90 protein-coding genes and 1 pseudogene (2 of these 91 running past the window's edge) are annotated in these 115343 nt (G+C 69.0%); 38 read left to right on the top strand and 53 right to left on the bottom strand.

All coding sequences use genetic code 11. From position 1 onward, the window contains the following. A protein-coding gene (locus tag AC3ANX_RS03700; RefSeq protein WP_488335686.1) for a DUF721 domain-containing protein crosses the window boundary here: on the bottom strand, positions 1-214 show its 5' end (the start). Its footprint begins 332 nt before the window's first position; only the first 214 of its 546 coding nucleotides appear in the window; it begins with the start codon at positions 212-214; its stop codon lies off the left edge, out of view. A 50-nt stretch (positions 215-264) separates the two neighbouring features. Between AC3ANX_RS03700 and AC3ANX_RS03695 the strand changes: the two genes are divergently transcribed. From AC3ANX_RS03695 to nudC, 3 genes are read left to right on the top strand one after another with little or no spacing between them, the layout of a single operon-like run. Beyond that, positions 265-1269, top strand: coding sequence for an A/G-specific adenine glycosylase (locus AC3ANX_RS03695; protein ID WP_488336874.1), 1005 nt, complete (start codon positions 265-267; stop codon positions 1267-1269). Next, on the top strand, positions 1266-2594 hold the full coding sequence (locus tag AC3ANX_RS03690) for a serine hydrolase domain-containing protein (RefSeq protein ID WP_488335685.1): 1329 nt from the start codon (positions 1266-1268) through the stop codon (positions 2592-2594). The genes AC3ANX_RS03695 and AC3ANX_RS03690 overlap by 4 nt, the downstream gene beginning before the upstream one ends. Further along, positions 2591-3460 carry an NAD(+) diphosphatase gene (nudC, locus tag AC3ANX_RS03685; RefSeq protein WP_488335684.1) on the top strand — a complete coding sequence of 290 codons (870 nt, stop codon included), beginning with the start codon at positions 2591-2593 and terminating at the stop codon, positions 3458-3460. The genes AC3ANX_RS03690 and nudC overlap by 4 nt, the downstream gene beginning before the upstream one ends. A gap of 19 nt (positions 3461-3479) precedes the next feature. Here the strand turns inward: nudC and AC3ANX_RS03680 are convergent, their stop codons facing one another. Both AC3ANX_RS03680 and AC3ANX_RS03675 read right to left on the bottom strand, forming a co-directional pair. Continuing rightward, positions 3480-3848: a hypothetical protein gene (locus AC3ANX_RS03680; RefSeq protein ID WP_488335683.1), complete on the bottom strand. Its 369-nt coding sequence runs from the start codon at positions 3846-3848 to the stop codon at positions 3480-3482. 85 nt (positions 3849-3933) lie between these two features. Then, entirely contained in the window at positions 3934-4560 is a 627-nt protein-coding gene (locus tag AC3ANX_RS03675) for a hypothetical protein (protein ID WP_488335682.1), read from the bottom strand. 74 nt (positions 4561-4634) lie between these two features. On the opposite strand from AC3ANX_RS03675, the gene AC3ANX_RS03670 reads away from it, so the two are divergent. Beyond that, complete coding sequence (locus tag AC3ANX_RS03670) at positions 4635-5444, top strand: alpha/beta hydrolase (RefSeq protein ID WP_488335681.1); 810 nt, start codon at positions 4635-4637, stop codon at positions 5442-5444. Positions 5445-5448: 4 nt separating this feature from the next. Here the strand turns inward: AC3ANX_RS03670 and AC3ANX_RS03665 are convergent, their stop codons facing one another. Further along, complete coding sequence (locus tag AC3ANX_RS03665) at positions 5449-6339, bottom strand: prephenate dehydratase (protein ID WP_488335680.1); 891 nt, start codon at positions 6337-6339, stop codon at positions 5449-5451. 107 nt (positions 6340-6446) lie between these two features. Between AC3ANX_RS03665 and AC3ANX_RS03660 the strand changes: the two genes are divergently transcribed. Next, positions 6447-7118: a c-type cytochrome gene (locus tag AC3ANX_RS03660; RefSeq protein WP_488335679.1), complete on the top strand. Its 672-nt coding sequence runs from the start codon at positions 6447-6449 to the stop codon at positions 7116-7118. Positions 7119-7374: 256 nt separating this feature from the next. Here AC3ANX_RS03660 and AC3ANX_RS03655 read toward each other — a convergent pair whose 3' ends face one another. Together AC3ANX_RS03655 and AC3ANX_RS03650 are read right to left on the bottom strand one after the other, a co-directional pair. Further along, on the bottom strand, positions 7375-8259 hold the full coding sequence (locus AC3ANX_RS03655) for an LOG family protein (RefSeq protein ID WP_488335678.1): 885 nt from the start codon (positions 8257-8259) through the stop codon (positions 7375-7377). Between the two features lie 46 nt (positions 8260-8305). Continuing rightward, positions 8306-8953, bottom strand: coding sequence for an extensin family protein (locus AC3ANX_RS03650; protein ID WP_488335677.1), 648 nt, complete (start codon positions 8951-8953; stop codon positions 8306-8308). A gap of 199 nt (positions 8954-9152) precedes the next feature. Here AC3ANX_RS03650 and AC3ANX_RS03645 point away from each other — a divergent pair, with 199 nt between their 5' ends. The 3 genes from AC3ANX_RS03645 (at position 9153) to AC3ANX_RS03635 (ending at position 13253) form a co-directional block, all read left to right on the top strand. Further along, a complete protein-coding gene (locus AC3ANX_RS03645; RefSeq protein WP_488335676.1) occupies positions 9153-10295 on the top strand; it encodes a phosphoserine transaminase in 1143 nt (380 codons plus the stop codon). Positions 10296-10423: 128 nt separating this feature from the next. Beyond that, positions 10424-12001, top strand: coding sequence for a phosphoglycerate dehydrogenase (serA, locus tag AC3ANX_RS03640; protein WP_488335675.1), 1578 nt, complete (start codon positions 10424-10426; stop codon positions 11999-12001). 148 nt (positions 12002-12149) lie between these two features. Further along, positions 12150-13253 carry an ATP phosphoribosyltransferase regulatory subunit gene (locus tag AC3ANX_RS03635; RefSeq protein WP_488335674.1) on the top strand — a complete coding sequence of 368 codons (1104 nt, stop codon included), beginning with the start codon at positions 12150-12152 and terminating at the stop codon, positions 13251-13253. Between the two features lie 282 nt (positions 13254-13535). Here the strand turns inward: AC3ANX_RS03635 and AC3ANX_RS03630 are convergent, their stop codons facing one another. Further along, the gene (locus AC3ANX_RS03630; RefSeq protein ID WP_488335673.1) at positions 13536-14861 is read right to left on the bottom strand and encodes a dihydroorotase; all 1326 of its coding nucleotides are present in this window, start codon (positions 14859-14861) and stop codon (positions 13536-13538) included. A 44-nt stretch (positions 14862-14905) separates the two neighbouring features. Between AC3ANX_RS03630 and ygfZ the strand changes: the two genes are divergently transcribed. Further along, positions 14906-15643 carry a CAF17-like 4Fe-4S cluster assembly/insertion protein YgfZ gene (ygfZ, locus tag AC3ANX_RS03625; RefSeq protein ID WP_488335672.1) on the top strand — a complete coding sequence of 246 codons (738 nt, stop codon included), beginning with the start codon at positions 14906-14908 and terminating at the stop codon, positions 15641-15643. Positions 15644-15801: 158 nt separating this feature from the next. Here the strand turns inward: ygfZ and AC3ANX_RS03620 are convergent, their stop codons facing one another. The 20 genes and pseudogenes from AC3ANX_RS03620 to AC3ANX_RS03525 all read right to left on the bottom strand — a co-directional run bounded on the left by AC3ANX_RS03620 (position 15802) and on the right by AC3ANX_RS03525 (position 31578). Continuing rightward, positions 15802-16923 carry an OmpA family protein gene (locus AC3ANX_RS03620; protein ID WP_488335671.1) on the bottom strand — a complete coding sequence of 374 codons (1122 nt, stop codon included), beginning with the start codon at positions 16921-16923 and terminating at the stop codon, positions 15802-15804. A gap of 136 nt (positions 16924-17059) precedes the next feature. After that, the gene (locus AC3ANX_RS03615) at positions 17060-17563 is read right to left on the bottom strand and encodes a DUF2793 domain-containing protein (RefSeq protein ID WP_488335670.1); all 504 of its coding nucleotides are present in this window, start codon (positions 17561-17563) and stop codon (positions 17060-17062) included. A 2-nt stretch (positions 17564-17565) separates the two neighbouring features. Further along, positions 17566-19737, bottom strand: coding sequence for a phage tail protein (locus AC3ANX_RS03610; protein WP_488335669.1), 2172 nt, complete (start codon positions 19735-19737; stop codon positions 17566-17568). A 1-nt stretch (position 19738) separates the two neighbouring features. Next, a complete protein-coding gene (locus AC3ANX_RS03605; protein WP_488335668.1) occupies positions 19739-20143 on the bottom strand; it encodes a peptidoglycan endopeptidase in 405 nt (134 codons plus the stop codon). Beyond that, positions 20140-20949, bottom strand: coding sequence for a DUF2163 domain-containing protein (locus tag AC3ANX_RS03600; protein ID WP_488335667.1), 810 nt, complete (start codon positions 20947-20949; stop codon positions 20140-20142). Before AC3ANX_RS03600 ends, AC3ANX_RS03605 begins: the two co-directional genes overlap by 4 nt. A 2-nt stretch (positions 20950-20951) precedes the next feature. Further along, positions 20952-23246, bottom strand: coding sequence for a DUF2460 domain-containing protein (locus AC3ANX_RS03595; RefSeq protein WP_488335666.1), 2295 nt, complete (start codon positions 23244-23246; stop codon positions 20952-20954). Positions 23247-23248: 2 nt separating this feature from the next. Continuing rightward, the gene (locus AC3ANX_RS03590; RefSeq protein WP_488335665.1) at positions 23249-23812 is read right to left on the bottom strand and encodes a tail tape measure protein; all 564 of its coding nucleotides are present in this window, start codon (positions 23810-23812) and stop codon (positions 23249-23251) included. Then, a complete protein-coding gene (locus AC3ANX_RS03585) occupies positions 23805-24002 on the bottom strand; it encodes a phage tail assembly chaperone (protein ID WP_488335664.1) in 198 nt (65 codons plus the stop codon). Before AC3ANX_RS03585 ends, AC3ANX_RS03590 begins: the two co-directional genes overlap by 8 nt. Beyond that, positions 23999-24310 carry a GTA-gp10 family protein gene (locus tag AC3ANX_RS03580; RefSeq protein ID WP_488335663.1) on the bottom strand — a complete coding sequence of 104 codons (312 nt, stop codon included), beginning with the start codon at positions 24308-24310 and terminating at the stop codon, positions 23999-24001. Before AC3ANX_RS03580 ends, AC3ANX_RS03585 begins: the two co-directional genes overlap by 4 nt. Next, positions 24307-24714 carry a phage major tail protein, TP901-1 family gene (locus AC3ANX_RS03575; protein WP_488335662.1) on the bottom strand — a complete coding sequence of 136 codons (408 nt, stop codon included), beginning with the start codon at positions 24712-24714 and terminating at the stop codon, positions 24307-24309. Before AC3ANX_RS03575 ends, AC3ANX_RS03580 begins: the two co-directional genes overlap by 4 nt. Positions 24715-24738: 24 nt before the next feature. Beyond that, a complete protein-coding gene (locus AC3ANX_RS03570; protein ID WP_488335661.1) occupies positions 24739-25137 on the bottom strand; it encodes a DUF3168 domain-containing protein in 399 nt (132 codons plus the stop codon). Further along, on the bottom strand, positions 25134-25328 hold the full coding sequence (locus tag AC3ANX_RS03565) for a hypothetical protein (protein ID WP_488335660.1): 195 nt from the start codon (positions 25326-25328) through the stop codon (positions 25134-25136). Before AC3ANX_RS03565 ends, AC3ANX_RS03570 begins: the two co-directional genes overlap by 4 nt. Beyond that, on the bottom strand, positions 25322-25885 hold the full coding sequence (locus AC3ANX_RS03560) for a head-tail connector protein (protein WP_488335659.1): 564 nt from the start codon (positions 25883-25885) through the stop codon (positions 25322-25324). The genes AC3ANX_RS03565 and AC3ANX_RS03560 overlap by 7 nt, the downstream gene beginning before the upstream one ends. Before the next feature lie 103 nt (positions 25886-25988). Beyond that, positions 25989-27040: pseudogene (locus AC3ANX_RS03555) on the bottom strand (phage major capsid protein). Between the two features lie 82 nt (positions 27041-27122). Continuing rightward, the gene (locus tag AC3ANX_RS03550; protein ID WP_488335658.1) at positions 27123-27491 is read right to left on the bottom strand and encodes an HK97 family phage prohead protease; all 369 of its coding nucleotides are present in this window, start codon (positions 27489-27491) and stop codon (positions 27123-27125) included. Further along, on the bottom strand, positions 27488-27796 hold the full coding sequence (locus AC3ANX_RS03545) for a DUF6127 family protein (protein WP_488335657.1): 309 nt from the start codon (positions 27794-27796) through the stop codon (positions 27488-27490). Before AC3ANX_RS03545 ends, AC3ANX_RS03550 begins: the two co-directional genes overlap by 4 nt. Next, the gene (locus AC3ANX_RS03540; protein WP_488335656.1) at positions 27793-28926 is read right to left on the bottom strand and encodes a phage portal protein; all 1134 of its coding nucleotides are present in this window, start codon (positions 28924-28926) and stop codon (positions 27793-27795) included. The genes AC3ANX_RS03545 and AC3ANX_RS03540 overlap by 4 nt, the downstream gene beginning before the upstream one ends. Positions 28927-29116: 190 nt before the next feature. After that, positions 29117-29785: a spermidine synthase gene (locus AC3ANX_RS03535; protein WP_488335655.1), complete on the bottom strand. Its 669-nt coding sequence runs from the start codon at positions 29783-29785 to the stop codon at positions 29117-29119. A 36-nt stretch (positions 29786-29821) separates the two neighbouring features. Next, positions 29822-31144: a DNA-packaging protein gene (locus tag AC3ANX_RS03530; RefSeq protein ID WP_488335654.1), complete on the bottom strand. Its 1323-nt coding sequence runs from the start codon at positions 31142-31144 to the stop codon at positions 29822-29824. Next, positions 31141-31578 carry a hypothetical protein gene (locus tag AC3ANX_RS03525; RefSeq protein WP_488335653.1) on the bottom strand — a complete coding sequence of 146 codons (438 nt, stop codon included), beginning with the start codon at positions 31576-31578 and terminating at the stop codon, positions 31141-31143. Before AC3ANX_RS03525 ends, AC3ANX_RS03530 begins: the two co-directional genes overlap by 4 nt. A 250-nt stretch (positions 31579-31828) precedes the next feature. On the opposite strand from AC3ANX_RS03525, the gene AC3ANX_RS03520 reads away from it, so the two are divergent. The 16 genes from AC3ANX_RS03520 to tssM all read left to right on the top strand — a co-directional run bounded on the left by AC3ANX_RS03520 (position 31829) and on the right by tssM (position 54130). After that, complete coding sequence (locus AC3ANX_RS03520) at positions 31829-32116, top strand: PAAR domain-containing protein (RefSeq protein ID WP_488335652.1); 288 nt, start codon at positions 31829-31831, stop codon at positions 32114-32116. A 152-nt stretch (positions 32117-32268) separates the two neighbouring features. Further along, positions 32269-33417, top strand: a complete 1149-nt coding sequence (locus AC3ANX_RS03515; RefSeq protein ID WP_488335651.1) for a type VI secretion system protein TssA — start codon at positions 32269-32271, stop codon at positions 33415-33417. Between the two features lie 52 nt (positions 33418-33469). Continuing rightward, entirely contained in the window at positions 33470-33982 is a 513-nt protein-coding gene (gene tssB, locus AC3ANX_RS03510) for a type VI secretion system contractile sheath small subunit (protein ID WP_488335650.1), read from the top strand. A gap of 6 nt (positions 33983-33988) precedes the next feature. After that, positions 33989-35482, top strand: a complete 1494-nt coding sequence (gene tssC / locus AC3ANX_RS03505; protein WP_488335649.1) for a type VI secretion system contractile sheath large subunit — start codon at positions 33989-33991, stop codon at positions 35480-35482. A gap of 14 nt (positions 35483-35496) precedes the next feature. Then, positions 35497-36936, top strand: coding sequence for a type VI secretion system contractile sheath large subunit (gene tssC, locus AC3ANX_RS03500; protein WP_488335648.1), 1440 nt, complete (start codon positions 35497-35499; stop codon positions 36934-36936). Next, positions 36936-37406 carry a type VI secretion system baseplate subunit TssE gene (gene tssE, locus AC3ANX_RS03495; RefSeq protein WP_488335647.1) on the top strand — a complete coding sequence of 157 codons (471 nt, stop codon included), beginning with the start codon at positions 36936-36938 and terminating at the stop codon, positions 37404-37406. Before tssC (AC3ANX_RS03500) ends, tssE begins: the two co-directional genes overlap by 1 nt. Positions 37407-37414: 8 nt before the next feature. Beyond that, a complete protein-coding gene (gene tssF / locus AC3ANX_RS03490) occupies positions 37415-39229 on the top strand; it encodes a type VI secretion system baseplate subunit TssF (RefSeq protein ID WP_488335646.1) in 1815 nt (604 codons plus the stop codon). Then, complete coding sequence (gene tssG / locus AC3ANX_RS03485; RefSeq protein WP_488335645.1) at positions 39226-40272, top strand: type VI secretion system baseplate subunit TssG; 1047 nt, start codon at positions 39226-39228, stop codon at positions 40270-40272. Before tssF ends, tssG begins: the two co-directional genes overlap by 4 nt. A gap of 160 nt (positions 40273-40432) precedes the next feature. After that, positions 40433-43084, top strand: a complete 2652-nt coding sequence (gene tssH / locus AC3ANX_RS03480) for a type VI secretion system ATPase TssH (RefSeq protein WP_488335644.1) — start codon at positions 40433-40435, stop codon at positions 43082-43084. Positions 43085-43171: 87 nt separating this feature from the next. Next, positions 43172-43642: an Hcp family type VI secretion system effector gene (locus AC3ANX_RS03475; protein WP_488335643.1), complete on the top strand. Its 471-nt coding sequence runs from the start codon at positions 43172-43174 to the stop codon at positions 43640-43642. A 74-nt stretch (positions 43643-43716) separates the two neighbouring features. Further along, complete coding sequence (locus AC3ANX_RS03470; protein ID WP_488335642.1) at positions 43717-45594, top strand: type VI secretion system Vgr family protein; 1878 nt, start codon at positions 43717-43719, stop codon at positions 45592-45594. Further along, the gene (locus AC3ANX_RS03465) at positions 45594-46202 is read left to right on the top strand and encodes a DUF6931 family protein (RefSeq protein ID WP_488335641.1); all 609 of its coding nucleotides are present in this window, start codon (positions 45594-45596) and stop codon (positions 46200-46202) included. The genes AC3ANX_RS03470 and AC3ANX_RS03465 overlap by 1 nt, the downstream gene beginning before the upstream one ends. 6 nt (positions 46203-46208) lie before the next feature. After that, positions 46209-47855: a type VI secretion system-associated FHA domain protein TagH gene (tagH, locus tag AC3ANX_RS03460; RefSeq protein ID WP_488335640.1), complete on the top strand. Its 1647-nt coding sequence runs from the start codon at positions 46209-46211 to the stop codon at positions 47853-47855. A gap of 20 nt (positions 47856-47875) precedes the next feature. Next, entirely contained in the window at positions 47876-49216 is a 1341-nt protein-coding gene (gene tssK / locus AC3ANX_RS03455; RefSeq protein WP_488335639.1) for a type VI secretion system baseplate subunit TssK, read from the top strand. Further along, the gene (gene icmH / locus AC3ANX_RS03450) at positions 49216-50619 is read left to right on the top strand and encodes a type IVB secretion system protein IcmH/DotU (RefSeq protein ID WP_488335638.1); all 1404 of its coding nucleotides are present in this window, start codon (positions 49216-49218) and stop codon (positions 50617-50619) included. The genes tssK and icmH overlap by 1 nt, the downstream gene beginning before the upstream one ends. 16 nt (positions 50620-50635) lie before the next feature. Continuing rightward, the gene (gene tssM / locus AC3ANX_RS03445; protein ID WP_488335637.1) at positions 50636-54130 is read left to right on the top strand and encodes a type VI secretion system membrane subunit TssM; all 3495 of its coding nucleotides are present in this window, start codon (positions 50636-50638) and stop codon (positions 54128-54130) included. A gap of 2 nt (positions 54131-54132) precedes the next feature. On the opposite strand, the gene AC3ANX_RS03440 is transcribed toward tssM, so the two are convergent. Together AC3ANX_RS03440 and AC3ANX_RS03435 are read right to left on the bottom strand one after the other, a co-directional pair. After that, a complete protein-coding gene (locus AC3ANX_RS03440; RefSeq protein WP_488335636.1) occupies positions 54133-55545 on the bottom strand; it encodes a methyltransferase domain-containing protein in 1413 nt (470 codons plus the stop codon). Positions 55546-55549: 4 nt separating this feature from the next. Next, positions 55550-56203 (bottom strand): OmpA family protein, encoded by a 654-nt coding sequence (locus AC3ANX_RS03435; protein WP_488335635.1) that lies wholly within the window; start codon positions 56201-56203, stop codon positions 55550-55552. Between the two features lie 171 nt (positions 56204-56374). Here AC3ANX_RS03435 and AC3ANX_RS03430 point away from each other — a divergent pair, with 171 nt between their 5' ends. Further along, entirely contained in the window at positions 56375-57301 is a 927-nt protein-coding gene (locus tag AC3ANX_RS03430) for a type VI secretion system-associated FHA domain protein (protein WP_488335634.1), read from the top strand. Here the strand turns inward: AC3ANX_RS03430 and AC3ANX_RS03425 are convergent. Both AC3ANX_RS03425 and AC3ANX_RS03420 read right to left on the bottom strand, forming a co-directional pair. Next, complete coding sequence (locus AC3ANX_RS03425; protein ID WP_488335633.1) at positions 57288-59285, bottom strand: serine/threonine protein kinase; 1998 nt, start codon at positions 59283-59285, stop codon at positions 57288-57290. The genes AC3ANX_RS03430 and AC3ANX_RS03425 overlap by 14 nt on opposite strands. Further along, entirely contained in the window at positions 59282-60043 is a 762-nt protein-coding gene (locus tag AC3ANX_RS03420; RefSeq protein WP_488335632.1) for a PP2C family protein-serine/threonine phosphatase, read from the bottom strand. Before AC3ANX_RS03420 ends, AC3ANX_RS03425 begins: the two co-directional genes overlap by 4 nt. A 165-nt stretch (positions 60044-60208) precedes the next feature. Between AC3ANX_RS03420 and AC3ANX_RS03415 the strand changes: the two genes are divergently transcribed. After that, complete coding sequence (locus tag AC3ANX_RS03415; protein ID WP_488335631.1) at positions 60209-61564, top strand: M23 family metallopeptidase; 1356 nt, start codon at positions 60209-60211, stop codon at positions 61562-61564. On the opposite strand, the gene AC3ANX_RS03410 is transcribed toward AC3ANX_RS03415, so the two are convergent. From AC3ANX_RS03410 to AC3ANX_RS03355, 12 genes are all read right to left on the bottom strand, one after another. Then, positions 61539-62366 (bottom strand): CPBP family intramembrane glutamic endopeptidase, encoded by an 828-nt coding sequence (locus tag AC3ANX_RS03410; protein WP_488335630.1) that lies wholly within the window; start codon positions 62364-62366, stop codon positions 61539-61541. The two genes, AC3ANX_RS03415 and AC3ANX_RS03410, sit on opposite strands and share 26 nt — an antisense overlap. Position 62367: 1 nt before the next feature. After that, positions 62368-65556 (bottom strand): CHAT domain-containing protein, encoded by a 3189-nt coding sequence (locus AC3ANX_RS03405; RefSeq protein ID WP_488335629.1) that lies wholly within the window; start codon positions 65554-65556, stop codon positions 62368-62370. Further along, a complete protein-coding gene (locus tag AC3ANX_RS03400) occupies positions 65553-75053 on the bottom strand; it encodes a beta strand repeat-containing protein (RefSeq protein WP_488335628.1) in 9501 nt (3166 codons plus the stop codon). Before AC3ANX_RS03400 ends, AC3ANX_RS03405 begins: the two co-directional genes overlap by 4 nt. Beyond that, positions 75050-76813, bottom strand: a complete 1764-nt coding sequence (locus tag AC3ANX_RS03395) for a ShlB/FhaC/HecB family hemolysin secretion/activation protein (RefSeq protein ID WP_488335627.1) — start codon at positions 76811-76813, stop codon at positions 75050-75052. Before AC3ANX_RS03395 ends, AC3ANX_RS03400 begins: the two co-directional genes overlap by 4 nt. 337 nt (positions 76814-77150) lie before the next feature. After that, complete coding sequence (locus AC3ANX_RS03390) at positions 77151-77975, bottom strand: PilZ domain-containing protein (protein ID WP_488335626.1); 825 nt, start codon at positions 77973-77975, stop codon at positions 77151-77153. A gap of 150 nt (positions 77976-78125) precedes the next feature. Then, positions 78126-83123 carry a hypothetical protein gene (locus AC3ANX_RS03385; protein WP_488335625.1) on the bottom strand — a complete coding sequence of 1666 codons (4998 nt, stop codon included), beginning with the start codon at positions 83121-83123 and terminating at the stop codon, positions 78126-78128. Between the two features lie 79 nt (positions 83124-83202). Beyond that, positions 83203-84300 (bottom strand): hypothetical protein, encoded by a 1098-nt coding sequence (locus AC3ANX_RS03380; protein ID WP_488335624.1) that lies wholly within the window; start codon positions 84298-84300, stop codon positions 83203-83205. Positions 84301-84356: 56 nt separating this feature from the next. Further along, positions 84357-84836 carry a hypothetical protein gene (locus AC3ANX_RS03375; RefSeq protein ID WP_488335623.1) on the bottom strand — a complete coding sequence of 160 codons (480 nt, stop codon included), beginning with the start codon at positions 84834-84836 and terminating at the stop codon, positions 84357-84359. Positions 84837-84847: 11 nt separating this feature from the next. Next, positions 84848-85687: a hypothetical protein gene (locus AC3ANX_RS03370; RefSeq protein WP_488335622.1), complete on the bottom strand. Its 840-nt coding sequence runs from the start codon at positions 85685-85687 to the stop codon at positions 84848-84850. A gap of 378 nt (positions 85688-86065) precedes the next feature. Then, on the bottom strand, positions 86066-86455 hold the full coding sequence (locus tag AC3ANX_RS03365; RefSeq protein ID WP_488335621.1) for a response regulator: 390 nt from the start codon (positions 86453-86455) through the stop codon (positions 86066-86068). After that, positions 86452-88221: a sensor histidine kinase gene (locus AC3ANX_RS03360; RefSeq protein ID WP_488335620.1), complete on the bottom strand. Its 1770-nt coding sequence runs from the start codon at positions 88219-88221 to the stop codon at positions 86452-86454. The genes AC3ANX_RS03365 and AC3ANX_RS03360 overlap by 4 nt, the downstream gene beginning before the upstream one ends. After that, a complete protein-coding gene (locus AC3ANX_RS03355; RefSeq protein ID WP_488335619.1) occupies positions 88218-88853 on the bottom strand; it encodes a response regulator transcription factor in 636 nt (211 codons plus the stop codon). The genes AC3ANX_RS03360 and AC3ANX_RS03355 overlap by 4 nt, the downstream gene beginning before the upstream one ends. Before the next feature lie 130 nt (positions 88854-88983). Between AC3ANX_RS03355 and AC3ANX_RS03350 the strand changes: the two genes are divergently transcribed. After that, positions 88984-89640 (top strand): hypothetical protein, encoded by a 657-nt coding sequence (locus tag AC3ANX_RS03350; protein ID WP_488335618.1) that lies wholly within the window; start codon positions 88984-88986, stop codon positions 89638-89640. Positions 89641-89663: 23 nt separating this feature from the next. On the opposite strand, the gene AC3ANX_RS03345 is transcribed toward AC3ANX_RS03350, so the two are convergent. Genes AC3ANX_RS03345 through AC3ANX_RS03335 form a run of 3 tightly spaced genes read right to left on the bottom strand, consistent with a single transcriptional unit; the run spans position 89664 to position 93899 of the window. Then, the gene (locus AC3ANX_RS03345; RefSeq protein ID WP_488335617.1) at positions 89664-90866 is read right to left on the bottom strand and encodes a hypothetical protein; all 1203 of its coding nucleotides are present in this window, start codon (positions 90864-90866) and stop codon (positions 89664-89666) included. Between the two features lie 3 nt (positions 90867-90869). Then, on the bottom strand, positions 90870-93116 hold the full coding sequence (locus AC3ANX_RS03340; RefSeq protein ID WP_488335616.1) for a GumC family protein: 2247 nt from the start codon (positions 93114-93116) through the stop codon (positions 90870-90872). A 45-nt stretch (positions 93117-93161) separates the two neighbouring features. Further along, a complete protein-coding gene (locus tag AC3ANX_RS03335; RefSeq protein WP_488335615.1) occupies positions 93162-93899 on the bottom strand; it encodes a polysaccharide biosynthesis/export family protein in 738 nt (245 codons plus the stop codon). 218 nt (positions 93900-94117) lie between these two features. Between AC3ANX_RS03335 and AC3ANX_RS03330 the strand changes: the two genes are divergently transcribed. Both AC3ANX_RS03330 and AC3ANX_RS03325 read left to right on the top strand, forming a co-directional pair. After that, a complete protein-coding gene (locus tag AC3ANX_RS03330; protein ID WP_488335614.1) occupies positions 94118-95293 on the top strand; it encodes a cytidylyltransferase domain-containing protein in 1176 nt (391 codons plus the stop codon). Further along, positions 95280-96245 (top strand): hypothetical protein, encoded by a 966-nt coding sequence (locus AC3ANX_RS03325; protein ID WP_488335613.1) that lies wholly within the window; start codon positions 95280-95282, stop codon positions 96243-96245. Before AC3ANX_RS03330 ends, AC3ANX_RS03325 begins: the two co-directional genes overlap by 14 nt. Here the strand turns inward: AC3ANX_RS03325 and AC3ANX_RS03320 are convergent. Continuing rightward, a complete protein-coding gene (locus tag AC3ANX_RS03320; RefSeq protein WP_488335612.1) occupies positions 96242-97471 on the bottom strand; it encodes a hypothetical protein in 1230 nt (409 codons plus the stop codon). The two genes, AC3ANX_RS03325 and AC3ANX_RS03320, sit on opposite strands and share 4 nt — an antisense overlap. 143 nt (positions 97472-97614) lie before the next feature. Here AC3ANX_RS03320 and AC3ANX_RS03315 point away from each other — a divergent pair, with 143 nt between their 5' ends. From AC3ANX_RS03315 to AC3ANX_RS03285, 7 genes are all read left to right on the top strand, one after another. Further along, the gene (locus AC3ANX_RS03315; RefSeq protein WP_488335611.1) at positions 97615-99042 is read left to right on the top strand and encodes an O-antigen ligase family protein; all 1428 of its coding nucleotides are present in this window, start codon (positions 97615-97617) and stop codon (positions 99040-99042) included. Between the two features lie 167 nt (positions 99043-99209). Then, positions 99210-100094 carry an N-acetylneuraminate synthase family protein gene (locus AC3ANX_RS03310; protein ID WP_488335610.1) on the top strand — a complete coding sequence of 295 codons (885 nt, stop codon included), beginning with the start codon at positions 99210-99212 and terminating at the stop codon, positions 100092-100094. A gap of 34 nt (positions 100095-100128) precedes the next feature. Next, positions 100129-101418, top strand: coding sequence for a polysaccharide pyruvyl transferase family protein (locus tag AC3ANX_RS03305; protein ID WP_488335609.1), 1290 nt, complete (start codon positions 100129-100131; stop codon positions 101416-101418). Then, the gene (locus AC3ANX_RS03300) at positions 101406-103481 is read left to right on the top strand and encodes an acyltransferase family protein (protein WP_488335608.1); all 2076 of its coding nucleotides are present in this window, start codon (positions 101406-101408) and stop codon (positions 103479-103481) included. Before AC3ANX_RS03305 ends, AC3ANX_RS03300 begins: the two co-directional genes overlap by 13 nt. 9 nt (positions 103482-103490) lie before the next feature. Then, on the top strand, positions 103491-104390 hold the full coding sequence (locus AC3ANX_RS03295) for a glucosamine inositolphosphorylceramide transferase family protein (protein ID WP_488335607.1): 900 nt from the start codon (positions 103491-103493) through the stop codon (positions 104388-104390). A gap of 101 nt (positions 104391-104491) precedes the next feature. Further along, on the top strand, positions 104492-105892 hold the full coding sequence (locus AC3ANX_RS03290; RefSeq protein ID WP_488335606.1) for an O-antigen ligase family protein: 1401 nt from the start codon (positions 104492-104494) through the stop codon (positions 105890-105892). Beyond that, positions 105889-106968, top strand: coding sequence for a glycosyltransferase family 4 protein (locus AC3ANX_RS03285; RefSeq protein ID WP_488335605.1), 1080 nt, complete (start codon positions 105889-105891; stop codon positions 106966-106968). The genes AC3ANX_RS03290 and AC3ANX_RS03285 overlap by 4 nt, the downstream gene beginning before the upstream one ends. On the opposite strand, the gene AC3ANX_RS03280 is transcribed toward AC3ANX_RS03285, so the two are convergent. The 6 genes from AC3ANX_RS03280 to AC3ANX_RS03255 all read right to left on the bottom strand — a co-directional run bounded on the left by AC3ANX_RS03280 (position 106952) and on the right by AC3ANX_RS03255 (position 114538). Then, positions 106952-107938, bottom strand: a complete 987-nt coding sequence (locus AC3ANX_RS03280) for a glycosyltransferase family 2 protein (RefSeq protein WP_488335604.1) — start codon at positions 107936-107938, stop codon at positions 106952-106954. The two genes, AC3ANX_RS03285 and AC3ANX_RS03280, sit on opposite strands and share 17 nt — an antisense overlap. Further along, positions 107935-109218, bottom strand: a complete 1284-nt coding sequence (locus tag AC3ANX_RS03275; protein ID WP_488335603.1) for a hypothetical protein — start codon at positions 109216-109218, stop codon at positions 107935-107937. The genes AC3ANX_RS03280 and AC3ANX_RS03275 overlap by 4 nt, the downstream gene beginning before the upstream one ends. Positions 109219-109234: 16 nt before the next feature. After that, on the bottom strand, positions 109235-111367 hold the full coding sequence (locus tag AC3ANX_RS03270) for a GumC family protein (protein ID WP_488335602.1): 2133 nt from the start codon (positions 111365-111367) through the stop codon (positions 109235-109237). Between the two features lie 47 nt (positions 111368-111414). After that, the gene (locus tag AC3ANX_RS03265) at positions 111415-112734 is read right to left on the bottom strand and encodes an outer membrane beta-barrel protein (RefSeq protein ID WP_488335601.1); all 1320 of its coding nucleotides are present in this window, start codon (positions 112732-112734) and stop codon (positions 111415-111417) included. 174 nt (positions 112735-112908) lie between these two features. After that, positions 112909-113481 (bottom strand): polysaccharide biosynthesis/export family protein, encoded by a 573-nt coding sequence (locus tag AC3ANX_RS03260; protein WP_488335600.1) that lies wholly within the window; start codon positions 113479-113481, stop codon positions 112909-112911. Positions 113482-113770: 289 nt separating this feature from the next. Beyond that, the gene (locus AC3ANX_RS03255) at positions 113771-114538 is read right to left on the bottom strand and encodes a class I SAM-dependent methyltransferase (protein ID WP_488335599.1); all 768 of its coding nucleotides are present in this window, start codon (positions 114536-114538) and stop codon (positions 113771-113773) included. A 371-nt stretch (positions 114539-114909) separates the two neighbouring features. On the opposite strand from AC3ANX_RS03255, the gene AC3ANX_RS03250 reads away from it, so the two are divergent. Then, positions 114910-115343 carry the beginning of a DUF1972 domain-containing protein gene (locus AC3ANX_RS03250; protein WP_488335598.1) on the top strand. It continues 667 nt past the right edge of the window, so only the first 434 of its 1101 coding nucleotides appear in the window; the start codon lies at positions 114910-114912; the stop codon falls past the right edge of the window.

Raw genomic sequence — 115343 nt, 5'->3', positions numbered from 1 at the left:
AGCGGATCGATTCGGGTACGGACACGCCCGCATAACGGCTGCCGACGATCTCGCCCCAGCGCGTGACGACCGCGCTCTGGATGAAGCCGAACCGGCGGAACGCGGTGCGCGTGGCATCGGGCAGCAACTCGGAAACCGCACGCGCCGCGCCACCGCGTCGCGGCGGAGGCGCAGCATCGGTTGGAGGACGGCGTTTGCTCACGGCGGTGTCCATGCCATAGGCGGGGCGTGCCCGCCAAGCTCCCATCCGACATCGCGCGTGCCTTGCTCGCTTGGTACGACGTCCACGCCCGCACGCTGCCGTGGCGGAGCCCGCCCGGAAGCCCGCGCGCCAACCCGTACCGGGTGTGGCTGTCCGAGATCATGCTCCAGCAGACCACGGTCGCGGCGGTGCGGCCCAAGTTCGAGTCGTTCGTGGCGCGCTGGCCGAGTGTGGCGGCGCTGGCGGCGGCGGACGAGGCCGAACTGATGGCGGCGTGGGCGGGGCTTGGCTATTACGCCCGCGCCCGCAACCTGATCACCTGCGCGCGCGAAGTCGCGGCGGCGGGCGCGTTCCCCACCACCGAGGCGGGGCTGCGCGCGCTGCCCGGCGTCGGGGCCTATACCGCCGCCGCCATCGCCGCGATCGCGTTCGGGGAGCGCGCGGCGGTGGTCGACGCCAACGTCGCGCGGGTGGTGTCGCGGCTGTTCGTGATTTCCGCACCGCTGGCGGGCGCGATGGACGCGATCCGCGCCGCCACCGACACGATCACCCCCGCCGACCGCCCGGGGGATTTCGCGCAGGCGATGATGGATCTCGGCTCGAGCATCTGCACCCCGCGCAAGCCCGCCTGTCTCGCCTGTCCGCTGCATACCGACTGCGCGGCCTATCGCGCCGGCACGCCCGAGGCCTATCCGGTCAAGCCCGCCAAGGCGGCCAAGCCGCAACGCTACGGCACGATCTTCTGGCTGGAGGATGCGGGCAAGGTGCTGCTGGTGCGCCGCCCGCCAAAGGGGCTGCTCGGTGGCATGCGCGCGTTGCCGACCGGGCCTTGGGAGAGCGTGCCGCCGATGCTGGAGGGCGCGCCCGCACACTCCAACTGGCAGATGCTGCCGGGCACGGTCGCCCACGTCTTCACGCACTTTCGCCTCGAACTCGCGCTTGCGGTCGGGCAGGCGCACGGGCATGCGACAGCGGGCGAATGGTGGCCGGTCGCGGACCTCGACTCGGCCGGCCTGCCGACCGTCTTTGCCAAGGCGGCCACCGAAATCAGGAGATTGAGCGCATGATCCGACAGATCGCACTCTCAGCCGCGTTCGCCGCGCTGTTCGCGAGCGGTGCGCTCGCCTTTCAGGCACTGCCCGTCTCCTCCGCGCCTGCTCCCGCCCCGTCCCGATCGCGCGTACTGCCCGCCACGCAGGCGCTGTTCGACGGCTATATCCGCGACGGCAAGATGCCCGGCATCGTCGGAGCGTTCGGTGCGGGCGATTTGCCGACGCAGTTCGTTTCCGCCGGTCGCATCGCCGACGAGAGCACCGCCCCCGCCGCCGGGCCGGACAGCCTGTGGCGGGTCTATTCGATGACCAAGCCGATCACCGCGCTCGCCGCGATGATGCTGATCGAGCAGGGCAAGATCGGGCTCGATCAGCCGGTGTCGGATTTCATCCCCGCCTTCAAGACGATGCGCGTGCAGATCAGCCCCGATTCGCTCGCCAGCAAGCCGGCGGCCTCACCCGTGACGATCCGTGAGCTGCTCACCCACACCGCTGGCCTGGGCTATACGATCATCACGCACGGGCCGCTGCTCGATGCCTATGAGAAGGCCGGGATCATCCCCTTCACCGCCGACGCGCGCAGCGAGGCGCGGGTGCGGCTGGTGCGGCCCAAGACGCTCGAGGATTTCGCCAACAAGGTGGCGACGCTGCCGCTGATCGCCGAGCCGGGCACGAAGTGGAGTTATTCGATCGGCCTCGACGTGATGGGCCGCGTGATCGAGGTGGCGAGCGGCATGCCGTTCGACCGTTTCCTCGAGACACGCATCTTCGATCCGCTCGGCATGCGCTCGACCTATTTCACCGTGCCCGCAAGTGCTGCGAACCGGCTCGCCACCGGCTATGTCTGGGTCGGGCAAGGCCGCGTGCCGCTCGATCCGGGGACGAGTTCGGTGTATCTCCAGCCGCCGAGCTTCCCCTATGGCGGGGCGGGGCTGGTGACGTCGGCGCGTGATTACGACCGGTTCACGCACCTGTTGCAGGATGGCGGCACGCTCGACGGCGTGCGGCTGCTCAAGCCGGAGTCGGCGGCGCTGATGATGTCCAACCTGTTGCCGCCGGGCGTGCGGTATGGCGGCGTGTCAGGCACGACCGGCGGCACGTCCGGCGGCCCGGCGACGGTGGGCTTCGGCGCGGGCGGCTCGGTCAACCTCGTCGATGTGCCGGGTCATGCCGCCAAGGGCACCTATGCCTGGGGCGGTGCGGCGGGAACCTTCTTCTGGGTCGACCCGGCGCGGCATTTCCGTGGCACGGTGATGGTCAATTACCTGCCCAGCGACAAATGGCCGATCCGCGACGACGTCGCCAAGGCGTTGCTCACCGACATGGCGCGCTACCGGTGATCGCGCCCGGCTTCACCGGCGGGTCGCTCGACCGCTCCGATGCGCTGCGTCATGACGATGCAGGCTTGCGCGCCGCCGTGGCCGATCCGCGCGCCCGGCTGCTGCGGCTCGACGGCTATGAGCCCGATCTCGACGCGGGCGGCCGGCTGGTGTGGACCGACATGGCCGCCGCGCCTGCCGACGCGGAGCTGGTGCTGCTCGGCCTCGAAGCCCATGGCGTGCCGCATTTCGCCGCCTTCACCGCGCGCGGGGCGGCGCCCTCGGTGCGATCGGCAAGGCTGATGGGGCTGCTCGACCAGTTCGCTCCCGGCGAGGCGGCCACCTATGCGGCGGCGCGCAGCGTGCTCGATTGGCACGCCCGCCACCGCTTCTGCGCGAATTGCGGCACGCCGACCGCGTTGTTCCGCGCCGGCTGGGGCCGCCGCTGCCCCAACTGCCACACCGAGCATTTCCCGCGTGTCGACCCCGTCGTCATCATGATCGCCGAGCATGACGGGCGCGCGCTGCTCGGCCGGCAACCCGCCTTCCCGCCCGGCCGCTACTCGGCGCTGGCCGGCTTCCTCGAACCCGGCGAGAGTATCGAGGAAGCGGTCGCGCGCGAAATTTTCGAGGAAGCCGGCGTGCGCGTGCGTGATGTGCGCTACATCGCCAGCCAGCCGTGGCCGTTCCCCTCCTCGCTGATGATCGCCTGCGTCGGGCAGGCCGAGGACGATCGCCTCACGCTCGACACCTATGAGCTGGAGGATGCGATCTGGGCAACGCGGGCGGAGGTGCGCGCGGCGCTGGCGGGCGAGCCCGGCCGTTTCCTGACGCCACCGCCTTATGCGATCGCCCACACCTTGCTGCGGGTCTGGGCGGAGGGTTGAGCCCCCGCCCACGCCGAGGTCATCCGCAGGGCTGCTGCCGGGCCCACTCGGCCAGACCGGCCGCCGCCACGTCGCCGGGCGGAACGAGCAGGCAGATGACATGCCCGCTGTCGACCAGACCGAGCACCAGCCGCGCGCCCTTCACCGCACCCGCCGGCACGCTCGCACCCGGCAGGCGGACTTCCACCGAATGCTTGTCGTCGAGCCGCTCGCCCTCGATCGTGTGCGCGTTGGGGAACGAGCCCTCCACCGAGGGCGACTGGCCGATCCCCAGCAAGCCGCCCTTGTACGGCTTCACGCTGTGGACCTCGATCGGCACGAACGTGGCAGGCTTGCGGCCGGCGGCGCCTTCCCACAGCAGCGGTTCGGAACTTGAAAACAACGACATGGACGTAGCTCCCCCGATCGACAGACCGACCGCCGACAGCCCCACAACGACCGCCAGAGCGATGCCTGTCAACCTTTTCATGATCCTACCAGCTCGAACCGCCGTTGGGGCGGTTGACCTTGCCGGTCTCCTCGTACGGCGTCACCGTCATGATGTAACCGCCAGTGGCCGCCGGCGTGAAGCCAACAAAGCCGGTGATGCTGCGCAGCGACGCCGCCGGCAGCGTCTTGACGAGTTGGCCGTAGAGATTGTCGGGCGTGTCGATGCCGGGAATGCCGCCCTTCAGCACGGTCGCCTCGATGAAGGCGGCGGAGGCGTGGGTCGAGCAATTGCCGCCGACGATGTTGAAACTGCCCGGCTTGATCGTCATCCGACCCCACGATTCGCGGAACAAGCGCGCCTGCGCCGGCGTGACGGTGACGAGCAGCACGGTGGAGACAACGCGGTTGGCGACCGCCTGCGCGAGATCGACGTAATAGGGTCGCTTCTGCTGCAAGGCCGCATAATCATAGACGATGCCCTGCATGCCGAGCCCGATGCCGTTGGAGGCACCGCCATTACCCTCGCCGTAGAAGCCGATCGGCGAACCGTCGGCGAGGATCGCATCGGCATGCTGCTCCATCTTGTCCGGATGGTGTGTTGCCGACATCTTGCCACGAACGATCAGCGCGATCGTATTTCCCCCTGTGAAGGAGACGATTACATCCGGCATCCCTGCTCCATCTCTTCATTGTACCAGCGACCACGTCGACGCTATCGACGCATCATGACAGTTTCGAGGCTTTGATGCTTCTATACATCGTGTTGGCAGCGGCAATAGCCTATCTGGCAATGCTGTTGGCAGTCGTCGCGTTGCAGACGCGGCTGATCTTCCGTCCCGATACATCACCGGCACTACAGCATCTGACGAACGGCGCGCCGGGGCGGCAGCTCGACATGCAAACCGCGGACGGCATCACGTTGCAATGCTGGTTCATGCCCGCGGCGACTGCGAATCGCCCGCTCGTCCTCTATCTGCACGGCAATGCCGGACATCTCGGCCACCGCGCGCAGCGTATCGCGCAGTTCGCCCGGCTCGGCTGGGGCGTCCTGATGGTCGGCTATCGCGGCTATGGCGGCAATCCGGGCATTCCGTCCGAACGCGCGCTGGTCGGCGATGCGGGCGTAGCGCTGGAACGCCTGGTGGCGCTGCGTGGCGACGGTCAGCCGATCCTGCTGTGGGGCGAATCGCTCGGCACCGGCATCGCGGTTCAGCTCGCGGCAAAGGCGGGAGGGACGGTGGACGGCATGGTGCTGGAGGCTCCGTACACCGCGATCACCGATGTCGCGCGACGGGTGCTGCCATGGCCGCTACGCCCCGCGCTGCTGTTGCTACGCCACCGCTTCGATTCGGCCGCCGTCATCGCAGCAGTGCGCTGCCCGCTGTTCGTGCTGGCCGGGCGCGCCGATCGCGTCGTCCCGCCCGATCTCACCGAACGGCTGTTCGCGCGCGCCAATCAGCCCAAGGCGATCCTGTGGCTCGACGCGGGGCACAACGGCCTGGGCGGGACGGACGCGTTCGATGCCGCCGCCGCGTTCCTGCTCGCGTCGCGCTGAGCGGTCAGCCGCGCGCGCGTGCCCGGGGATAGGCGCCCAGCACCCGCAGCGACTTGGAGTGGAAGCCGAGTTCCTCCAGCGCGCGATCGACATTGGCGTCGCCCGGCCGCCCTTCGATATCGCAGTAGAATTCGGTCGCCGCGAAGGTGCCGCCCTGCTGGTAGCTTTCCAGCTTGGTCATGTTGACGCCGTTGGTCGCGAACCCACCCATCGCCTTGTAGAGCGCCGCCGGCACGTTCTTCACCTGGAAGATCAGCGTCGTCATATACGGCCCGTCGCCGACCGGCGGATGCCCGGCGCGCGCCAGCACCACGAAGCGCGTCGTATTGTGGTCGGCGTCCGCGATGTCGGTGGCGAGCGTTTCCAGCCCGTAGATCGCCGCAGCCCCCGGCGGCGCGAGCGCGGCGGTGGCGGGATCGCCGAGTTCTACCACCATCGCCGCCGCGCCGGCGGTATCGGGGTAGCTTACGGGCGCGATGCCGTGCTCGCGCAGCCAGTGTCGGCACTGGCCGAGCGCCTGCGGGTGGCTCATCGCATCGCGTACGCCGCTGACCGGCCCCAGCCCCATCAGCGCGTAGCGGATCGGCAGGAAATGCTCGCCGGTGATGACGAGGCCCGACTCGGGCAGCAGGAAGTGGATGTCGGCGACGCGACCGTGCAACGAATTCTCGATCGGGATCATCGCGCAGTCGGCGCGCCCGTCGCGCACCGCGTCGATCGCGTCGGCAAAATCGAAACACGGCAGCGGCAGGCCGTTCGGAAACGCTTCGAGCGCGGCGATGTGCGAATTCGCGCCGGGTGCGCCCTGAAAGGCGACCGCACGGGACGGATCGGCGGCGGCTTGTTCGATCATGCGCGCGACGATCGGTCGCGCGGGCGCTGCGAAGTTTTCCATGATCGGCGAGGCCCTAGCGATGCGGCACCACGCACACAAGCGGCGCTTGCGGTGGTGGGCTCGCGAATCTAAGGATGGACAAACATCGGAGAGGGGCCACGAAAGCGATGGACAGCCGTACCAATACGATCGCGGGATGGACGCTCGGCGCGTGCGCAGCCGCGTTGGCGCTGACGATCGCCGGTTCGACACTGTTCACGGCGGAAAAGCCGGAGAAGGCCGGCTATCCCGTCGAGGGTGTTTCGGCCGACGCGGGCGGCGGCGGCGAGGCGGAGGTGCCGATCGCCGACCTGCTCGCCAAGGCCGATGCCGCGCACGGCGCGGAAGTGTTCAAGAAGTGCGCGGCCTGCCACACCATCAACCAGGGCGGGGCGAACGGGATCGGCCCGAACCTGTATGCGACCGTGGGCGAGGCCAAGGGCCAGGGCAAGGCGGGCTTCGCCTTCTCCGACGCCTTGAAGGGCAAGGGTGGCACCTGGGACTTCGATTCGCTCAATTCCTGGCTGGCCAGCCCGCGCAAGTTCGTGCCGGGCACCAAGATGACCTTCGCCGGCCTCTCGGCGGGCAAGGACCGCGCCGACGTGATCCTCTATCTCAATCAGCAGGGCTCGAACCTGCCGCTGCCCGCCCCCAAGGCCGGCGCGCCGACCGCGACCGAGGCGAAGGCGCCGCCGGGCGCCGCTCCCGCCACGCCGGGCGACAAGGCCAAACCGAGCGCCGAAGGCTTGTCGAACGTCGCCACGCCCGCAGACGTGGCGGCACCGGAGAAGAAGAGATAAGGCGGACAGGGGCGCGAATCTCGCCCTCCGCACCGTCTGTCGGCCACCGATCGTCGTCACCCCAGCGCACGCTGGGGTCTCTCGCCATGGCATGAGCGGCCGGGCAGGAGCGCCCTTGGCGCCTGCGGCTCACGAAATTGCGGGAGATGCCAGCGTCCGCTGGCATGACGAAGCGGACTGCGGAGGTCGAAGGACGCGCCGCAAGCGTCTCGCCCACGACACGCACGTCGACTCCCCAGTGCGAACGGGTGGCGCGCTACTCCGCCGGGAAAACCGTCGGGTCCGCCTCGCGGTAGAAGTCGCGTACCACGTCCCAGCCTTCTTGCGCGGTTTCGACGAATTTGAAGATGCCGAGATCCTTGCGCGAGACCACGCCTTCCTCGACCAGCGCTTCGAAATTGACCACCCGGTTCCAGAACTCGCGGCCATAGAGCAGCACGGGGATCGGCGCGATCTTCCCGGTCTGGATCAGCGTCAGCAGTTCGAACAGTTCGTCGAACGTGCCGAACCCGCCGGGGAACGCCGCCAATGCGCGCGCGTGGAGCAGGAAGTGCATCTTCCGAAGCGCGAAATAGTGGAACTGCATCGACAGCGACGGCGTGACATACGGGTTCGGCGCCTGCTCATGCGGCAACACGATGTTGAGCCCGATCGATTCGTACCCGGCCTCGGCCGCGCCGCGGTTCGCCGCCTCCATGATCGAGGGGCCGCCGCCCGAGCATACGACGAAGTGGCGCTTGCCGTTCGCATCGTCGGGGAAGCGGCTGGCGAGTCCGGCCAATTCCCGCGCGACATCGTAATATTTCGACTTCGCCACCAGCCGCTCGGCGATCGCGCGCGCTTCGTCACCCTGCGCAAGGTCGAGCATCGCCTGCGCCTTGGCGGGCTCGGGGATGCGGGCCGAGCCATAGACGACGAAGGTCGAGGCGATGTTCGCCTCCTCCAGGATCAGCTCGGGCTTGAGCAGTTCGAGCTGGAAGCGCACCGGCCGCAGATCCTCGCGCAGCAGGAAGTCCATATCCTGAAAGGCGAGGCGGTAGGCCGGGGTTTCGGTTTGCGGGGTGCTGACGCCGGTCTTGGCTTTTTCGGCATCCTGGCGAGCGCGCGGAAAGACGCGCGACGGAACATGGGTATCACTCATTTCCGGCTGTGTAGGCCAAAGCGGCGCGGGTTTGAACCCCTGCGCATCAGCGGCAGAAGCTCTTGTGATCGTCCTCCAGGTGAAAATGGTTGCGGTGCGCGGCGTTATAGTCCGGGCTCAGCACCGTGCCGAAGCGCTTGCAGGCCGAATCGTGCACCGTACGCAGGAACGCGCGCACCTGCGGGTCGGGCGAGTTCCACCCGTCGAGCACGCTGATCCGCCGCCCGTCCTGCAACACGAACGCCGCGATATCGACCGCGTTTGCGATCGCATGCCCGGACAGCATCGGCCGCGCCGTGCCGATCGTATTGCGGCACGCGTAGGTGCCGAAACTGTCGATCCGCACCAGATCGCTGCCGAGCATCTGATGCGCGGCCGGCACCGCGGCATGCCGCGCCCATCCCGCCAGACTGCGTGCAAGCCCGCACCGCATCGCCTTGAGGTTGGTGACGGGCAGGCCGATGTCGATAAGCTGCACCGCGCCGATGATCCGGCAGCCGCCGCCATAATCCCGATCGGGCAGCGGGCTGAACCGCACATCCTCGCGCGACAGATCGGTGAAGCAGGCCTGCGTCTCGCGACTCGTCGGCAGGTTGAGCGTGACCGGCTTCGATCCGCGCGGGCGCGGCGGCGGCGTCTTGCCCCCGCAACCGGCTAGGATGGCGAGTGCCGGCAGCACCAGCCAGCCCGTCATGCCGGATTTGTTCCGGCATCCACCTATCCGCAGACGCAACACGCGCCGCTCTTGCTGCACGGTGGATGCCGGAACAAGTCCGGCATGACGTTTTGCGATAAAGCGACCTATTCGATTGACACTCCGCCGTTCGCCGCTAAGGCCGGCGACGGGCCACGCGGTCCCAACGCCGCGCGTGCTCTCTGTAAGGAGAGACTACATGACTGATCCGCTCGCTACCCCAGCGCACAAGCCTGCGCGCCCCTTCTTCAGCTCCGGTCCCTGCGCCAAGCCTCCGGGCTGGTCCGCCGCCGATCTCGCGACCGAATCGCTCGGCCGTTCGCATCGCTCGAAGATCGGCAAGACCCGTCTCGCCTATTGCATCGACCTGATGCGCGAGCTGCTCGACCTGCCCGACACCCACCGCATCGGCATCGTCCCCGGCTCCGACACCGGCGCGTTTGAAATGGCGATGTGGACGATGCTGGGCGCGCGCGGCGTGACGACGCTTGCTTGGGAGAGCTTCGGCGAAGGCTGGGTGACCGACGCGGTCAAGCAATTGAAGCTCGATCCCACCGTGATCCGCGCCGATTACGGCCAGCTTCCAGATCTCGCCACCGTCGACTGGTCGACCGACGTGCTGTTCACCTGGAACGGCACCACCTCGGGCGTGCGCGTGCCGAACGGCGACTGGATTCCGGAGACCCGCGAGGGTCTCTCCTTCGCCGACGCCACCTCGGCGGTGTTCGCCTACCCGCTGCCGTGGGACAAGATCGACGTCGCCACTTTCTCCTGGCAGAAGGTGCTGGGCGGCGAAGGCGGCCACGGCGTGCTGATCCTCGGGCCCCGCGCGGTCGAGCGGCTGGAAAGCTACACCCCCGCATGGCCGCTCCCCAAGGTGTTCCGCCTGATGGCCAAGGGCAAGCTGGCCGAAGGCGTGTTCAAGGGCGAGACGATCAACACGCCGTCGATGCTGGCGGTGGAAGACGCGATCTTCGCGCTCGAATGGGGTAAGTCGATCGGCGGCGCTGCGGGGCTGATCGCGCGCAGCGACGCCAATGCCGCCGCGCTGGACAGAATTGTGGCGGAGCGTTCGTGGCTCGGCCATCTCGCCACCGATGAGGCTTCGCGTTCCAAGACCAGCGTGTGCCTGACGGTCGAGGGTGCCGACGAGGCGTTCATCAAGACCTTCGCCGGGCTGCTCGAAAAGCAGGGCGCGGCCTTCGACGTGGCGGGTTATCGCGACGCGCCGGCGGGCCTGCGCATCTGGTGCGGCGCGACCGTCGACACCGCCGATATCGAGGCGCTCGGGCCGTGGCTCGACTGGGCCTATGCGACGGCCAAGGCGCCGGTCGCAGCGTAATCTTTCGACGTAAACCGAAACACCGTCATCCCAGCGGAAGCTGGGATCTCTCGCGATCGAAGCGGCACGCTTGCCGCGAGAGATCCTGACTTTCGTCAGGATGACGAATTGCAGAAAGGCAATTCGTCATGCCCAAAGTCCTCATTTCCGACAAAATGGATCCCAAAGCCGCGCAGATCTTCCGCGAGCGCGGCGTCGAGGTCGACGAGATCACCGGCAAGACGCCCGAGGAACTCGCCGCGATCATCGGCCAGTATGACGGCCTCGCGATCCGCAGCGCGACCAAGGTGACCAAGGCGATCCTCGAACACGCCACCAACCTCAAGGTGGTCGGCCGCGCCGGCATCGGCGTCGATAACGTCGACATCCCCGCCGCCTCCGCCAAGGGCGTGGTGGTGATGAACACCCCGTTCGGCAATTCGATCACCACCGCCGAACATGCAATCGCGCTGATGTTCGCGCTCGCCCGCGATCTGCCCGAGGCCGACAAGTCGACTCAGGCCGGCAAGTGGGAGAAGAACCGCTTCATGGGCGTCGAGATGACCGCCAAGACGCTCGGCCTGATCGGCGCGGGCAACATCGGCTCGATCGTCGCCGATCGCGCGATCGGCCTCAAGATGAAGGTCGTCGCGTTCGATCCGTTCCTGTCGCCCGAACGCGCGCTCGAACTCGGCGTCGAGAAGGTCGAACTGGACGATCTGCTCGCCCGCGCCGACTTCATCACGCTCCACACGCCGCTGACCGACCAGACGCGCAACATCCTCTCGGCCGAGAATCTCGCCAAGACCAAGAAGGGCGTGCGCATCGTCAACTGCGCGCGCGGCGGGCTGATCGACGAGGCGGCGCTCAAGGCCGGGCTCGATTCGGGTCATATCGGCGGCGCCGCGCTCGACGTGTTCGTGACCGAGCCGGCCAAGGAATCGCCGCTGTTCGGCACGCCCAACTTCATCTCGACCCCGCACCTCGGCGCGTCGACCAGCGAAGCGCAGGTCAACGTCGCGATCCAGGTCGCCGAGCAGATGGCCGACTATCTCGTCTCGGGCGGGATCACCAACGCGCTCAACGTGCCGTCGCTCTCGGCCGAGGAAGCACCGCGCCTGAAGCCCTACATGGCGCTCGCCGAAAAGCTCGGCAGCCTCGTCGGCCAGCTCACGCGCGGCGCGGTGCCGCGCATCTCGATCCACACCGAGGGCGCGGCGACCGAGCTGAACCCCAAGCCGATCGTCTCGGCGGTGCTGCACGGTTTCCTGCGCACGCAGACCGACACGGTCAACATGGTCAACGCGCCGCTGCTCGCCAAGGAGCGCGGCATGGAAGTGCGCGAAGTGAAGACCGAGCGCGAGGGCGATTACCACACGCTGCTGCGCGTGTCGGTCAAGACCGACGCGGGCGAGCGTTCGGTCGCGGGCACGCTGTTCGGCGATGCCGCGCCGCGTCTGGTCGAACTGTTCGGCATCAAGGTCGAGGCCGATCTGGCGGGTCCGATGCTGTACGTCGTCAACGAGGATGCGCCCGGCTTCATCGGCCGGATCGGTTCGCTGCTCGGCGAGGCGGGCGTCAACATCGGCACCTTCCATCTCGGCCGCCGCACGGCGGGCGGCGAAGCGGTGCTGCTGCTGTCGGTCGACGAGCCGGTCACGCCCGAGCTGATCGCGCAGGTCCGCGCGCTCGCGGGCGTGAAGACCGCGATGGCGCTGGCGTTCTAAGCAACCGCAAGCGGAAGGGCCGTGCCGCGCGAGCGTGCGCGGCCTTTTCGTGTCAGCGCAAAATGCGCGGACGAGGTTGACGACACCGCGCGTGCAGGCGACGGAACGCACGATCTTCGCCATGCCGGCGACAACAAGGCTCCCCGTGATGACGTCACTTCTCCCCCAGGGTTTCCGCGATCGCCTGCCCCCTGTCGCCGATGCGACCGCGCGGCTTGAACAGGCCATCCTCGGCGCTGCCTTCCTCCATGGCTATGAGCGCGCCGATCCGGCGCTTGCCGAGTTCGAGCAGGGTCTCGCCGGGCGGCTCAAGTCGGCGAGCGCGCAGGATGCGGTGCGCTTCGTCGATCCGGTGTCGCAGCGCACGCTGGCGATCCGCCCCGATATCACCGCGCAGATCGGTCGCATCGCCGCGACGCGGATGGGGCACCACCCCCGCCCGGTGCGCCTCTCCTATGCCGGCCCGGTGCTGCGTTTACGCGCCTCGCAACTCAGCCCCGAGCGCGAGATGCTGCAAATGGGCTGCGAACTGATCGGGCTCGACACGATCGCGGCGGCGACCGAGATCGTCGGCGTCGCGGTCGAGGCGCTGGAGGCAGCGGGCGTGCGCGACATTTCGATCGATTTCACCCTGCCCGATCTGGTCGGCACGCTCGCGCAAGGCCCCTTGCCGGTCGACGCGACGCAGGTCGCGAGCCTTTGCGACCGGCTCGACGCCAAGGATGCCGGCGGCGTCGCCGAGATCGCGCGCGCCTATCTACCGCTGATCGAGGCGGCGGGGCCGTTCGAGGCGGCGCACCACCGACTCTGCGCGTTCGATGTCGGCGGCGCGCTCACCTCGCGGCTCGACGGGCTGTGGGCGATTGCGGAAGCGCTGAAAGGCCGCGTCGGGCTGACGCTCGATCCGACCGAGCGCCACGGTTTCGAATATCAGAGCTGGCTCGGCTTCTCGATCTTCGCGCGCGGCGTGCGCGGCGAAATCGGGCGCGGCGGCAGCTACACGGTCGTCCACGAGGATGGCGCGGAAGAAGCGGCGGTCGGCTTCTCGCTGTTCGCCGACGCGATCCTTGCCGCCGGCCTCGGCGATGTCGACCGTAGGCGGTTGTTCGTGCCGCTCGGCACCGATCCCGCGCTGGCGGCGCGGATGCGCGCGGACGGCTGGGTCACGGTCGCCGCGCTGGAGGCAGGCGATACTCCCGAGGCGCAGCTCTGCACGCACGTGCTGGCCGAAGGCGAAGCGCGGGCGCTTTAGACTGACGCCACGTGTCGCGCGGGCTCTATGGATTTGACACGCGGGCCGCGCTGATCCCTGCCCCCATTCGTCCTGAGCTTGTCGAAGGACATGCCACAAGCGTCACGCTCGGCCACGTGCTTCGACAAGCTCAGCACGAACGTGGATTAAATTGGTAGGCGTAAGCTCCCCAAGGAGCCTCTGCCTCCTTGCCCGTTCGTCCCGAGCGAAGTCGAAGGGCGTGCCCCAAAGGTCGCGCTCACCAAGCGCTTCGCCACGCCCGGTACAAACGGGTAGCGTGCCTCAGCCGAACTCGACCGCCTCGAAGCGGATCGGCTCACCGACCGCCGCATTCGCCAGCGCGCCGTCCCACATCACGCGGTTGCCGCGCACGATCGTCCCGATCGGCTTGCCGGTCAGCTCCATGCCGGTGAACGGCGACCAGCCACAGCGCGACGCCAGCCAGTCCTCGGTGATCGTCCAGCGCTTCTTGAGGTCGACCACGGTGAAGTCGGCATCATAGCCGACCGCGATCCGTCCCTTGCCGACGATGCCGAAGATGCGCTGCGCGCCCGCGCTGGTGAGGTCGATAACGCGCTGCAAGGTGGTGCGCCCCTCGGCGACATGGTTGAGCAGCAACGGCAGCAGCGTCTGCACGCCGGGCATACCGCTCGGCGAATCGGGATAGGGCTTGGCTTTTTCCTCGACGGTATGCGGCGCATGGTCCGAGCCGATCACGTCGGGCACGCCCTGCCGCAACCAATGCCACAGCCCGTCGCGGTGCGCGCCCGAACGGATCGGCGGGTTCATCTGCGCATAGGTGCCAAGACGCGGATAGGCCTCCTCGCCCGCCAGCGTAAGGTGCTGCGGCGTCACCTCGCAGGTGGCGATATCCTTGTGCCGCGACAGCAGTTCGAGTTCGGCGGGCGTGGTGACGTGGAGCACGTGGATCCGCCGCCGCGCCGCACGCGCCAGCTTGAGGATGCGCTGCGTGGCGAGCATCGCGCTCTCGTCGTCGCGCCACACCGGATGCGACGACGGGTCGCCGGGCACGCGCTCGCCCGCGCGCGCGTTCATGCGAAACTCGTCCTCGGCATGGATCGCGACGCGGCGTTTGCCCGAGGCGAGCACATCGGCAAGCGACGAATCCTCCGACACCAGCAGATCGCCGGTCGAGGCGCCCATGAAGATCTTGACGCCCGCCGTACCCGGCATCCGCTCCAGCTCGGCGAGATCGCGCGCGTTGTGGTTGGTCGCGCCGACGTAGAACGCATGGTCGCACCACATGCGGTGATGCGCGCGCGTCAGCTTGTCGGCGATCGCGTCGGCGCTGTCGGTGTTCGGCTTGGTGTTGGGCATTTCGAACACCGCCGTCACGCCGCCGAGCACCGCCGCCCGGCTGCCGCTTTCGAGATCCTCCTTGTGGACGAGGCCGGGTTCGCGGAAATGCACCTGCGTGTCGATCACGCCGGGCAGGATATCGAGCCCGGTGCAGTCGATCGTCTCACCGGCATCGCCGCTCGCGCCGATCGCGGCGATGCGGCCGCCGATCACGCCGACATTGGTCTGCGCCGGGCCGCTCGGCAGGTGAACCGTTCCACCCGTCAGCATCAGATCGTACCGTGCCATAGCTGCCTCTTTCGCTTGCCTCGCATCCCCCCTACCTGTTGCGGATGAGCGAAACCACCCCCACGCTGCTCGCTGACCGCGCGCTGATCCGTATCGCCGGCGAGGACCCGCGCGGTTTCCTGCAAGGTCTGGTGACGCAGGATACCGCCGGGCTCGATGCCTCGGCACCGCGCTGGGGCGCGTTGCTGACGCCGCAGGGCAAGGCGTTGTTCGATTTCCTGCTGTGGGCCGATGCCGATGGCGCGGTGCTGCTGGATTGCGAAGCGAGCGCGGCCGAGGCTCTGACGCGGCGACTGGCGATGTACCGCCTGCGCCGGGTGATCACGATCGAGCCGGCGGCGGGCGGAGTGCACTGGTCGTCGCGGCACGGCGCGCATGTCGATCCGCGCCTCCCCGATCTTGGTTTCCGCTGGATCGGCGAAGCCTCCGGCGCGCCGGCCGACGACGCATGGCGCGCACACCGGCTGGCGGTCGGCGTGACGGAGGGAATGGGAGAACTCGGCAGCGACCAGACGCTCTGGTTGGAATGCAATGCGCGCGAACTGAACGGCGTCAGCTTCACCAAGGGCTGCTACATCGGGCAGGAGAACACTGCGCGCATGCACCACCGCGCCAAGGTGAATCGCCGGCTTGTAGTGGCCCCGATCGCGGAGCCGGGCGATCGTACGCGCGCGCGCTATCCCGAACTTGGACTCATGGTCGAATTGCGCCGGGTCGAGGCACTCGGCGACGCAGTGCGTCCGGAGTGGCTGGCGGCAGCGCTGGCGGAACCCACCGCCTGATCGCACCTGGCCTGCACGGCTGCGAGTCGTCTTAAATCGCGAGAGCGCCGTCGGCAGCGGCCGGCATGCGCACGCCATATTCCGTCGCACCCACGTACCGCACATACAAAAAAGGGGGCCGGTTTCCCGACCCCCTCTCTTGAACTCGCGTTCTGGTCTTACTGACCCGAACCCGGACCGTAGGTGATTTCCACGCGACGGTTCTGCACTTCGCGAACGCCATCGGCGGTCTGAACGCGCAGGTGCGAAGGATCTTCGCCGAACGCCTGCGTGGTCACGACGCCTTCCGGGATCGAGTGCGATGCCAGATACGCCTTCACCGCATCCGCGCGACGCTGCGACAGACCGACGTTGTACGTCGGGGTGCCCGAGCGATCGGCGAAGCCGGCCAGCATGACCTGCGCGTTGCCGCACGAGGCGTACTGCGCAACGGCGTTGTCGAGGATCGACGACGCTTCGGCCGTGATGTCCGACTTGTCCCACTCGAAGAACACGATGAACGGACCAGGCGAGCAGACGGTCGCCGGCGGCGGGGGCGGCGGAGGAGTCGGCTCCGGGGGCGGCGGGGGCGGCGGCGGCGGCGGCGGCGGAGGCGTCGGCTCACCGAAGTTGTAGGTCAGGCCACCCAGCAGGCTGTGCGAGCGATAGCGCGTCTCGTAGCGCGCGCCCTCGACACCGACCAGCTTGACGTTGTCGGCGTTGAAGAAGCGATACTTGAGCGAGATGTCGACATGCTTCGACAGCGGAGCGCGAACGCCCGCCAGACCCTGCCATGCGAACACCGTGTCGCTGTCGTCGAGGATCGCGGCGCGGTTGCCGGCGCGAACGCCTGCTGCCGTGACGCGCGCAACGCCGACACCGCCGCCGACGAAGCCCTGAACCGAGTCGTCATCACCGAAGTCGAGCAGGCCGTTGACCATGAAGCTCAGAGCCGAAGTGTGGCTGTGCGGGCTGTCATAGTTGCCGGCGGGTGCGAACGAACCGGTGGTCACAGCCGGGCTGTTGACGGTCGAACGATAGGTGTCGCCCTTGGCGAACTTGTAACCGACTTCGCTTTCGAGCCGGAACATGCCCAGGTCGTAACCGATAACGCCATCGACGTCATAGCCGGTCTTGGTGTTGTAGGTCGAAGCCGACGGCGTGTTGCCGATATCGAACTTCATATCCTCCACGATCATCCCGCCGCCTTCAACGCCGACGTACCACGACTTGTCGCGGGCAAGAGCAGGCGTTGCAAGAGCAGTGGAGGCAAGCGCTACGATAACGGCTAGCTTCCGCATAGAAATCCCCTTTCCTTAGGTGTCACTCGGACAGCCCAAACTCCCTAATGCGGGCTTGGTTTCCACGCAAGCGCACAAATTCCGGCTACTGTTGCAGAAGCGCAACAGCCCCCGGTCAGCGCGGGATAGGAGCGGCTCAGGCGGCGATCAAACCATGCGTGTGCAGTGCAGCAAGAACTGCCGAGATCGCCGCCCTCGCCTCGCCGTCGATCACCGCGCCCCCCACCGGTTCCGCAATCGCCTGCAAACGCGCACCCACCACCTGCACCCCCTCGATTTCGACTCGCGTGCCGCGCACGACGCCGATCGTCCAGCCGGTATCGGCGAAGCGTGCCTGCGCGGCGTCGGCGAGGCTCCAGACGGACATTCCGGCGGTGGGCACGCAAAAGCGCCAGCCGCCCCCGGTCCAGCCGACGAAGGCCTGTGCATGTCCCGCCCATGCGCCTTGCGGTGCGGCGCCGACGATCCAGCATTGGCCGGGCGCCGGTTCCGCTGGCGGTACATCGACGCCGACCGCGACGACGACGGGTTGCGCGAGCAGGTCGAGCAATATCAGCGCCTCGTTGTGGGTCAGTTCCTTTTGCGCCTGCCCCGCGGTCAGCAGCGGCAACGCCAGTCGCGCGGAAAGATCGTCGTTCATCGTCATGCCTCCCAGTCGGGGATGAAGATCGCGGCGGCAGCGGATTCCCCGATCGATCCGATTTGCCGCACGGTTACGGTGATGCCGCCGCGTCTGTCGGCGGCGGCAAGCGCCAGCATCGACTCGGCAACCGTGACGCTGCGGGTTTGGGCGGCTGCTGCCAGGACAACGCGATATTGCTCGCGCTCCTCCACGAGCGGCGCATCGACACCGTCGATCCAGCGCCACCCGGCACGGCTGCGGCGTGTCCAGGCGATCACCGCATCGCCCCCGCCAAGCTCGCGCCAGTGCAACGCCACCGGCGAGGCCGGCAGCACCGAAGCGCCGGTGATCGCACACGCAGCAGCCGCCGGTGCATCGAGATCGCCGACTCCCGACGCGAGGATCCGCGCCGCACCGCCCAGCGTTGCGAGCGGCAGATCGAGCGTGACGCAGCTATCCTGTTCCAGCACCAGGAAGCGATCGCCGACGCGTTGCGCTCCGATCGCCGCTTCCGTGCCGCGTCGGCCGCGATACAGGTCCGACAGTCGCCAGCGCGTCGCATCGAGCTGGCGCGCGGTGGCGAACTGGACTAGCTCGTCGCCGCACAGCGCGAGATTGGCGCCGGCGTCGAGCGCGGCGGGTTCGGCGCTCATCAGCGTCATGCCGGCGTGCGCCAGCACGACGTCAAAGGCGGATCGGCGATCGACCAGCGCAGACGATGTGGCGAGCGGTACGCTCGCGAGCGTGCCGAGCGTCGCGGGTGCGGCCGTGCTGCCGGCACTCGACCAGATCGCGCCGCCATCGGTACTGTAGAGCAACGCCGCGCGCCGCCAGCCCGGCGCGCTGCCTGTCGCCGCGATCGTCAGCCGTGGCGCGCTCAGCACGCCATCGTCGAGCGGCGGGATTTCGAAGGCGTGGACGATCGTCGCGCCGGCGATCGCATCGGGTGCGGACAAGACGCGACCGCCGCTCGCCTGCGCAGGCTGTGGCGCGCTGGCGAGCCGCACGCAATCGAGCGACAGCACCATGCGTTTGAGCGACCAGCCCGTCACCCGCCACACGCCGCCCGTCCCCGCGATTCTGACGCACGCACCCGGCGCGATCCGGATCGCGTCCCAGCCGAGTGCCACCGTCCGCCGCATGCGCGCCGCCTCCGCGCGGCCGAGCGCCGCTTCCGCCATGGTCTTGGCGCTGGCCGCATCGAGCGCGGCGGGCATGTCGATGCGCTGATCGGCATAGCCCGCACCCGGCCGCCGCGCGCGCTGCACGCCGGTCTGATAATCGCGCGCCGGATCGTAATGCGCGAGCGTCACCGTGCGCGGCACCGTCTCGATCGCCGCCGTCGCACCAACCGCACGTGCGCCGCCAGTGGCGCTCGCCGCGACGCCGTCGTCGCCGATCGTGCGGTCGGGCGTGTCGCCCGCGCGCATCGCCAGCCCCGCTTCGGTGGGCGCGAACCAGCCGCCGGTCGCGGTGCCTATTAGGTCGATCACCTCGCGCGCGTTGCCATAAGCGGCGAAGCCGGGCAGCGGCAGCGACACCGCCGCGCCGTCGATCAGCCCGCCCGACACTTCGGTCACGATCGCGCCGGCGGCGACCGGACCGGCATCGGCGATCACCTCGAACGTCAGCGAGGGGATGCGGTTGCCGTAATCGGCAAGCTGGAGGTTTTCGAACACCGCATAGGCGACACCGCGATGCGCGGGCGCAAGCCCAGCGCCTTCCGCCGCGGCGATCAGCGGATCGACCGGCTGATCCTCGTCGCCGAGGTAGAGGCGGAAGCCGGTCTGAACCTTGAAGTCGCCCGCGCTCCCTCGCAGCAGGTTGCCATCCGCCCAGATCCGCCCGACGCCGAGGATCGGCCGGCCCGACAGCGCCACCGCGAACGACGCGGCATAGCTGTAGCTGGTCACGCTCGGCTGGCCCTTGCCGCTGCTCGCGGCGCCCCGGCTCTCGATCAGATCGGTCGACCAGATCACGCTGCCGGCGACGCGCATCGTGCCGAACACCTGCTGGATCGGCGTGCCGTAGGAGGAGGTCTGCACTGCCAGTTCGGTGAGGCGCGGGCCGGTGCGGCCCTTCGGCTTGAACAGCACGTCGCGGTCGACCGCCTGGCCGAGAATCGCGCCGAGCCCACCGCCGATCGGTCCACCCACCACGCTGCCGAGCGTCGTCAGCACCAAGGTCGCCATGTCAGTTCTCCTCCAGATCCACGCCCACGCGCCACGCCGCCACGCGCGGCCACGGCGGCGCCCCCGGTCGCTCGACGACCCGCCGGAGCATCGCGTCGGCGTGGACGATCCCGGCCGGCACCATCACCGCGAGGTGGAATTGCACCGGCCCCGCCGCGAACAGCAGCAGATCGCCGGGTGCGGGCTCCGCGACGCGCACCAGCCCCGCCGCGTCGATCAGCGCGGACGGATCGCCGCGCCGGATCGCGTAATCGGCAGGGATGTCGCCCGCGAAACCGGCGGCACGCGCCGCCAGCGCCGCAAGACCGACGCAATCGAGCCCGAACGCAGGATCGCGCCCGTGCAGCCGGAACCGCACGCCGACCGCGCCGCGCGCCGCCGCGACCGCTCGCTCGGCGGCGGTCATGCGCCCGGATACCGGGTAAGCAGGTCGATGCCCGGCAAATACGGCTCGCCCCGAAAGTTCGCGGCATTGCCGAACCGCGTGGCGCAGGTGGCGATGCTCTTGTCGCAGCCCTCGATCAGTTCGATCAGGTCGCCCGCCACGGGCACGAAGACGGGTTCGGCGCGCACCGTCACCACCGTCCCCGCCGAGGAGGCGATCGCCGCGTCCAACCCGCTGTTCGCGCCGCCGAACCAGCGCACCAGTCCGCCGCCATAAGCGTTGGCGACCGGCTCCTCGGTATCCACCGTCAGTGCGCGATCGGCGATCGACACCAGCCGCACGAACCGCCGCCGCCCCGCCATCGCCACGCGGCAGCGCCGGTCGCCGAGTTCGGCGCGGCATTCCGCCGAGGTTTCCTCCGCCACCGGCCGGTCGAGCGCGGCGCTGAGGCCGCGCAGTTCGGCGGTGAACGCGCCGTCATTGGTCTCGACCGCGCCGATCGTGCCCTCGCCGAGATCGACACGCCCGTCCGCGCCGGTCCAATCGACCGCGAACAACCGCACGCGCGCGCCATCCCACCGTCCGGCGGCAAGATCACGCGCGCTGATCGCACCGCTCGACAGCGCGCCCGACACGTCCATCGTATCCGCGTCGAGCCCATCGCTTCGCTTGATCGCCGAGGGCGTCATGCCCGGCGCGGCATGGTGGACGAGGCCGTCGATCGTCAGATCCCGGTCATGCGCGGTCAGCCCGATCGCGATGCCGTCGCGCCGTTCGATCCGCCAGCACAAGGCGATGGTGGACAGCGGCCCGTCGAGGAAGCCCATGCTCAATCCTCCCGCACTTCGATCAGCGGCACCGACGCCGCCGACCCCGCGAGGAAGGTCGCACGCGTCACGCTGAGACTGTCGTCGGCGAAGCGCGCGGGCACGTCGAACAGAAAGCCCGCCGTCACCACCGCACCCGCGGCAGGCGCGACGTCGAGGTCGATCATGCCGCCGTCGATCAGCGAGAACGCCGCCGTCGCCACGCCGTCCACCGCCACAGCCACGCTGCCATGCACCGGCCGGGTAATCCGGCGCACCACTTCGCCGTAATGCTTCACCAGCGCGAAGCGGACGTTGGTGCCATCCCCGACCCCGAGCTGCTGGTCGAGCGCCCCCGGCGTATCGCCACCAGACGAGGCATCGAACGGATCGCGCATGCGAAACCCCCGCGCCGGCCCCATCCGCGCACGGAAGAACGAGAGCAGCGTGGCGATGTCCGCCTCAGAACGCACGCCCGGCCCGACATCGTAGCGGGTGCGCGCCTCCGCCCAGCTTGCATTACGCGCCTCGCGGCCACCCGCGCTCGTCACGATCGCGGTGGAATATTCGGGCGTCACCTCCGCTTCGCGACCGAGCGCGAGCGGGAACAGCACATCGTCGAACGCCTGCACGTCGTCTGCCTCCTCTTGGAAATGAACGAACCCGTCGCGGATCACCTGCGGCAGCGCCCAGATCACCGCGTTGCGCACTCCGCGCGTGCGCGCCGCCTCCGCCGCCGCCTCGATCTCGCGCCAGTCGGCCGCATCGCCGGGGCGCAACACGAAGCCGGACAGATAATCGGTTTCGCCGCTCGCATAGCCGAGCCGCGCCTGCGCGGTGGCGATCGCTCGCGCGCTCGCCGCCTGATCGCCCGCAACGACGAAATCATAATCCTCGAGTTGCAGCACATCGAACGCCGGCTTCGCCCAGCCGAGCGGCAGATTGGCGCGCCGCACCTCGGGCGCATCGCTGGCGAGGACGCTCGGCAGATAGGCGAGCAGGTGGGTTTGAACATCAGGCGCGACCGCGCGCACCGCCGCGACCAGCGCCCCCGTCGATGCCGCCAGCACCGCACCCGCCGCATCCAGCAAGGCGGTCGCCTCCGCCGATTGCGCGCCGCGCACGCTGGCGATCTCGATCGGTGCCCCCAACGCCGCGCGCGCCGCCGCATCGTACAGGCACGGCCGCCCGTCGGGCATCACCCACCACCACGGCTCGCCGGCCTGGAACTTCGGCGTCAGCCCCGCCGCGACCGCGATGCCGATCACCTCGGCCGCGACCGCGTGGAGATAGGCCATCGCGCCAGCGTGCGCGGGCGAAAGCAACGTCGAGGGCGGCACCCAGCCGGTCAGCGCGGGTGATCCGTCCCAGGCGCGCTGCTTCCAGTCGCCCCAGCAATGCGCGTCGAACAGCTCGTAGCTGAGCGACCAGATCACGTCATAGCCGAGCGCTTGCGCCCGCGACGCGAAGTCGCGCTGCCACGCCCGCGCCGCCACGTTGAGCGCGCTATTGCCAAGGCTCACGTACAAGCCGCCAGCGGCGGCCTCGAGCCGGAAATAGTGGCTCATGCCGAGATAATGGACGATCGCGCCGCGATAGCCGAGGTGAAGCGCATTCCGCAGGAGGCGCGCCGGCGTGACGTTGTAGCTATCGTCATACCCGCTCGCGATGCACAGATCGTGCGCGGGCACCACCACATCGCCGATCGCCAGCACCGCACCCGGCCCGCCGCAGGCGATCCCGCTCAGCTCCACCCAGCCTTCCGCCGGTGCGGCGAGCGGCGCATCGCTCGCATCGTAAGCGGGCGGCACCAGCGAGACGAACATGCGGTCGACATCGCCCGCCCACACCGGCACCGCCTCGTCCGGCAGCAGGAACCCACCCGACAACGCGGCGAAATCGATCGTGATCTGCGCATCCTCCGGCGTGCCGGTCGCATAGTTCCACAGCCGCACGTACCAGGCGCGCGCGACGCCAGTTGCATCGCGCCCTTCGATCGTCAGCGTGGGGCCATGCACCGCATCGAGCGGCTTCACCCCCGCCGATCGCCAGTGGAACGACAGCCGGCAGCCACGAAAATCACGCGCCGTCTCGTAAGCGAGCAGCGGATGATCGAGCCGGTCCTCCGCCGCCCAGATCAGCCCGGAAAGATCGTCGGCGCGGTAGAACACCGCATCGACGCGCAACGCATCGGGCGCGGTGGTCGTCACCGCCGCCATCATCGGACGGGGGAAATCGACCGTCCAAAAGCGCGGATCGAAGCGCGAGATCACGCTCTCGCTCTGGTGGGTACGCTCGGTCGCAAGCCAATATGCCATGTTCAGCCCTCCACCGAGAGCGCGGCCTTTACCGCGCGTGCTACCTGCCGGCTCGACGCGGTCAGCGCAGCGCCGCTCTCACCACGCGCCGCGTTGACGGTGATCGCCACGTTGACGCTGCGTGCGCCGCCGCTGCCGGCGGGCACGATGCTGCCGCTCGCCGTCGGCACGAACAGTTCCGGTCCACGCTCGCCGACGACATACGGCCGCAGCGGCGACACCGGCCCGCCGGTCGCACGCCCGGGCGATCCGCCGAGCACGCCGCTCAGCGCCGACAGCAAACCGCCACCCGATCCGCCCCCGCCGACGATCGCGCCGATCCCGCTGCGAATCGCCGCGCCAGCAATGTCGCCGAGCACCGACAGCGCAACCTTGCGCAAATCCTCAAAGCCGAGCGACCCGCTCCGCGCCGCTTTGACCAAGGCGCTCTCGATCGAACGCCCCGCCTGGTCCGCGCCGCTCGCGAGCGGGCCATTCAGGCTCGCGCGCATCGTATCGACGTCGCGCGCAAAGCCGCTGGTGTCGGCGCGCACGCTCACCACCAGCCGGTCGATTTCTTCATCCATCGGGAAAGGCCTCCTTCAATCGCGCGATCGTCGCCGCATCGGGCGGCGGGGCGGCGTGTCCGCAAAGCGCCGCCACCAGCACCGCCAGTTCGGCGGGTGTCGCATCCCAGAATTGCGCAGGGCTCCAGCCGAACGCGACGCCGGCCAGCCCGGCCAGCTTCGCCGCTGCATCGGCGAAGCGCGCGCTCATCGGCCGCCGAGGATCTGCGCGAGCAGCACGCGCAGCACCGGTGTCGCCTCGGCGAGCCCGGCCGCCACCACGCCCTCGCCGAACGCATCGCGGGTAAGCAGCGGCGACGGCCCGTGCAGACAGTGCCAGAACAGCGCGACCAGCTCCGCCAGCCCGAGCTGCCCCGCCGCCGCGCGCTCGACCAGCGCGAACAGCGGCCCCAGTTCGGCCTCCGCCGCGACCAATGCTGCGAAGCTCGGCCGCAGCACGAGTGGCTCGCCGGCGATGCGGACCGTGGCCTCGCCGCGCGCCGGATTGGCCGCGCTCATGCCGCCACCACCGCGCCCGAGCTTTCGAGCGCGATCGTGTAGCTGCGCTCCCCGTTGTAATCGCCGGCATAGTCGAGCCGGGTGACGAGGAAGCGGCCGGTCATCGTCTCGCCGCTCTCAAAGCTCAGCCGGTAATCGTCGATCGTGCCGGCGAGCGCATTGCCCTTCAGCCGCACCTCCGCCGCCGAGCCGGTGAACACGCCAGCACCCGACACGCTGACCGATCGCACGCCCGCGCCCGACAGCAATTCGCGCCACCCGCCCGAATCCTTGGAGGTGATCGCCACCATCTCGCCGTTGATCGAAAGCTGCGTCGTGCGCAGCCCCGCCACCGTCGTGAAGGCGAGCGGCGCACCACCGTCGCCAACCTTGAGCAAAAACGCCCTGCCCGATTCCGCACCCATGTCTTTGCTCCTTTTCGGTTACCATCAGTCCGCCGCGAGCATCCGCACGCGGTATTCGACGATCACGCTCCACTGGCCGGGCGCGGGGCGCAGCACGCGCGTCCGCACGAAGGCGAGGCTCGCCACCCGCCAGCCGTCGAGATCGCGCGGCAGCGCCTCGATCGCCACGCACGCAGCACCGCCGAGCGCCTGGACGCGCGCAGGACTCTCCCCCGCATCGCGCAGCGTCACCGCCAGCCGCAGCTCGCGCCCGTCACGATCCTTGACGCTCCAGTCGCCGCTCAACACCTCGCCGATTTCGGCGTACGGCGGCGTCGCCTTGACGGGCGGGCCCTCGAACACGCCGTTCAGCGCCGCCGCCAGCGTTGCATCGCCCCGCAGCACGGCGAGCAACGCCGCCTGCGTCACCGCTTCCGCGCTCACAGCAGCCCCCCGATCCAGCGCAGCCGCGCATCCTCAGGCGCGATCCGCCCGTCGAGCACGATCAGGTCACCCTCGGCCGCCACGGACACTTCCGGGAACGCCGCCTGCAACCGCTCGACACCTTCGGCGATCGCCCGTTGCTGCGCGGCAGCGGCGATCGCGCCCACCCGCGCCTCCAGCCCGCTCAACATGCGTGGCCCCGCCGCATCAGCGCGATCTGGCGGAACGGCCGCCACAGCGCCGTCACCGCCGCCGGCGGAGTCGTGGCGGCATCGCGCGCGGTGAACAGATGCGCGGCGAGCAGCACCACGCCCTGCCGGATCGGCGCCGGGATCGTCGCCCAGCCATCGGCGAGACCAGCGGTGAACGTCACCCCGATCCGCGTCGCACCGCCAGCGTCGATCACCCGCACCCAGCCGTCACCGCTCGCATCGATGTCTATCGCATAGGCTTCGCTCGCCAACGCACCGCCCGTCACACCCTCGACCGCACCGATCGCGCGCACCGGCGTCGCCGCCAGCCGCCGCCACGCGGGGCTGACCGGCAACACGTCGTGCAAGCTCCGCGCGATAAGCACCTGGCCGATGAACTGTTCGGCCAACCCCAGCGCAGTCTCAGTCAACGCCGCGACCAGCGCATCCTCCTCGCCGCTGACCAGCCGCAGCATCGCCTTCACCTCGGCGAGGGCGGCGGCGCGGTCCGCCTCGCCGAGCGCGACCGCGCCCGGCCCTTCACTTCCGATCGTCATGATAACCTCCAGGCTGAGGGCGGCGCGGCCGTCGGACGGGAGCGCTGCGCGCCCCCGCCGCCCGGCCGCGCCGAGTCCGCACTTTGCTTGCGCAAAGCGCGGCTCAGCTTGCAGCGAACTTCATCAGCTTGATCGCCTCCGAATTGCTGACGCAGCCGCCGATCCGCTTGGTCGCGTAGAAGTTGACGAACGGCTTGTTCGAATAGGGATCGCGCAGGATCGCGGTCTCGCTGCGTTCCGCGATCAGATAACCCGAACGGAAATCGCCGAACGCGATCGCCAGCGCGTTGGCGGCGATGTCGGGCATGTCTTCCGCCTCGACCACCGGATAGCCGAGCAACGTCGCCGGCTGCCCCGCCGCCAGCCCCGGCGTCCACAGGAACGCGCCGTCGGCGGTCTTGAACTTGCGGATGCGCGCGAGCGTCGCCGAGTTCATCACCCAGGTGGCGTTCTGACGGTACGGGCCCCGCAAGCTCTGCACGAGGTCGATCAACCGGTCCTGCGGGCTGGCGGCGAAATCGCCGGCAGCGCCGCTCGCCAGATATTGCAGCGTGCCGAACGCGCGCGCCGCATCGCTCCCCGTCGCAACCGGCGACTGAAGGAAGCCCTTGGGCCGCCCCACGCCCGAGCCACCACGAACGCCGCCCCTTCGGCGCGCGCGAACTCGGTGGCGATCTCCCCGGCGAGCCAGCCCTCGACGTCAAACAACGCATCGTCGAGCATCGCCTGGCTCGCGCTAGGATTGGCGTAGAGTTCGCCCATCGGCGGCGCGATCTCGGTATAGGTCGGCGTGCCGGTGCCGGGCCGCGCGTCCGCCTCGCTCGCCCAGCCAGAGGGCGTGCCGCCGGTGGTGACGAGCTTGCGATAGCCCGCCGAGCCGACCTTGACGACATTGGCGATGCTGCGGATCGGCGAGATCGAGGAGAGCGCGCGGTCGATCACCGCGTCGATCTCCTTGGGGATGGCATAGCCGCCGCTGTCGCCGGTCACGCCGGTGAACGACTTCATCTCCACGCTCGCGCCAGTGCGCAGAAATCCGCCGAACGCGGCCCCCGCCGGCTCACGTGCGCCGCTCAGCAGCGGGCGCGCCACCACGCCACCCAGTTCGACACCCGAGAAGCTCGTCTCGAGCGCGTCAGCTTTCACTTCGATCATGTCATTCTCCCATGCGAAAACACCCCGGCGACACCGCCACCGGCCAGAAAAGTCGGAAGTTCGTTGAAGGCAGGAGCCGCCGTCAGGCGACGGCATGCACCCTTGCCAGCGGCTGCATCGGCTGTGCGACGAGGCTCACCTCGATCAGATCGAGCGCGGTCAGCTCGCGGTAGCGCCCGCGCACCGCCGCCTTGACGTGGTAGCCGAACGACAGCCCCGATACCGCGCCCGAGCGAACCAGCCCGGCGAGATGGGCATCGTCAATCCGCCCGATCACGCGCAGGCCCCGCGCATCCTCCCCCGCCTGCTCGATCACGCCGACCGGTTGCCCGCGATGCTGCCACAGCAAGGGCACTTCGCCGACGTCGCCGAACGCGCCGCCACGCACCACGTCGCCACCCCGATCGGCGCGATCGAACACCGCCGCATAGCCGGCAAAGCGCACGCTCACTTGATCCAGCCCGAAAAGCCGTAGCGCGTCGCCAGCGCGGCGAGCAACAGCGCGCCGCCGATCCGCGCCGCCCAGCCGAGCACCGCCTTCCACGCCGATCGCTTGGCATCCCGCCACGCGCCGAGCAGCTCGCGCAGCTCCGCCATGTCCTTGGCAGCGCCTGCATCGTCGAGCCCGAGCCGCGCCAGCGCCCGGCTCGCGCCGAGTTCGCCCGCTTCCTCCGCAATCGCACGCAGCGTCGCCAGATCAGCGCCGCTCGCCTGCCCCTGCGCCATCAACTGCGCCAGAACCGCACCCTTCGTCATGCCGCACCTCCGCCATGTTCCGTGTTCAGCCCGAGCATCGCGCGCTTCTCGGCGTCGCTCAGGAAATCCGCCGCGCTCACCTGCGCCCACAGCCGCTCGCGATCCTCGGCGAGCGCGGTGACGCGGTCGACGTTGACGCGCAGCCACGGCGTGTCGAACCAGCCCGCCAGCCCCTGCGCCAGCCCGGCGAAGATCGTGTCGGCCAGCGGCAGGATCGCCAGCCGCCACAGCGCGCGGCTCGCCTCCTTGTAATTGGCGTAGGTCGCGTCGCCGGGCAGGCCGAGCAGCATCGGCGGCACCCCGAAGCTGCACGCGATCTCACGCGCCGCCGCCGCCTTCAGCCCGACGAAGTCCATGTCGGCGGGCGTCATGCTCATCGCCTGCCACTTGAGCCCGCCTTCGAGCAGCATCGGCCGCCCGGCGTTGGTAGCACCCGCGAAGCCCGCCTCCATCTCGGTGCGCAACCGCTCAAACTGTTCGCGCGACAGCACCGATCCGTCGCCGGGATCGTGCACCAGCGCGCCGGAAGGTCGCGCGGCATTGTCGAGCAGCGCCTTGTTCCAGCGTGCCGCCGCATTGTGCAGCGCGATCGCACCCGCCGCCGCGCCCAGACAGCCGAGCCCGTAATGATCGTCGAGTGGGTGGAAGCTCTTGAGGTGCACCACCTCCGGCCGCGGCCCGTCCGCCACCAGCCGCGTCACCCGCTCGCCGACGCGGTAGCGATACGCCACCGGCCAGCCGCCCGCGTCCGCCTCGACGCTGATCCGGTCCGGCCGGAGCGCGAACAGCTCGGCAACCTCCCCGGCAGGATCGGTCATGATCTGGATATAGGCATTGCCGTGCAGCAGCAGATGCGCCGCCACCGTCTCGACCAGCGCCTGCCCGCCCGACCGCGCCGCCACTACGCCAAGCAGTTCCGGCGAAGACGCCTCGACCGGCGCACCCGCCAGCCCCTGCGCGACCAGCCGCACCGCGCGCTGCGCGATGGCGTTGCGGCAATAACCCTGCCGCACCTGCGCGGCATAATCGTCGCTCCATTCGCCGGACGCGCTCGCCCCCGACCACAGGCCATAGCGCGCCAGCACCGGACGCACGTCGCGCCCGGCCGATTTCCAGCCGAAGAGTTTCATGTTCTTGTCCTTCTCAGGCGCGCGTCACCCGCGCGACTTGACGTTCCCCGGCGGAGGCCGAGGTCCTACGGAACGTCCATTGGAGGCAGCATCACCCTCACCGTTCGTGTCGAGCGAAGTCGAGACACCTCGCGCAACGCTGCACCATGTCCCTCGACTTCGCTCGGGACGAACGGGGTGCGGGGAGCCGCTAGATCTTCTTCGCGAACCAGATCACGTGCCGCGCGCCCTTGCCGCTGGCCCGCGCGCGGATCGTCACTTCCTCGACCGCCATGTCGGTCTCGCGCAGCCGCTTGGCGAACTTCACGTCGGGCGCGGCCGACCAGATCGCCAGCACCCCGCCCGGCCTGAGCGCCGCGCGCGCCGCCTCAAGACCGCGCGGCGAGTAGAGCCGGTCGTTGCCACGCCGCGTCAGCCCGTCAGGCCCATTGTCGACGTCGAGCAGGATCGCGTCATACGTCCCCCGGCCCTCGGCGATCACCGCGCCGACATCTCCCTCGACGATCGCCACGCGCGGATCATCGAGGCTGTCGCCAGTGAACGCCGCCATCGGCCCGCGCGCCCATTCGACCACCTGCGGCACCAGTTCCGCCACCGATACCCTGGCCTGCGGCCCGAGTTGCGCCAGCGCCGCGCGCAGCGTGAAGCCCATGCCATAGCCGCCGATCAGGAAATGCGGCGCTGGCGCAGACACCCGCTCGCACGCCATCGTCGCGAGCGCTTCTTCCGAACCGCTCATCCGGCTGCTCATCAATTCCTCGGTGCCGAGCATGATGAAGAAGTCCGGCCCGCGCTGCACGAGCCGCATGTCGCCGCCGCCCGGCACCTGCGCCGTGTCGATCAAAATCCTGGGAACCATCCGTCCTCCTAACCGCTCAAACCGCCATCGCCCAGCCTAAAGCCCGCGCACGCCCGCCTTGGCGACCGTCGCCGGCATCAACTCCGCCAACGCCCACACCAAAGCATCGGCACGGTCGGGCGAGCGCCCCGGCCCCTGATAGCGCCCGCCAGCGACCAGTCCGCACATTTCGTCCTCCAGCGCGGGGAACGCGCCGACGTGATGCACACGCCCCTTGGCATATTCGATCGACACCGGCTCGGCCCGCGTCGCCTTCGCCTTGGTGGCGTTGACGGTGGCAAGCGGCAGCCCCGGATCGGCACGTTCGAGCACCGATCGCACCATCTGCCCGCCCTGGTTGACCTCCGCCACCACCCGGTCCGCCGCATGCCGCCCGGCGCACGCCACCACCGCGCGCGCCCAGCCTTCCGGGCTCTCGCCGACCACGCTGGCATCCTCGATCACATAGCCGTGTCCGTCCTCGCCAAGTCCCGCCGCGACGATGCCGCACGCGTCGCCGTCGCCGCTGGCCGTGCCCGCCGGCGGATCGACCCCGATCACCACCCGCACCAGCACGGGCGCATGCGCTACCCGGCACGTTTCGATGCCGGCGCGCGTCCACAAGGCGCCGGGCAGATCCTCGATCAGTTCGCCGTCGATCTCCTGCCGCCCGGTACGCGTGCCGCGATACGCCTGATCGATCGCCGCGACGAACGCCGCGCCGAGATGCGGATTGTCGTGCGTGCGCCCGCGCGTCTGAACCAGCCCCTCCATCGCCATGATCCGCCGCAGCAGCGGCACCTGCTTGGGCGTCGTCGTCACCAGCACCTGCTGGCGCTCGCCGAGCCTCAAGCCCAGCATCAGATTGTCCCACACCGCCTCGCCGTGCCGCCACTTGGCGATCTCATCGCACCACGCGACATGATGCTGCGGCCCGCGCAGCTTCTCCGGCGCCTCGGCCGAAAAAGCATAAGCGGAAGCGCCCGAGGCGAACATCAACTCGCCCGCACTGCGCCGCCAGTCGCTCACCTCTTCGCTCCGCGCGACCGAGAGGATGCCGCTGTCGCCCTCGATCATCACCCGAGTCACATCCTCGATCGTCGCACCGACCAGCGCGATGCGCGCGCCGGGCAGCGTGCGGGCGATCTCGCTCACCCATTCGGCACCGGCGCGGGTCTTGCCGAAGCCGCGTCCGGCGCGGATCAGCCACACCCGCCAGTCGCCACCCGGGCGATACTGGCCGGGGTGCGCCCACACCCGCCACGCCGCATCGAGCGCGCGCAGCAGCGCAGGATCGAGGCTGCGCAACAACAGTCGCAACGCTTCGGGCGGGAGCGCCGCCAGCCGCGCCACCAGCGCGATGAGCGTCTCATCGCTCATGGCTGCACCGGCAGCCGCTTGCCGAGCGCGGCGAGCTTGCGCGTCAGCGCCCGCTCGACCTCGTCGAGCGAAGCAGTGCGCGTCGCCGGCGCACGCGGAGCCTTGCGCCCGGCTGCCTGCGCCTCGTGCCGGGTCAGCATCCTGAGCGCGAGCGCGGTGTCGCCATCGCCGCCGCAGGTGCTGATCGCGCGCGCCAGCAGATCATCCTCGATCCGCGCATAAGCGGCGTGCAGCGCCTCCGCCCACGCCGCCGCGAATGCCGGATCGCGCCGGCGCAGCGCATAGGCCGAGTTATAGGCCATGCCTGCCGCGCGCACCGCCTCGCTCACGTTGCCGCTCAGCGACAGCGCGTCGAAGAACCGCGCCCGCGTCTTCTTGGTCCAGCCCGGCGCCCGCACCCCGGCGCGCCGCTCAGCGTTCGCCACCTCACCCATGGTCCGCCCTCCCGTCCTCGTGCCCCGCCGTCGACGATTCGTCGTCATGTGAAGGTCTTAAACTCAGCGTCACGCTGTAGGACAGAGATATTTATCCTATTTGGTTCTTTGCCTGATTGAGAAGCTCGTGGCGTCGCATCGATCCTATCGGCGGGCGGGCGCAGCGCATATGCTGCTCTGCGACGTCCGCCGTCGGCGCTGGCCTGCGTTCGGAACCAACGTCGCGTTCGAGAGGAGAAAGACGATCGGTATGCCCGCGGCCCGCGTCGGTGATATGCACGTCTGCCCGATGGTGACGGGGGTGGTGCCGCATGTCGGCGGGCCGATCCTGCCGCCCTCCGCGCTCACCGTGCTGACCGGCAAGATCCCGCAGGCGCGGGTCACCGACATGCTGACCTGCGTCGGGCCACCCGATGCGATCGTCAAAGGGTCGGCAACGGTGCTGGTGAACATGCTGCCCGCAGCGCGGCTCGGCGATCTAACCGTTCATGGCGGCTCGATCATCGTCGGGTGTCCGACCGTGCTGATCGGCGGGTGAGCGCGACCGGCCCGGACTTTGCCGTAAAGAACACGACAAGTCCCGCGCGCCTTGCGCAAGATGTTGTTAGTGGTACGACAAGACGCTAGACAATCGCTCCGTTCCTGGCGCGCCGGCCGGAACTGAAGGTGGGGATCTCGGGGGGCAAGCGGTTGATTATCGACGACGAGGTCTTTGCTGCGATCCTGACCCCCATCGACGGTGGGGTGGGAACCGACGCGCGCGAAACCGATGACGACGCGCTTTCCGAACGGTTTCGCGAACTCCGCTCGCAGCGCAAGGCGATCTTCCGCGACGAACAGCGCCTCGCAATGGGTAGCGACGCGCCCGATCCCGACACGTGGAGCTGGGACGACCTCGCCGAGCATGCGATCGCCTATTTGCGCAGCGACGCCAAGGATCTCGAGCCGATGGCGATGCTGGTCGAGGCGGCAGTGCGCGCGGACGAGCTTGCCGGGCTGGAACGGGCGATGAACCTGCTCGCAGGGCTGGTGGAGGCGTTCTGGGACGCCGGCCTCTACCCGCACGAAGACGAGGAGGATGGCATCGAAGCGCGCTTCCAGCCGCTCTCGGGCCTGAGCGGCGGCACCAACGACAAGGACGGGGCGCTGGTCATGCCGCTCCGGCGGATCGTGCTGGCGCGTGGCGCAGGCGGCGACATCCGCTTCATCGACCGGATCGCCGCCGAAACCCAGTTCGCCAACGCGCAGCGCGCCGAAGGCGACAGCAAGGCGGCGATCCAGAAGGCGGCGGAAGAGGCGTTCGAGGCGCTGGAAGCCAATACGCTGACCGTGCCCGTCCCTGCGCTGAAGGTCGCGGTGCGCAACCTCGAATCGGCCGAGGCGGCGTGGCGGCGGACGATCGAGTTCATCATCGCACGGACCAAGCCGCAGATGCCCGCCGCGTCACGCGTGACGGAGGAGTTGCGCAAGATGCGCGAATGGCTTGCCGCGGTGCTGAAGAAGCTGCCCGACGAGCCTGAGGCCGCAGCCGAAACCGCGGCGGCCGACGGCGAGCCGCCTGCCGCAGCGGCTGGCGCGCCCCGTGCGGCATCCAGCAATGCGCCGTTTTCGCTCGGGCAGATCAACAACAGGCAGGACGCCTTGCTTGCGGTGAACGCGGCAGCGGAGTATTTCGCCCGCATCGAACCGAATTCCCCGCTCGCCGCCGCACTTCGGGAAGTTGACCGGCGTGCGCGAATGAGCCTCAATGCGCTTCTGGAAGAACTGATCCCCGACACCTCCGCACGACAGCTTTTCTATTGGAGATCCGGGATCAAGCCGCCCGATGCGGAAGCCTGACATTTCGAGCAAACGCATGTAAACGTCATATCAACACGTTTGGAGAGCTACGATGGCAGATTCGGTACATGACAAGCTGAAGCGGGTTCGCAAACCCCGCGTCCACATCACCTACGACGTCGAGGAAAACGGCGCGAAGATCGTCAAGGATCTGCCCTTCGTCGTCGGCGTCATGGGCGATTTCTCGGGCGACTCGGTCGTGCCGAAGAAAAGCGTCAAGGAACGCAAGTTCATCGACCTCAAGAAGGACAAGTTCGACCAGGTGATGGCGCGGATCGAGCCGGCCGTGAAGATGAAGGTCGAGAACACCATCGAGGGCAACGGCAAGGAATTCGAGGTCAACCTCAAGTTCCGGTCGATGGAGGATTTCGAGCCCGAGAACATCGTCCAGCAGGTCGAGCCGCTGCGCAGCCTAATGGAAACCCGCAACCGGCTGCGCGATCTGATGGCCAAGGCCGACGGCTCGGACGAGCTGAACGGCCTGCTCGAACAGATCCTCCAGGATTCGGGCAAGATCGCCAACCTCAATTCCGAACTCGGCACACCTGCCGCCTCGAAGGAATAACTCGAAATGGCCGAAACGCAGACTCAGGCGGCCACCGCCGAAGCCACCACGCTGACCGAGACCAGCCTGCTCGACCAGGCGATCAGCGTCACCAAGCAGACCGAGCCCGACCGGGTCCAGGAACTGCTGAGCACGCTCGCCAAGGAGGCGATGGACGGCACGGTTCAGTATGAGAAGAACCTCACCGTCACGCTGCGCAAGGCGATCGCCAAGCTCGACGAACAGATCTCGCAGCAGCTCGCCACGATCATGCATGCCGAGAAGTTCAAGGCGATGGAGGGGAGCTGGCGCGGGCTCAACTATCTCGTCAAGAACAGCGAGGTCGGCGAAAGCCTGAAGATCCAGGTGCTCAACCTGTCGAAGAAGGAGCTTGCCTCGGACCTGTCCAAGGCGACCGATTTCGACCAGAGCCAGATCTTCAAGAAGATCTACGAGGAACAGTTCGGCACCGCCGGCGGCGCGCCGTTCGGGGCGCTGATCGGCGATTATTATTTCGGCAAGTCGCCCGACGATATCGAGCTGCTCACCAACATGTCGAGCGTGGCGGCGGGTTCGTTCGCGCCGTTCATCTCGGCGGCCGGCTCGCAACTGTTCGGGATGGAGAATTTCACCGAACTCTCCAACCCGATGGACCTCAAGCAGCAGTTCGACACTGCCGACTATATCAAGTGGAACTCGTTCCGCCAGTCGCCGGACTCGCGCTTCGTCACTTTGGTCATGCCGAAGGTGCTCGCGCGCGTGCCCTACGGCAAGGACACCAAAAAGGTCGATGCGTTCGACTATGAGGAAGGTCCGCGCGACGAGGCCGGCAACGCCAAGCCGCTCGCGCACGACGATTATTGCTGGATGAATGCGGCCTATGCACTCGGCGCGCGGCTGACGGCGGCGCATGCCGAATATGGCTGGTGCACCGCGATCCGCGGCGCGGAAGGCGGCGGCAAGGTCGAGAATCTGCCGACCCACGTCTTCCATTCGGACGACGGCGACCTCGATTCGAAGTGCCCGACCGAGATCGGCATCACCGACCGCCGCGAGAAGGAACTGTCCGACATGGGCTTCCTGCCGCTGTGCCATTACAAGAACACCGATTATTCGGTCTTCTTCGGCGCGCAGACGGTGCAGAAGCCCGCGATCTACGATCGTCCCGACGCGACCGCCAACGCGGCGATCTCGGCCCGCCTGCCCTATCTGATGGCGACCAGCCGGTTCGCGCATTATCTGAAGGTGATGGCGCGCGACAAGATCGGCTCGTTCATGGAAGCCAAGGATACCGAGACCTGGCTCAACCGCTGGATCAGCAACTACGTCAACGCCACCGAGGGTGCGGGCCAGGAATCGCGGGCGAAATATCCGCTGCGTGAGGCCAAGATCGAGGTGCAGGAAGTGCCGGGCGCGCCGGGTTCCTATACCGCCGTCGCGCATCTGCGGCCCTGGCTGCAATTCGAGGAACTCACCACCTCGATGCGGCTGGTCGCGAAGATCCCCGGCAAGGCGAACTGAGCGAGGACGGCACGATGGCGACGTCGCTCGCCGCCATCGTGCCCCCGCCGGGCGATGGCGATCCGACACCTGCGACGACCGCCGGCGAGGATTCGCCGCCGGTCGTCGAGCGGGCATCCTCCGACACCCACATCCGCGCACAAGCCGTGCGGATGGTCGCGGCGATCGACCGGCTGATGTCCGCGCAGCTCGACGCGATCCTGCATCACCCCGCGCTGCAACGGATCGAGGCGCTGTGGCGTGGCGTGCAATGGCTGATCGAGGACGGGGTGGAAGACCCCAAGGTCAAGATCCGCCTGCTCGACATGCGCTGGGGCGAGGTGGTGCGCGATCTCGAACGCGCGCCGACGTTCGATCAGAGCGCGCTGTTCAACAAGGTCTATAGTACCGAGTTCGGCATGGCCGGCGGCGAGCCCTACGGGTTGATCGTGGTCGACCACGCCATCTGGCACAAGCTCGGCGGACGCGAGCGCACCGACGATGTGGCGGCGCTATCGGCATTGGCAGAGGTGGCGGCGGCGGCATTCTGCCCGTTCGTGCTCGGGCTCGATCCGCGCGTGGCGGGGCTCGACGGCTTCGACGAGATCGACTTGCGGCAGGACTTGTCCGCCACCTTCGCCGGCACCGAATTCGCGCGCTGGGACAAATTGCGCGCGCAGCCCGACACGCGCTTCCTCAGCATCGTCGCGCCGCGCCTGCTTGCGCGCGCGCGCTACACCGGGCGCAGCCGGCGGCGGCCCGGCTTCGTCTATGAGGAGACGATCACGCGCCATCAGGACCGGCTGTGGATGCAGGGCGGCTTCGCGCTCGCGCAGGTCGCCGCGCGCGCGATGCGGGTGCATCGCTGGCCGGCGGCGGTGCGCGGCGGCGCGCAGGCGGGCGAAGGCGGCATCGTCGATGCGCCACGCCGCCAGTTCATCGCCAGCGACCGTGCCGGCGTGGTCGCGCGCTTCCCGACCGAGAACGCGATTTCGGAGGAGCAGGAGATGGCGATGAACGCCGCCGGGCTCACCTGCCTGCGCCAGCTCCACCTCACCGGCGCGGCGGCGTTCCTCAACCTGCCCAGCCTGCACCGCCCACCGGTCTATGGCGACGAGGCGGCGCAGATGAACGCCAAGATGGGCGCGATGATAAACTACATCTTCTGCGTGGCGCGCTTCGCGCATTACGTGAAGGTGATGGCGCGCGACTGGGTCGGCAAATATACCGATGCCAAGACGTGCGAGAAGCTGCTTCAGGACTGGCTGAAGGGCTATGTCACCGGCAACGAGGATGCCAGCCCCGAGATGCGGGTGCGCTACCCGTTGCGCATGGCGCGCGTGGAGGTGACGGAGATGGCGAGCAAGCCTGGCTCCTACGCCTGCGAGATCGCGATCAAGCCGCACTACCAGCTCGACCAGATCGCCTCCGAATTTCGCCTCACCACCGAGATCAGCAACGAGGCGGCGCGCTGATGGCCGGGCTCCTGCCGCATTCGCTGCTCGACCGGCTGATCGACGATTCGCCCGAACTGGCGAGCGAGGCGCTGCCGTCCGAGGAGGCGGCGTTCGAGACCTTCAAGCACGGCCTGCGCCGTGACCTCGAGGGGCTGCTCAACGCGCGCAAACCCTTCTCCGGCTGGCTGGCGCGCGCCGACGATCTCGAAGGGACGATCGTCGATTTCGGCCTGCCCGATCTCAGCACCGAGGATTTCGGCGCGGCCCCGGCGCGCGAGCGTATCCGCCGGCTGATCGCGCACTGCATCCGCACCCACGAACCACGCCTGCACAAGGTCGAGGTCGAAAGCGACGGCGGCCCGAGCGTGGCCGGCGTGCGGTTCCGCATCAGCGCGACGATCCGCTTCGCCGCCTACGATGCCGAGGTGGTGTACGACGCGCGGCTGCGCCCCAACGACCGGGCGATCGACGTGGCGCTGGCGAGTTAGGGCGTGCGATGATCGACGATCTCATCGAATATTATCAGCGCGAGCTGAACTTCCTGCGCGATTCGGCGGGCGCGTTCGCCAACGCGCATCCCAAGATCGCCTCGCGGCTGCGCGTCACGCGCGAGGCGGTGGAAGACCCGCATATCGGCCGGCTGATCGAATCGGTCGCGTTCATGAACGCGCGGCTGCGCCACAAGCTCGACGACGAGTTTCCTGAGATCACCGACGCGGTGCTGATGACGGTCTATCCGCATCTCATCCAGCCGGTGCCGTCGTTCTTCGTCGCCGGCATCGCGCCCGCGCCTGATCTCGACAAACCCGTCACCATTCCTGCCGGCACGATGCTGACCACCGAGGCGATCGACGGCGAGCCGTGCCGCTACCGGCTGTGCTGGGACACGACCTTGCTGCCGCTCGCGCTGACGGGTGCGGTGATGGCGGGGCCGCCGCTCGATGCGCCCGCGCTTGGGCTTGGCGCGGCGAAGGGCGTGCTGCGGCTGTCGCTCGCCACGCCCAAGCCCGAGATCGGCATCGCCGGCCTCGGGCTCGATACGCTCCGGCTGTTCATCAAGAGCGATGCGCGCCGCGCGCAACTGCTGATCGAGCATTTCGGCGTCAACCTGCTCGGCATCGGCGTCGGCACGGGGCCGGAGGATCCGCGCGCGGTGCTGCTGCCGCCCTCGGCGCTGCGGCTGATGGGGCTGGACGATGCCGAGCTGCTGCTGCCGCAGACGCCGGTCGCCAGCACGGCGTATGCGGGCTTGCAGGAGCATTTCGCCTATCCGCACAAGCACGCCTTCTTCGAAGTGTCGGGGCTCGCGCGCCGCACGCTGGATATCGGCGGCGGCACGCTCGAACTGTTCTTCTATTTCGACAAGCTCTCGCCCGAACTCGAACGGGTGGTACGCGCCGACGATTTCGATCTCTACGCCGCGCCGGCGATCAACCTGTTCGAGATGGATGCCGAGCCGATTCAGATCGACCACAGCCAAATCGAATATCGCATCATCCCCGATGCGCGCCGCGAGGATGCGCTGGAGGTGCATTCGATCCTCGACGTGACGCTTCAGGATCAATCGGGCGAGCGGATCGACGCGCCGCCGCTTTACTCGGTTGATCGCGCGACCGGGCGGCCGGGGCGGTTCTTCCATTCGGTCGTGCGGCGATCGAGCTTCGGCCTGGGCGGCGGCGACGACGTGTTCCTGTCGGTCGCCGATCTCGACGGGGCGCTGCTGCGCGACGATGCGACGATCGCCAACGCACGCGTGCTCGTCACCAACCGCGACCTGCCGTCGCGGCTGCCGTTCGGCGGCGGTCGCCCGCAGCTCCAGATCGCCGCGACCATCCCCGGCGTCGGCGGCGCCACCGCGCTGACCAAGCCGACCCCCACCCGCCGCCCGGCGCGACGGCGTGCGGCGATGTGGAAGCTGATCGGGCAATTGTCCCTCAGCCATCTCAGCATGGTCGGCGGCAGTCAGGGCGCGGCCGCCTTGCGTGAGGTGCTGTCGCTCTACGATCTCAGCGATGCGCCCGAAAGCGCGTTCCTGCGCGAACGGCTGGTCGGTGTCACGGCGGTGCCGGGCGTCGCGCGTGTCCCCTTGCGCGGGCATACCGCGATCTGTTCGGGCGTCGATGTCGTACTCGAGATCGACGACGAGCGCTTCTCGGGTTCGGGTTCGTATCTGCTGTGCGCGGTGCTCGAACGCTTCCTCGCCACCTCCGCTTCGATCAACAGCTTCGTGCGGCTGTCGGCACGGCTGCGGCGCGAGCCGGGCACCTGGAAAAGCTGGTCGCCGCGCGTCGGCGATCGCGTGCTGGTTTGAGCGCGGGCCTCCCCGCGCTGCTGCGCCGCCGACTCGGCGCGCTGGTGCTGCCGCAGGTGCTGCGCGTCGCCGAACTGCTCGCCTCGCGCCGTCGTCGCGGCGAAACCGGCGTCGGCGGCGACCTGCGGCTGGCGGAGGAGCCGGCGCATCTGCGCGCGTCGGACCGGATGATGTCCGTTTCCGGCGACGTCGCCGCAATCGAGGAGCAGGACGGCCGGATCGAGGTGACCACCAACGTGATGGGGCTGGTCGGCGCGACGCCCGCGCTGCCCGCCTTCTACAGCGAGTTGCAGCTGCAACGGCGGCGCAAGCGCGACCGGTCGTTCGAACGCTTCCTCAACATCTTCGATCACCGCGCGCTGTCGTTCTTCTACCGCATCTTCCGCAAATATCATCCGCTCGTCGCGTTCGAGCGCGAGGCACGGCCGGGCAACGATCCGCTCAGCCTCAGCCTGCTCGCCTTGTCGGGGTTCGGCGATACGGCGGGAGAGCGGCTGTCGTTCGACCGGATCGCGCTCGCCCCGCTTGCGCACCACCTCGCCGGCACGCGCCGCACCGCCGCCGGACTCGCCATCGTGCTGCGCCACGTCACCGGTCTGGAGGTGAAGATCATCGAGGCGACGCCGACGTGGATGGCGATGCCCGCGGACGCGCAGAGCCGGCTCGGCATGCAGGCGAGCCGGCTGGGCGGCACCGACGCGGGCGGGCTCGGCCATGTCGACGGTGCGGTGCTCGGCACGGCGATGCTCGATATCCAGCACCATTACCGCATCTCGGTCGGCCCGCTCGGTTACGACGAGCTGCTGCGGTTCTGCACGCCCGACGGCCCCTCGCGGGCGATCGCGGAGATCTGCCAGATCTACACCGGCATCGCCTATCGCGCGGCGATCGTGCTCGCGATCCCGTCGCGGGACATTCCGCCGCTGCAACTCGCGAACGACGCCGCACCTGCGTTCTTGGGACGTACCAGTTGGTTGGGAACGCTTGGGCCGGAGATTCGCGAAGACTGCGCCATCGCCGTGACTTTGCCGGTGGCGGCGTGAGATTACAGTTGTTCGTCGGCGGGGGATCGCATAAGTGGCTCGCAACTATAAGGGCGCCTGACAAGGGTCGCTGCCCTGCGCCGAAATTGGGCGCCGACTTGTTCGATGTCGTGACGGCTCGTACTGCGCCGTTCGACGAAATGGGGGCTGGGGGGAGGCGATGGCGGCAATCAATCTGAAGAACCTGATCGGGCGGCTCAACGATACGAGCCGATCGACGCTGGAAGCGGCGGCGGGGCTCGCGCTGTCGCGCACCAATTACAATGCCGAGGTCGAGCACTGGATGCTGCGGCTGATCGACCGCACCACTTCCGACGTCGCGGTCATCCTCAGCCATTTCGAAATCGAGATCGGCCGGCTCACTGCCGACATCAGCCGCCAGATCGACAAGTTCAAGACCGGCAACGGCCGCGCGCCCGCGCTCGCGCCGTCGATCGTCAAGCTGATCCGCGAGGCGTGGCTGCTCGCCTCGCTCGAGGAAGGCGCGACCACGATCCGTTCGGGCCACCTGCTGCTCGCGTTGCTCAGCGACGATGATCTCGCCCAGTCCGCGCGCGAGATGAGCACGCAGTTCGCACGCGTGCCGGTCGAGACGCTGCGCACGACGATGGCGCAGATCGCCGCCAGTTCCGAGGAAGCGCGCGCCGCTGCCGATGCGATCGCGAGCGCGCCATCCTCGGTCGGCGGCGCTGCGCCGGGCGGCCCCGCGCCGGCGCGCGGCGAGGAAGCGCTGTCCAAATACACGATCGACCTGACCGCGCAGGCCAAGGCAGGCAAGATCGACCCGATCTTCGGGCGCGATCCTGAAATCCGCCAGATTGTCGATATCCTCACCCGCCGCCGCCAGAACAACCCGATCCTCACCGGTGAGGCCGGTGTCGGCAAGACCGCGGTGGTCGAAGGCTTCGCGCTGCGCATCGTCGCGGGGGACGTCCCCGACAATCTCAAGGACGTGCGGCTGCTCTCGCTCGATCTCGGGCTGTTGCAGGCGGGTGCGGGCATCAAGGGCGAGTTCGAGAACCGCTTGAAGTCGGTGATCGACGAGGTGAAGAACGCCAAGACGCCGATCATCATGTTCATCGACGAGGCGCACACTTTGATCGGCGCGGGCGGCGCGGAGGGTCAGAACGACGCCGCCAACCTGCTCAAGCCCGCGCTCGCACGCGGCGAGATGCGCACGATCGCGGCGACGACCTGGGCCGAATACAAGAAGTATTTCGAGAAGGATCCCGCCCTCACCCGCCGTTTCCAGGTGGTGAAGGTCGAGGAGCCGATCGAGAGCCTCGCCGTCGCAATGCTGCGCGGGCTGGTGCCGACGCTGGAGAAGCACCACAAGGTTCGCATTCTCGGCGAAGCACTCGAAGCCGCCGCCGGGCTGTCGCACCGCTACATCTCCGGGCGGCAATTGCCCGACAAGGCGATCTCGCTGCTCGATACCGCGTGCGCACGCGTCGGCATCAGCCAGGCGGCGACCCCGCCGGCGGTGGAGGATATCGACCGGCAGCTCGGGCTGCTCGCCTCCGAAGTCGCGATGCTCGAACGCGAGGCGCGTTCGGGCGTCGATGTCGAGAAGGCGCTGGCCGAACGCGTCGAGCGCAAGGCGTCGCTCGAAACCGAGCGTACCGAACTGGCCGAACGCTGGAAGATCGAGCGCGAGGCGGTGCAGGCGGTTGCCGATGCGCGCGTGACGGTGGACGCCGCCGCTGCCGGTACGCCCGAATGCACGGCCGCGATCGATGCGTTGCGCGCGGCGCAAGCCAGGGTCGCCGAGGTGCGCGGCAAGCAGCCGATGGTCTATGACGTGGTCGACGCGCAGGTGGTGGCGGAAGTCCTGTCGGGCTGGACCGGCATCCCCGCCGGCCGCATGGCGGGCGACGAGATTCAGGCGATCCGCGCGGTCGGCACGCGGCTCGGCGAGCGCATCAAGGGCCAGCCCTATGCGCTGGAGATCATCGGCCAGACGGTGCGCACCGCGCGCGCCGGGCTCGCCGATCCGCGCAAACCGCTCGGCGTATTCCTGTTCTGCGGCACCTCGGGCGTCGGCAAGACCGAGACCGCGCTCGCGCTCGCCGAGTTGCTGTACGGCGGCGAACAGAACGTCACCACGATCAACATGAGCGAGTTCAAGGAGGAGCATAAGCTCTCCTCGCTGGTCGGCGCGGCACCGGGATACGTCGGCTACGGCGAGGGCGGCGTGCTGACCGAGGCGGTGCGGCGCAAGCCCTATTCGGTGATCCTGCTCGACGAGATGGAGAAGGCGCACCCCGGCGTGCAGGACATGTTCTACCAGGTGTTCGACAAGGGCATGTTGAAGGATGGTCAGGGCCGCGACATCGACTTCAAGAACACGCTCATCATCATGACCTCGAACGCCGGCACCGAGACGATCGAGGCGCTGTGCCGCGACGTGGCGGAGCTGCCCGATCCGGAGACGCTCGCGACCGAGCTGCGCCCTGCGCTTTCCGAGTATTTCAAACCGGCGTTTCTTGGCCGTGTCGTCACCGTGCCCTATTTCCCGCTGCCGCCGGAGATCCTGCGCGAAATCGTCACGATCAGTCTCGCCCGAATTCGCAAACGAGTCGTCGCAAATTACAACGCGACCTTCGATTGGGATGAAGCTTTGCTTGATCGGATCGTGGCGCGGTGTACAGAAGTTGAGAGCGGCGCACGCAATATCGAGAACATTCTCAAGCGTGGTCTCTTGGCCGATCTGGCCGAGCGTCTGCTGGCGAGGAGTGCGGAGGGCGCGGCGACAACCGCCGTCACGGTACGCGGGGGGACGACCGAGGATTACGAGATCGACCTTCTGTAAAGCCGAAAAAAGGTCGCGAATACACCGTATGAACGATCGCCTGCGAAGGCGGTATGATGTCGTGTTATTGTGTGAAAGGAGAGTCAGGTGGCAATTTTTCTCAAGTTCGACAGCATCAAGGGCAGCTCGACCGATCAGAACTTCACCGATCAGATCAAGCTGGACAGCTATTCGTGGGGCGCCGGCATCGGCGTGACCAGCGCGACCGGCGGCGACCGTTCGGTCAGCGTGCCGATGGTTTCGGAAATCACCGCGACCAAGCAGCTCGACAAGTCGAGCGAGGGCCTGTTCAAGGCGATGCTGAAGGGTGAGCCGATCGGCAAGGGCACCGTCTCGTTCGCCGCGGCGAGCAAGGGCGAATCGGTCGCCTACCTCACCATCGAGCTCGAAGAGGTCATCGTGTCGGGCTATAGCACCTCGTCGGGCGGCGATTTCCCGACCGAGTCGATCTCGTTGAACTTCACCAAGTTCGACTGGTCGTTCACCCCGCGCGACTCGACCCAGACGGGTTCGCCGACGCACCTCATCTACGATCTCGTCGCCAACAAGGTCGGCTGATCTTTACCGTCCGGTTCGGGTGCCGCTCCGCTCATGGGGCGGCGCCCGGCCGGCAGTGTTGGTGAATTGCGGACATGGCTTCGACCCACCTGCTCAATCTGCGCGTGCTCGCCGACGCCAACGTCGACGATTATGCGCTGATCCGGTTTGAGGGGCGCGAGGCGATATCCGAACCGTTCGACTATCTGCTCGAACTGTTCCCGACCGGCGAACCGAGCGACGTCAGCGGGTGGATCGGCAAGCTCGTCGAGTTCGACATCACGCTGGAAAACGGCGAGCAGCGCATCTTCGCGGGCCGTATCTACGAAACGCGCATGGGGGTTTCGGGCGATCTGCCGATGGCGCAGGTCCGCGTCCGCCCGGCCTATTACGCGCTCGCCTACGGGCGCGGCACGCATTTCATCCAGGACAAGACCAGCCGCGACATCTTCGAGGCGATGACGGTCGATGTGCCGGGGCTCGTCACGTCGATCAACCTCAGCCCCGCGCCGCCCAAGCGCGGCTATTCGGTACGCTACGACGAGACCGAACTGGCCTATCTCCAGCACCTGCTCGCGCAGGACGGGATCATGTACTTCTTCGTCTATGATCGCGGATCGGGGCCGTATCGTCATAAGATGATCGTCTCGACCTCGCCGGGCGATTACGTCGATGTGTCGGGCGGCGATGCGGCGATGGTCAATGGTTCGCTGTCGGCCGGCATGATCAAGTCGATCGAGGCGATGCACCGCGCCGCGCCGCGCACCACCGCGCACCATGCGTTCGACACCAACAAGCTCGATACGCCCTGGACGCATTCGGGTTCGGCGTCGGACAGTTGGGGCAAGGTCACGTCGCACAGCTACGATACGATCGGTGCCGAAGCGGGCGCGCAGGGTGATCTCGCCGCGCGCGCCAGCCTGCACGATGAGGCGCACGCACAGGCTGCCGAGCGGATCACCGGCTCCGCCGACAATCCCGCTTTCTGTGCGGGCGGCCGCATCACGCTGATGGACAAGCCCGGCTTCACGCCGCAGCGCATCGTGCTGACCGAGGTCACGCACTCCGCCTATGACCCTTCGTTCATGGCGAGCGGCGGCGAAGGGCATTACAGCAACAGTTTCGAAGGAATGGACGCGAGCAAGGTGTGCCGCCCGCCGCTGCCGTACAGCGCGCGCCGGGTCGGCGGCCCGATCCTCGGCACCGTTTTCGCCGAGGGCGCGAGCGAAGGCGAGGCCAAGGTCGACGATCAGTCGCGCATCCCCGTCAAGATCGCACAGGCAACCGAATATAGCGGCGCCAAGCCGCTGCCCAAGTTCGTCTGGCTCCCGGTGCAGCAGCAATGGGCGCATTCGACCCACGGATCGCAATTCTTCCCGCGCATCGGCACGCGCGTCATCATCGACTTCCTGTACGGCAATCCCGATCTGCCGTTCGTCGCGGGCACGATGTACACGCCGTCGCAGAAATATCCGTTCGATCCCGCTTCGATGGTGACGCAGACCGGCTGGCGATCGGTCACCGACAAGAACGGCGGAATCAGCCAAGAATTCCACTTCGAGGACAAGCCGGGCAAGGAGGAGATCTACTTCTACACCGGTCGCGACTTCCGTCGCATGGTCGATCACGACGACACCGATACGGTGAAGAACGACCAGACGCTCGAGGTGCAGAACAACCGCAAGATGACGGTGGTCGGCACGCAGGATACGACGATCAAGAAGACGCGCACCGTCACCGTGACGCAGAAAAGCCTGCTCGAATCGAAGCAGGAGATCGAGCTGAAGGTCGGCGGATCGAGCATCAAGATGACGATGGACAAGATCGTCATCACCTCGCCGCAGATCGAGATCAAGGGCACCGCGACGGTGAAGGTCGAAGGCGGCGCGATGACGGAGGTCAAGTCGCCGATGACCACGGTCAAGGGCGACGGCATGCTCACCCTGAAGGGTGGCATCGTGATGATCAACTGATGGTGCCCGCCAACACGCCCGCGCTGCGTTTCCAGCGTGCCGAGCTGCGCGAGAAGGCGTGGTTGTCGGACGAGGGGCTCGCCTGCCTCAACACCGCGCCGGGGCCGAAGGAACTGATCGCCGCGCTCGAGGGCCGCAGCGCGGCTGATGCGGTGAACGCGCTCGCGCAGATCCTGCCGCATCGTCAGGCGGTGTGGTGGGCCTGTCTCGCCGTGCGGCTGATCCCCGATCTGGCGCAACGCCCGGCCGAGCGCGCCGCGATCGAGAATGCGGAAGGCTGGGTGCAGTCGAGCGATCCCACGCTGGCGGTGCGTGCGCTGTCGCTGGCGGAGGCCTGCGATTCGAGCGGCGCGGCGTATTGGGCGGCGATGGCGGCGTATTGGAGCGGCCCGAGCCTCGCGCCTGCCGACCAGCGCGCGGTGCCGCCCGCGTCGCACCTGCCAGGCGCGGCGGTCCGCACCACGCTGCTGCTGCTGCCCGCCGACCCGAGCATCGCGCGCCGCATCGACTCGGCCGACCTGCTCGGCATCGGACTTGCGCTGATGAACGGCGATCTCGGCCGGACCGCGCAAGCCGCGTTGCGCGATCGTCTCGCCGGCGTACAATAGCGGGCGATGTGGACGCTGCTGCTCTCCCGGATCGAAAGTCCGCGCACCTATATTGACCGGCGCCAGATCGACGGCGGGCAGATCAAGATCGGCCGCGCGGTGAACCGGTGCGACTGGGTGATCCCCGATCATGACGGCTATGTCTCGCGCGAGCATTGCAGCATCATCGTCAGCGGGCTCGACCTGTTCGTGCTCGACACCAGTACTTACGGCACGGTGCTCAACGATGCGACAACGCCGATCCCGGCGAACCAGCCGGTTGCGCTGCGCGTCAACGATCGGCTGACGATCGGCGATTTCCTCATCGAGGTCGCGCCCGAAGGGGCGATGGCGGGTGCGCCGCTCGCCCCCCCGCCCGCCGCCGCGCTGCCCGGCGGCGGGGCGATGGGGCAGGACCAATGGTTCCAGTCGGCCAATGATCCGATCTGGAACCCGGGTGTGCGCGATGCCGAGGTGCACGAGTTCCTCGGCGGCGGCGCGATCAACGATCTGCTCGGCATCCCGTCGCAGGCACAACAGCCGCAGCAGGGCTTTCAGGGGTTCGGCGGGGCCGGGCTCGGCGGAGCGTTCAGCAAGCCCATCATGGCACCGTTCGACCCTGCCCCGGCCGACTTCGGCATCCCCGAGGACTGGAACCTTGCCGCGCCGTCGCCCGCCGCGTTCGCGCCGCCCCCGCCCCCGCCTTCGGTTCCGTTCCCGCCCGATTTCGGCACGTTCGACGATCTGCCCGCACCACAGCCGGCAGCGGCCGGTTTCGATCCGTTTGGGTCGATGCTCGGCGGTGACGCCGACCCGTTCGCCGCGCCCTCACTCTTGAAAGGCGACGTGGAGCGCGACCCGTTCGCCGCGCCGCCCGCCCCGCACCCCGGCGTGGACAACGATCCGTTCGCGCACGTCTTCGCGCCGCCCGCAGCGCCCGCGTCGGTGCCTGACGACATCTTCGCGGATTTCTTCGCGTCACCGCCGGGAGGTGCAGACCCGACGCCTCAGCCGCCGTCGGTCGCCCCGCCGCCCCCTGCCGCGATGCCCGCGCCAGTCGCCGCGCCCGCGCCTGCGCCTGCACCGGACGACGACGCGAGCTGGGCGGCGTTCTGCGAGGGCGCGGGCATCAGCCCCGACGAGCTGCGTCGTTCGCCCGACGCGATGCGGCGGCTGGGCGTGCTGTATCGGCAGGTCGTGCTCGGCCTGTCCGATCTCATCCAGGATCGCGCCGCTTTCAAGAACGAGTTTCGCATGGCCGCGACCATGCTCGCGCTCGGCCGCAACAATCCGCTCAAGATGCTCGATCCGGTCGATACCGCGCGGCTGCTGCTCGACAATCCGATGCCGGGCTACATGCCCTCGGACGAGGCGGTGCGATCGGCGTTCGAGGATATCAAGAAGCACCAGATGGCGATGCTCGCGGGCGTGCAGCACGCACTGACCGCAGTGTTCAAGCGGCTGGCGCCCGCCGAGATCGAACGGCTCAAGGAAAAGGCCGAGGGCGAACGTCGCGCGCTGCCGTTCACGCGTGGCGTCGATGCGTGGACGGTGTATCGCACGGTGTTCGAGGCGCTGCGAATCGATGCGACCTCGAATGCCAACAGCGTGATGAGCGTGGCCTTTCGTGAGGGCTACGAAGCCTTTCTGAAACGGGATACGGGGCGCTCGTAGCGGGGACTTAGGGGGGCGGAATGAGCTGGAAGAACAAGCCGGTGTGGTCGGAGGGCATGTTCCTGCGGCCGCAGCATTTTCAGCAGTTCGAACGCTTCGTCGGCGCACAGCTCGACGGGCGGGTCGCGCCCTTGCGCGCGCATGGCTACGGCGTCGCGCACCTCCGGCTCGACGAAGGGCTGCTCAAGACCGGCAAGGTCGCGCTGCGCGAGGCGGCGGGCGTTTTCGATGACGGTTCGCCCTTCGCGCTTCCTGCCGAGACGGCCGCGCCCGAAGCGCTGGAGGTGCTGCGCGACATGCGCGACGCGGTGGTCTATCTGTGCACCCCGCTCGCCCGCCCTGGCACCGCCGATGTCGTGCTCGATCCGCTCGCACGACACGAGGCGCGCTTCGCCGCCGAAGCGTTCGAGGCTGCCGACGCGGTGTACGGCTCGCCCTCGCGAGAGCCGATCAAGGTCGGCAAGCTGCAATTGTCGCTGCGCACCGCCGCCGACGGGCTCGACGGCTACGCCACGCTGCCGCTCACCCGCATCACCGAACGCAAGTCCGACGATTCGGTGACGCTCGATTCTGGTTTCATTCCGTGCAACCTCAACATCGCGGCGAGCCCGGTGCTGAGCGGCTTCCTCACCGAGCTGGAGGGCATGCTCCACCAGCGCGGCGAGGCGATTTCCGGCCGGCTCGGCACGCCGGGCGCGAAGGGCGTCGCCGACGTCACCGACATCATGATGCTGATGGCGGTCAATCGCGCCGAGGCGACGATCAAGCACCTGATCTCGCTACCCTCGACCCACCCGGCCGATTTCTACGGCATGCTCTGCGCGCTCGCCGCCGAACTGGCGACGCTGACGATGCAGAACAACCGCCCGACGTTCATGCCGCCTTATTCGCACCGCGACCAGCGGCTGTGCTTCGACGTCGTGATGGCCGAACTGCGCCGCTCGTTGAGCGCGGTGTTCGAGCAGAACGCGATCCAGATCCCGCTCGAACAGCGCGCCTATGGCATCTCGACCGGGCAGATCACCGATCGCAGCCTGTTCACCGATGCCGCCTTCGTGCTGGCGGCGCGCGGCGCGGTCGACAGCGAGGCGCTCCGCGCGAACCTGCCGCGCCGCGTGAAGATCGGTTCGGTCGAGCACATCCGCGATCTCGTCATGCGCCACCTGCCCGGCGCGGACATCTACCCGATGGCGGCCGAGCCGCGCCAGATCCCGTTCCGCGCCAACTCGGTCTATTTCAGCATCAACACCCGCCACGAACATTGGCAGACCGTGCAGACCTCGGGCGCGGTCGCGCTGCACATGGCGGGTGACATTCCGGGGCTCGAAGTCGAGCTGTGGGCCATCAGGGGGGCACGATAATGGCGGACACGCCCGAAGACGATCGCACGATCATCCAGCCCGGCCGCCCCCTGCCCCGGCCGCCCGGCGTCACGCCGGTGCCGGCGCCCGGCTACCCGCCCGCGCAGTCGCAAGGCTATCCGCCCACCAGCGCGGCGCCGCCGCTGCCGGGTGCAGCTCCGGTCGGCCCGCCTGTCAGCGCAGCCGTCGGCACCGCCCGGCTCGATTTCGCCGCCGCCGAGCCGGAGATCTTCGGCCCCGAGCCGCTGCTCGCCGCCGCCGGGCGCTTCATCTTCCTTGCCAGCCAGGTGAAGACGATGCCGATCGGCCCCGATCTCAACGATTTCCGCCGGCTGGTGGTGCGCGAACTGGAAGCGTTCGACCAGCGCGCGCGCGGCCTGTCGATCGACCCCAAGACGATCCAGCTCGCCCGCTACATCCTCAGCGCGTTCATGGACGATGCGGTGATGTCAACACCGTGGGGCGCGAACAGCGTATGGTCGCAGCAGAGCCTGCTCATCACCTATCACAACGACGCGCAGGGCGGTGACCGGCTGTTCGACTTCGCCGACCGCATGTCGCGCGAGCCCGACCGCGAGCCGCATCTGATGGAGTTGCTCTATCAGTGCCTGTCGCTGGGATTCGAGGGGCGTGCCGCGCTCGATCCGCGCGGGGCGAACATGTTGAACGAGCGCCGCGCGCGGCTGGCAGCGACGATCGCGTCGCGGCGGCAGGCGCTGTCGGGCGAGGTCTCGCCGCAATGGCGCGGTGTCGAGGCGGGCGGCGGCCGCTACGAGCCGCGCGTGCCCTTGTGGGTGATCCTCAGCGTGCTCGGCGTGATCGCACTGGCAATCTTCAGCGCCTTGCTGTTCCGCCTGTCGAGCCAGGTCGACGCCGCGCTCGCCGCCCTCAATCAGGTGGTGGGCACCGCGCAGATCGAACAGCCCGCGCCCCCGCCCGAGGCCAAGACTGGCACCTACGATCAGATCGACTCGATCCTCCAGCCCGACATCGCCGCCGGGCGGCTGTCGGTCATCAATCAGGGTAACGACATCGTGCTGCGGCTCAACAACCAAGCGCTGTTCGAGCCGGCGAGCGCGCAGCCGTCGCCGCAATGGGGCGAAACCTTCGCGCGGCTCGCCAAGGCGGCGAACCTCACCAAGGGGCCGATCCGGCTGGAGGGGCATACCGATAACCAGCCGCTCAACCGTTCGCTGCAATTCCCGTCCAACCTCGAACTGTCCGAGGCGCGCGCGAAGGCGGTGGCGGATGGGGTGACATCGGCGGGGCTGGCCGATCCGTCGCGGCTGAAGACGAGCGGGCTCGCCGATTCGCAGCCGATCGCCGACAACGCGAGCCCTGAGGGGCGGCGGCAGAACCGGCGTGTCGAGCTGCACGTCGCCAACGACATCGCCTGGCACTGAGCCGGAGGGGGCCGCTATGACCGCGATCAAGGGACTTCTCGCCAACCGATGGTTCTGGCGCTGGCTGGGCGCAATCCTGCTCGGGCTGCTGATTTGGTTCGTCGGGCCGCTCATCGCGATCGGCAACTGGCGGCCGTTCGGCTGGTGGCCGGTGACGCTGATCTTCGCACTGCTGCCCGCGCTCGCGCTGGGCGGCTGGTATCTGTGGCGGCGCACGGCCGAGAAGAAGAAGAACGCCGCACTTGTCGACGCGCTTGCGCCGACGCCGGGCGCGGAGGATGTCGGCGACATTGCCGACAAGCTGCGCGGTGCGCTCGCCATGCTGCGCACCAGCAAGCTTGGCTCGCGCCGGGCTTACGTCTATCAACTGCCGTGGTACGCGATCATCGGCCCGTCGCGCGCGGGCAAGACCACCGCGCTGCTCAACGCCGGCCTCACCTTCCCGACCGCGGTCGAAGGGGAATATCGCGCGTTGCGTGGGCAGCCCAACACGCCCAACTGCGACTGGTGGTTCACCGACGAAGCGGTGCTGATCGACACCGCCGGCCGCTACGTCTCGCAGGACGAGGATGCGGTGCGCGATGCGGAAGGGTGGAAGGGCTTTCTCGCGCTGCTCAAGCAGCATCGCCCACTCCAGCCGCTCAACGGCCTGATCGTCGCGCTGCCCGCCCCCGATTTCGCCGACGCCGCCAAGATGGCCGCCCACGCGCAGAACGTGCGTGCGCGCCTTTCCGAGGTGGCGCGCGAGTTGGGTCAGGATTTGCCGGTCTATCTGCTTGTCACCAAGGCCGATCTGCTCACCGGTTTCCGTGAATTCTTCGCGCGCGAAACCGATGCGGGTTCGGATCAGGTGTTCGGCTCGACCGCCGCCGGCAAGGGCGCGGACAATGCCAGCGTGATCGAGGGGTTCGACAAGCTCGTCACCAGCATCTCCTCGCGCGTGGTCGATCGGATGCAGGCCGAACCCGATCTGCCCCGGCGCGGCCATATCGCCGCCTTTCCGCACCAGCTCGCCTCGCTGCGCACGCCGATCGTCGATCTGCTCGCGGCACTCGGCCACAAGAGCCGCTTCGACGCGCCGGCGCGCGTCCGTGGCGTCTATCTCGCTTCGGGCACGCAGACCGGCAACCCGGTCGACCGCATCCTGATGAGCGCCGGCGTACCCGCCACCGCAACGTCACACGCGGTCGGCCTCGGACGCAGCTTCTTCCTCAAGCGGTTCTTCTCCGATCTCGTCTTCCCCGAACGCGGGCTGGCCGGGCGCAACGAGGCGGGCGAGAAGCGTCAGCGCAACATCTATATCGGCAGCGTCGCTGCCGCCTCTGTGGCGTTGGCGCTCGCGGTCGTGCTGTGGATCTGGGGCTATGCGCGCAACGCCGCGCTGATCGGCACCACCTACGCCACCGCCTCCGCCTATAGCGAGGCGGCCGGCGTGTCGCGTGGCGGCGCATCGACGCCCGATCAGGATCTCGCCGCGCTCGACGTGCTCGGCAATGCGACCGCCACCATGGCCAAAGCCAGCGACTTCGGATTGGGGCTCGGCCAGGGCGGGCGGCTCACCGCCGAGCTGAAGGCGATCTACGGGCGCGATCTCCAGCGCCGGTTGACGCCGATGCTCGCCAACCTCGCCGAGACGCGGATGGCGGCGGACGGGCAGAACCCGACGGCGCTGTACGACGATCTTAAAAGCTACCTGATCGTCGGCGGGCGCGGCAAGGCAGACCAGTATCAGCAACTGCTCGCGTGGCTGCCCGGCGCATGGGCGGCGAGCAACCCCGGCAGCGACTCGGGCTCGATCGTGCGCCACACCGCCGCACTGTTCCCCGACACGTTCAAGCCGGTCGCGATCGACGCGGGCAAGGTCGACGCGGCGCGTGCCTTCCTGCGCAGCCAGCCCGCGGCGGTGCGCGTCTATGGCCGCCTCAAGAGCAAGGCGCAGGAAAAGGGCGAGCCGGCATGGACCGCCGCCGCGCATTCCGGCCCCAGCCCGGAGAAGTTCTTCGCGACCGGCGGCGCGTTCGCACCGGGCGCAGGCATCCCCGCGCTGTTCACGCGCGAAGGGTACAACACGATCTTCCGCCCGATCCTGCTGAGCGGCCCCGCGCTGCTTCAGGAGGAGCAATGGGTGGTGGGCGAGACCGGCAGCGCCGCGCAGTCGCTTGGACCGGGCGAGATGGCGTCGCTCAAGGCCGACCTCGAACGGCTCTATTTCGACGAGTTCCTCGCCAAGTGGCGCGCCTATCTCGCCGATATCAAACCGCGCCCGGTCACGTCGCTGGCCGACAACATGCAGCGGCTGCGCGACGGTGGCGGTCCGCTCTCGCCGATCGCGCCGTTGCTGCGGTCGATCGCGCAGGCGACGGACGTCACCCGGTCCAAGGCAGCGGCGCGTGCCGGCGCCACGCTCGGTGACCGGCTCGCCTCGCGCGCCGGGGTCGGCGGTCTGGCGCGCTCTGTCGAGCAGAGCGGGGCGCTGGCGGGCAATGGCGACGATCCGGCGCGCGCCGTCGTCGCCGAGTTCCTCCCGCTGCGGCTGTTCGTCGGCATGCCCGAAGGCGGCGGCGCGCCAGCACCCAGCGGCGCACCGATCGACGCATGGCTCCAGACGATGAACCAGCTTGCCGACAAGCTCAACGTCGTGTCGGTGCTGCCCGGCGGCGGCGGCGAGCAGGGCTCGGCCGCCAGCCTCGAAGCGCGCGCGTTGGTCAGCCAGCTTGACCAGAACGCCAATTCGATGCCGCTGCCCGCCAATCTGCTCGCGAAGACGGTGGCCAGCGACGCGTCGGTCGCACTCGGCGGCCAGCGGCTGGCGCAGATGGGATCGACCGTGGCGCAGAGCTTCGGTCAGGCGTGTTCGGGCACGGTGATGCGCAGCTTCCCGGTGCAGCCGGCGGCGGCGGCGGATCTCGCCATCCCCGATTTCGCGCATTTCTTTTCGGGGCATGGCGCATTCGCCAATTTCGTCGCGAAGGAACTGGTCGGCTATATCGACACGAGCAGCGCCGAATGGAAAGCGCTCGGCAATGCCGGCGAGATCGGGCTGACCGAGGCGGACGTGCGTGCGCTACAGGCGGCCAATCTGGTGACGCGCACCTTCTTCGCCGCCGATCCCGAGACGCCGCGCCTCACCTACCAGATCGAGCCGGTCGCGCTCGCCGGGGCCAAATCGGTGTCGGTGAAGGTCGACGGGCAGGCGCTGACCTATGACGGAAAATCGGCGGTGCCAGCCACGTTCGACTGGCCGGGCGCGGGCATGGCGACGATCGAGTTCGTGATCGAAGGCAGCACCGCGCCGGCGACGCGCGCGTGGCAGGGGCCGTGGGCGGCGTTCCGCATGATGCACGCCGCCGCGATCAAGGCAGCGGGGTCGCCCGCAATCGGCGCGGGCAGTCTGACCCAGGGCGGCGCGCGTTTCGACTTCCGCGTGCGCACGCTCGGCACCGCGAACCCCTTCGTGCTCGATCCGTTCGTCAAGGTCGCCTGCCCGAACGTCAGCGCGGCCAAGAGCTGAGTTCAGGCGGTGAGCAGCGCCGCGCGGGCAAGCTGTTCGAGCGCAGGCTCGACCTCGGTCTGATCGGCGAAACCGCTCTGCGCCCATGCCGCCGCCAGCGCCGCGCGGTCGCGGGTGCCGTCGACCAAAGCCACGAACGCGCGCGCCGCCGGCTCGGCGAGCGGCACCGCGCGGTGATCGAGCGTGAACACTGCTTTTGCGCCCGTCGCGACCTGCCAGCGGGCAAGCGCGCTCGCGCACGGCCGCTCGCCGGGGGTGCGCACGCCGGGCAGCGGATCGACATGCAGCGTCACGGCGTTGCGGAGGTAGAGCTGGAACAGCGCCGCCAGCCGATCGCCGTCCGCGATCGCATCGCCGACGCGCACCCGCTCGGGCCAGATCGCACCGAGCCGATCGAGCAGTTCGGCGAGCGCGGCATCGTGAACCGCGAAGCTCTCCTCGCCACAGGCGAAGTGCTCGCCCTCGATCCGTTGCGCGTGTGACGCCACGTACAGCGACGCCAGCCCGGCGGCGCTGACCGCACGGCGCGGTGCGCGACCGGCGCGCACCAGCAAAGTCGAGCGGAAGAAGGCGACCATCTCGTAATCGCGCGTCTGTGCCGCCGCGACGACCTCGGCTTCGCTCAGGTCATTTCCGGGAAAACCGGTCGGGATCAGCAGCGTGTTCGTATCGTTGAGGAAAGCGAGGCCCTGCCCCGCCGCCGCTGCCGCAACCGTGCCGAGCGCCTGCGGTTCGAACATCTCGCCGAGTTCGTCATGGTAGAGCACCGCGACATGCTTCTCCGCGATCGGCCGGGCGACGTCGCGGAGCGCGCGCAGGATATCGCTGTCGCCGTCGCGGCCCCGCGCGAAATCCTCGAGGAACGGTTTCGCCGCCGCCATGCGCTCGGCCGGATCGGCGATGTGGCCGACGTGGTGGAGCGTCATGTCGCGGATGACGCGGCGCAGATGGCCGCCGGGGAGCGCATTGTAGCTGACCATCGCGATCCCGGTCGGGCTCAGCACGCGCCCGATCAGCACCAGGATCGCGCGGCGCACCGGCTCAGGCACCCAGGCATAGACGCCGTGGACGATCACATAATCGAACTGCTGGTCGAGATGCTCGGCCGCGTCGCACACGTCACCCGCGCCGACCTGAATGTTGCGCAACCCCACCGCCTGCACGATCTGCGCGCCGCGCGCGGCGGCGGTTTCCGACAGGTCGAAGCTCAGGAAGCGCGCGTGCGGGTAGGCCGCCGCCATCGCGATCGTGTTGATCCCGTCGCCGCCGCCGATCTCCAGCACGCGCGCGGTGGCGATCGGTGGCGCGTCCAGTCCGTGCAGCCGCGCGATCGACGCCATCCGGTCGGGATGCGTCGACGCGAACACGGTCGAGGGATAGACGACCGCGTCATATGCGGTCGCGGGCGCGCTCACCGCGTCAGTTCGCGCGGGCGAACTCGACGCGGCGGTTGCTGGGGTCGGTCGCCGTGGTGCCGGCGCGCGGCATGTCGAAGCCATAGCCGACCGGCTGGAGCAACGTGCGGTTGGCGCCCTGCCCGACCAGATACTCGACCACCGACTGCGCCCGGCGCTTCGACAGATTGAGGTTGAGCGCGCGGCTGCCCTTCGCATCGGTATGGCCGGCGACGATGAAATGCTTGCCGGCGAGTTCGGGCGACTGCATCGCCGCGGCGAACTGGCGCGCCTCGGCCTTGGCCTGCTCGGTCAGATTCGCCGAATTGTAATCGAAGCTGACGTTCATATCGAGCGCGCGGCCATAAGCCGGACGCGCATGACCCGACGCGAGCGCCGGAGCGGTGCGGACATAGCCGGCACGCGGGGTGCGCAGCGCGGGCGAGCGACGCGTGACCGACGATGCCGCGGCAGCCGGCTTCGCACCGGCGACCGGCAGGCCGAGGCTGAACGCCTTTTGCTTGACCCCGGGGAGCGGAATCGCATCATCGTTGTCGGGCGCATCGTCCTTCATCGCCGCGACGATCGCGTCCTTGGAGTTGTGCGGCGCCTGGGCGAAACACATGGTCGAGCTTGCCAGGCCCGTAACAGCCAGCAGGAGATACAAAGAACGGCGCATGAATATCGATCCTCACCACACGATTCGATTTACCGTTTCTTAGACCAGACAAGCACCGAAAACAATGTTTACGCCTTGCGATACCGCCGATCGGGATTGTCGATCCCCCATCGGATCGCCCATAGGCATGTCGCGTGATCGAGAGGAGCTTGGCGACATATGATTCTGACCTTGTCCGTCCAAGATACGGCCGCGCCGTCCGCGCGCGCGGGGACGCCGTTTCTTGTCGCCGAACGCAGCGTTACCATCGGGCGCGCGGCGGATTGCGATCTGGTGCTTGCCGATCCGACCAACGCGCTGTCGCGCCGCCACTGCCGGATCGACTGGGACGGCACCGGCTATGTGCTAAGCGACACGAGCAGCGGCGGCACCTATGTCAACGGCCGCCCGCTTGCGGCGGCGCACCGGCTGGTGCCGGGCGACGTGCTGACGCTCGGCACCTTCCGGCTCGGCGTGACGCTGACGGCGGGATCGGCCGCGCCGGCCGATGCATGGCGCCAGCGTCCCGCCCCGCCCGCGAACGCGCAGAGCCAGGCGCAGACGATGGTCTCGCCCGAGCGGCAATCGGACGCGGTCGCGCAGTTGCTCGCCGCCGCCGGGTTGCGCCGCGACGAGGTGCCGCTCGCCGATGCGGCGGTGCTCGCGAGGAGCGGCGCGCTGCTGCGCCAGCTCGTCATCGGCCTGTCCGCCACGCTCACCGCCCGCACCCGTGCCCGCAAGGAGATCGGCGCGAGTGCGAGCCCGCCCGCCGATCGTGCCAATCCGCTGCTCGCCGAGCCGATACCAAAGACTGTGCTCGCCGATCTGCTGCGCGCCGGGCCACCGGCGGCGGTAGCGCAGGTCAACGCCGGCTTCCACCGCGCCGAGGCGCACCAGCGCGCGACGCTCCATGCGATGCAGGCGGCGCTCGCCACGACGCTCGAACAGATCGCGCCATCGGCGATCCGCGCACGCACCAAGGGCAACGACGCGGCGCTGTGGAAGGCGTATGAGGCGGCGTTCGCGGGCGCGGCCGACGCGCCCGGCCTGCTCGACATCTTCGCGCGCGAACTCGCCGCCGCCTATGAGCGGCTTGCGACCGAGCCTAGGCCGGCTTGAGGCTGTTGTACCACACCATTTCCGACTGCCAGTGGTGCTTCGCCGCATCCGCCGCGAAGCGCTGCGCCCAGTCGGCCGGGCGCGACCCCGCCTTGCCGTCGAGCAGCGCGGTCGGGAAGCCGCCGTCGCCGGTCAGCATCACCAGCCCCGACCAGCCCGAATGGTCGGTGTAGATCTGAAGCCGGTAATGGCCCCCGCCGAGATCGGAAATGGTCGATCCCACCCCCTTCGGTAAGGTGTTGAAGAACCCCCGGTTGGATACCAGCGGCGAGATCGCGCCGCTCGGCTCGACGCCATAGAGCTGGAAATCGCGCACGCCCGCCAGTTGCAGGTCGATGATCGCGACGCTCGCGACCTTGCCGTCATAGGCGCCGCCCGACTGGACCTGCATGCCGTAGCGACGCTGCGCGCTGGTCATGTGCGTGGCCCCGGCGGGTGCGCGGATCGCGCGTACCGCGTCGATGGTCGCGCATTCGGGCGCGGGGATCGGCACGACATCGCCGAAATCGGTCGAGGAGATCCGCCCGCCCGCGCCGCTCACCACCTTGGAGATCGCCGCGAGCGCGTCGGGGGTCTTCCCCGCGACCCCGCTCAGCGCGAGCGACATGCCGTCAGGCCCCGGCTTGACGCTGTTGAGATCGAGCCATGCGCACGGAATGTCGGGCAGCGCGCGCGTGACGGCGGCGCGCACCGTTTCGGTGTTCGGCGCACCTGCGGTCGCGCTCTTAGTGCCGAGGGGCGCGGCAGGCTTGGGCGCACCGCCGCCGCCGAGCGCGACATAGCCGAGTGCGCCGAGCAGCGCGACCCCCGCAGCCGAACCGCCGAGGATCAGCGGCAGCCGGTTCGGCTTCGACGTATCGCCTTCGGGCACCCGCACCGGCTTGGCGGCGCGCTCGGGTTTGGCGATCACCGGCTTCTTTGGGGACGCCGGCTGCGGCTTGGGCTCAGCCAGTGCCGCATCGAGCGCCGTCAGCACCGCTTCCATCGAGCGCAGCCGCTGGCTCGAATCGGCGACCAGCATCTTGTCGAGCAGCCCACGCAGTTCGGGCGGCGCGGCGCTGGTGTCGACGCCCTTGCGGCGCAGGTTGATCGCATCGACGAAGGTGGTGCCCATCGCCACCTTGCCGCCCTGCGCGACCGACAGGATGACCAGCGCGAGGCTGTACACGTCGCTCCACGGGCCGACCTGCCGATCGAAATCGCCGAGCTGTTCGGGCGCGACATAGCCGAGCTTGCCGCCGAAGCCGTCGCCGATGATGGTGTGCGAACCCGGCGTCAAATCCTTGGCGATGCCGAAATCGATGATCCGCGCCTGCCGGATCTGCCCATCCTGAAGGATGACGTTGTCGGGCGCGATGTCGCGGTGGACCGCGCCGAGTGCGTGCGCGACGCTGAGACCCTGCGCGAGCCGGCGCAGCAGCGCGACCAGATCGTCCAGCGACGGCGTGATCGTGCCCAGAACGTCCGACAGGTTCGCGCCCCCGATGAACTCGGTGACGATGTAATAGACGCCGAACTTCATCTCCTTGCTGAGCAGCACGTAGCGGACCAGCGCAGGGTGCGAGAGCTTCTGGAGCGTGCGCGCCTCGTTGCGGAACAGATCCTGCACGTTGGGATCGTCGGCAAGGTGCGGCAGGATCACCTTGATCGCGAGCCGTTCGTCGGTGTGGACGTTGGTGCCCTCATACACCTCGCCCATGCCGCCGCGCGCGATGAAGCGCGACACCGCGAAGGTGCCGTTGAGCACGTCGCCCACGCCGATACGGCCGGAGCCGCCGGCGGGCGGTGGCGGCGGCGGTGTAGCGGGCGCCGCGCGCGATGGTTCGAACCGGGTGCGGTCGTCGTCGTCGGCCGGCGCAGGCGCTTGCGGGGGCACCCGCGACGGTTCGAAGCGCGTGCGATCGTCGGCATCGGCGGCCGGCGGCGGCGAAAGCGGACCGGTGCGGATGATCGTGCGGTCGTCCTCGGGGCCGTCGTCGCTCATGCCCGCCCCTCGAACGCGCGGCCGACGCGGAACAGCGTCGGCTCGGACGCGCGCACCGCGATCACCGTCACATTGTCGGGCGCGCCGCGCTCCAGGCACAGATCGACCATCGCCTCCACGCCGCGCCCGTCTTCCACCATTGCGACATAGCGCGCGATCTCGGCATCGGCCAGCACGCCGTGCAGCCCGTCGCTGCACAACAGGAATACGTCGCCGTCGAACACGTCGTCCGCCACCATGTCGATCTCGACCGGATCGGCGAAGCCGATCGCGCGGGTCAGCACGTTGCGGCTCGGGTGGGTGGCAGCGCCCTCCTCGGTGAGCAGGCCGTGGTCGATCAGCTCCTGCACCTGGCTATGGTCGCGCGTCAGCCGGTAGAGGTGGCGCGCGCGCAGCAGGTACGCGCGGCTGTCCCCGGTCCACAGCACGCCGAAGCGGCGATCCCGCACGACCAGCGCGACGATCGTGCTGCCCATCGCGGTGCCGCTCGCCTCCGCCTCGCGCATCACCTGCGCGTTGGCGGCACGGATCGCCTCCGCCGTGGCGAGCAGCATCGCGTCGAAATCCTCGATCCGCGGCACCGCGCCGATCGCCTCGATCAGCGCCGACGCTGCCCAGTCGCCGCGCGACAGGCCGCCCATACCGTCCGCGACCGCCCAGACCCCGTTCGCCTCCAGATCGGCGAAGCGATCCTCGTTATGCTTGCGGACGAGGCCGACGTCGCTGCGCGCCTGCGTCTCCGTGCGCAAAGGAATCATCGCCCGGTGCCCCCGCCCCCAACACGCCAGCCCAACTGGCACTGCATGTGCGATCATGGTAGCGGCATGTCGAACGGCAATCCACAAGGATTCGAAGCAACACGGGGGCGCCTTGATCGGCGAGGTTGCTTCGCTTGACTGGCGCAGCAGGGGGCGGCGGACGACGTGACCACGGATTTCAGCGAGTCGTTCGATCCGAGAACATGGCCCGGAGTCGCCACCTTCTTCGCACCCGCCGCGAATGCGCCCGAGCCGGCGCGCGACGCGGCGCTGCTGCGGCGACATGCGATGCCGGTCGCGCTCGGCTGCTCGCTCGCGGTGCTGGCGGCGGGCGCGGGCACCGCCCTGCTGATGCGCGGCACGCCCGCCTCCGCCCCGCCGACCGCGATCGTCGCGCCGCTGCCGGTGCCGACCGCAGCCGCCCTCCAGGCGGGCGAAGTCGAGCGGACGGTCGTGCTGGAGACGGTGGCCGATCTCGCCGGTGCGCTCACCAGCGCGGGGATGCGCGCGGACGACAGCGGCAAGGTGGTCGCGGTCGCCGCTCCCGCAATCGGCACCGCCAGCGACCTGCGCGCCACCTTCCGGCTGTCGAACGCGGCAGCCGCGCCCGCGCTTGTGCGGCTCGAACTGTCGAACCCGGACGGATCGGGCGTGGTGGTCGCGCCGGATGCGGGCGGCAAGCTCGTCGCCACCAAAGTCGCGGCGCATCTCGACACGCGCGTGGTTGTGCGCAGCGGGCGGATGGATGCCAACAGCTTCTATTCCTCTGCGGTGGCGGCGGGGATCACCGACAGCCTGATCGCCGATTTCGCCAAGGCGCTCGCATTCGATTTCGACTTCCAACGCGAGGTCGGCGCGGGCGACGCGTTCGAGGCGGCGTTCTCGCAAAGCTTCAACGCGCATGGCGAGGCGGTCGGCGCGCCGGTGCTGCTGTTCGCCTCGCTCACCACCTCGACCAAGTCGGCGAGCGTGTATCGGTTCGACGGCGCGCCGGCGGCGGGCCACTGGTTCGACAGCAGCGGCCGCAGCGTGGTGCGGGCGCTGATGCGCACCCCGGTCGACGGCGCGCGCGTTTCCTCGACGTTCGGGATGCGCTTCCACCCGGTGCTCGGCTTCATGAAGATGCACGAGGGCATCGACTTTGCGGTGCCGATCGGCACGCCGATCTACGCCTCGGGCAATGCCGAAGTGATCTGGGCGTCGATGAAGGGCGCCAACGGCAACCTCACCGTGCTGAAACACGACGACGGGCGCGAGACCTATTACCTCCACCAAAGCAAGTTCGAGCCCGGCGTCGTGGTCGGCGCACGCGTGGTGCAGGGCCAGAAGATCGGCGAGGTCGGCACCACCGGCCGCTCGACCGGGCCGCATCTGCACTACGGCATGAAGGTGAACGGTGAGTGGGTCGATCCCTCGGCGGTGCCGGTCGACGAGGGCAAGACGCTGAGCGGCAAGGACCTGGTCGCGTTCGGCAAGGTGCGCGACAGCATCGATCTCAACCGGGCGCACCCGAACGGCTGAACCGCCCCCGCCAAACGCCAAGCGGCAGCAGGATGGCGACCAGCACGAAGCTCATGGCCAGGCTGGCGTTGAGCCCCTCGGTCGAGCCACCCCACAGCGCGCTGCCCACCATGTCGATATCGAGAATCGCGCCATAGCCGCCGGTGCCGGGGTTGGGCACGAGGCCGAGCAGCAGTTCCTCGCCCCAGTTCCAGCCGATATGCGCCGCCACCGGCAGCACCAGCCCGCCCGAGCGCAACGCCAGCAACCCGAACATCACCCCGCCGAGCAGGAGGTTGAGCATCGTCACCAGCGACCGTTCCCCGCCCGCGATGTGCAACCCTGCGAAGGTCACGGCGGTCACGCCCAACCCCACCGTCGGCCCCCACGCACGCACCAGCACCGGCTGGAGCCAGCCACGGAAATAGACTTCCTCGGTGGCGGACTGGAACACGACCAGCACTGTACCCAGCAGCAGCGCGCCGGCTCCATGCGTCCCCATACCGTGCCGCGTCTCGCCGGCAAGGAACGCATAGCCCGCCGCGCAACACAGGCCGAGCAGCCCGATCGCGAAGCCGGTGCCGGCGGTCGCCGCGAGCGGGCCCGGTCCGGCGAGCGCCGGCCAGCGCCGATCCAGCGTGATGCCGACCGCCGCGACGCCGAGCAACGCACCGAAGATGACGAGCGTCAGCGCGGTCTCGCTGATCGCCGCACGCGGCGCCACCGCCATGTACAGCACCGGCCCAAGCCGGACGATCACCGCCGCCGCCACGATCGCCGCCGCCAGCGCGACCCCTGCGTGGGCGTGGCGGGGCAGCGTCACCTCAGCGCGCCGTGCCGCCGGGTGCCGACGTGGCGGCACTCTGCGGGCGATCGGCGAGCATCTTGCCCGATCCGTCGCCCACCACGAAATACGCCGCCCAGAAATAGGGGTGCGAGGTCGTCGGCTTGTTCATCAGCGCGAGTTGCGCGGTGCGCAGCGATGCCTCGATGCTGCTGGTGCGACCGCTGCGATAGAAGGTCTCGATCAGCGTGTCGGTATCGCCCGTCGCGGGCACGCTCCACAAGGTCGCGACCACGGTGCGCGCCTTGGCCGCGAAGAACGCGCGGACGAGGCCGTCGAGGCTGGGGGTCGATTCCTCCTGCCCCGTCAGCCGCCCGGCGAGTTCGTCGACGCCGCTCGCCGTCTCGCACGCCGACAGGAACACGAGGTTGGCGTTGAGCCGGAGCGCGGCGATCTGATCGTAGCTGAGCAGCCCGGTCGAGGCGACGCCGCCGGCCGCATCAGGCGCGAGCGTGGTGAGCAACGACGGCGGCAGCCCGCTCTTGCAGCCCGGCACCGGGAAGGCCTGCGCGGTCAGGCCGTGCGTCGCGAAATGCAGCACCTGATATTGCGCGAGTTCGCCGGCATCGGACACGCGCTTGATGTTGGCATCGCTGAACGCTGCCCCCGTGATCATCGTCGGCGTGCCGACCTGAAGTGCGGCCGCCGACAGCGAAATCTCGCGCGCGCTGATCGGCGTGTTGTTGTTGTACGCGGAAACCCATGTGCCGTATTGCACGTCGCACCCGGGCGCGAGCTGGATCGTGCGGTCGGCCGCCGCACCCTGCGGAACGGCGGCATAGGCCGTCTCGCCGAGCCCGAGGAACGGCTTCGGCGCGGCGCGCGCCACTCTGGTACGCGTCACGACGAAGCTGCGCGGCGACAAAGCGGTGGCGAGATCGGTCTTGCGGCCGAGGAACGCGACCTGCGAATAATCCAGCTTGGACGCGGGCGTCGCCGTGCCGGCATCGGTCACGAAGATCGCGGCTGGCAGGTTGCGCAACTCGCCGACCGGATCATAAGCGATGCTGGTCGCGCCGGTCAGCAGCGGGCGCGCCGGCCCGGCGACGGCGGCGAACAGATCGCGCGACTTGCCGACCGCGAACGCGCGCAGATTGACCTGGCCCGATGCGTCCACGAAGCTGCGCGCCGATCGCAGCACCTGCGTCGCCTGCGCGTTGACCCAGTCGACGGGCTGATCGACCCGGTAGATCACCGTCCTGTCGGCGCTGATCGCCGCGGCATAGACATGCCCGTTGAGCGCGGCGAGCTTGAGATACACCTCGCCCGGGCGTAGCTGACCGCGCAATTCCTTGATCGTCACGAAGGTTTCGATCACCGGGTTCAGCGTCGGCGCGAGCTTCGCATTGGTCTCGACCAGCGCCGCGTTGGCGGTATTCTGTTCGTCCTGCAACGCCTTCAACGCGGCGGTGTCGCCGGGCGCGACGTTCTGGATCTCGTAGCGCAGCCGCAGCACGCGACGCTCGTTCTCGGCCTGATCGGCGAGCAGCGCCTGCACTGCCGCGTCGTCCGACACGACCGATTGCAGCCGCACCACCTCGCGCGCGACCGCCGGCTCACCGGTCGCCTGCAACGCCTTGAAGAACTTCTCGTCGATCACCGCCGAGGGCGTCGTGGCGCTGATGCGGACCAGCGCGTCGAGATAGCCGCCGAGCGCAAGCGGCGCATTGCCGCTGGTGCCGCCGCTCGTCGCCAGCACGTCGACCGCATTGTCGTAATCGGCGAGCAGCACCGCCTGATCGACGTCGGGAAGCAGCGATTCGACCTTGGCGCGTTCGAGTTGCGTCTCGGCGATGATCGTCGGGCTCGCGGTCGGCTCTCCCGCGCGGCCGGACGGGCCGCTGAACAGGCAGGCCGATCGCACCGGCGGCGTCGAGTTCTGCATCGCCGCGATCGCGCAATCATAGGCGGCGAGCGCCCTGGCGGGCTCATGCGCGGCCTCGTCGATGCGACCGCGCTGGCGCTCGATGCCGGCGCGCAGCCACGCGATCGAGCTCGGCTGCACCCGGCTCGCCTGCAACGCGCGGATCGAGCGTGCCGCCCGGTCGAGCGCGGCGCGGCTCGGCGCGATCTCGCCGAGCCCGAGATGGCTGAGGCTGCGCGTCCAGTTTATCTCGGCGTCGAGCACCAGCCGGTCGAGCTGCGCCACGCTGGAAACACCGATCGCGGCGGCGGGATCGGCGTCCTCGCGGTCCTGGTTGAGCAGCCCGAGAACCACCGGATCGGTAAGCGGATAGCCGCTCGTCGGGGCACGATCGAGATCGGCGAGCGCCTCGGCCCAGGCGCGGCGGTTGGTCGCATCCAGCGCCATATAGGCGGCGCGCTTCAGCTTGAGCGTCGTGGTGGCGTCGGACGGCGGCGACGCAGCGATGAGATCGCCCGCCGCGGCGAAATGCGCGGCGGCGGCATCGAACGCGCTGATGTTCGAATCGGCCAGACCCGTCGTCATGCGCAGTTCCGCCTGCACCTGCGGCGGCGCATCGGCGAACTCGCTGCTCGCATCGTTGAGCAGGCGTGACGCCTCGACCCGGCGGCCGCTGTGGATGAGCTGGAGGCCGCGCGTGATCGCGGTCTGTGCGGTGAAGTTGGTGGTTCCAGCCGCTGCCTCGTGCTGGCGCGGAGCGGGTGCTGCGGCGAGCGCGGCCGGATCGAGCGAGGGCAAGCTGCGGTCGTCGCGGCGCGGCGGGCGCTCGCCCGCGATCACGACGCGCAGCAGCGCCTCGAGCGGAGCGAGCGCGGTCTGCACCGCCGCCGCCTGATACGCCTGCCGGCCGCGCGTGACGCGCACGTCGACCGCGTTCGCGCGCAGCTTTAGGTCGAAGCAGCGCCGCGCCTCGACCGCACCGATGCGCGTGATGGCGAGCGGTTTGGCCGCGCCGCACGCGCTGACCGAAGCCGGCGCTGCCGTCGCCGACGCGATGTTGACATAGCCCTGCACGCGCGCCGCCGCCGCACCGCGACAGGTGATGCTATAGCCCTGATCCTGCTCGAAAAACGTGCCCCTCTCGCCGATCTGCCAGCCGCGCGTCGCCACGCAGGGCTGGCCGGTGCGGTCGCGACCGAGATCGAACGTCGCCGGCAGCGTGCGCGCCGGCACCGCTTGCGGCATGCCGCCGCATGCCAGCGCGAAGCCGAAGACGGCGCAACGCAAGCGCGGGATCAGACTCATGGACGGGTTCCTCGCGCGGGGCAGCCGGCGTCGCCGGGGCTGGTGCAGTCGGGATCGGCGACGGCGCCGCCGGTGGTCGTGAAGTCGCCGATCAGCGCCTCGTTGCTGGTCCCGATCGGCGGATCAAACGGAATGGTGAGATCGTCGGCGACGCCGAACAACTGCAACTGCCGCTCGTCGAACAGATTGAGGTTGGGTGGCGGCACGTCGAGCACGAGGCAGCCGCGATCGGGCGAGCCGATCACGCAGCCGTTCACGCGCGAATTGGACTGGGTGATGCGGATCACCCGGTTGCCGCCGTCGCTGGTCGCATAGTCGATTGCGGGCGCCCCCAGCAGCCCGGCGGTGCGGCCGACGAAGCCGTTGATCGTGCCGAACAACCCGAAAGCGTTGGTGGGTGAATTTCCGACGCTGCGCAGCAGCAACGCGGGCGAGGTGATCGACCTAGGCGCGCCGGCATCGCCCAGCACGACGCCCGCACCGAGTGCGGTGGTGCCGGTGTTCTGGAACAAGGCGAAACCGCTGTACGAGACGCTGAGCACCTTCGCAGTCAGGAACACGTCGGTCGGCAGATTATAGCCGACGTAAAGTCGCGAACCAGGCTGCGAGACGTACAGATCCGCGACACGCTGCGCGGCGGCGGCGTCGGTCAGCCCGGCGGTGGCGGCCGCCACGTCGCCGAGCAGCGCCGCATCGCCGAAGCCGATCCGCTTCGCGCGCAGATCGAGCGTGGCGGACGGCAGGTTGATCGCCGCGCCGCCACCGCCACGCACGACAGTCGCCTCGATCGCGGCGGCGAGCGGCACGGTGCCGAGTGGTGCGGTGCCGAGATCGCCGTCCGCGCCGCCGATCTGGAGCGTTCGGCCGCTGGCGCTGCCGGCGTCCTTGATCGTGCCGCTGAGCCGGAACGTGCCGGTGCCGAGCAGTTCTAGGGTCTTCGCGCCGGTGCCCGCCGCCAGCGCAAGGTTGCCGATCCGCACGTCGCCCGCGAGCCCGTCGATCCGCACCGTATCGGCCGAGAGCAACGCCAGTTCCGCTTCGCCGAGCGCGAGGTGCTGCGACGACCCGCCTGCGTCCGCGCCCAAGGTGCCGAGATCGGTGCCGGTGGCGAGCGCGCCGCGCACGATGTTGATCGTCGAGGTTCCGCCCGCCGCGCCGGCGCGGATCAGCCCCGACAGGTCCGCATCGCCAGCGGTGATCGCGATTGCGCCATTGGCGGTGGAGACCGTGCCGAGCTTGACCAGACCGCGGTTCGCGGTGAGCGTGATGCCGCCCGCCCCGCTCGTCGCCAGCACCGCCGATCCATAGTCGCTGCTCGCGCCGCTCTTGAGCAGGCCGGTGATCGCGCCGTCCGCCGCGCTTACCACCAGCTTGCCGCCGCTCGACTGGATCGAGCGCCCCCCGCCATCGGCGAGACGCACGTTCCGCACGCTGGCGAGCGTCACGTCGCCCGCGCCGTTCAGCGCGCCTGCCACCACGATGTCGCCGCGCACGCCGGAGGTGGTGAGCGTCGTCGCCCCCGCCACGACGCTCGCCGCCGCCGCAGGGTCGAACTGCCCGCCCGCACCGGCGCCGATCCGGATGTCGCCACCATAGCCGCCGGTCGCACTCGCCGCCTTCGCAGTCAGCGCCAGCGCACCGGTGGCGGTGAAGCTGCTCACGTCGATCGCGCCGTTGTTGGCGATCGCACCCGCCTGCGACACGTCACCCGCCTCGACCATGATCGCGCCGCCGGTGACAGACCCTGCCTGGAACACACCACCGGTGCGGACCGTCACGTCCCCGCCCGCACCGATCGCCGCGCGGCCATGTCCCGCATCGAGCCCGGTCGAGCCGCCAACCAGTCCAGTCACGTCGCCGTCGAGTGCGGCCAGCGTCAGGGCGCTGCCGGTGCCCGCCGTCACGCTGCTCAATCGCAGGTTGCCGCTGGTGCTCGCGATCGCAGCGCTGCCGGTCACGTTCAGCCCGCGACCGACCACGACATCGCCGCGCACGCCCGCCGCCGTGATCGCAGTTGCGCCGCCAACGCTGGTCGCATCGGCCGCGGCGTCGCCCACGCCGGCTGCGGTCGCGCCGAGCCTCACGTCGCCGGCATAGCCGCCGCTCGCCGTCGCAGCGACGGCGGTCAGCGTCAGTGCGCCGGTGGCGGTGAATCGGCTCACGTCCACCGCGCCGTTGTTGGCGATGCTGCCGGCCTGCGCGACATCGCCCGCAGCGACGGTGATCGCCGTGCCGCTCACGCCTGCCGCCTGGAACAGGCCGCCGGTCGTGACGACAACGGTGCCGCCTGCGGTTATCCCCGCGCGCGCATGCCCGGCGTCGAGTCCGGTCGAACTGCCCGCCAGCCCGGTCACATCCCCGTCGAGCGCGGTCAGCGTCACCGCTCCGCCCGCGCCGGTGGTGATCGTGCCGGCGCGGATGCTGCCGTTGTCCGCGCCGGCTGCGGCGGCGGTGCCGAAGCCCGCGAGGATCGCAGCGTTGCCGCTCGCCCGCACCGCGTCGACCGTCACGCTGACGTCGCGCTGCGCCGCACCGCTCTGAGTCGCGGCGAGCGAAACCGCGCCGCCGGTCGCCTCGGCAAGCGTCGCGACGATGCGGCGGCCTGCGATCGTCACGTCCCGGTGCCCGGCCGAGCTGCCGCCAGCGGTCACGGTCGCCACGTCGATCAGCCCCTTGCCCGCGATCGTCGCGGCCGAGCGCAGGCTCACCCCGCCATGTGCGCTGGCGAAGGCGGCGACACTGTCGCGCGCACCGTGCCCGGCGGTGTCGGTGATGTCGCCGCCGGCGTCGGCGACGATATCGCCCGCCGCGCCCGATGCCTGGCCACCGAGATGCCGCGCGGGCGCGAGCGCCGCGTTGGCGAACATCACCGCCGGCCCCGCGCCAAGACCATCGCCGTTGGCTGTGACCGCGTCCGCGCGCAGGTCGCCGCCCGCACGCAGCACGGCGTCGCCGCCCTGGGTGGTCAGTGTCGTCACGTCGAGATCGCCGCCCGCGACCAGCCGCGCGCCGGTGCCCGCCCCGACCGTGCCGAGCGTGGTGGTGCCGCCACTCTGCGTGTCGATGCCCAGCGCAGCGGTAAGGTCGGTGCGCAGGGCACCCGCCGAACCGTGCAGGTCGCCCGCCGTCGCCAACGCGATGCCACCGCTACTCGACGTCGCCGAATCGAGCGTCACGCCGTAGAGGCTGCCGGCGTCGAACGTGTCGATGGCAAGATCGCCGATGACATGCACGTCGCGAAGCGCGATTCCACCGCCGGTGGTGAGCGTCGCGCCGATCGTATAGGCGGGCTCTGAGGTTGCCGGTGCCGACGCGCTGCCGATCGTCCGCGCGAACACCGAGCCGAGCTGCAACCTACTCCCCGCGCCGAGGCGGATGCCGATATCGGCGGTCGCACCGCTCGCCGGGCCGGCGCGCAACGTCGAGATCGCATCGCTGCCGAGCCCGTCGGCGAAGCTGATCGCGCCGGCCGAATCGAGCACGAGATAGCTGGTCGCCGCGCCGCTGCCCGCGCTGTCGGACACGAGCGTCAGCCCCGCGCCGCCGGTGATCGCGCCCGCCGTCGATCGGATCGCCACGTCGCGTGCCGCGCTCTGCGTCGCGCCGCCGAGATTGCCGAGCGTCACCACGCCACCGGTCACGCGGTAGTGGCCGGTTCCGGCGGTGACGTCGCCGCCGATCCAGGCGGTGCCGCCAGCAGTCCCGTCGACATCGGTGCCGGCGGCGAGCGTGCGCGCCTGGAGATCACCGCCCGCACCGAGCGTGATCGCCTTGTCCGCCTGAATGGCGAGCAGGTCGAATGCACCCCGCGGCGGGTTGCCGGGATTGGTCGCGCCGGTCAACGCCAGGCCGGTCAGATCGGCCTGCGCGCGTGCGGCGACGCTGCCGCCAGCCGCAGCGATGGGTCCGAGCCGCGCGCTGGTGTCGCTCGTGATCGTGACGTTGCCGCGCGCGCCCGCGCCGGCCAGTCCGGCGTCGATCCGCCCGACCCGCAGTTCGTCGGTCGCACTGGTCGCATCGCCGAGTGTCTTGCCGAGCGTCACCGCATTGGCCGCCGCGATCGTGCCGACGTAGAGCGGACTGCCGATACCCGCCACCGCGCGCGTCGCGGAGGCGGAGATATTGCCGTTCTGCGCCACCAGCGCCTGTGCCGACAACGCGCCCGCGTCGATATGGATCTGGTCGAACGTGCCCGCCGACGCCGTCGTGCCCGCCGCGACCGTGCCGAGTTGCGCGATGCCTCCAGCGGTGATCGCGATCGTGCCGGTGTTGGCAGTCGCGGTGAGGTTCGCAGCGCCGTACCGCGTGTCGAGCAGATCGGCGTCGAGATCGCTCGTCGCCGCGCCCGAGCCGACCGCGCCGCTGCCGTCGATCACGATCGCACGCGCGTCCGCGTCGGCCAGCGCCAGCACCGAACCGGCAGCAAGCCGCAGCGTGCCGCCCGTCGACGTCGCCTGCGCGATCGCGACCCGGTCGGCGGTGATAGTGATGTCCGAACCCGCCTGCACCGACTGGAGGTTCACCGCATGTGCGCCGCCTGCGCCGCCCCCCGCCTTCACCGTGATCGTGCCGGCGAGCCCGCCCGCGACAAGCCTCGCGCTGACGTCGCCGACCGCGACGCCGCCGCCCGGCGCGGTCGCGAGCCCGGTCAGCGCACCGCTTGTGTTGATGGCGATGCCGCCGCCGTGCGAGGTCGCGCTGCCGAGGCGGATGTCTCCGCCGGTGAGATGCACGTCGCCCGCGCTTACGATGCTGTCGATCACGCTGTCGCCGGACAGCGTATCGACCCCCGCGCCGCCCGCGCCCGCGTTCAGCGTACCGACGTGGAAGCCGGCGAGCGGCACCAGCACGTCGTTCAGCCCGGTCACGTCGCCCGCGACCGAGGTGATCGCGATCGTACCGGCCGCGCCGCCGGTCGCCGGATCGGCGGTGATCGTGCCGAACCGGATCGTGCCATAGCCGTCGAGCGCGACGTCGCCGCGCGCGAGGATCGGGCCGAACAGCGTGATCTCGCCGCCCGCCTGACCGGATGCGATCAGCCGCAACCCGCGATCGTTGTCGCCGGTCGTGCCGGTCGTGATCGCCCGCGTGGTGATGTTCCCGGCGCGCAAGCGGATCGCGAGCCCGCCCGACACGGCCATGTCGCCCGCGAGCGCCACGTCGCCGGTCACATCGACCAGATTGGGCGCGGCGAGCGTGCCGAACCCCGGGTGCGCGACATCGAGCCCTTGCAGGCTGCGCGCGCGCACCGTGCCGAGCGTGAGCGCGGCGAGCGGATCGACGATGCCGATATCGGCGCTTTGCCCGTTCGCCCCGCCCAGCAGCGTGGAGGCCGCGCCGAACGCGATGCCGGCACCACCGTCGGCGCGCAGCGTCATCGCATTCGCCGCCGCCGAATCGCCGCTGTTGGCAATCAGCGTCAGCCCGTCCGCGCCGGCGAGGCCGTCGCTCGCGCCCACGCCATAGGCGGTGATGCCGACCGCGCCCGACGCCTGTTCGAGCCCCGCGCCGAGATCGACGCTGGTGCCGGTCACGCGATAGGCGCCCGTGGTGGTCGCGCCCGCGGTGACGGTGCCGCGCACCGTCACCGCCGCAGCGGTTGAGTTGGCGAGCAGCGGATCGTTGAACACGCCCGCCGTAAGCGTGAGATCGCGGCCGGTGGTGGTGGTCGTCGCCGCCGTGCCGAGCGTGATCGCGCCGCGCGCGGTGATCGCCCCGTCGAGCCCGGCAGTACCGGTGCCGAGCGCCACCCGCCCGTTATATACCGCAGCGCCGACGTTGCCCGAAGAGGCGGTCAGTGCGAAGCTGCCGGTGGCCGCCGCCACGGTGACGAGGTCGATCGCGCCATCGCTTGGGGCGAGCGCAGCGCCGGAACCCGCATCGACGCGCAGATCGCCCGCCGCGCTGGTCAGCGTGTCAAGCTGGACCGCGCCCGTCGCGGTCAACGTCATGCCGGTCGCGGCAGCGAGGTTCGCGCGACCGAAGCGCGCCAGCAACGCCGCATCCGGCGCGCTCGCGTCGAGCCCGAGGCCGGAGATATCGCCACCCCGCGCGGTCACGTCGATGCGTCCGGCGAAACTGGACAGCCCGCCAAGCCGCGCGTTGGCGAACGCGTCGACGCTCGCATCGAGCCGCGCGCTCGAGCCCGCGCCCAGCACCACGTCCCCTGCCGAGGACACCAGACGCAGCGCGCCATTGTTGGCCAGCGCCGCGCTCACGTCGATCGCCCCGCCGGAGATCGAAATCTGGTCGCCCGCCACCGCGCTCGCGGTCGTACCCGTGCCGGCGGTGACGACGCCGAGTTGAACCGTGCTGGCGGCCGTAAGCCCCTGCACGGTGATGCGCGCGTCGGTGCCCTGCGCGGTCAGCGTGGCGCGGCCGTAATCGGCGGGCCCGGTGGGCGTGGCGGTCAGCGCCAGCCCGGTCACGTCGCCGCCGCGCGCAGTCACGCTGAGATCGCCGCCGCTGGTGAGGTCGCCGATGCGCGCGCTGGTGAACGCATCGATCACCGCACCCGTCCGTACGCGCGATCCGGTGCCGACGACGATCTCCCCTGCCGAGGACACCAGACGCAGCGCGCCATTGTTGGCCACCAGCGCCGCCGGCGCGTCGATCGTGCCGCCACCGATCGTGATCTGGTCGCCCGCGACGGCGGTCGCGCCCTGCCCCGCGGTGACGGCGGCGAGCTTGACCGTGCTGGTGGTCGCGAGGCCCTGCGCGGTGATCGACGCCCCGGTGGTGGCTGCGATCAGGGTGGTGCCCGCGTAATCGGCAGCCGACACTGGCACCGCAACGGTCGCGTTGCCGGTGATATCGCCGCTGGTGGCGACGAGGCTGATGTTGCCGCTGCGACTCTGCGCCGTACCGATGTGGAACGCACCCGCGGTGGCGCGCAGATCGAGCGTGTTCTCGGTCAGAATATCGCTCGCGGTGAGCCCGACCGGGGTCGTGAAGCTTGCCGCCAGATCCGCGCCGGTGATCGCGCGCGCCTGCACCGTGCCGAGCGTGATCGCGGTTGGCGCATCGGTAGCGGCGGCGCTCGCCTCGCCGTTCAGCATCAGCAGCGATTGCAGATCGGTGCCGCCGAGGATGGTCGCACCGGTGAAGTCGATGGCGCCGCCCTTGGCGGTCAGGTCGATCGCGCGGTCGCTGCCGGTATCGGCCACGCCGCCGCTGTTCGACTGGAAGGTGTAGCCGCTCTTGCCGACCAGCGCGCCGCCGTTGGCGGTGGCGACGAAGCTGCCTGCCGCCGTCTGGACGCAATTGCCCGCCGAACACGCATCGCCGCCCAACGTCACGCTGCGCCCGCGCACCGCATAATCGCCGCCGGTGACGACCTTGCCCGTCACCGCCGCGTCGAAAGAGTCCCCGGCCGCCGATTGCGCGGTCACGCCGAGCGCGCCGGCGATCGCCGCCGTGCCCAGCGTCGCGGTTCCGCCCGTGGCGAGCAGGCGCATGCCGCCGTCCGCCGTACTGGCGCGTGCGACCGAGGCGGTCGAGGCCGCCTGCACGTCGATCTGGAGCGCGGCGACGCCGCCCGCGCCTTTGCCGGCGGTGAGCGTCCCGAGATCCGCCGCGCCTGCCGACGTCACCTGGATCTTGCGAGCGGCGGAACTCGCGGTCGCATCGGCGGCATCGTTGGCGGCGAGGTTCGCGCTCTCGCCGCTGCCGAAGCCGGTGATATCGCCGGTCGTCGTCCTGAGAACGATATCCCCGGTCAGGCTTGTCGCCGTACCGATGGACATCGCACCGCCCGAGGCGATGTTGATGGTCCCGCCGACCTCGAGCAGCCGCGCCTTGAACGCGCCCGGGACGGTCAAGCCTTCGCTGAACACCGGCGTGTCGCCGTCACTATATTGGCCGAGTTGGCGCGCGCGCGCGGTGCCGAGCGTGATCACGCCGCCCGCGTTCAGCCCCACCGCCGACTGACGCGCGGTGCCGCCCAGTACCTGGCTGTCGGCGTCGAAGGCGATGTCGCCGCCGGCGCGCAGATGCACCGCGCGCGCATCGCCGGCGTCGGCCACGCCGCCCGAGTTGGATTGCAGCCGTATCCCGCCAAGACCGCGAAGCTGCCCGCCCGCATCGATACTGATCGCACCCGCCGCACGTTGGAGCGGATTGCCGCCAAGCGTGCCGAGCGTCACGCTCGCCCCGCGAACGGTGTAATCGGTTCCCGCCGTCACCGCACCGGCGACGGTCGCGTCACCGGCTGCCGCGACCGAGACGTAATCCGCTGCCGACAGATCGCCGGTGACGATCGCCGCGCTTCCCGCCGTGGTCGAGAGATCGATATGCCCCGCGCTCGATACGACATTGCCCAGCGACACTGCGCCCGGTGCCGTCAGCGTAACATCGTCGTGCGAGAAGACATTGCCGAGCGTCACCGCGCCAGCGCCCGCAATCGTCACGCTGGCGGCTTCGCGCGCGCCGTTGGCGATCGAACCGCCGCCGAGGATGTCAGCGTTCGAGAGCAGCGCCGCGCTGCCAGCGTTAGTGGTGCCGAAGGCGATGCTGCCGGCATGCGAGATCGCCGCCGTGCCGGCGGTCTCGTTGGCGTCACCCTCCAGCGTCATGTCGGTGCCGTCGGCGACGCCGCCCGCGATCACCACCTTGCCGCCGACCCGGGTCGCGGTCAGCACCGCATTGCTGGTGACGTTGAGCAAGGCGTCGGTGAGATCGTTGCCGTTCTCGTTCGCGCCGTACAGCCGCACGCTCGCGCCGCTGATCGCACCGCTCGCAGTCAGCCTCGCGGTGGCGAGCGTGGTCCCCTTGCTGATCTGGATGCCGAGCGGGCTGCCGAACGCATCGGGCACGGTCACGTCCGAAGCCGCGACCAGCGCCACGTCGCTGCCGCTCGATGTGATCGTCTTGCCCGCGTCGATGGTCTGCGCGACGAGCAGGATCGGTCCCGCCGCCGCCAGCGTGCCGGTGCCCGCCCGCAAGACGATGCCGCCCTGCCCGAGCAGCGGCGCGGTAAGCCCGAGCGACTGATCGCCGGCGATGAACTTGCTATCGAAGCCGAAGGTGGTCTGCGCAGTGCTCAGTACGAGGCTGCCACCCGAGAAGCTGCCGGTGTTGCCGAAGGTGATGCCCGCCGGATTCACCAGCCACACGGTGATGTTCGACTTGGACGTGATCGACCCGAAGATCGAGGACGGGCCGGTCAACCCCGATACGCGGTTGAGCACCGCGAGGTTGGCAGTCCCACTGGTGGTGAAATTGACTTCCTCGCGCGCCGAGGACGCTCTGCCGACGTTGAACGTCGCCCAATCGATCACGCGGTTCTTGTTCTGCAAATCGACCCGCAGGCCGAAGCCGTTGTCGAACGCGGTGATGTTGGCGATGTCGCTCGGCCCGCCCGATTGCGGCACCTGCACCGGCGCGGTCGGCAGCGTCTGCGCCACCGCCTGCCCGCCGCCAAGGCACGAGACCGCCGCCGTCGAGACGAGCAGCGCGCGCAGCGTGCGCGACGAGGAACGGCGGTGCTGAACGGTCATCGGAAGAATCCCCACGGCAGCAGCTTGACGGTGAGCGACACGAGCACGCGGTCGTCGGGTCGCACCAGATCGGTCACGAGCGCGCGGTTGAGCGGATGCGCGTACAGCACGTCGAGCACGAGGTTGTTGGGCATCGTCACCCGCGCGCCGCCGCCAGCCGAGGTCAGCGAGCGCCGCGTCTCCAGCGTGCCAGGGTCGAGGTTGTAGAGCCGCACCAAATCGTAGAAGCCGAGCACCTCCACGCCGAACGGCAAGCGGAAGCGATCGCCGGGCGAGATCACCTGGAGGCGCGGCTGCGCGCGCGCGGCGATCACCCGGTCGGCGCCGTTCGCGCCCGGATCATAGCCGCGCCCGTAGGTGAGGTTGCCGATCGAGAATTCTTCGAGGTTTAGCAGCGAATGGTTCGCCCATTGCCCGTACACCGAGGCGTCGAGCGCGAACACGCGCACCGGCCGCACCGTCGCGCGCAACTCGCCGCTGACCACGGTCGCCTGCGGATCGCCGTCGAAGCGCGAGGGCTGGAAACCGCCTTCCGCGCCGAACCGCTTGCTCGCGCCGAACACGTCGACGCCCTTGCGGACCTGCGCATAGCCTTCGAGGCTCCACACGATATCACCGCGGCTGTCATATCCGCGCGCGTCGCCGTCGAGCCGGGCGTATGCGACGCGGATATGGTCGCGCGTGAACGGCGCATCGACGTCGCCCTGATGGAAGATCGTGCGCTGGGTCAGCCATTCGAAGCCGCCGGTGGCGCGCAGATTGTGGTTGAGCGCGCGGATCACCGGCATCGACAGGTCGACGCCCGCGATCAGCGATTTGCTGCGCAGGTCGAGATTGGGGATGCTCGGGTTCGACAGGGCGTAGCTCGCACGCGCGCCGATGCGGAAGCCGTGCTCGCCGAACCCCATGTCGTGCCCGCCCTGGATGACGTGCGTCTCGCGCCATTGCAGCGAGTTGGAATAGGACAGGTAGGTCCGGTCATCGAGCCCGGTCAGCCCGTATGCCTCGCCGCGCAGCGACGCGATCTCGCGGCCGAGCTGTCGCGATCCGTAGTTCTGGATGTTGGCGAGCAACGCGAACGCCTGCGCATCGACCTTCAGCTCGCCGATCACCTCGCCCGGCCCGCGCCCGGCGGGACGCAGCGCGAGCTGGACCTTGAGGCCGGGGATGTCGCCGGCCAGCAGCAGGATGCGTTCGGCGGCGAAGCGGTTGAGCGGATCGAGCGCCATCAGCGCGGCGGAGCGCTGCTCGATCGCGTGCCGGAAACGCCCCGTATCGCCAACCACGCGCACTTCGACCAGCCGGGCGGCGACCACCAGCAGCCGGAGCGTGCCGTCCTTGATCTCCTGCGGCAGGATCTGCACCGAAGCGACATAGCCGGCGCGGCGCAAGGCGGCGTTGGCGGAATCGCGCAGGCCGCACACCACCGCGATCGGCTGCGCCGTGGCGCCGGGCGCAGTGACGTGCGCGTTCAGGATGTCGAGCAGCGCAGGCGCTACGGCAGCGCCGGCGGGGCCTTCATAGGCGATCCGCTCGATCGTGACGGGGATCGTCGACGTGGCGAGCGGGCAGGATGCGGTCTCATCGACCCGGCTCGAATCGACATTGACCTCGGGTGCCGGTCTGGCAAGATCGGGCGTGGGCGACGGCAGCTCGACCTGCGGGCGCGTCTGCGCATACAGCGGCAATGGCAGACCGAATGCCGTAAGCAGCAGCGCACGACGCACAGCCCCCAGAATTGCGCTGTCCCGCTGTTTCATAGCCCCCCTGCCAACCTTGGCGCGCCCCGCCGATGAACGGTGCGCCCCAGCCCCCTTTTGACGGCCCCGTATCGCCAAACCGGCCCGCTTCCGCAATCGAATTCAGGGAAGCGGCGTTCGCTTCGTCTCACCCGGCCAAGTGCTTGCGCCGCCGTACCGCGATTTGCGCACTTCGCGCTTGCACAAATACGACACCACGCACTTGCCCGCCGCCCTCGCGACCTCGCGCGAGAGCATGCTTATCAGCTATTTAATTGGTGGCGAGGCGATTTTATCGCCGGTGGTGTCATGAGGATTACACAAATTCATCGCTCGGAGCCGAGTCGCCGGGCATATGCTACCGCGCGAGGATCGCGTCGAGTTCCGCATGGGTGAGCGCGCGCGCGAAACGGATGCCGAGCTGATCGCCCTGCGCCCAGCATATCGTGCCGCTCAGCCCGTCCCGCGCGCCGTCCAGCCACATCTCGGCAGGCGTGCCGGGCGCGACGTCGCAGCCGCCGTGCAGCTTCATCCCGCCGGGCGAGATATCGATGGCGGTCATCGCGAACTGGCGTCCGGCCGCCGCCATCGCGACCGGCACCGCCAGCGGCGCGCGCGAGGCCCGCGGCACATCGGCGTCACGCCGAAGGGCGACGCGGAGGATCACCTGCGCATCCTGCACCGTATCGAATTGAAGCCCTGCGAACCTCCCGTCGCTCCAGCGCACACAGGCCGCGGTAGGCGGAAGGCCGCGCATCGTCAGCCGGACCGCCTGCCCGGTATCGAGCGGATGGTCGCACGCGATGCCCGCGCCCGCCTCCGACAGATCGCGCACCATGCACGTATGTTCGGTGCGCCCGGCCATGAGCTTGCCGATCGTCAGCATCGTCACCCAGCGCCGGTGCCCGCGTCGCTCCGCCGCCATGTCGATCAGCGCGCGCTGATCGCGATCGAACCCGGTCCGCGCGCGATTGATGCCGCCGAGCATGCGCGCCCGGAAGGCTGCACGCTGGAGGTTGAGCGCATCGTCGAGCCGCCGTTCGCGGATCGCGGCGGCGATGTCGGATTCGAAGGCGAGTGTCCCGCTCGCCGCCGCGTCCTCCAGCATATGCGCCGCTTGCCGCGCGATGGTCTCGTCACATCCGGACAATCCGATCTCGCGCATTGTCCAAGGCTTGGTCATCCCTTTCCCCTCATCTGACGCGCATCCGGGCGCGGGGCTGGAGTGCGGCCGACGTCGCGGAGGTGCCCGCCAACGCGATGTGGGCCGGTTGGTGATTGCCGGGTGTCGTAACGGTGTCGCAAACCCGGTGCCGGATCGCTCGGCGCGCCATCAGCGGTTCCCCATGAAGCGGCGGCCGATCGAGCCCAGCCCAAGCTGGTCGAACTTCAGGCGCATCGTCACATACGGCCCCTTGCGGGTGTAACGGTCCTCCTCGAAATCGCGGTCGCGATAGCCCGCGATGTTGTAGCCGGCGCTGATCCACAGGTTCGGTGCGGGCGACACCCCGGCCGAGGGGCCGGCGGAGAAGGCGAAGCTCGCCCGCTCCCACGCATGCTGCACCGACCCTTGCACGCCGATATCGAACGTGTGGCCGATATCCTTGCGCAGATCGAAGCCGACGACGTCGATATAGCCCGTGTAGTCGTCGTCGCCGAAGCTGCCGCGCACCCACTTCGAACCGTAATACACAGTCGCCTCAAGGCCGTGTCCCGCGCCCTCGGGGCCGCTGCGATAGTTCAGCGCCAGGTTGTTGATGAGCCGCAACGTGGTCTGGTCGGCAAGGCCGTAGCTCGACACGCCCAGCGGATTGCCCGCGCTGATCCCGGCGTCCGCGCTCTCGTTGCGGAATTCCAGCCGGTCGAGCACCGACCAGCGGCTGTCGAGCGGACGGAAGGCGAGCGCGAGATCGGCATCGACGAAGCTCGCCACCTTGCCGGTCTTGTCGGTGATGCGGTTGTACTTGATGCCCGAAGCCAGCGTCTTGCCTTCGCCGAGCGTGCGCAACAGGTTGCTGGTGAAGCCCCAGCGCACCGTATCGGTGCTGGTGCGATATTCGCCGCGCCCGTTCCACGACCATTTCGCCGCGCGGAAGCTCGCCCCCGCCGTCACCGCGACGTAATTGCCGTTGGCGTTGTCGCCCTGCTGCGACAGCGATCCGCCCGAGGCGACCGGCTGGAAGGCGTTGATGACCGCGCCGGTCGGGATCTTGCCGCGCACCGTCGTGCTCGCATCGAGCGACCCGTCGATCGTCCAGTTCTTGCCGATCGGCAGCGACTGGCTCATCCCGTACTGCGCGAAGGTGCGCTGGCCGTTCTCGCCGATCGCCTGCTGGTTGAGCGTGCTCATCAGCTTCGCGCCGGTCCACGGCTTCACGTCGAAGCCGAGCTGCGCGGTGTTGGCGGTATAGTCCTTGCCGTCGGCGATCTCATAGCCGCCGATCAGGCGGATGCCCGGCGTCAAGCGATAGGATGCGGTGATCTGGTGACGGATCGGGAAGTCGGTGCTGTCCTTCTCGCCGCCCGGCGCGAACTGGGTCTGCCCGCCGATCGCCAGCTTGCCGCCCATGAAGGACTGCGTGCCGCCGAGCGTGAGCAGGCGCGAATCGCGATCCCTGCCGTCCACGCCCTTGTCGATCGCGAGTTGCCCGCCGACGAAGATCGTGCCGTTGCCGCGACGATATTCCGCGCGAACCTCGGCCGCCGTGCGCGTGCCGCTGGTGTCGAGCTGCTCCTGATGCCAGGCGCTGCCGGTCAGCGAGAGCTTCGGGGTGATGACGACGCGGCCGTCGAACCCGAACTTGCGCGTGCCCGCCTCCACCACGTTCTGCTGGCCGACGCCGAAGCCGTAATCCTGCTGGCGAACGTAGAACAGCGCATCCTTGCCCGAGGAGTGATGTTCGACTTCGGCGAGGAACGCCCTGCCGTCGTTCAGCCCGGTCTTGCCGCCGGTCGACGCCTCGGCGCGGATTTCGGTGGTGCGGGTCGGCTTGGCCTTGAGATCGACGCCGACGAGCGAGGCGTTGCCCGCGGTCTGGTCGTACAGCCCGCTCGCGCCGACTTCGACCTTGCCGTGCGCAAAGCGCGCCGCGACCCGGCCGCCGGCGGCGATCTTGTCGCCGGTGCCATAGGTTTCGTAATCGACCACGATGAAGGTCGGGTTGAGGTTGGCGTCACGCGTCAGCACCGGATTGCGAAAGCGCAGCGTGCCGAGCGAGGTGTCGATGTCATAATCGATATGGCGCGTCAGCATCGTGGTCGAGACGATCAGCTCCGAGCGGAACCGGTCGCGCACCTCGATGCGGACCTGATCGCTGTTCGGCACGATGTCGCGGCCCGACAGGCGATAGGGGCCGGACAGGCCGTTGCCCTGGATCTCGTCGCGGGCATAGCGCTGGTCGGTCTTCGCGGCGAAGCCGTTGAACACCAGGCGGCGGCCCTCGAACGCCACCTTGGCGCCGTTGAGCGTGCGGCTGTAGCGCATCAGCTGCGTGTCGGTCATGCCGGTCTCGAAATCGCCGAACAGCGCGTAGAATTCCTTGCGCTCGAGCCGGACGTAGAGCTTCTTCGCGGTCGGCGCGTCATAGCCCTGGCGCGAACCGTCGCCGTACACGGTGTAGTATTTGTCCGGATCGATCTGGCCGAGCAGGCCGCGATCGCGGTCGTACTTGCGGTCACTGTCATAGGCGAGCGTGAGCAGCCACTGACCCTTGACGCGGCCCTTGGCGTAGAAGGCGAGCTGCCCGTCGGTGACGACATGGTTGCGCTCGCCACGCGGCAGCGCGCTGGAGCGCGTCTTGAGCGTGTCGTAGCCGAGCGTGCCGGCGCCGAAGCCGACCACCATCCACTGCTTGGCCGAACCCGCCAGCCAGGCGCGGATGTCGCTGTCGCGCGTCACCTTCTCCTCCGTGAGGCTGACGGTCGCGTGGACCGCGCCCGCCTGCGTGGTGGGCTGGAGCGCGATGAACGCGAGGCCCTCGTCGCCGACGACGCGCGCGGTGGTGGCGGCACGGCCCTTGCCGGCGGTCTGGCGGGCCTGTTCCAGCTCGGCCTCGATCGCGGCGGTATAGGGCTGATCGACCTTGAAGGGCACCATCGTGCCATCGCGCACCGGCTTGCCGTCACGATCGGTGACGCGCACCGCGATCAGCGGGCGGGTGAGGCCGTCCGCGACGAGGCGGCTCTTGTCCGGCGCGAAGGTCGCGCGGACCGCGATGCTGCCCGAATGCACGGTGCGGTTCAGTGTGGTGATGACGGTGCTGTTCTCGTCCAGCACGCGCGCTTCGAGCGCATTGTCGCCTTCCTTCAGCGGGATACCGGTCCAGCGCGAGATCGCGATGCCGCGTGCCTTGTCGACGTCAGTGGTGTCGAACGCGAGCGTATCGACCAGCTCGCCGTTGATGCGCAGCGCCACGCGCTGGCTCGGCAGATGCTTGATGACGACGCGCAGCGTCGGCGCGCGCGGGTTATGGTCGGCGGTCGGGAACAGCATCTCGACGCCCGGGGTCTGGCCGGTCATCCAGTCGCGGTTGCCCGCGGCGTCGCCGTCGCTTGCCACGGTGATCGGCAGCGTCTGCGCGGCGGCGGCCTTCTTGCCGGTCGGGCGGAGCTGGAAATCGACGCGCTTCAGCAGGCCGCCGTCGCTCTCGACGAAGCGCGAGATCGCGCTGCCGGCCTGACGCGTGTCGGCGTCGCACGCCACCGCCTCATAGGTGACGGGGATGCTGGCGGTATCGAGCTGGACGACGTGACGGCCTGGGCGCACGCCCTCGAAATGGTACAGGCCGTCGCGGTCGGTCGAGACATAGGTGCCGTCCTCCATCAGCAGACGGATTCCGGGAAGGCCTTTGCGCTTCTCGACCGGGTCGCCGCACGCGCCCTCGGTCACGCGGCCGATCACGGTGAAGCCGTCGGTGAACAGCAGCGGGCGGATGCGGACCGAGGCATCGGCCTCGTTGCTGGTCGCGCCGTTGCTGCCAGTGCCGGTGACGCGATTGAGCGTCTCCCCGGTCGGCGCGCCGGGCCTGATCGACACGACATAGCTGATATCGACCGACTGGCTGGGCGCGAGCAGCGGCACGGTGAAGCCGAGCGTCTTGCCGTCGCCGGAAACGGTCGGTTCGGACGCGCCGCGCGAAGATCCGCGCTCATAGCGCAAGGCGGCGGGCAGCAGATCGTTGAGCATGATGTTGCTGATCGGCAGCGTGTCGCGGTTGGTCAGCTTGAGCCGGTACTGGACGAAATCGCCCGGCGATGCCTCGCGCACCGACGCCGTCTTGGTCAGCAGCAGCATCGAGTCCTTGGGACGGTCGATCGGAATGTCGGAATAGAAGGGATTCGGGCTGTCGATCACGAACTTGCCGCCGGTCGACGCGACGTTGAGCATGAAGGGCTTGCCGGCGGAATCGCGCAAGGCGGCGAGTTCGGCGGACGACTTGATCGACGGCGCGGTATAATGGCCGGGCGGCGTGACCTTGATGTGGTAGGTGCCGGGCGCAACCAGCGGGAAGCGGTAATTGCCCTGACTGAAGTCGTAGACGCGACCGCTCGAATCCTTCACCTGGTCGCCACTGATAACGGTCGAGGGGTAGGTGCTGACGCCGTCGTCGCCGTACACCTTGGCGGGCTGATCGGTGTCGTCGAGCAGCGTCACGGTCGCGCCGTCGATCAGCACGCCCGAGGTCGAATCGAACACGTAGCCGGCCGGATCGACCAGGATCGATGCGGTCGAGGCATAGCTGTAATCATCCTCGTCGAACGACAGCTTGAGGCTGAGCCCGCGATCCTTTTGCGGGTTGCACGCGGCGATGTCGGGGCTGTTGTCGGAGATCGCGGGCACGCCTCCGGCAAAGACACCCGTATTCGGCCCGGTTTCCAGCAGCGGAAGCTGGACGGTCTGGCCACCCGACGTCACGTTGATCCAGTCGGTATCGCGAACCGTCGGATTGGTGTTGCCGGGGTTGTTCTCGAGCACGATGATCTGGGGCGTCGTGACATCAAGCGAATTGAGCGGCGGGGCGGCCGCAAGCGTGGCGGCGTCGATCGGTGCCGGCGTGAACCTGATCGCGGCCTGAGGCTCGCATTTCATGCCGGCGAGTTCGTAGCCGAGGGGAAGAAGGCGGAAGCTCAGCCGAGTCGGAACCTTGGTGCGGTCGACTGCGAGGCTGACGGTGTTCGAGGAAATCGTGGTGGCACCGCTCGCGCCCGTGAAGGTCAGCGTGGCGGTATTGTCGATACGCGTCGCCAACTGCGCCGGCGCGGGCGCGACGGCGGCACCGAGACTGAGCGCGAGCGCGGCGCTGGTCTTCAAGGCATGGCGGAATATGGACATGGCTGGTCACGTTCCGGCGCGCGTTTCCACGCGCGCCGGAAGCGCGGTTCTCCTGTGGTACGGGGGAGGACGGGTCGGTTTAGTTGATCGTCACGCGGAACGACGCCGCGACCGATCCGCCACCGGCGACGCTCGGGATCGTCGCCGTCACCGTCTTCGTCGTGGTGTCGTACGCGCCCGTGTAACCGGTGGTCGTGCCGAGGCTCGCCAGCGTGCAGCTGGTGCCGAGCACGCCGGGAAGGCCGATCGTCAGCGTTCCGGGAACGAACGTCGTGTTGGTCGGCACGACGTCGGTCAGCACGACGTTGCTGGCCGCGGTCGTCAACGTGGCGTTGTTGACGGTGAGGCAATATTCAACCGTGGCGCCGGGCAGCGCCTTCGGGTTGACGAGCAGGTTTACGTCGTCCGAGATCACACGCGCCGTCTTGGTAACGGTGAGCGCGACGTTTGTGGCGCTGATATCGTAACCCAGATAGGCAATGCCCTGGCCGTTGCGGGCGATATCGCCGAGGTAGAGCGCACCGTCGCTGTCATTGTCGGCGAACACGATGTCGACCGTATTGTCGGCATTGGCGAGGTTCAGGTCGGTCGCGATGAGCGCCGCACCCTTGGTGCCCGACGCGCCGCCGGCGGCGGCAGTGGCGTGCAGCGCCACCTGCGCCAGAGTGGGCGAGCCGGTGGTCGGCACGTCACCGACGATGAACACTTCGACCGAAGCGTCGGGCGCCAGCTCGTCGATATAGGTCGCAACGTCGACGTTGGGATCGTAGATGCCGTTGCCGTTGGCGTCGACGAACACCTTCAGGTTGTTCATCGTGAAGTTCGCCGTGCCCGGCAGCACGCCGAGCGGCACCGCCTGCGCGGTATCGAGCAGGAAGTCCTGCGTGCCGTTGGTCGTGTTGGTCAGCTTGAAGCTGGTGACGGCGCCCGTCTCACCCAGGTTGACCTTGGTGTTCGAAGCCTGATCGGCGACGACGGTGAAGTTCACCTTGCGATCGACCACGAAAGTCGCGGTGGTCGAGTTGGTGGTCTGCGGCGTGCCGTTGACCGTGTACGTCACCTGCGCGGTGTTGGTGATGACGGTGCCGGCGGACGTCTGCGCCGCATGGGCGGTGCCGGCGCTCGCGAGGATTGCCGTGCCGGACAGCAGCAGCAACCGAACCTTGTTTGCGATCATTGTCGTTAGTTCCCTGTATCAGATGGTGTTGGTGGAGGACGGGTCGGGGAGGCGGATCATTTCAGCACGGCCTGGAAGGCCAACTGGCCGTGCGCCCCCGCCGTGATGGGATTCGCAAGGCGCCACCGGACGTGGGTGACATCGTCGAGGCTCGCGGGGCGCAGACCGGTCGCGGTCCGCACGCGCAGGGCGCTGAGCTCTCCATAAGTCTTGCCGTCGACCGACACTTCGGGCGCGGGCGACCCTTGCGCGGGGCTGCGATAGGCGAGCTCCTGCGGCACGGGGTTGTCGAGGACGACGTTGCCGAGCGGCTGCGCGCCCGTGTTGCGATAATCGAGCACGAAGACGACCTTGTCGCCGGGCACGACCTTCTTAGTCGGCACCAGCGTCACGCGGGTGGTGCCGTCGGCGGCGGCGGCCTTCTTCTCGGTCAGCACCTTGGAGGCGACCTGAAGCGGGCCGCCGGCGAAGGCTGGGGTGGCGAGCGCCGCGGCAAGCGCGGCGGCGGCGAACAGTCGGACGGTCTTGCTCTTCATGGTGGTGCTCCTCACTGGATGATGGTCTGGAAGGTGATGGTGCGATCGCCGGCGGTGGCGACGTCGCCGAGCGCGACGTGGATGGCGTCACCGTCGAAGCTGCCCGCGTCGCCATCGGCGGCGTCGCTCAGGCGCGTGCCGTCGAGCGTCAGGCTGCCCGGCACGTAGAGCGTGCTGTCGGGGATGGCGTCGCTCAGGACGGCGGCGGCGGTGGCGCCGCTGAAATGCGCGGTGAGCGTGTAGGTAATCGTCGCGCCCCGCATCGCCCGTGCGCTGCCGTCGGGTGCCGTCACGCTCTGCGACTTGACCAGCGTCGGCATCGCGGCAGCGGCGGTGAGCAGCGCCTGCGCCGACGCGGCGGCGCCGGTTTTGCCGACGATCGCGTCGCCACCGCCGTCGCCCTGCCCCGCGAACACCGTGCCGGTCGCGCCCGAGCCGGTGGTCGCGCGCACGGTGGCCGCAACGGTGACGTCGCCGCCCGCCGTGCCAGCGCCGGCGACGAGGACGAAGACACGGTGCTGCGCATGCGCGGCGAGCGGGGGCAGCGTGGTGCCGCTCAGCCGCGTATCGACCGCAGGATCGTACGCGCCGTTGCCGTCGCTATCGATCGCGAAGCCCTTCACGGTCGCAGCGGGCTTGTCGGTGGTCGCGGCAAGCTCGAACGCTTCGCTGCCGTTGCCGGCGTTGGTGACGACGAACGGCACGCCGACGACTGCGGCATCCGCGACGATCGCGGTGCGTGGCGTCACGGCGGCAATGGTGACGTCGAGTATCTCCGCAACGCGCACCGAAGCATCGTTGGAGATCGACGAGCCTTTCTCGCCGCCCTTGTCGAATGTAGCACTTGCCATGTTTGGGATTATAGTGCCGGCGGGCGTCTCGGCGTGCGCTTCACCAATTGCTAACCCTGTCAGCATTGCCGACGCGAACAGGTACGACTGTACGATACGGCGCTGACGCCGCATGTTTTCGCTTCCTGTTCGTAACGTCGTCATCACAATACCCCCACGCATTTCTGGAATGCGCGAGGATCACAGAGGCCCTTCCCGGTTAAGCGGGACTTACGAACCCGGTACGGATCAGGAACATTGCGACCAGGGTCTAAGCCCGGTTCGACCATGGTCGTATGCCCGTTCGACCGGCGTCTTAGACGATGGGGGCGTGGCCCCGCCGCTCCATGACGTCATGCCGCCGTGGCGGGCGTGTCTCCGGAAGCGATTCGCGGGTGGTCAGGCCGAGCGGGCGGTGATCTCGGCGAAGCGGGCGCGCACCACCTGCGCGAGCGTCATTGGATCGAACGGCTTGGTGATGACGCCGTCCGCGCCGAGATCGAGACAGGCGCGGATATCCTCGCTGCGGGCACTCGCCGTGACGAACATCGCCGGCAGCGCCTCCAGCCCGGCGCGCGCGCGCAGCGCCGCCAGCAGTTCCGCGCCCGACATGCCCGGCATCATCATGTCGATCAGCGCAAGGTCGGGCGCCCAACCGCCCGTGTCGAGCAGCGCCAGCGCCGCCGCACCCGACTCCGCCAGCGTCACGTCGAGACCGGGATCGAGCCGCAGCGCCATGCCGACGATGGTGCGGATATCGGGCTCGTCATCGACATAGAGGATCTTCATGCCGGCACCTCCTGCTCGCCGTCCGCGGTGGCGTGCGGGCTCCACAGCGGCAGTTCGATGCAGAACAGCGCACCGCGTTCCGACGGCGCGTGCCAGATGCGGCCGCCATGCGCGCGCACGATTTCGCGCGCGATCGTCAGCCCGAGACCCGTACCGGCCGACACACCCGTCGGGCGCTGCCCTTGCCCGAAACGTGTGAACAGCCGCCGGCCGATGTCGGGGTCGATCCCCGGCCCCCGGTCGCGCACCGATACGGTCGCCGCGCCCGGCAGCACCTCCACCGTCAGCGTGACGTCACCGCCGACGGGCGAGAAGCGCACCGCGTTGGACAAAAGGTTGCTCGCAGCCTGGATGAGCCGTTCGGCATCGCCGCACACCGTCGCGGGCATGTCGCCGAGCATCGGCCGCAACACCACCCCGCGCGTATCGGCGAGGCCGCGCATGGTATCGACCGCCGCCGCCATCGCGCCGCGCAGATCGAACGCCGCGAAATCGAAGCGCATCGCGCCCGATTCGAGTTTCTCGATATCGAGCAGATCGTTGACGAGCCGGATCAGCCGCGTCGCATTGGCCTCGGCGATCCCGACCAGCCGCCCCGCATCCTCGGGCAGATCGGCAACCACGCCGCCGCGCAAGAGCCCGAGCGCGCCGACGATAGAGGTGAGCGGGGTGCGCAACTCATGGCTGACGGTGGACAGGAAGCGCGCGCGCAACTCCTCGCCGCGCTTCTGTTCGCTGACATCGCGGAACGCCGCGACGATATGGACGCCGTCGGGCAAGTCCATCGCACCGAGCGACGCCTCGACCGGCAGCAGTTCACCACCCTTGCGGCGCGCCTGAAGCTGGGTGCGGAACGGCTCGGCGAGCGCGCCCGCACGGTAGCCGATACGATCGAGGAACGGCCCGTCGCCGGGCGCGAGATCGACCAGCAGCGCGATATCGCCGCGCAACAGTTCGCGCGCGTCATAGTCGAACAGCCGCTCCGCCGCGGGATTGACCGTCTCGATGCTGCCGCCGGGGTTGAGCAGCACGATGGCATCCTGCGCGGCGGCGAAGATCGCGTTCTGGCGCCTGCCGAACTGCACCGCCTTCAGCGCGAGCTGGTGGCTGCGGCGGCGCGTGCGCCAGAACAGATAGCCGAGCACGAAGGCGCTGCCCGCCATCGTCAGCACCAGTCCCCAGATCAGCCGCTTGGTCGCGATCACGCGCGCGCGCTGGCTGGTCAGCCCGCCGCGCAACAGCCGGTTCTGCTGGTCGACCATCGCGGCGTGGATGCCGGTGATCTCCGCCATCAGCCGCGTCCCCTCGCCCGCGCGCACCCCCGCCGCCGCCGCGTCGAGCCCGCGTGCGCCGCGCAACGCCGCCATCGCCTCCATCTCCGCGAACTTGGCGGTGGCGAACTCGCGCAGCCGCGCAAGCCTGCGCTGCTGGCCCGGCAAGTGGCTGAAGGTCTTGCCGAGCGTCACCGCCTGCTGCTCGAAACGGCCACGGGCGGCGCGGAACGGGGCGAGAAACGCCGTGTCGCCGGTCAGCAGATAGCCGCGCTGCGCCGTCTCGGCATCCTTCAGCGCGGCGAGCAACGTGTCGATCTCGACCCGCTCGCGGTAGGTGCGATTGACGTTCGCCGACGTGGCGGTCGAATGATTGTATTCCACCCCGAACACGATCGCGAGCAGGAACAGCGCCAGCGACACCGCACTGGCGGCGCCTATCGTGCGCCACAGCTTCGGCTCCCAGTCCGCCCTGAAGACGGGAATCTCGTTCACGTCAGGCGTTGCGGATCGAGCAGCGGCTGCATCGTCAGGATCGCCTGCAAGCGGTTCTGCACGCCGATTTTGCGGAAGATCGCGGTGAGATGCGCCTTGACCGTAGCCTCGGTGATGTCGAGATCACCCGCGATCTGCTTGTTGAGCCGCCCCTCGATCAGCGCGGCCAGCACGCGCCGCTGCGCCGCCGACAGGGACGCCAGCCGCGCCTGAAGATCGTCGAGCGCGCCGCTGCCGGCCGGCGGGAACACGGTGCCGCCGCCGAGCAGCACGCCGACCGCACCGACCAGAGTGTCGAGCGCGTCCGCCTTCGACAGGAACCCTGCCGCGCCGACCGCGCGCGCTGCCGCGATCAGCGCCGCATCGTCGGTCGCGGAGATGATCGCGATCGGCCGGTCGCCCGACAGGTGCTGCAAGGCGAAGAAGCCGGAGAAGCCCTGCGCGTCGGGCAGTTTGAAATCGAGCAGGATCAGGTCGTAGCGGCCTTGCGCCGCGATCAGCGCGCGCGCACCGGCGATCGATGCGGTCGTGTCGATCGCGATGTTCGGAATGCGCGCATGCACCGCCAACTGAATGCCGTTGCTGATGAGCGGATGATCGTCCGCCACAAGAAGGCGCCGCGACGCGACCATCTCCGCCCCTTCGTTCCGGTCGAAAGACCTTGTTTCGAAAGCGATCCTTGTCCAAAATGCGGCGACGATCAAGCGATGTTATCGTGACGCGCCGATCGCGCGCCGACAGCGTTTCACAAGTGCGCCGCCCGTGAACAGCAAAGCGATCTTCTACAGCGACGATGCCGCCTTCTGTGCGCCGCTGCTGCACGGGCTGGGCGGGCACGGTTGGCGGGTCGTGCTGGCGCGCCGCGTCGACGATGCACTGGCCGCGCTGGACGATGATACTGCGGTGATGGTGCTCGACGGCGACGCCGATGGCCTGGCCGATCTGCTCGCGCGGGTGCGTGCGGCAGCGCAGCCGGCGAGCGGCGTGCCCGTGCTGATCCGGGGAACCGTGCGGCTGGCCGGTGCGAGCGGGCTGATGCCGGCTGACGACGATGGGGCGCTCGCCGCCACCGCGCGATTCACGGGTGCGCTTGGTGATCACGCGTTACGGGTCGCGCCCTTTTCACCCTTCTACCGGCTCGTTCGCCTGCTCGGCACGGCGGACGCGGCGGCGATGATCGGGCGCTTCGCCGACGATCTGCGAAACGCGCTTGCCGAAGATGCGGTGGTGCCGCCTGCCACCGCGCACCGGCTCGCGGGTCTTGCCGGAGCGGTCGGCTATACGGCGCTGGCGCATTCGTGGCGGGCGGCCGAACGGGGAAACGGCGACGCGGCGGACGCAGCGATCGCCGCCACGCGCGCTACGCTCGCCGAGATCAAGCGCGGCGATGTCGCGCGTTATCGGATCACGCCGGCATAGTCGCGCGGCGCGACTCGCCGCCGTCACTCGACCGTGAAGTTGTCGATCAGCGCCGCGCTGCCCGCCTGAGTAAGGTTCGGCACCGCCTCGATCACCAGTTTCTGGATCGGGCAGTCGCTCGCCGGCACACCGAACACGAACCGGGCCTTCGTCCACGCCGGTCCGCTCGGCACGGGTGCCCGGCCCAGTTCACTGTCGTCGCCGGCACAGCGCGCCACCACCGCCGCGACCGGACCGCCGTCGGCCACGCTGCGCCCTTCGAACGCGATGGCGTGGTGGCCGACGGGGAGCAGCATCGCCTGCTGAACCACGCGCACCGGCCGTTTGCCCGTGTTCGACGGCTCGACCTCCATCGCATGGCCGCCGCCTTCGCGCTCGACCATGTGCGCGCCGCCCTTGACCAGGATCGACCAGCCGAAATCGCCATATTGCGTGGTCGTCTCGAAATTGGGCGAGAGCAACGGCGGCAGCGGCCGACCGAAGCCCCTCGCCCACACCGCCCGCGCCTTGGCCACGCTGCCGGCTGCGATCTGCTGGCTGGCCATCGCCGCCACTTCGAGTGCCGCCGGCCGGTCGCCAGCCTTGTGCAGCGCGTCGTACAGCGCGAGCGCGTCCCCCTGTTTGGAGCGCGCGAAGGCGCGAAAGAATGCCTGCCGCCATGGCGGGTTCGACGCCAGCTTGCGCGCGAATGCGGGCAAGGCGGCGCTGGAATCGGTGATGGCGGCGAGCACCGGCATCACCTGCGCGTCGGCGCCGGTGCGTCGGCGCAGGGCGGCGTCGGCATGGTCGATCGCCTCGGCATAGGCACCGCGCTGTGCGGCGAGGTCGAACATCCACGTTTCGGCAAGCGCCTGACGCCGCGTCAGCGTGGCGATATGGCCGAACAGCGCATCGGCCTGCGCGATGCGGTTGGTCGAGGTCGCGGCGAGCGCGGCGATGATGAGCGCGCGATCGTCGAGCGGATTGCGCGTGATCGCACGCTGGGCATAGGCGTGCGCGGTATCGAGATCGTCGCTGGCGATCGTCTCGGCCATCGCGGTCTGCGCGTCGCTGCTGCCCGGGCTGATCCAGCTTGCGACTTCGGGCACGACCGAGGTGTCCGCGCCGAGATCGACCGCCACGATCACCGCCGCCGCCAGCACCGCCCCGCCGACCAGCAGCCCGACCCGCACCCGCTCGGCGCGGGTGGCTGGCCGACGCGGCTTGCGGATGCGGACGCGCGGCATCGATCAGGCGGTCTTGCCGTCCCCGTAGCTGTAGTAATAGCTCGAATAGGCGTAGGTGTACGCATAGTCGGCCGAGCGGTGGTCGAACTTGGTGAGGATCACGCCGACGATCGGGTTGCGGCTCGACCGCAGGCGACGCAGCGCCGACAGCACCGCGCGGCGGCGGCTCTTCCGCGCCTGAATGACCAGCACCGTCTCCTCGATCGCCGACGACAGGATCGGCACGTCGGCAAGCCCGACGACCGGCGGACCGTCGAAGATCACCAGATCGTAGCGCGTCTCCAGCTCGCTCAGCAACGGCCGCAGCCCGCTGCTCAGCAAACGTGCCGGGTTGGGCGAGGTCGGCCCGCTCGGCAGCACGTCGAAGCCGTGGCTGTCATGGACGATCACCTCGGCGGACCTGCGCTCGCCGGTCAGCGTGTTGGCCAGCCCGTTGGTGTTGGGAAAATTGAGGATCTTGTGCAACGACGGACGCCGCATGTCGGCGTCGACCAGCAGCACGCGCTTGCCCTGTTCCGCAAAGCTCTGCGCGAGTGAGATCGCGGTCGTCGTCTTGCCCTCGTTGGGGTTCGAGCTGGTGATGAGCAGCGACTTGGGCGTGCCGTGCGCACCGGCTAGCTGCAACGAGGTGCGCGCCGCGAAATACGCCTCGACGAAGCTCGACCGCGCCTTGCCCAGTTCGGCGAGCGGCGACTCGCCCTCCTCGAGCCGGGGGATCATGCCGAGCAGCGGCAGACCCAGCGTGTTCTCGACATCCTCGGGCATTTTGAAGGTGTCGTCGAGGAAGTCGAGGATGAAGGCGATACCGAGACCGAGCGCAAGCCCGCCGACCAAGGCGATCAGCAGATTCAGCCACAGGATCGGCTGCGACGGCGCCCCCGGCACGCGCGCACGATCGATGATCGACACGTTGTTCGAGTTGCTGCCGCCGGCGACGCCGATCTCCTTGTAGCGCTGGAGCAACGCGTCATACAGCGCGCGGTTGGTGTCGACCTCGCGCTGGAGGATCATGTACTGGATGCTGCGCGACTGAACGTCGAGCACCTGGCCGGTCGCCTTGGCGAGCTGATCGTCGAGCGCCTTTTCCTTGTCGACGGCGAGCTGGTAATTGCCCTTCACCGTCTGGAGCAGCTTGCCGCGCTGTTCGCCGAGCTGCTTCTGAAGCGCCGAAATCTGCGTGCGCAGCTCGACCATCGCCGGGAAGTTCGGGCGGAAGGTCTGGAGCTTCTGCGCATAATCCGCCTGCAAGCCCGACAGCTTGGTGGTCAGCTCGTTGATCTGCGGATCGTTGCTGGATTGCGCCAGCGCCGCGCCCCCGGAGGCTTGCGCGAGCTGCCAGGCCGCCTCGGCATCGACGCGCTGCGCCTTGGCGGTGGCGGCGGCGTTGTTGATGACGTTGAGCGTGGCCGAATCGATCGACTGCGCCTGCGCGCCGGACTTGCCCGCGTCGGTGACGCTGATGATCTTTTCGTGCGAGGCGTAATCGACCAGATCGCGCTCGGACTTCTCGAGCTTGGCCTTGAGTTCGAGCAGCCGCTTGCCGACGAAATCGCCCGCGTATTTGGAGGCGAGGAACTGCCGTTCGATCGAATCCTCGATGAACTCGTCAATCGCGGCGTTGGCGATCGCGGTGGCGAGTTGCGGGTTGGCGTCCTGATACTGGACCTGAATCAGCAGCGATTGACCGTATTGGGTCGCGGTGAGGTTCTGCTGGACCTTCGCGGTGGCGCGGTCGAACGCCTGCTGGATCTGCGCCGGACTGGGCGTCGAATCGCTCTGGAAGATGCCGCCCAGCGTGCCGCCGCCGACGAAGTCGCGATTGGTGGCGAGGTTGAGCCGGCGCACGATGCCCTGCGCCGTGACGCGGCTCGTCATCAGCGCGAACTGGGTGTTGAGGAACGCCTGATCGTTCTCGGTGGAAGGCACCGAGTCGCCCACCGTCTGCGAATTGACGACATGCGGCGCCTCGCGCTGCACCTGGAAGGTCGCATGCGCGACATAGACCGGCTGCGCGAGCAATGTGCCGATCAGCGCGATCAGCAACGCGGCAAGCGTGATGCCGAGGATCAGCCAGCGCCGCTTGAGGACGACCGAGATGAAGTTCTGGAGACCGTTGCCCGCGCCCGTGCCGGCCGCACCGACCGCCTGCCACGCACGCGGCGCCGTGCCGCGTGCGCCGTCGTCCTGCCAGACGTCGCCCGGAGTTGCCCCGTGCGCCGGGTGGCTCGCGGCGGAAATACGGTCATCCATGATGTGTTCGCCAAATACCGAGCGTGGGAAGGACGGCCGGGGCCATCAGAAGCGGTCCGCCACATAGGCGGCGCGGAACACGCCGAGCACCGAAGGCAGCGTGGAGATGACGCCCTTCAACAGCACCTTGCCGCTCGAGCGTTCGACGACGACCGTGTCGTTGCCGTACAGCACCGGATCGGCCATCTGGCCGTCGCGGATCATCTTCACGTCGAAGACGGCGGCGTTCTTCTGGTTGTTGATCGTGCGGAAGACCGCGACGATCCGTTCGTTGGCGACGTCGTTCGGCCCCTTGGCGAGCGCGAGCGCCTGAAGCAGGCTGCTCTTGCCCTGCACCGGATACACGCCGGGCTGCGTCACCGCACCCTCGACCGTGATGCGCTGGCCGACCGATTCGGAGATGTTCACGGTGACGTCGGGATGCTTCATCACCGACTGGCCGAGCCGCGAGGCGATCTCGGCGCGGACCTCGGCCGCGGTGTGGCCGCCGGCCAGCACCTGCCCGACGAACGGCAGCGCAATCGTGCCCGAGCCGTCGACGGTGACGACCTTGGTAACTTCGGGCAGCTGATAGACGGCGATGTCGAGCTTGTCCTGCGGGCCGATGTAATAAGCCGGCATCAGATCGCCGATCGCGGCGCGGGGATCGGGTTCGGGCAAGGTCGTGACCGGCGTGACGGCGGTCGCCGTCCCGTCGCGAATCGCATTGTGGGTCGCGCAACCGCTGGCGAACAGGACGAGGCCCAGCGCAACGACGCCGAGCGCGGCTTTATTGGCCGGCAAACACACACTGCCCGATCGCATTACCAATGGCCCCGCTTTTCAACTGACGAGGCTTTCGAAATCCTCGCCATGTTGCCCTTGCACAAAATATCGGTAGCACCCGCCCCTCCCGATCAGCAATAGCAAAGAACGCGCGCCGGCAGGTCGTTGTGGTACAGCCGCCGCGCAGGCGCGCCGGGCCGGCGTCGGCTTGTCGCCCCTTCTCAGGAGTTTCCCGCTTGCAGACACTCGCGATCATTCCCGCGCGCGGCGGGTCAAAGGGCATCCCGCGCAAGAACGTGCTCCCGCTCGGCGGGATACCGCTGATCGCGCACACCATCCATGCTGCACGTGCGGCATCGCGCATCGACCGCGTGGTGGTGAGCACCGACGATGACGAGATCGCCACCGTGGCGGAACGCTATGGCGCACACGTCGTGCGCCGTCCGCCCGAACTCGCCAGCGATACCGCCTCGTCGGAGGCCGCGCTGCTCCACACGCTCGACGTGCTGCGCGAGAGCGAAGGCTATGCGCCCGATCTGCTGGTGTTCCTGCAATGCACCTCGCCGCTCACCGCGCCCGAGGATATCGACGGCACCGTCGCCGCGCTGATCGACGGCGGCGCCGACAGCGCGCTGGCGGTGACGGCGTTCCACTATTTCCTGTGGAGCGAGGATGCGGACGGCGGCGCGCGCGGCATCAACCATGACAAGAGCGTGCGGCTGATGCGCCAGCAACGCACGCCCGAATATCTCGAAACCGGCGCGGTCTATGTCATGAAGACCGAAGGATTTCGCGCCGCGCGGCACCGTTTCTTCGGCAGGACAGTGCTGTACGACACGCCAGTCGAGCGCCGGCTGGAGATCGACGAGCCCGAGGATTTCCGCATCGCCGAGGAACGGATCGCCCGCCTCTCCGGCCGCGCGACCGGACTGCCGCCGCGGGTGTCGGCGCTGGTGATGGATTTCGACGGCGTGCTCACCGACGACCGCGTGTTCGTGAGCGAGACCGGCGAGGAGAGCGTGGCCTGCTCGCGCCGCGACGGCATGGGGATCGAGCGGTTGCGCAAGGCGGGACTGCCGATGCTGGTGATCTCCAAGGAGACCAACCCGGTGGTCGCCGCGCGTTGTCGCAAGCTGCAACTGCCCTATCATCACGGCATCGACGGCAAGCTCGCGGTGCTGCGGCAATGGCTCGCGGATACGGACATCGACCCGGCCGAGACTTTGTACGTCGGCAACGACGTCAACGACCTCGAATGCATGGCGGCGGTCGGCTGCGCGATCGCGCCGCAGGATGCGCACGCCCAAGCGCTGGCGGCGGCGGCGCTGGTACTCGACGCCGATGGCGGGCGCGGCGCGATCCGGCTGCTCGCCGATCTGCTCGAGGCGGGCGGGCATCTTGAGCGCGGCTGAGCCGGTCGCCGCGCTGGCACGCTCGCGGCTGCACCTCCAGCTCCTGCTCGACAACCACGCCGAGCCGGACCTCGTGCTGTTTCGCGACGAGGCGATGCGCGCGCCGCTAGAGCGCCATTTCGCCGGCCGCACGCTGTTCCTCGGGCGCGAGACGCTGCCGGGGCGTAGCGTGGCGGCGTTCACCGCCGCCCGCCACGCGAACCGTGCGTATTATTCCGCGGTCGCCGCGCTGCTCGCGCCGTACCGCTTCGCGCGCACGATCCTGTTCCTCGAAGGCGAGCCGCTCGAACGCTTTCTGCTGACCCGTCCCAATCTCGGCGCGATCGAGCTTTGGGAGGACGGGCTGTCGCACTATGTCGATCTCACCTCGGACGGCTGGTACGCGGCGCGCGGACTGGTGCAGGCCGCCGCCGGTTTCTACCCGCGCGGCATCACCCGCCGCCGGATCGACCGCAGCGCCGTGACGGTGCGCGACCGGTTCGAGCGGCGCAACCTCGTGCTGCGCGCACCCGATCTGCCGGTCGCGGGGCGCAACGAGCTGCTGCTGATCGGCTCGCCGCTGGTCGAGGACCGCATCCTTTCCGAACGCCGTTTCCGCGCCGCGCTGGCGGAGATCGCCACCACCAGCCCGCTGCCGGTGCGATACCTGCCGCACCCGCGCGAGGATGTCGCGCGGCTTGGGCGTGCGCTGGAAGGCGTCGCGATCACGCTCGAACCCAATCCCGAAGGGCTGGTCGCGCATGCCGCGCGCTACCGCTACGCCGCCTATGCCGCCGCGATCTCGACCGGGCTGCTCGATCTCGGCCGCTACGAACGCAGCCTGTTCCTGCCCGGCCTGTTCGGCCTCGCGCGGATGGCGCGGGTGCTGCGCGGCTGGGCCGCCAATCCGGTCGCGCTCGCCGACAGCGGCGCCGCGTTACGCGCAGCGATCGCGCGGCTCCCGCCCCTCTAACGCGCGACCACCTCCGCGATCAGCGCGGCGCAGCGCTCGGCGGCGTGGCCATCGACCGTGCCGACCTCCGCGCCGACCTTACCCCAGTCGACCGGCTGCGAGGCGTGACCGATGTGCGCCAGCACGGCGGCGATCTCGGCCGCGCTGGTTGCGACGGGAATGCCGATCCCGGTCAGCCAGCGCTGCTTGGCCGCCTCCCCCGCCTCGGCGAAGGCGGCGGCGGGCACCGGGACGCACAGCACCGGCCGGTTCGCCATCAGGCTTTCGAGCATCCCGCTCGAATAATGGCCGACCACCAGATCGACCTCGCCGAGCACCTCCTCGAGCGGCCGCGCGCCGCGATCCTCGGTGGCGGCGAACGACAGTGCGGCGCGCAGCGTAGCGGCATCGTCGCCCGCCGAGCGGGGGTGCGAGCGGATCGTCAGCGCGACCGGCCGCGCGGCGGCGGCACGGTTGAGCCCCTCGGCCAGTACGCGCTGCTGCCCGCGCGCGACGGTCGCGTCGACCTTGCCATGCGCGGCGAACGGCTGGACGAGGTACAGCACGCGCAGCGCCGCACCCTCCGCCGGGCGCGGCGCGCCCCGCAGCGCGGCGAGCGGATCGTAGCGCGGGATGCCGCCGACCACGACCGTCTCGGGCGCGAGCCCCGCCGCGATCCACTGGTCGCGGTAGCTGTCGGAGGCGGCGATCACCCGGTCGTGCCCGGCCATACCGTAATCGGGGATCGCCGGCAGCACGCCGAGCCGGGTGACGAGCGGCGCGACCAGCGCCTTGGCGCGCAGCAGGCCCGATTGCGGGCCGCTGTGCCCGATGCTGCAAAACGGCCCCTCCTGGAGCATCACCGTCGTCGCACCCCGCGCACGCGCCGCCGCCAGCATCGCCGTCTCGATATAGATGCGGTCGTGACAGGTGACGAGCACGTCCGGGTCCGCGCCGATCAGGGCGCCGGCATAATCGATCATGCGCCGGTACATCGCGGGCCCGCCGTTGAGCAGCATGTTGAGCGACCAGCTCGACGTGTGCCGCTTGAGCCCGCAGGCCTCGGGGCTGGCGGTGACGACCGTACCGGGGCCGGGATAGAAGGTCGTACCGCCGGTGCGCAGGTTGAACGGCTGGGTGTCGACGAAGCGGATGGTCGCGCCGTGCAGCCGGCGCGCCAGCGCAGCGCCGACCGCCGCCAGCGTCCGGCCCGACGAGCCGCCCGTTCCCATCAGGATCACCGCCAAACCATGCCCCGCGACTCGCTATCGTTGCCCGTGTGCTAGGCGGCGGATCGAGCGGGTTCAACACCTGCGCTCACGGTCGATGCCTTGAACAAAGACCCCGAACGTGAGAAGTGACCGCATGCAAGACGCCCGCCGCGTGGCCAATGACTGAGTTGATCGATCGGGCGCGGCGCCTCGGCCTGCTCGCTCCCGAATTCGTCGCCGCGCTGCTGCTGCTCGCCGGCGCGGTCCTGCTCGGCGGCTCGTCGCGACCCTCGCTCGGCAATCTCGTCGTCCAGCTCGGCGCGCTCGGTGCGCTCGTCTTTCTGATCGCGCGCCGCCGCGTTGCGCTGCCCTCCGGCGGCGCGGCCATCGGGCTGTGGCTGATGGTCGCAGTCGCCGCGCTGCCGCTGCTCTATGCGGTGCCGGTGCCGCCGGCGATCTGGTCGGGGTTGCCGGGTCGGGAGGTCGCGGTGCGGACCTACGCGCTCACCGGCATCGCGCCGCCGTGGCACGGCCTGGGGCTGCGCGACGGCGTGGGACTGCTCACCGCGCTGCATCTGCTTGCCCCGATCGTGATGTTCCTTGCCGTGCTGCGGCTCGACGCGGTGCAGCGCTGGGGGTTGCTCTACGGCTTCCTCGCGCTGGCGCTGCTCGCGATCATGGTCGGCATCGCGCAGGTGCCGGGCGGCGCGACGCACGTGCTGCACTTCTACGATATCTCCAGCATCGACGGCGCGCTCGGCTTCTTCCCCAACCGCAACCATATGGCAACGCTTATGCTGTGCACGATGCCGCTCGCCGCCGTCGGCGCGCTGGCGTGGTTCCGCGCGCGCGGCGAGGGTCAGCGGCTGCTGGCGGTCGGCGGGGGGGTGCTGTTCGCGCTCGCCATCGTCGGCCTGGTCGCCACCAGCGCGCGCGCCGGGCTGGTGCTGGCGGTGCCGGTCCTGCTCGGTTGCGCCCTGCTCGCCCGCGTCTTGCGCGACCGCGCCGCCACCGGCGTGCGCCCGCTGCTGGTGTGGGGGGCGGTGCTGCTCGCGCTGATCGCGATCGCCGGCGGGCTGGCGTACAGCTCGCTCGGCACCAAGCTGACCGAGCGGGTGCAGACGCGGGGCATCGTCGATACCGACCGTATCGAATTCGCGCGGCTGACGCTGGCGACGATCCCGCGCTATCTCCCGGTCGGCAGCGGGCCGGCGACGTTCCGCCCGGTCTATGCAATGATCGAACCGCTCGACGATCTGCGCCCCTATTACATCAATCACGCACATGACGATTATCTCGAAGTGCTGCTCGAATATGGCATACCGGGCGCGCTGCTGCTGCTTGCCGGGCTGGCGTGGATCGGCTGGGCGGCGCTGGGCGCATGGTTCGGCGAGGATGCGGGCGACCGTGCGATCCGCTGCGCCGCGACGATCGGCATCGGCGCGATCCTCGCGCATTCGACCTTCGATTACCCGGTCCGCACCACCACGATCGCGGTGCTGTTCGCGATGCTTGCGGCGTTGACGCTGGCGAGCGCGCCGGCAGCCTCGCCCGCGGCGATGCGTCCCAAAAGGGTCCGCTACCGCCGGCGTATTCGAATTGCCTGATTGCTCCACTTTGGCTATGTTAAAGGCAATTGGCCGGATGCGTCACGACCGCGCATGATCGGCTGCCCTGCGGCGACATCGCATTTCGGGCCGGGTGCTCCGCTTCGCGGCAAGCGCCGGGGCCGGCGGCATCGCCGCCAAACCGGCGTCGATCGCAGGAGTATTTCATGAGTGTCAAGATCATCGCCGAAGTGGGCTGCAATCACAAGGGCGACATGTCGATCGCCAAGGAACTCATCAAGGTCGCGGCCGATTACGCCAAGGCCGACGTGGTCAAGTTCCAGAAGCGCAACAATCGCGAGCTGTTGACCGAACAGCAGTACAATGCGCCCCACCCCAATCCCGCCAATTCCTATGGCGATACCTACGGCGCGCACCGCGAATATCTCGAGTTCGACGTGGATCAGCACCGCGAGCTGAAGGCCTATTGCGAGTCGCTCGGCATCGAATATTCGACGTCGGTGTGGGACACGACCTCCGCGCGCGAAATGGCGTCGCTTGCGCCCAAGCTGCTCAAGGTGCCATCGGCATGCAACCTGCATTTCGAGATGCTCGGCGTGCTGGCGAACGACTTCGACGGCGAGATCCACCTGTCGCTCGGCATGACCACGCAGGCCGAGGAGGAGCAGATCGTCGACTTCTTCGTGCAGAACGGCCGCGCCAAGGATGTCGTGCTCTACGCCTGCACCTCGGGCTATCCGGTCGCGTTCGACGATCTCTGCCTGCTGGAGATCACCCGCCTCAAGGACAAATTCGCGGACTCCGTGAAGTCGATCGCCTTTTCGGGGCATCACCTCGGCATCGCCGCGGATATGGCGGCAGTCGCGCTCGGCGCGTCGTGGATCGAGCGGCACTTCACGCTCGACCGTACCTGGAAGGGCACCGATCACGCCGCATCGCTCGAACCCGACGGCCTGCGCCGCCTCACCCGCGATGCGCGCGCGGTGAGCGCGTCGCTGCGCTACAAGTCGGCGGAGATCCTGCCGGTCGAGCAGGTCCAGCGCGACAAGCTCAAGTGGCGGCCCAAGCCCAATGCGGTGAAAGCCGCCTGAGCTTGGCCGCGCGCCCGGCCGGATACGCTTTCGCATGAAACTCCTGTTCGTCGCCGACAACAGCACCGAACAGAATTGGGGATGCCGCGCGACGAGCTTCGCGCTGCGCCGGATGCTCGCCAGCCGCCACGAGATCAGCGGCACGATCACCCGCGCGCTGCTCAAAAGCCCGCTGACGGTGCCGCGTCCGCATGTCGCCGGCGCGCACGCGCTGCTGGTGCGCCGCCTGCGCCGCCCCAGGGTCGCGCGCACGCCGGTGCTGGGCGGGCTGGTGTTCGGCGCGATCGACACGCTCGGCGCGATCCACTCGCCGAGCCATGACAGCGAGGCCGACGCCGCCTTGCTGTGGGACTTGCGCGACCGTTCGCCCAAGGCCCGCGCGATCGTCGAGCGGGTCGAGGCGTGCGATGCAATCGTGGTCAATGGCGAGGGCGAGATGATCTTCTCGTCGCCCGCGCGCCCCACTTTGCTCCAGACGCTGGCGATCTGCGCGCTGGCGAAGGCGCGCGGCAAGCCGGTGTTCTACCTCAACGGCATGATCTCGCGCGCGCCGGGCGGCGGTGCGCTGGCGGAAACAGTGGCGGCTACCGCGCGCGTTCTGGAGGGCGCGGTGGTGTCGGTGCGCGACGAACGCTCGCGCGCGACAGCCGCCGAGTTGCTGCCCGCGCTGAAGCCCGCCTTCCACGCCGACGCATTGTTCAGTTGGTATCCGCAGTTCGCGCACGACCCTGCCGACCGCTACGATCCGTCCGCGCTGATCCCCGCGTTCGACCGCACCGGCGCGACACGCCCGCGCGTGACCGATCAGCCCTATGTCGCGATTTCGGGCAGTTCGCTCGCCGCGCGCGACCAGCGTGGCGCGGCGGACGCATACACCCTGCTCGCCGAGCGCCTGAAAAGCCTCGGCCTGCCGCTGCTGCTCGTCGCGACCTGCGGTGGCGACGCTTTCCTGAGCGTGGTGGCGAAGCGGACCGGGCTGCCGCTCCTGCCCGTTTCCACGCCGATCCTCGCGGGCGCGGCGGTGATGGCGAATGCGCGGGCACTGGTGAGCGGGCGCTGGCACCCCTCGATCATGGCGGCGCTGGGGGGTACGCCGGGCGTGTTCCTCGGCTCGAACTCACACAAGACGTTCAGCGTGCAGGAATTGCTCGACTATCCCGCCCCGCGCGAATTTCCGGCGATACCGGGCGCGGAGGACGTGGAGGCGATCGTCGCCGCCGCACGCGACACGCTCGCAGAAGGGACGGACCGCCGCCGTACCATCGCCGCCGCCGCCGCGCGCCTCGCCGAAAGCGCGCGTAGCATGGTCGAGTGCGTGCGGTGATCGCCGACATACCGTCCACCGCCGCCATGACCTCCGTCACCGTCGAGCCACCGCACACCGGCCCGCACCCGCCGCATCTGCGCCATCGCCGCGATATCGATGGCTTGCGCGCGCTCGCGATCGTGCCGGTGGTGTGTTTCCACGCTGGCCTCGGCCTGCGCGGCGGTTTCGTCGGCGTCGATATCTTCTTCGTGATCTCAGGCTATCTGATCTCGTCGATCCTGTTCCGCCAGAGTGCGGCGGGCACGTCTTCGATCCTCGGCTTCTACGATCGCCGCATCCGCCGCATCTTCCCCGCGCTCGCCGCCGTGCTGGTGGCGACGACGATGGCGTCGCTGTTCATCCTGCTGCCGTCCGAGCTGACGTCCTACGCCCACTCGCTGCTCTATGCCGTGCTGTTCGCGTCGAACATGTGGTTCTGGGACACGACCAGCTATTTCGGCGATCCCAATATCGACATCCCCTTGCTCCACACCTGGTCGCTGGCGGTGGAGGAGCAGTTCTACATCCTTTGGCCGCTGGTGGTGCTGGTGCTCGCCAAACTGCCGCGTCGCGTCACGCTGCCGGTGGTGCTCGCCGCGCTGGTCGCCTCGCTGCTGCTGTCCCAGTGGCTGACGGTGAAATCGCCGACCACCGCTTTCTACGTGCTGCCCTCGCGCGCTTGGGAACTGCTGATCGGCGCGGCTCTCGCACTGCTGCCGCCGGCGGGACTGCGCCACCAGCGCCTGCTCGGCTGGGCGGGCGTGCTCGGGCTGGCGATGATCGGCTATGCGGTCGTGTTCTTCTACGAGACGATGCTGTTTCCCGGCTTCCGGGCGCTGATCCCCTGCGTCGGCACCGCGCTGTTGCTCTATTCGGGTCCGGCGGACGGGGCGGCCGCGCGGCTGCTGGCATGGCGGCCGCTGGTCGCGATCGGGCTAATCTCCTATTCGCTGTACCTGTGGCACTGGCCGATCCTGTCGCTGTCGCAACTGTGGCTCGGCCACGCGCTCACCATGCCGGAAGCGGTGGCGGCGGTTGCCGTGTCGGTGCTGCTGGCGGGACTGTCGTGGCGCTATGTCGAGCAGCCGTTCCGCCATGCGCGCGACCGCAGTCGCGCGGCGCAGGTCCGCGTCGTCGGTGCCGGGGTCGCGACGATCGCGCTCTTCGCTGCGGTGGCGGGGGTGTTGCTGCTGATGCAAGGTCTGCCGGAACGTCTGCCGGCGCTGGCGGTGCAGTACGATCTCGACGGCCGCTCCTTCCCGCACGTCAAGATGCCGGGCTGCGCGCTGGTCGATGCGGCAAAGCCAGCGCAACTCGATAACGTATGCTTCGCGCCTGCCACACCCGAACCGACTGCCGTGCTGTGGGGCGACTCGCACGCAATGCAGCTCAAGGACGCGCTCGCCGCACGGCTTGGTACGCAAGGAGCAACCTTGCGCGCCGTGACCAAGACCGGCTGCGCGCCGTTCGCGGGCGCGGTGCAATTCGATCAAGTGGGCGACCCCAATCCGGCGTGCGCGACCTTCAACGACCGCATGCTCGCCGACATCCTCGCCGCGCCCGGTCTGCGGCAGGTGTATATCTCGGGCCGCTGGGGCAAATTCCTCGGGCCGGGCGTGGGCGGCGCGACCAACGGCTTCCTGAAGCTGAGCGGCAGCGAGGCTCTGGACAGTGCGACCAGCCGCCGCGCCTTCATGACCTCGGTCGATCGCACGATCGCGCGACTGCAACGCGCCGGCAAGACCGTGACGCTGATCGGCCCCAGCCCCGAGTTCGCGTCCTCGGTATCGAAATGCATGGCGCGGCAGGCGTGGCGCGGCCAGCATTACGAACAGTGCGACGGCAACCTCGCCGAACGTCGCGAAATCCCCGAAGCGAACCGCCTCCTGCGCAGCATCGCCGCCGGGCGCGGCGTGCGCTACCTCGACATGCTCCCGCCGTTCTGCACCGGGGCGCGGTGCGGCACCCGTATCGGCACGGCCCTGCTGTTTCGCGATCAGAACCATCTGAGCACCGACGGGGCACGCGTGGCGCTCGCCCGCGCGATGGATGGCGTGGCCGCACCCGTCACGGCCCGGTAAGCAGGCACCATGCGGCTGGCGAAAGATATCTGGCACCCGCTGATCGTGCCGCTGCCGCTCGCCGAGATCGTGGCGCGCGGTACGTTGGAAGGCGTGCCGCTGCACTGGGCGCCAGGCCTCGAGAAGCTCCAGTTCTACGCCGATCCGTTCGGCTATTGGCGCGACGGGCTGCTCTACGTCTTCGTCGAGGCGTTCGACTATCGCGATCCGGTCGGCCGGATCGAGGTACTGGTGTTCGACGCACAGTATCGCTTCGTCGCGCGCCGCCCGGTGCTGCGCGAGCCGTGGCATCTGTCCTATCCGATCGTGTTCGACGGCGAGGGCGAGACGTGGCTGATGCCGGAGGCCAACCAGTCGGGTCGGCTGACGCTCTACCGCGCGCGCGACTTTCCCGAGCGGTGGGAGCCGGCGATCACCATCACCGTCGATTCCGCGCCGATCGACGCGACGCCGCTGTGGCACGACGGTCGCTGGTGGCTGTTCTACACCTCGGCGGCGCATGGGCAGGACGGGATGAGCGCGCTCCACATCGCCTTCGCCGATCGGCTGGCGGGTGCGTGGACGCCGCACCCTGCCAATCCGGTACGTGTCGACCGCGCCGCCGCGCGACCGGGCGGCACGCCGATCGTGGTGGACGGCCGCATCCTGCTGCCGGTGCAGGACTGTTCGCGCACCTATGGCGGGGCGATCACGTTGCTCGACATGGACACGCTCGACCCCGAACGCTTCGCCGCGCATGCGGGCACGCGCTTCGTCGCTCCGCAGGCCGCCGCGCCGTTCCACGCCGGGCTGCACACGCTGTCGGCGGCCGGACCGGCGACCTTGATCGACGTCAAGCGGCTCACCGTCTCGGCCGAGGCGCTGCTGCTGCGCCCGAAGCGCGAGCTGCGCCGTCTGCTGCGCCGCTAAGTGGCAAATTCGCGCGCCATCGCCTTGAGCAAGCGCAGCAAAGCCCGTAAGGACAAGGCCGTGGTTCAATCGCGCCGCCATGCGGGGCCGGAGTTTCAGCGGTGGCGGTAAGAGCGCGCAGCATCAACGATCTTTCGCAGCCGGTCCGCCTGCCCGTGGCGATGGCGGCGATGGCGGGCCTGCTCGCGCTGACGCTGCTCGGCCCGGCGATGACGATCCTCGGCGACAATGCCGAAGGCGCCGGCAACGTCGCCCGGCAGGCGGGCTATCTGCTGGTGTTCGCGCTCGCGGTGGTGGCGATGCGGCCGCTGCGTCACCCCGAACGGATGCTGGTGGTGCCGTGGCCGCTCGTGGTCGCGCTCGGCTGGTGCTGGCTGAGCCTCGTCTGGGCGATCGACCCCGGCGTCGGCGTGCGCCGGCTGATCCTCACCACGCTCGTCTTGTGGTCGATCTTCGCGCTGGTGCGCCAGTTGGGCTATGAACGCACCTTGCTGATGGTGCGGATCGCGCTGGTGATCGTGCTCGTCGCCAATTTCGCCACGTCGATCCTGTTCCCGACGATCGGCATCCATCAATTGGCCGAGGATGACGGTCTCGCCGGCGACTGGCGCGGCATGATGGCGCACAAGAACATCGCCGGGCTGATCTGCGCGCTGACGATCATCCTGTTCGCCTTCGACCGGCGCAAGCTGCCGGTCTGGGCGATGGCGGTGCCGATCGTCGGGGCGGGCATCTTCCTGATCCTGTCGAACTCGAAGACGTCGATCGGCATCATCGTCGTCGCGCTGGTCCTCGGCTTCGGTGCGGCGCTGTTCAACCGCCGCTATGCGCCCGCGTTGCGGCTGTCGCGCCACGCTCGGATCGGGCTCGCCGTCGCCGGCGTCGTCGCGCTGACTGCGCTGTTCCACTACGGCGTGCAGAGTGATGCGGTGCTCGGCTATATCAGCGATACCAGCAACCTGACCGGCCGCACCTCGATCTGGGTGCCGATGGTGCGCTATTATTTCAGCAATCCGATGCTGGGCGCGGGCTACGGCTCGTTCTGGAACATCAACGCCACCAGCCCGATCCGCGACGCGCAGCAGGGCTGGCTGAGCGTGGTGTCGCAGGGGCATAACGGCTTTCTGGACCTGATGGTGACGATCGGCCTGCCCGGGCTCATCCTCGTGCTCGCCGCCACGTTGCTGTGGCCGCTCGGTCGGCTGCTCGGGCGGCCGGGGCTGCGCTTCGCCGCCTGCGCGCTGATCGCTTCAACCGTCATCTTCTGCATCGGCCACAACGGCACCGAAAGCTCGCTGTTCGATCGCGACACGATCGGACAGGTGTTCCTGATGCTTGCGATCGCCCTGCTTGTGAATGCCGATGCGCCGCCTGCCCCCACGCCGCGCCCGAACCGCCCGCACGCGCCGCCGCCGGTCGAGCGCGCCCCGCGCCCGCATTCGGACGAGCGCACCAGCCGCCCGGCGCGCCGCTATTCCTCGCGGGGTCCGCGCCCTTCGTGACGCGCACCACCGGGGGGACCGTGCGGCTGTGCATCCTCGGCGGCTCCACGCGGGAGCCGGGCGGGGTCGAATCCTTCTGCGAGCGTGCGCTGGAGGCGGTGCGCGCGCACTGGCCGGGCAGCGACGCATTATGGGTGCCGACCGACACCGCCTATATGCGCGCCGGCCGCCTGCCCCGCCTGCTGCGCGGCCTCAGCGCCTTCCGCCGCGCGCATAGCGCCGCCGCGATCGACGTGGTGTGGCTCAACGTCAGCAACCTGCCCGACCTGCTGTATCTCTATGCCGCCAGGGCGCTCGGCATCCCCGTCCTCGTCACGCTGCATCTCGGCGCGAACAGCCGGCTGCAACGCCACGCGCTGCTGCGCCGCGCCTGCCGCATGCTGCTGCGCGGCGCCGACCGGATCGCCTTGCTGTTCGAAGGCCAGGACGCCGAGATCGCGCTGCCCGACGGCGTGCCACGCACGACGATCCGCACCTTCCTGCCGCGCGAGAGCTTCCTGCCGCGCTCCACGCCGGACGACGCGGGCGGCGCGCTCCAGTTGATCCACGCCGGCCGGCTTTCCGAAGGCAAGGGCAGCCTCGCGATGGTCGATCTGTGCGCGGCGCTCGCCCGCGCCGGCACGCCGTTTGCCGCACGTATCGTCGGGCGGGGTGACGATGCGCTGATGCGCGAACTGTACGCGCGGATCGAGGCGAACGGCCTCACCGCACGGATCGCGTTGTCGGACTGGCTCGATGGCCCCGCGCTGCTCGACGCGCTGCGCGAGGCGGATCTGCTGGTACATCTTTCGCGGCTCGACAGCTTTCCGCTTACCGTGCTCGAAGCGATGGCGTCGGGCACGATGCCGATCGCGATCGACATGGCCGGCGTGCGCGTGATGACGGCAGCGTATGGCGGCCCGTTGGTCGATCCGAACGATGCCGTCGCGCAGGCGGCGACATGGATCGCGGGGCAGAACGCCGCCGAAATCCGCCGGCGCGGCGCCGACATGGGCGCGCGCGTGCGCCGCGACTATTGCTGGCCCGAATGCGTCGCCACGTTGCGCGCGGCGATCGACCTCACGCTTCGCGGCTGAACGTCACCGAGGCGAGTGGGCGCGTCGGCGGCACCCGCCGCCGGAACAGCCCGCCGATCAACCCGAGCGCGAGCGCGTTCCACATCGTGAACGAATAGAGCCCGAGCGACAGCGAGCCGCGCCGCCAGCCGAGATACGCGACCGGCACGATCACCAGCGCCGCCGCGACGAGCGGCGCACGCCACAGCGCGAGTGCAAGCGCGAGCCACCATATTGCTATCACCACCGCCTTGCGCAAATGCCCGAGCCGCCGCACCACGGTGGCGAAATGCGCGCGGCCGATGCTCGCGCGCAGCACCTCGCCCGCACCACCCATCTGCCCCGACGTGAGCCGGTACACCAGCAGCCGGTAGCCACCGCCCGTATGGCCGCGATGCTCGACCGCGGGCACGTCGATCCGCACCAGCCCCCAGCCACGCGTGGTGAGCCGCGCGGCGAGGTCGAACTCCTCGAACGAATGCAGGTTACGATCGGAGAAATAGCCGACCTCGCGAATCGCCGCCATGCGGTACACACCACCGCCATCGAGCCGATCGACCGGCCCGGCGCGGCGATGCGCCTCGCGCGCCATCGCGGCGGCGCGGATCTGGAACTCCTCTGCCTCGAGGTTGCGCTCGATCACCTGCCCGCCGACGCCCGCGACGCGGGGGTTCGCATCAAGGTAGGCGAGACTGGCTTCGATGAAGCCGGGCACCAGCGCCATGTCCCCGTCGATCAGGCAGAAATACTCGGCGTCGAGATGCTGGTAGGCGAGTTGCGCGCCCGCCCCGCACGATCGCTCGGCATGGTTGGCGAGCTGGACGATGTCGACCGGCAGCGTCCGCGCGATCTCGACGGTGCGGTCGCTCGAACCGCTGTCGGCGAGCAGGACGCGCCCGCCGTAAGGTGCCACGGCGGCGAGCGCGCTGCGCAGCGCCGCCTCGATCTTGGCTTCCTCGTTGAGCGCCTTGATGCCGATCGCGATCTTCATGGGCGGGAAGATAGCGCCGCCGTGCGCGCATACCAGAGCCGCGCCGCACGGAAGATCAGCACCGCGCACACCCCCTCGCCGAGCGCGATGCCGAGGATCGACCACAGGGGCGGCGCAACCGCCAGCAGCACCGCCACCGTCAGGATGGAGAACCCCGCTGACCACAGGCTGGTCAGCGCGAGCGGCAGGAACGCCCCGCCAGCCTGGAGCAACGTGCCCTCGGGCATGCGCAGCACCCGCAACAGCGCCGTCGCCATCCACAGGGCCGCACCGACCGCGAGCGTGTGCCGCGCATAATCGGTGGGGAAGATCAGTCGGGGATCGAGCCACAGCAGCAGCGCGCTCGCCACGGCCGTGCCGAGCCAGCTCAGCAGCAGGATCGCGCGGAACAGCCGCACCGCTTGGGCCGCCTGCGCGAGATCCTCCGCGCCGATCGCGCGCGCGATGCGGGAGCGTTCGAACTCGGTCAGCGCATTGGCGACAACGGTGATCGGCCGGATCAGGATCGCCGCCGCCGCCAGCGGCGCGAACGCGTCCGCGCCGAGGAAGGCGGTGACGAGATAGGCATGGGCGTTGCCGGTCGCCTCCGATGTCACCACCCCGAGCAGCGACCAGCGGCCATGCGCGCGCCAGATCGCGCGATAGGCGGTGAGGTGCGTGCGACCGAACGGCGCGACCAGCTCCACGACGAAGCGTACGCCGAACGCGCACATTGCGGCGAGCGTCGCGAGGAGGAACACTGCATAAGCCGCGCCGGTATCGCGCACGTCGGCGGCGAGCAGCACCGCCGTTCCGACCAGCAACACGCCGCTGTAGAGCATGTCGGATCCGCTCACCCTCGCCTGCCGACCGCGCGCATAGGCAAGCGCGCGTGCGAACCACCGCAGCAACGACAGCGCGGCGAAAGCGGCAAAAGCGGCCGCCGCCGCCCAGCCCTCGCCGACACCACGCGCGAGCAGCATCAACGGCACGATCGCAAGCAGCGCCCCGGCCAGGCTGGCAGCACCCATGATCCGCGCCGGGTCCGGCGCGCCGGCCGCGCGCGGTGCGCTCAACACCAGCGGCAAAGGCGCGCAGAACAGCGCCGACCAGATGCCGGCGGCAAGCTGCGCCACGATCAGCAGGAACGAGAACCGCCCGAACGCCGCCGGATCGAGGTGCCGCAACAGCACCAGCGACAGCAGGAACTGCGCCCCTGCCGACCCGATCGGTCCGGCCAGCGCCAACGCGTAGCGCAGCAGGTCGCCGATCACGGCCGGGCGATGCTCTGCGCGGCGCACGCCGGCCGCGCCCGGATCAGGCGCTGCGGTAATATTCGGCGTATTTGCGCGAGTAGTAATAGAGGCCGCCGGCACCCTCGGCGCCCTGCCCGACCATCGAATAGACCATGCCGACCGGATTGGCGCCATCGGTGCGCAGCCAGCCGATCGCCGACGATGCCGCCGCCGCCGGCGTGTCGTCCCACTTGACGACCATGATCGTCGCATCCGCCAGCACCGCGAGGAAGCGACCGTCGGCGAGACCCATCAACGGCGGCAGATCGAGCACGATATGCTCGTATCGGCCACGCAGTTCGTTGAGCAGGTTCTCCATCACGCCGCCGCCGAACAGATCCTCCGAGCTGAAGTAGCGCGACACGACGAGCAGATGGTCGAGCCCCGGCACGTCGCCCGGGACGATCGCCTGATCCACGCCCACGTCGCCGTGCAGCACCTCGACCAGACCGGCGCGCGGCGGCGCCCCCTTGACCATGCGCTGCATGACCGCGCGGCGCACGTCGCATTCGATCAGCAGCGTCTTGGCGTTGGCGATCGCGAGCGTGCGGGCGAACGCAAGCGCGGTCGTGCTCTTGCCCTCGCTCGGCAGCGCCGAGGTGAGCGCGATCACCTTGGGCGTCACCTGACCGCGCTGCCCCAGCACCGCGGCGCGCACGATGCGCAGCGATTCGGAGAAGAACGAGGTCGGCTCGGTGATGAGCAGGTCGGCCGGGTTGACGCCCTTGGCGACCTTGGGGATCGCCGCGAGCATCGTCAGGCCGAGCGTCCGCTCGGCATCTTCCGACGAGCGCAGACCGCCCGACATCAGCTCCTGCACCGCGATCACCGCACCACCCGCGATCAGGCCCAGCGCGAGCGCGACAAGGTAGAACAGCGGCTTGTTCGGGCTGGTCGGCTTCGACGGCGGCTGCGCGACCTCGACCTGTTCGGCCTGCGCGATCGAGACGCGCGCGGCCTGCATGCTGTCGAGCGCCATCTGCGACATGCGATCGTACAGCGCGCGCTTGGCGGTCGCCTCGCGCTCCAGACCGTCGGCGATCACCGCGTTGCGGGTGTCGCCCGCGCGCTTGTCCTCAAGCTCGTTCATCGACTGGCGCAGGCTGGCGACACGCGCCTGGGTCGACGCGGCGGTCGCCGCCAGCGACGACATGATACGGCGCTCCTCGCCGCCGATCTGCGCGTCGATGCCGGCGAGCTGATCGCGAACGCGGATCGTCTCGGGGTGCTTCTCGCCGTAGCGGGTGGTGATCTCGGCAAGGTTGCGGATCACCTCGGTGCGCTGGCGGCGCAGATCCTGCACCACCGACGAACTGAGCACGCCACCGACCGAATCGCGTGCACCGCGCGAGATCTGCGCGCGCGCCGCGCCGAGATCCGACTGCGCCGCCGCCGCATCCGCCTGCGCGGTCGCAAGCGAACCGGCGAGCGGGGTGATCTGCTGATCGGTGATCGTGCTGCCGGTCGTGTTACCACCGTCGCTCTCGACGATGCCGGCCTTGGCGCGGAAATCCGCAACCTGAGCGTCGGCCGCGCGCGCGTCGTCGGCGAGTTCCTTCAGCCGCCGTTCGAACCACTGCGCCTGCCGCTCGGCCGTGCCCGCCTTGTTACCGACCTTGGCGTCGATATAACCCTTGGCGAAGGCGTTGGCGATGCGCGCGGACTTGATCGGATCGGGCGAGGTGAAGGCGATGTCGAGGATGTAGGTCAGCTTCTCGCGGCTGACGCTGAGCTTCTTCAGCACCTCGTTGGCGATGAAGGTCTCGCGATCCGCCGCAGTCGCCAGGCCCGGGCCGCCGTTCTTCAGCGCCTTCGCATAATCGGGGTCGTTCTGAAGATGGAACTGCCGCACGACCGAACGTGCGAGCGTGAGCGACTGGACGGTCGCCACCTCGGTGTCGATCGCTTCGGGTGTGAGTTCCGACTTGCCGTCCGCCGTCTTGGTGGCGAGCGGGTTGAGCGAGGGATCGATCCGCACCTTGGCGATCGAGGAATAGGACACCGGCAGGAACTGCACCGCCAGGATGCCGAGCGCCGCGACGCCGAGGAAGACGACGAGCAGCACCAGCCAGCGACGCGTTACGGTGTCGCGGACCATCGAGATGATATCCGCGAGCTGCGCCTCGGACTCACCGGCTTCCTGTCTGACTTCCATAAGCGTCCTACTTACCCTGCTAGAGGCGGTCTGTCCCGGAGAAGGGATTATAGTCTGAAGGTCAAGCCAATCTCACTGCGCAGCTCATCGAATCCGCTGCCCAGCGTACTCCGGTTCGCCCCACGATTGCCGTAGTCGACCGATGCGTTGACGACCACCTTGCGCGACGAAAGATATTGGGCACCGAGCCCGAGTTGGTACGCGTTCGCGCCCGAACCCGTGCTGACATAGGTCTGGCGGATGTACGCGCCCGACACGTTGACGATGATGCTGCGCCAGATCTCGCGATCGACGCGCGCCGACAGCCGGTTGTCCCAATAGGCACCGCCCGTGGCGAGGCTGGTGATCTCGATCGTGCGGCGCGCGTCGAGCGTGACCGTCATCAGCCGCGACGGGAACAGCTCCAGCCGCCCCTGCACCGACACGCCGCCGACCGGCTTGTAGCGCGCCGCCTCGAACGTCTGATGCGTATAGCCGACACCGATCGAGCCGCGCGCAAAGCCCGGATCGTCGAAATTGACGCCGCCGAGCACGCGATAGCCGTTCGAATCGAGGTTGGCGACGCCGGGCGTGATGAACGCGGTCCGGAACGCCTGATTGGCATAGGACGCCTGCACGAAGACGGCGAGTTCGGGCGAGCGGGCATATTCGAACTGCCCGGTCACGCGCGCCACGTTGCGGTCGCGGGTCGACTGGTCGCGCACTTCGCCGGTCAGCAGCGGCAGATCCTGGAAGCGGAACATCGCATAGTCAGCCGCCAGCGTGGCGCGCGTGCGGCCGACCTGATTGACCGCGCGCGCGCTGAAGAAATCGCGGCGATAGCGCGACAGTGCGGCGACGGTCGGCGTCACCTCGCCCGAGAACTGGTTTTCGAGCAACTGCGAGGAAATCTCCTCGAACGTGACGGAGGAGAAGCGGCCGAGATCGACGCGACCACGCGCGTCGGTTTCCCAGGTCGTCTCGTTACGGCGCGACTGGCCGAGATATTCGCGGAACGTGCCGGTGCCCGACAGCATCAACTGGTGCCTGTTCCAGCGCGAGATCAACTGCGCGGTCGGCGTCGTCGTCAGGAACGCCGAACCGATCGCGTCGGAGGTGTAATAGGTGTTGCTGGTCGCGCCGACGCCCGACTCAATCGACGGCAGCAGCGTGAAGGATCGCACGCGAATGCCGGCGGGGTCGAACGCCTTGCGCGGCAGTTCGAGCACGCTCTGGTTACGGCCGCGATCGAAGCCGGGCGGGATCACCGGCGGCAGCAGCAAGGATTCGCCGACCTGAGCGCGCGCCGACGTGATCGCCAGCGCCGGACACGAGGCGCAGATCAGCAGCCGTGCCGCCCGCCCCAGCGAGGATGCCCGATCCCTCATCTCAGTTCCGCGCATCCGCGCTGCACTGCACAAGATGGCGTGCGCGGTAGCCGCTTGCTTCGGGAGCGCACCGCAACCCCATGACCCCGCTTCCCCCAATACACCACCGCCCGAGCCCTAGCCCAAACGCATCAATCACCTGCCGAACCGAACGTGGGAGCGACCCCGATACGATCAGAAGAACCGCTCCCCGACCCGGACCGTATCGCCCGGATAGATCCGCAGATCGGGCGTGAGCTGGTAGGTCTCCTCCACCGTCGAGCCCTCACGACGGATGTGCACCGTGTACCGGTCGGCACGCGGGGTAAATCCTTGCGCGGTGGCGATCGCGTTGAACGCGGTCAGCCCGACCGAGTACGGAAACTGGCCCGGCGCGGTGACTTCGCCGAGGATGAAGAACGGCCGGAAGTTGATGACCTCCATATTAACCTGCGGGGTGCGCAGATACCCTGCGCCATAGCGCGCCTGCGCGTCCGCCGCGACTTCCTCGACCCGGCGGCCCACCGCCGGCGTCTCGCCGATCAACGGCAGCGCGACCGTGCCGTTGGGGCCGACCTGAAACTCGCCCGACATATCAGGCTCACGGAACACCGTCAGCCGCACCTTGTCGCCGATGCCGAGCCGGTAATCGGTGATGACCGAGCGATCGGCGATGTAACGGTCGCCGGTGGAGATCACATTGCTGTGCCCCCCGCACGCCGACAGCAATGTCAGGACGCACACCAAAATCGCTGATCGGATACCCACTTAAGTTCCCTTCACACGGCTCTGCGGCGCGGCTTGTGCTGTGCAACATTTGGCACAGGCCGTCCGCACAGGCAATATGCTGCACCCCTTTGCCAGCCGGCACCGAGACGAAGATCGCCGCTTCAGGCAACGTCTCGCACAGGCGTTCACAACACCGGCGCAGTAACCGAAGTGGAATCGTAGCGCGTCCGCGCGCCACTATTGGTACGCGGCACACCAGCATTTCGCCTGCACGGTGTCGACCTGCCGCCACCAACGATGCATCTGTTCCTTGACGAAAATTCCAGCGTCAATCAGACATGCCGCGCTGCCGCATAATCATCGCGGTGCCGAGCCGATCGTTGAGCGGCCAGGCGAACAGCCCGCGCGCGGCGAAGAACGCATCGACCGCTTCCGCCGCCATCGGATAGCGTTCCGAACGGTAATCATGAACGAGGATGACGCCGCCCTCCACCATGCGCGGCCAGAACGTCTCGAGCGCGGCGGTGATCGGATCGGCGAGATCCATGTCGATATGGACCAACCGGAACCGCTTGTCCTCGAGCCCCGCGAACGTGTCCGGGAAAAAGCCGACCCGAAATGCCAGCCCCTCGTCGCTGCCGCCGGAAATCTGTTGGCGTACGATGTCGAGGCTGGTGTCGCGGAACGCCTTCGTCTCCATCGGCTGCGACAACCGCGCATCGGCAAGATCGCGTTCGTCGAAGCCGGCGAATGTGTCGAAGCAATAGAGCGTCGTGCCCGGCGCGCGACGCGGCCACAGGATCGATGCGGTGAGGCCGCGATAGGTGCCGAGTTCGGCGTAGTCGCCGGCGGGCAGCTTGGCGACGTGATCGAGCGCGATGTGGAAGTTGAGCACGCGGTTGCCGTCGCGGATCGACTTCCCGGCTTCCGCCGAGCGCGCCGCATTATACGCCTTGAGCGCGCCTATGCTGAGCCGCAGCGGATGACCACGCGCGAGATCGGTATCGACCGCGCCGACCGGCGACAGGGCGCTGATGATCTCCGAACGGACCCGGCCCAACCGCCGTCGTGCCGCCCCGAGGGTCGAGCGTCCCAACACCAAATACACCTCCACAGCCGACACCTGTTCTTAGGGTCGAATCGCCGACCGGGCCAGTCTATTCCGCATTGCCGCAAAAAACGCCCCGCGATGGAGCAGCGCCATAACTTACCGGTTTGACGCACACGGCTGCCGCCATATAGGTCAGCCGCCGAGAAGATGCATCCGTGCCAGGTGCGAAGCATCCGATTCGGAACCAACCAGAGCGCACCCGCCACGCGGATCCGCGCCGACTTTCTGCCCCGGAGAATGATCGTCTTGAACACGTCTTCGTGCCCGGATTTCGGCTGGCGTCGCCTGCCGCACACCTCGGCGAGCCTTGGCGCGCGGCGCTTGTTACGCCCCCGTCCCGCTGGCAAGGTCCGGGCATGACGCGTTCGCTCATCATCCTCGGCATTCGCGGCATCCCCGCGGCGCATGGCGGGTTCGAAACCTTCGCCGAGCGGCTTGCCCCCTGGATGCGCGATCACGGCTGGACCGTCACCGTCTATTGTCAGGGCTCGGCGACGGGCAAGCGCGAGGAAGACGAGTGGGAGGGCATCCGCCGTATCCATATCCCGGTCAAAGCCAAGGGCGCGGCCGGCACGATCGAGTTCGACGTCGCCTCGGCGCAGGACAGCCTCAAGGTGCCCGGCACGATCCTGACGCTCGGTTACAACACCGGTTTCCTGTCCAGCTATCTGCGCGCGCGCGGGCGCATCAACCTCGTCAACATGGACGGGCTCGAGTGGAAGCGCGCCAAATATTCGGTCGGCCCACGCGCCTTCCTGTGGGTGAACGAGCGGCTGGCGGCGTGGTCGGG

This window comes from Sphingomonas sp. BRN-1R (assembly GCF_057748035.1).
Note: the sequence above shows the minus strand (reverse complement) of the source record. Positions and strands in the feature narration are given on the sequence as shown.

What these genes read in the sequence shown, in the direction of transcription:
- AC3ANX_RS03385 (WP_488335625.1), bottom strand. Translation starts at nt 83,123, where the DNA reads ATGTCCATATTCCGCCATGCCTTGAAGACCAGCGCCGCGCTCGCGCTC.
- tssF (WP_488335646.1), top strand. Translation starts at nt 37,415, where the DNA reads ATGATCGACGATCTCATCGAATATTATCAGCGCGAGCTGAACTTCCTG.
- AC3ANX_RS03340 (WP_488335616.1), bottom strand. Translation starts at nt 93,116, where the DNA reads ATGGATGACCGTATTTCCGCCGCGAGCCACCCGGCGCACGGGGCAACT.
- serA (WP_488335675.1), top strand. Translation starts at nt 10,424, where the DNA reads ATGCCCAAAGTCCTCATTTCCGACAAAATGGATCCCAAAGCCGCGCAG.
- AC3ANX_RS03605 (WP_488335668.1), bottom strand. Translation starts at nt 20,143, where the DNA reads ATGACCGCCGCCGAGCGAGCGGTCGCGGCGGCGCGCGGCGCGGTCGGC.
- AC3ANX_RS03380 (WP_488335624.1), bottom strand. Translation starts at nt 84,300, where the DNA reads ATGATCGCAAACAAGGTTCGGTTGCTGCTGCTGTCCGGCACGGCAATC.
- AC3ANX_RS03535 (WP_488335655.1), bottom strand. Translation starts at nt 29,785, where the DNA reads ATGGTTCCCAGGATTTTGATCGACACGGCGCAGGTGCCGGGCGGCGGC.
- AC3ANX_RS03425 (WP_488335633.1), bottom strand. Translation starts at nt 59,285, where the DNA reads ATGAGCGACGACGGCCCCGAGGACGACCGCACGATCATCCGCACCGGT.
- tssM (WP_488335637.1), top strand. Translation starts at nt 50,636, where the DNA reads ATGACCGCGATCAAGGGACTTCTCGCCAACCGATGGTTCTGGCGCTGG.
- tssC (WP_488335648.1), top strand. Translation starts at nt 35,497, where the DNA reads ATGGCGACGTCGCTCGCCGCCATCGTGCCCCCGCCGGGCGATGGCGAT.
- AC3ANX_RS03370 (WP_488335622.1), bottom strand. Translation starts at nt 85,687, where the DNA reads ATGGCAAGTGCTACATTCGACAAGGGCGGCGAGAAAGGCTCGTCGATC.
- AC3ANX_RS03390 (WP_488335626.1), bottom strand. Translation starts at nt 77,975, where the DNA reads ATGACCAAGCCTTGGACAATGCGCGAGATCGGATTGTCCGGATGTGAC.
- AC3ANX_RS03270 (WP_488335602.1), bottom strand. Translation starts at nt 111,367, where the DNA reads ATGGAAGTCAGACAGGAAGCCGGTGAGTCCGAGGCGCAGCTCGCGGAT.
- AC3ANX_RS03315 (WP_488335611.1), top strand. Translation starts at nt 97,615, where the DNA reads ATGACTGAGTTGATCGATCGGGCGCGGCGCCTCGGCCTGCTCGCTCCC.
- AC3ANX_RS03280 (WP_488335604.1), bottom strand. Translation starts at nt 107,938, where the DNA reads ATGAAGATCGCGATCGGCATCAAGGCGCTCAACGAGGAAGCCAAGATC.
- AC3ANX_RS03645 (WP_488335676.1), top strand. Translation starts at nt 9,153, where the DNA reads ATGACTGATCCGCTCGCTACCCCAGCGCACAAGCCTGCGCGCCCCTTC.
- AC3ANX_RS03305 (WP_488335609.1), top strand. Translation starts at nt 100,129, where the DNA reads ATGAAACTCCTGTTCGTCGCCGACAACAGCACCGAACAGAATTGGGGA.
- AC3ANX_RS03395 (WP_488335627.1), bottom strand. Translation starts at nt 76,813, where the DNA reads ATGAAACAGCGGGACAGCGCAATTCTGGGGGCTGTGCGTCGTGCGCTG.
- AC3ANX_RS03665 (WP_488335680.1), bottom strand. Translation starts at nt 6,339, where the DNA reads ATGGAAAACTTCGCAGCGCCCGCGCGACCGATCGTCGCGCGCATGATC.
- AC3ANX_RS03595 (WP_488335666.1), bottom strand. Translation starts at nt 23,246, where the DNA reads ATGGCATATTGGCTTGCGACCGAGCGTACCCACCAGAGCGAGAGCGTG.
- AC3ANX_RS03375 (WP_488335623.1), bottom strand. Translation starts at nt 84,836, where the DNA reads ATGAAGAGCAAGACCGTCCGACTGTTCGCCGCCGCCGCGCTTGCCGCG.
- AC3ANX_RS03345 (WP_488335617.1), bottom strand. Translation starts at nt 90,866, where the DNA reads ATGCCGCGCGTCCGCATCCGCAAGCCGCGTCGGCCAGCCACCCGCGCC.
- AC3ANX_RS03355 (WP_488335619.1), bottom strand. Translation starts at nt 88,853, where the DNA reads ATGGTCGCGTCGCGGCGCCTTCTTGTGGCGGACGATCATCCGCTCATC.
- AC3ANX_RS03560 (WP_488335659.1), bottom strand. Translation starts at nt 25,885, where the DNA reads ATGACGATCGGAAGTGAAGGGCCGGGCGCGGTCGCGCTCGGCGAGGCG.
- AC3ANX_RS03310 (WP_488335610.1), top strand. Translation starts at nt 99,210, where the DNA reads ATGAGTGTCAAGATCATCGCCGAAGTGGGCTGCAATCACAAGGGCGAC.
- AC3ANX_RS03400 (WP_488335628.1), bottom strand. Translation starts at nt 75,053, where the DNA reads ATGACCGTTCAGCACCGCCGTTCCTCGTCGCGCACGCTGCGCGCGCTG.
- AC3ANX_RS03680 (WP_488335683.1), bottom strand. Translation starts at nt 3,848, where the DNA reads ATGTCGTTGTTTTCAAGTTCCGAACCGCTGCTGTGGGAAGGCGCCGCC.
- AC3ANX_RS03420 (WP_488335632.1), bottom strand. Translation starts at nt 60,043, where the DNA reads ATGATTCCTTTGCGCACGGAGACGCAGGCGCGCAGCGACGTCGGCCTC.
- AC3ANX_RS03530 (WP_488335654.1), bottom strand. Translation starts at nt 31,144, where the DNA reads ATGAGCGATGAGACGCTCATCGCGCTGGTGGCGCGGCTGGCGGCGCTC.
- AC3ANX_RS03435 (WP_488335635.1), bottom strand. Translation starts at nt 56,203, where the DNA reads ATGCGCCGTTCTTTGTATCTCCTGCTGGCTGTTACGGGCCTGGCAAGC.
- tssH (WP_488335644.1), top strand. Translation starts at nt 40,433, where the DNA reads ATGGCGGCAATCAATCTGAAGAACCTGATCGGGCGGCTCAACGATACG.
- AC3ANX_RS03590 (WP_488335665.1), bottom strand. Translation starts at nt 23,812, where the DNA reads ATGGATGAAGAAATCGACCGGCTGGTGGTGAGCGTGCGCGCCGACACC.
- tssC (WP_488335649.1), top strand. Translation starts at nt 33,989, where the DNA reads ATGGCCGAAACGCAGACTCAGGCGGCCACCGCCGAAGCCACCACGCTG.
- AC3ANX_RS03545 (WP_488335657.1), bottom strand. Translation starts at nt 27,796, where the DNA reads ATGACGAAGGGTGCGGTTCTGGCGCAGTTGATGGCGCAGGGGCAGGCG.
- AC3ANX_RS03620 (WP_488335671.1), bottom strand. Translation starts at nt 16,923, where the DNA reads ATGCGGAAGCTAGCCGTTATCGTAGCGCTTGCCTCCACTGCTCTTGCA.
- AC3ANX_RS03610 (WP_488335669.1), bottom strand. Translation starts at nt 19,737, where the DNA reads ATGGCGACCTTGGTGCTGACGACGCTCGGCAGCGTGGTGGGTGGACCG.
- AC3ANX_RS03660 (WP_488335679.1), top strand. Translation starts at nt 6,447, where the DNA reads ATGGACAGCCGTACCAATACGATCGCGGGATGGACGCTCGGCGCGTGC.
- AC3ANX_RS03585 (WP_488335664.1), bottom strand. Translation starts at nt 24,002, where the DNA reads ATGAGCGCGCGCTTCGCCGATGCAGCGGCGAAGCTGGCCGGGCTGGCC.
- AC3ANX_RS03575 (WP_488335662.1), bottom strand. Translation starts at nt 24,714, where the DNA reads ATGGGTGCGGAATCGGGCAGGGCGTTTTTGCTCAAGGTTGGCGACGGT.
- AC3ANX_RS03365 (WP_488335621.1), bottom strand. Translation starts at nt 86,455, where the DNA reads ATGAAGATCCTCTATGTCGATGACGAGCCCGATATCCGCACCATCGTC.
- AC3ANX_RS03525 (WP_488335653.1), bottom strand. Translation starts at nt 31,578, where the DNA reads ATGGGTGAGGTGGCGAACGCTGAGCGGCGCGCCGGGGTGCGGGCGCCG.
- AC3ANX_RS03650 (WP_488335677.1), bottom strand. Translation starts at nt 8,953, where the DNA reads ATGACGGGCTGGCTGGTGCTGCCGGCACTCGCCATCCTAGCCGGTTGC.
- AC3ANX_RS03265 (WP_488335601.1), bottom strand. Translation starts at nt 112,734, where the DNA reads ATGAGGGATCGGGCATCCTCGCTGGGGCGGGCGGCACGGCTGCTGATC.
- AC3ANX_RS03615 (WP_488335670.1), bottom strand. Translation starts at nt 17,563, where the DNA reads ATGAACGACGATCTTTCCGCGCGACTGGCGTTGCCGCTGCTGACCGCG.
- AC3ANX_RS03540 (WP_488335656.1), bottom strand. Translation starts at nt 28,926, where the DNA reads ATGAAACTCTTCGGCTGGAAATCGGCCGGGCGCGACGTGCGTCCGGTG.
- AC3ANX_RS03470 (WP_488335642.1), top strand. Translation starts at nt 43,717, where the DNA reads ATGGCTTCGACCCACCTGCTCAATCTGCGCGTGCTCGCCGACGCCAAC.
- tssB (WP_488335650.1), top strand. Translation starts at nt 33,470, where the DNA reads ATGGCAGATTCGGTACATGACAAGCTGAAGCGGGTTCGCAAACCCCGC.
- ygfZ (WP_488335672.1), top strand. Translation starts at nt 14,906, where the DNA reads ATGAGCGAAACCACCCCCACGCTGCTCGCTGACCGCGCGCTGATCCGT.
- AC3ANX_RS03690 (WP_488335685.1), top strand. Translation starts at nt 1,266, where the DNA reads ATGATCCGACAGATCGCACTCTCAGCCGCGTTCGCCGCGCTGTTCGCG.
- AC3ANX_RS03465 (WP_488335641.1), top strand. Translation starts at nt 45,594, where the DNA reads ATGGTGCCCGCCAACACGCCCGCGCTGCGTTTCCAGCGTGCCGAGCTG.
- AC3ANX_RS03580 (WP_488335663.1), bottom strand. Translation starts at nt 24,310, where the DNA reads ATGAGCGCGGCCAATCCGGCGCGCGGCGAGGCCACGGTCCGCATCGCC.
- AC3ANX_RS03655 (WP_488335678.1), bottom strand. Translation starts at nt 8,259, where the DNA reads ATGAGTGATACCCATGTTCCGTCGCGCGTCTTTCCGCGCGCTCGCCAG.
- AC3ANX_RS03670 (WP_488335681.1), top strand. Translation starts at nt 4,635, where the DNA reads ATGCTTCTATACATCGTGTTGGCAGCGGCAATAGCCTATCTGGCAATG.
- AC3ANX_RS03295 (WP_488335607.1), top strand. Translation starts at nt 103,491, where the DNA reads ATGCGGCTGGCGAAAGATATCTGGCACCCGCTGATCGTGCCGCTGCCG.
- tssE (WP_488335647.1), top strand. Translation starts at nt 36,936, where the DNA reads ATGGCCGGGCTCCTGCCGCATTCGCTGCTCGACCGGCTGATCGACGAT.
- tagH (WP_488335640.1), top strand. Translation starts at nt 46,209, where the DNA reads ATGTGGACGCTGCTGCTCTCCCGGATCGAAAGTCCGCGCACCTATATT.
- tssK (WP_488335639.1), top strand. Translation starts at nt 47,876, where the DNA reads ATGAGCTGGAAGAACAAGCCGGTGTGGTCGGAGGGCATGTTCCTGCGG.
- AC3ANX_RS03520 (WP_488335652.1), top strand. Translation starts at nt 31,829, where the DNA reads ATGCCCGCGGCCCGCGTCGGTGATATGCACGTCTGCCCGATGGTGACG.
- AC3ANX_RS03565 (WP_488335660.1), bottom strand. Translation starts at nt 25,328, where the DNA reads ATGTTGAGCGGGCTGGAGGCGCGGGTGGGCGCGATCGCCGCTGCCGCG.
- AC3ANX_RS03600 (WP_488335667.1), bottom strand. Translation starts at nt 20,949, where the DNA reads ATGGGCTTCCTCGACGGGCCGCTGTCCACCATCGCCTTGTGCTGGCGG.
- icmH (WP_488335638.1), top strand. Translation starts at nt 49,216, where the DNA reads ATGGCGGACACGCCCGAAGACGATCGCACGATCATCCAGCCCGGCCGC.
- AC3ANX_RS03675 (WP_488335682.1), bottom strand. Translation starts at nt 4,560, where the DNA reads ATGCCGGATGTAATCGTCTCCTTCACAGGGGGAAATACGATCGCGCTG.
- AC3ANX_RS03630 (WP_488335673.1), bottom strand. Translation starts at nt 14,861, where the DNA reads ATGGCACGGTACGATCTGATGCTGACGGGTGGAACGGTTCACCTGCCG.
- AC3ANX_RS03635 (WP_488335674.1), top strand. Translation starts at nt 12,150, where the DNA reads ATGACGTCACTTCTCCCCCAGGGTTTCCGCGATCGCCTGCCCCCTGTC.
- AC3ANX_RS03405 (WP_488335629.1), bottom strand. Translation starts at nt 65,556, where the DNA reads ATGAGTCTGATCCCGCGCTTGCGTTGCGCCGTCTTCGGCTTCGCGCTG.